Here is a 114,118-nt window from a genome sequence, read left to right on the forward strand (position 1 = left end):
GCGAGCCGGGCGAGGGGCTCAAGGCCCTGCTGGCCTGGTGCGCCGAGCGGGGCATCCGCACGGTGTTCTGGCACACGCAGGGTGACGTGGCCCCCTACACGGCCGCCGCCGAGCTGTTCGAGCACCGCTTCACCAACGACCTCACCGTGGGCTGGCCGCGCCTGCACTTCGGGGTGCAGCCGCGGGTGCACAACCCGATCCCGCTCTCGGGCGGCCGCATCGACCGGGTGCTCACGCTCGACCAGTTGCTGCCCGAGCACCTGACCTATCCCGACGTGCTGACCTCCTACCGCTGGCCCGCCGCCGTCGAGTGCCCGCCCGGCACCCCGCAGTGGGTGCTGGCCGAGCTCGCGGCCTGCAACACCTCGATCGGCACCGAGCCCGACGCGCGCCGCGCGCACGCGGCCCTGCGCCGCGCCCACGCCACCGGCACGATGTCCGAGCGGACCGACGAGCTGCTGGAGGCCATCGGCCTGCCCGCCGTACGCGCCACGCTCAACGTCTCGGTGCTGCTGCCGGTGCCCGACTCGGCGCTGCTGGAGCACGCGCTGGCCCAGGTGGCCAGGCAGTCGGGGGTCACCCAGGTGGTGGTGTTCGCCTGGCGCGGGGCCGAGCAGCGGGTCCGCGAGGTCCTGACGGGCGTCGACGTGGTCTTCCGCGACCTCGACCCGGCCGCCAGCACGGGCGCCATGCTCAACCACGGTCTTGACCTGTGCGAGGCCGACCTGGTCGCGGTGATGGACCCGCGCGACGTCTACGGGGCGCACTATCTGACCGACCTGCGCCGGGCGTTCCTGTTCAGCACGGCCGACATCGTCGGCAAGGCCGCCTTCTACGCCCACCTCCGCAAGCCGCAGGCGACCCTGCTCAAGCAGCCGGACGCCGAATACTCCTACCTGCCGGAGATCGCCGGCGCCACGCTCCTGGCCCGCCGCAACACCCTGCGTGAGCTCGGCTTCGCCGACCTCACGGACGGGTGGGACGAGGTGCTGATGCGGCAGTGCCGGGCGGACGGGATCAAGGTGTTCTCGGCCGACCGGTTCGGCTATGTGCGGGTACGCGAGGAGGACCGGTGGCTGCTGGGAGCCGCCCAACTGGTCGAGTACGGCTCAGCCGAGCCACACGCGCTCATCTAGCGTCCAGGGCCGCCCCGTGACGCCGGAGCAGCTTACCGCGGTGCTGGGGGAGCCTCCGGTGCCGGAGGGGACGTGGGAGCGGGAGGCGGTCTACATCTCGGCCGCCGCCCTCCGTCGCGGCGTGCCCCCCGCCTCCCTGGCGGCGCGCGTCTCCGGCGAGGTGCTGGACAACGGCTTCCTACGGATCGTCGTGGACGTACCAGGGACGCTGGTGGACTCCGTGGAGCCGCTCGACGTACCAGAGCACCCCTGGCCGGATTTCCCCCGCACATGGGCGAACCCGGGCTTCGTCGTCCGTTACGCCCACGCGCGGGCGGCCGCCGTCCAGCGATGGGCGCGCGACCTGGGCGTCCCGTCCGGCCCCTTCCGCCCAGAGCTGCTAGCCGACCCGCGTGACCGCGCCGTGCTCCGCGTCCTGGCCGAGCTGCCGGGCCGACGGTTGAGCAGGTCTCCTGGGTGGGAGCCTTATCTGGTACGGCTGGCGACGGCGTACCACGACGCCCATGAGCTGGCCCCCGCCGTACCCATGGGAGACGAGCCGCCCGCACCACTGCACACGGCGCGCGTCCGGCTGGCGGCGGCGGTGCTAAAGGTGCTGCCGGGCCCGGCGCGTCTGTGATTGGCAAAATATCCGGCCAAAGGGCGAAAAATCGTAAAAATATCCCTCCTGGAGCTTGATCGCGTCTCGATACGTGGGCAGCGGGTCCGGGCGGTTCGACGGTTCCGATAGCCTCGTTCGGGTGAGTCGATTCGTCCATCCCGCCGGGGACCGGCACGCAGAGATGCTGCCCCACGAGCGCCCACCGCTGGCGCCCGCCGACCTCAACCGGATCAATCCCTCGATCTGGCCGCGAACGTCGAGCCGGACCGATGGCGCGCTCACGATCGGCGGCGTGGACGTCCGCGATCTGGCCCGCGACCACGGCACGCCCCTCTACGTGTTCGACGAGGACGACGTGCGCTCGCGCATGCGCGACTACGCCACGGCCTTCGCGGGCTCCGAGGTCCACTACGCCGGCAAGGCGTTCCTGTGCAAGGAGATCGTCCGCTGGCTCCAGGACGAGGGCCTCGGCCTCGACGTGGCCAGCGGCGGCGAGCTGGCGGTGGCGCTCAGCGTCGGCTTCCCGGCCGCGCGCATCACGCTGCACGGCAACAACAAGTCGGCCGCCGAGCTGTCCAGGGCGCTGGAGGCGGGCGTCGGGCACATCGTCGTCGACTCCTACGAGGAGATCGCCCGGCTCGGGTTCCTCGCCGAGAGGCACGGCACGCGGCCCAAGGTCATGATCCGGGTGACGACCGGGGTCGAGGCGCACACGCACGAGTTCATCGCCACCGCGCACGACGACCAGAAGTTCGGCCTGTCGCTCAACACCGGGGCCGCCGCCGAGGCCGTACGCCGCATTCTCGCGCTGCCCGCGCTGGAGCTCGTCGGGCTCCACTCGCACATCGGCTCGCAGATCGTCGACACGGCCGGGTTCGAGGTGGCGGCGCGCCGCCTGGCCACGCTGCTCGTGCAGATCAAGGACGAGCACGACGTGGTGCTGCCCGAGCTCGACCTGGGCGGCGGCTACGGCATCGCCTACGTCGAGGGTGACGAGGCCCCCGACATCAAGGAGATCGCCGACGGCCTGCGCGAGATCGTCACCAAGGTCTGCACCGACGCCGGGCTGCCGGTGCCGAGGCTGACCGTGGAGCCCGGCCGCACCATCATCGGGCCCGGCGGGATCACGCTCTACGAGGTCGGGACGGTCAAGGACGTTGAGGGGCTGCGTACGTACGTCAGCGTCGACGGCGGCATGAGCGACAACGTGCGCACCGCGCTCTACGGGGCCGAATACACCGCCGTGCTGGCCAGCCGCGAGAGCTCCGCCGAGCCCATGCTCAGCCGCCTGGTCGGCAAGCACTGCGAGAGCGGCGACATCATCGTGCGCGACTGCTTCCTGCCCGCCGACCTCGCGCCGGGCGACCTGATCGCCGTGGCGGCCACCGGTGCCTACTGCCGGTCGCTGGCCAGCAACTACAACTATCTGCCCAAGCCCGCCGTGGTGTCCGTCACCGACGGCGAGGCACGTGTCATCGTGCGGGGCGAGACCGAGGACGACCTGTTGAGGGGGCAGTTGTGAAACCGCTGAAAGTGGCCCTGCTGGGCTGCGGGGTGGTGGGCTCGCAGGTCATCCGCCTGATCCACGAGCAGGGCGACGACCTGGCCGCCCGCATCGGCGCGCCGCTGGAACTGGCCGGTGTGGCCGTACGCCGGCTCGGCCGCAAGCGCGACGTCGAGGTGGCCCCCGAGCTCCTGACCACCGACGCCGAGTCGCTGGTCACCCGCGACGACGTCGACATCGTGATCGAGGTCATCGGCGGCATCGAGCCCGCCCGCTCGCTGATCGTGTCCGCCCTGTCCAGCGGCAAGTCGGTCGTCACCGCCAACAAGGCCCTGCTCGCCGAGGACGGCGCCACCCTGCACGAGGCCGCCCGTACGGGCGGCGGCGACCTCTACTTCGAGGCCAGCGTGGCCGGAGCCATCCCGCTGCTGCGCCCGCTGCGCGAATCACTCGCCGGCGACCACGTCAAACAGGTCCTCGGCATCGTCAACGGCACCACCAACTACATCCTCGACAAGATGGACTCCACGGGCGCCTCGTTCACCGACGCCCTGGAGGAGGCCCAGACGCTCGGATACGCCGAAGCCGACCCCACGGCCGACATCGAGGGCTTCGACGCCGCCGCCAAGGCCGCGATCCTGGCCGGCCTGGCCTTCCACAGCCGGGTGACGGCGGAAGAGGTGCACCGCGAGGGCATCACCGAGATCACCGCCACCGACGTGGCCTCGGCCAAGGCCATGGGCTACGTCATCAAGCTGCTGGCCATCTGCGCCCGCTCCGACGACGGCCGCTCGGTCGGGGTCCGCGTACACCCGGCGATGATCCCCCGGACACACCCGCTGGCCGGCGTACGCGAGGCGTACAACGCGGTCTTCGTGGAGGCGGCGTCGGCGGGCCAGCTCATGTTCTACGGCAAGGGCGCCGGCGGCGCGCCGACGGCCTCGGCCGTGCTCGGCGACCTGGTGGCGGTGGCCCGCAACCGCCTGGCGGGCACGCGCGGCCCCTCGGAGTCGACGTACGCCGACCTGCCCGTGCACCCCATGGGGGCGACCGTCACGCGGTGCCACGTGGCGCTGGACGTGGCGGACAAGCCGGGCGTACTGGCCCGGGTGGCGGACCTGTTCGCCAAGCACGACGTATCAATCCAGACGGTACGCCAGGAGGGCCACGGGGACGACGCCCAACTCGTCATCGTGACCCACCGGGCAACGGACGCGGCACTTACGGCCACCATGGAGGGCCTACGGGATCTCGACATCGTACGAGCCGTGGCCAGTGTGATGCGGGTCGAGGGCGACCTCTGACAAGCACGGTCCTCCCCTTGGGGCGCTTCGCGCTCTGAGGGGTCGGGCTGTGTTCTGTGGGGGGCTCGGCGCCCCCCACACCCCCACAAAGGCATGGTCCTCGCTGCGCTCGGGCGTTCTTCCACAGGAGGGCTTCGCCCTCCTGAACGCAGGCGGACCTTTGGCCTGAGCGTGTCCGACAGCAATCCGGGACCGTCTTGATCGGCCGGGCGTTCCCATGACTTCGGAATCGGTTCCGAAGTAGCGTCGCGGTATGGCTACTCCGACCGTGCCTTTCTCCGACCTCTCGAAGCACTCCAAACGAGTGGCAGCCACGCTCAGCCGAGTGCACCGGTTGCATGTCAAACGCCGCGACGGCGAAGACCTGTACATCACCACCGCGCGGCACGATGGGGAGCGGAAGGAGACGGCCGATGTCGTGTCTCGCCTGCTGGCCGCACTGGTCGCGAGCGATGAGGGGACGCGGGCGGTCGAACGTGCCCTGCCGGTGGTCTTCCCGTGGGCTCGCCACCTTTCGGTTGGCGAGCGTCAGGAATTCTTCCGTGACATCGTCGACGCTACTCGCGATGTCGTCGATCTCGACGTGCATGCCACGTTGCATCGAGTTACGGCTGAATGGCGGGCGACTGCCCGAATCCTGGCCGATCCGGCTTTGGCCGCGCAGGCGGGCCAGCCTTTGCCCGATGAGGAGCACGGCGAGGTATTCGCACCGTGAGCCCAGAGCGCGGAGATGATGTGGCACCGCCACCGGTGGGTGCCGAATGGCGGTTGCGGTTCGCGACAAACGATGCCGCCAAGGGATGAGGAGACCGGTGCTCGCAACACGCCGTTCCAAGCAGGGCCGACGAGGTCAAGCATCACGATGGGATCGGCATTTGTCTCACGGCAGGAGCAAATAGCCCACAACATCTCCGAGGTTTCCCGCGTCGGACTGACTATGACCTCACTCACCGAGCGCACGAGCCACCCAAGAGCCCGCCGATACCAAACCTGGACCAGCGCCGCCTCCCTGGCCGCCTGCCTGACGGTCGTCCTCGGCGGAGGTATCGCCAACGCGGCCACTGTGGACGGTGCGGCGGCACCGGTTACCACCATCGCGGCGAATGCCGCCGACCGGGTCGACTGGGCTTCCGTTGTGGAGTCGGCTCTGAACTGCCCCAAACCGAGGCCGCGGGCCGCTTGGTACGTCGTGCACGCCCGCGTAGCGGCCGTCGGCGACCTTACCCGTGACGGCAAGCGTGAGACCGTCGTCGTGTCGTCGTGCCCGAGCTCGACGTCGAGCAATCCCTTGATCGCCTTTGTCTACGACGGAGCCTCCAAGCCCTCGGCTCCGCGCTTGCTCGGGAAACTCGGCAAGAACCGCTACTTCAGGACCCTGAAGGTCGCGATCCGGGGCGGGAGCGCGCACCTGCACGGCAAGGCGATCAGCGACCGGGCTCCCAGATGCTGTCCAGACCTGATCGTCAGCCAAACCTACAGGTGGGACGGCACGCGGTTCCGCAAGACGGCGGACAAGGCACACCGCACCACGTGACCACTCGACCTGGCCTACGACCCCTACAAGCCGATCTCACGAACCGGTCGCAGCAGATCGGAACGTCAACCCGAGGTTCCAGGACCCGCCGACAAGGTCAGCATCGTCACGGGAGTTGATGCCGGCCTCTCATCGCAGGTCAGAGGGAGATGATCTCCTCACCGAACCTCCACACGAGTTCCTGGCGGATGCGGGCGAGGCCGGCGGCGGCCTCGCCCGCCACCGCGCGCAGTACGGCGGTGAACCTCATGGCCGGGGCACGACTCCGTTGCTGAGGGCGTCGAACAGGCGCTCCAGGCGGGCGCGGTGGTCGTCCGCGATGGTGTCGGCCGGTTCTCCGGCGATCAGGAGCCGGGCGGTCTCCACCAGTACGGCGGTGTAGCCGGCGATGAAGAAGGCGGCGAGCAGCGAGGCGTCGCCGTCGAAGGCCGGGTCGTGTTCGAGCTCGCCGGCGAGGGTCTGTTGGAGGTCGGAGGCGATCTCCCTGGCGCGGGCGACCAGCGCGGGCGAGGCCGCGACGGTCCGGAAGAAGGGGACGGACCCCTCCTTGAGGCCGGACAGGGCGTGCCGCTCCTCCAGGAGACGGAACGCCGTATCGCGCAGGGACCTGAGCACTCCGGCGTCCGGGGCGCGGTCGCGTACCGCTGAGCGCAGGAGCTCGACGGCGTCGACCTCGCGGTCCAGGAGGAGGTCCTCCTTGCGCGGGAAGTGCTTGAAGACCGTTACGGCCGAGACCCCGGCCTCCCGCGCGACCTCGGTGACCGTGACCGTGTCGAATCCGCGTTCGAGGAACAGCCGGGTCGCCACCTCTGAGATCTTCGCGCGCGTCTGCGGGCCGCCTCGCGCTCCGGTCCTGGGCATTCGGCCCCACTTCCTTGTGTCACTTAACTTAGTCAGTTAACGTAGTGGCATGTTCATCGAACAGACAACCGTCATTGTCGCCGGAGCGGGCCCCGGTGGGCCCCAGCGGGCCGCGGTACCCCGGCCGCGTCCCGTAGGGGGCAGGGGAGGCGACCGACTCGCACGAGCGGCCGGATCGCCCCGTGCTGGATCGCCCCACAGGCGCAGGTCTCCATGAATGAGAGGGCGGCGGCCCGGCCCGGTCGTACCCCCAGGTCGCTGCGGGAGGCGTGGGTCGCGTTGGCGGGGCTGTCGGCGGTGTTCCTCTTCGAGATGCTGGACAACTCGATTCTGAACGTCGCGCTGCCCGTGATCGGACGCGAGCTGCACGCCTCGACGACCGCGTTGCAGTGGATGACGGGCGCCTATGCGGTCGTGTTCGGCGGGTTGATGCTGGCGTTCGGCGCGGTCGCCGATCGGTTCGGCCGGCGGCGGATCATGCTGATCGGGCTGGTCCTGCTCGGCGGGGCGAGTCTGGCGACCGCCGTGGTCACCAGCGCCGAGCAGCTGATCGCCGTCCGGGCGACGATGGGGGTCGCCGCGGCGATGACGACCCCGGGATCGATGGCGCTGGCGTTCCGGCTGTTCGACGAGGACGGCCTGCGCGTGCGCGCGCTGACCCTCATCTCGACCGTGGGCCTGGTCGGGCTCGCGGTCGGCCCGACGACGGGCGGCCTGGTGCTGGCGATCGCGCCCTGGCAGGTCCTGCTGCTGGTGAACGCGCCGATCGCCGTGCTCGCGTTCCTTGGCGTACGGTCCGGCATCGCCGCCGACGACCCGGCCGGCCTCCACCGCGACCCCCTCGACGTACCCGGGATGCTGCTGGGTACGGCGACGATCGTACTCGCGCTCCTCGCGCCGACGCCGTTCGTGGACCAGGGCGCCGGCTCCTGGGCGCCCTGGTCGGTCACCGCCGCGGCCGCCGTGACGGCGATCTGCTTCGTCCTGCGCGAGCGCCTGGCCCGCCATCCGCTGCTCGACCTGAAACTCCTCGCCCTCCCCCTGGTCTCCAGCGGCCTGGCCTACAAGGCCGCCACCGGGCTGGCGACCGCCGGACTCGGTTACATGGTGACGCTGCAGCTGCAGCTCGACTGGGGCTGGACGCCCGCACTGGCCGCCATCGGGATGCTGCCGCAGGTCGTCGTCCTCATCGCCGGCAGCGCGTTCGTCAACCCGTTCGTACAGCGTGTCGGCCTGGACCGGGCCGCATGGATCAGCGCCGCGGCGGTCGTGTCCGGCCTGGCCGTCTACGGCCTGCTCGGCCGGTCCGGCTACCTGTGGGTCGCGATCGCGCTCGTCCTCGTGGCGGCCGGGATGCGCGTGGTCGGTGTCGTCGCCGGGCTCAACGTGGTCCGCGGCCTGCCCGAGAACCGGACCACCATCGGCACCGCGCTCGTCGACACCGCCACCGAGGTCACCTCCGGCACCGGCATAACCGTCACCGGCACCATCCTCGCCACCCTGTTCACCGGCGACATTGCCACCTCCCACTGGAGCTCGCAGCAGACCGGCGAGTTCCACCGGGCCGTCACGATCGCGAGCCTCACCCTCACCATCGTCGCGGCGGTCCTCGTCGGCTGGGGGATCGCCCGCACCCGGTACGCGGCCGGCGACCAGGCGGCCACTTCCATCGACGACCCCGTCCCCCAGGACACCTGACTCCCCGCGCACCATCATCGCCGGCCAAGGCGGCCCTGGCCACACGGCACTTCGGAGAGCTGCGCAGCACTGCATTCCCCGAACCGATTTCAAGGAGCACACATGACGATCACCCTCCGACCCGGGAGCACCGTGGTGTTCACCGGCGATTCGATCACCGACTGCCGGCGGCTGGAGAGCGAAGACGGTCTCGGGTCCGGCTACCCGCTGCGCATCGCGGGCGAGTGGGGCCTGCGGCATCCGGACCGTCCCGTGACCTGGCTGAACACCGGGATCGGCGGCAACAAGGTGATGGACCTCGAGGCCCGCTGGCAGGCGGACGTGCTCGACGCGCACCCGGATGTGGTGTCGATCCTCGTCGGGGTCAACGACATGGGCTGGCACACGCTGGACCCGGAGGGGTACGTGATCTCCGTGGCGGAGTTCGAAGCGGGTTATGACCGCCTGCTCGCGCCCCTCGCCAAGGCGGGCACGGAGCTGATCCTCATCGAGCCGTTCCTCCTGCCGATTCACGGCGTCGTCGAGGCGGGTGTCGCACGCGCACGTATCGGAGAGGAAGAGCGGAAGGAATGGCGCGCCGACCTGAACCCGAAGATCCAAGCCGTGCGGGAACTCGCCGGCAAGTATGGCGCCCATCTGCTTCCCGCCGACGGCATGTTCGCCGAACTCGCGGCGACGACCGGGCCGGAATACTGGGCCGAGGACGGCGTGCACCCGACACCGGCCGGTCACGCCGCCCTCGCGGCGGCCTGGTTGCGCCTGGTCTCGTGACCGGGCGCCCGGTTCTCAACCTGTCGGCGACGCGTGAACCAGAGCCAGTTCGGCTTGCCGAGATCGACCTCAGATAGCCTGACCCCCCTAGATCAACTGCGTGGAGGTGACACCGATGTTGAACTATGGCCTTGACCTGTCCGGTGTAGAGCTCGACCGGGCTCTGCCCGACTTGGTGGCTGAAGGGGATGAGCTTGACGCCCTGGTATCAGCGGAGGCCGACTGGTCGAAGCCGACGCCGGCAGTGGGGTGGACGATCGCCCACCAGATCGCTCACCTTGCTTCAGCCGATGCGAACGTTCTCATCGCTATCCGGACCCCGGAGGCGTTCGACGCCGTGCTGAAGCAGGCAGAAGCCGCGGGCAGCCAACACGCCGATCTCGACGCCGCCGCGGGAGCAGCCAAACCGCGATCAGCGCTGCTGGAACAATGGCGCGCCGGCCGGGCCGAGGTGGCGGCGGAGCTACGTGACCTTCTACCGGACCAAGGGCTTCCGTGGTACGGCTCGCAGTTGACCACAGTGCTCATGGTGCCGCTTCGACTGATGGAGACGTGGGCTCACGGCCAGGACGTTTTCGACGCGCTGGGTGTCTCACGCCGTCCGACGGGCCGGCTCCAGCACGTGGCCTCGTTGGGAGTGATAGGGCGAGAGCTGTCGTTCTACGCCGCCCAATTGCCTACTCCGGCAGAGCCGTTCCGTGTCGAGCTGACTGCTCCCGACGGCCAAACCTGGGTGTGGGGCCCAGGAGATGCTGAACAACGGGTTCAGGGCAGCGCCCTCGACTTCTGCCTTCGAGTCACCCAGCGCAGGTCCCGAGCCCAGACGGACCTCACGGCAGTCGGCGAGGACGCGCAGAAGTGGCTTGAGATCGCTCGCGTCTTCCTCTGAGGAGGCGAGTAGACATCAGCTCAGGTCCGCCCTCCTGAACGCAGGCGGACCTTTGCCCTGAGCGCGTCCGTCAGCAGGCTCGTCTAAAGAGAGCCGCAGCCGATCAAGCGGATGAACTGTGGAAGTAGTGCCCCTTGTCGAGGTCGTCGATGAGTCCGGGCTGGGTCGGCTGCCACCCCAGTAGCTCGCGGGTCAGCGTGCTCGAGGCCGGGCTGTCGGTCGAGAGGAAGCCGGCCAGCCAGCTGAAGTGCTCGCCCGCGTTCTCCGGTGAGACGGCGGTCACCGGGATGCCGAGATGCCGGCCGATCACTTCGGCGATGGCGCGGATCGGCACACCCTCGTCGGCGACAGGGTGCAGCGCCGATCCCGCCGGGGCGTGCTCCAGCGCCAGGCGGAACAGATGGGCGGCGTCGACCCGGTGTACGGCGGGCCAGCGCGTGGCCCCATCGCCGATGTAACCGGAGACGCCCTTGTCGCGGGCGATGCCGACCAGAGCCGCCATGAAGCCGTAGTCTCCTTCGCCGTGCACCGTCGGCGGTAGCCGCACGACCGACGAGCGGACGCCGCGGGAAGCGAGGGCGAGCGTCAGCCGCGCGGTGGCCTGACGAGCATGCGGACCGCTGCCCGGCTGCGCCGTATCCGATGTGGAACCACGCCCGTCCTGCTCGGTCGCCATTCGCCCTGGTGCCACCCCGAGCAGCCCGGAGGCGAGAACGAACGGTCGATCAGATCCCGAGAGTGCCTCGCCCATCGTCTCGACGGCCTGGCGGTCCGCGTCGACGGCGCCCTGGAAGTTTCCAGAGAAGGCGAGGTCGTGCTTGAACGCGAGGTGGATCACGCCGTCCGACGCGTCGGCCGCACTCCGCAGGCCGTCGAGATCATCGAGTGTGCCGTGGTGCACCTGCGCCCCAGCCTCGGCGAGGGCGGCGGCCGAGGCGTCCGAACGTGCCAGCCCGGTGACCTGATGGCCCGCGCCGATGAGCTCGGGAACGACGGCGGAGCCGATCCAGCCGGACGCGCCGGTGACGAAAACGCGCATGAGAAAACCTCCGGAAAAAGTCGGCCGAGCGGCCGACTGATGTCAGTTGCTGTCATCACAGTAGCAAGCAATGTCAGTCGCTGTCATCACGGTACGATCGGGGCATGGGGCGATGGGAGCCGAACGCGCGCGGCCGGCTGGTGCAAGCGGCAATGGAGCTCTACGGCGAACGCGGGTACGAACAGACCACGGTGGCCGAGATCGCCAACCGGGCGGGGCTCACGGAGCGAACGTTCTTCCGGCACTTCGCCGACAAGCGTGAGGTGCTGTTCTGGGGCGGGGGCGCGCTGCAAGACCTCCTCGTGAGCTCCGTCGCCGATGCCCCTGATTCCACACCGCCGATCGACGCGGTCGCCGTGGCCTTTGAGGCCGCCGCCGCCCAGCTTCAGGAGCGCCGCGAACACGCCCGGCAGCGCCAGGCCATCATCGCCGCGAACGCGGAGCTTCGAGAGCGTGAGCTGATCAAACTCGAGTCGTTCGCCTCGGCGCTCGCCGACGCCTTGCGACTGCGCGGGGTCGCGGACACGGCCGCGAGCCTGGTCGCCGAGGCGGGGATCGCGGTCTTCAAGGTCGCGTTCGTACGCTGGCTCGCCACCGGCCAGCCAGACTTCCCGCAACTCATCCGAGAATCATTCGACGAGCTGAAGGCACTGACCGCGGGCGCGGGGGTCACCTAGGCCCACCGCCCCCGGCAGTGTCGTCTTCTGGTGCGCGTCGCATTCTTCGTACGTCTGGAACGGCAAGAACTACTGCTGTGGCGGCCAGGATCGCGCCGGTCGCGGCCCACAGCGTACGGTCAAGACCGAATCGGTCTGCGGCGGGACCGGCGAGTGCTGCCCCCAATGGGGTGATGCCGAAGGAGCCCAGCGCCTCGTAGGCCGCGACCCGCGAGAACTTCTCGTGCGGCACCTCTTGTCTGATCGTGGTCATCCAGTTGACGCTGAAGATCTCCACCCCCACCCCGGCGAACAACGACGCCGCGCAGATCACCGGCAGTGGCGCCCCGGCCGCGAACGCCGCCAGTGGCAGCACGAGCAGTGCGGCAGCGGAGGTACCGGTGACCAGCAACCGCCGCGGCCGCAACCGCACCATCAGCAGGCCGCCGAGGATCATTCCGATCGCGTCGCACGAGAGAATGAACCCCCAGTCGCGTGCCCCGCCGAGCTGACGGCCGGAAGCCAGCGCGCCGAGCACCGCGAACGCGCCGACGCCGAGCGCGTTGACCACCGCGGACTGCGCCACCACGCTCCACAGCCAGCGTCGGCCGACGAACTCGCTCCAGCCTTCTCGCAGCTCGGTGACCAGGCCGACACGTTTACGCAGCCGCCCTTCGACCCGCATCGTCGCGGCCAGTACTCCGACGATGAGAAATGTGGCCGCGTCGAGCGCGAGCACCCAGCCCGGACCGAAGGCGGCGACCAGCACGCCGCCAAGCGCGGCACCGGCGACCTGAGCGCAGTTGAGGCTGGTCCGGAAGATGGCGAACGCCTTGCTCGCGTACGCTCGATCCACGCTGCGCATCAGCAGCCCTTCGGTGGCGGGCATGCGGAACGCGATGGCGAGCCCGTTGACGCCGGCGAAGAGCATCAGCTGCCATACCTGGACCGAATGCGTGAACACCACCAGCGCGAACAGTGATTGAGCCACCGCGCTGACCAGGTTCGCGCCGACGATCACCAGGTGCCGTGGCAGCCGGTCGGCCACGACGCCCCCGATCACGAAGAACAGCACGGCCGGCAGCGTGCCCGACGCCGACACCAGGCCGACCGCGGTGCCCGAACCTCCCGCGTCGAGGATGGCGAACGCCATCGCTACCGGAGCGGCGGACGTACCTAACACGGATATGACCGCGCCCACTATCTGCAACCTGTAGTTACGGCTCTGCCACGGACCCACCTTCGCCGACGACGAGGTGGTGGGCGGGCTTGCGCTCGTCCTAGCCGAATCCATCCATTCTCCCTGAGACAGTTACATCCCGGATAATGTCAATTGTCACTATCAGGATTGAACGTATCCTGGGGGTGTGTCAACCGAGAAAACGTCGGAACCTCCCGGGCGCGAACAGCCACCATCGGGAGCCGAGCTGGCCGAGGCGCTGATGCGCACCACACATGCGCTGCGGCGGTTCGCCGGGCAGCCCTACCAGCAACGTGGCTGGTCCACCTCCCGGGTTCTGCTGATGCTCGCCGTCGACGAAGCGGGCTCGCCGCGGATGGGCGACCTCAAGGACCGACTCGGCGTCACGGGCCGATCGATCACGTCCCTGGTGGACGGCCTGGAAGACGAAGGATTGCTGCGACGGCGTACGGATCCGGCCGACCGCAGGTCCATCCGTCTGGAGATCACCACCAAGGGCCGCGAACACCTCGGCGAGATCAAGGCCCTGCACGACACGCACGCCGAACGCACCTTCGCCATCCTCAGCGAAGCCGACCGGGGCGCCCTGCTGACCATCCTCAAACAGCTCCGTGAACACGTCGCCGGCCAACTGCCCACTGCCGACAAGGAATCGCCTGAGTCACCGTGAAACGCGCGGCCGTTTAAAGAGCAGGATGTAGCCCAAGCAATCAGACACCGCCACCCCATTCGCGCCGCCCGGGCTTGCTTTCGGGTGCCTCGGGTCTGCGCGAGTCACCCCAATCTGCTGGTCCATTCTGGAGCCAGAATGGAATGCACGATCGAGTCTCGCCATCCGTCCCGGACGCGAATATGCCCGCGGATGCGGCCTTCCTCGACCATGCGGAGCTTGCTCATCACCCGGGCCGAGGGTTCATTCGCCGGGCTACGCGCGCCCCAGACTCGATACAGGCCGAGCTCGTCGAAGGCCAGCCGCAGCAGGAGCGCTACCACCGCGGCGCCTAGGCCCTGCCCCCACCGGTCAGCCCGAAGTGCGAAGCCGATCTGACCACTGTTCTGCAGTGGATGGCCGACGTCGATCGCCAGTCGCGCGAAGGCCACCAGCTCCCCGCCCGGCTCGGTCCCGGCCAGGGAGTATTCGAGCCGTGGTTCCGCTTGAGCCAACGTCATCAAGTTGTCGATCGTTGCCCGGACCTGCTCGCGGGTGCGTGGCTCGAAGGACATGTGCTCCACGACCATCGGGTCGCCGTAGATGGCCAGAAGGGCATCCACGTCGGCCGGGGTGAATTCGCGGAGGTTGACGCGCGGGGAGGCGATCATTACTGGATTCATGGGCGGTCAACTCCGGGAATCGCGCTTCAGCGTACTCGCGCAGAGAGCGTAGCCAATTCTTCGCGTGCGCCCGCCATCGATTACATCGGTGTCTGATGGATGAGGACGACCCGCCGGCCTTCGGGGGTGTGGCGATATGCGGCCGTCGCGTGCCACGAGGTCGTCTCTTCGCCGGTGGTGCTGGTCAGTGTGTAGGCGACAATGGCGCCGGAGCCGCCGAGCAACTTGACGGTGGCATCGTTTGGCTGGCTGCGCCGGTCCGGATTTCCGCTCCCTTTGGTGTACATCTGGAGCACCTGCTGCCTGGATACAACGCCATAACTACCCAAGGCTATGAAATCGTCGGCGCAATACTCCTCGAAGAACTTCTCGTCGTAGGCCGCGTCAGCGTTCAGCATCCGCTGCTCGATTTCCAGCAGCGTCCTTTCGATCTCGCTCATCTTGCCTGCTCCTCCGGTTGCGCCCTGCCGCCAGAGTGGTGGTGGGGGACTGCACGGCTCAGGCTGTCAGCCATACCTGACATCTCCCGGCAGGTACTCTCACCTGGAGAGGGGCAGCCGGACGGGCGGTGGAAGTGGCGTCGGGGCCGGGTTGGCCTGGAACGACTGGATCATCAGGGCCGCGAAGCGGCGCGACGCCGCCACTCTCATCTCGGGTGACTCGGCGCGGATGCCGTCGTTCGCCATCAGCGCCAGGCTGATGTCCTCCAGCACGAAATCCTTCCGCAAAGGGCCTGCTTCCTTCGCGCGCCGTACCAGTTCGAGCAGTCGACGCAGCGTGCGAGCGTGCTCCGCGGCGAAGTCGGCCGATTGGGGGAGTTGCGAGGTGAATGCGCGGGCGAAGCCCCGGTCGAGGGCGTGTACCTCCATGAGCCTCTCGATCACCAGGCTGAATCCGCGCCACGGGTCGCCCGCCGCCATGCCCTCCTCCACGATCGCCGAGCAAGAAGCCATCTGCTCGGCGAAGGCCTCGGCCATCAGCGCTTCCTTGGTCTGGAAGTGCCGGTAGACGGTCGCGACACCGACCTCGGCGCGCCGGGCGATCTCCCGGATCGGCACGTCGAGGCCCTCGGCGGCGAAGGCCGCGCGAGCGACCGCGAGGATGCGCTCGCGGTTGTCGCGGGCGTCAGAGCGGAGCTTCGTTATCACTTGGGCCGTCATCGCTCTCACTTTAGCTAAACGGAGAGGGTGCTCCGTTACGTTCGGCGCATGAGAGCAATCCAATTCACTGAGTACGGCCCGCCCAGTGTTGTGCACGTCGCCGAGGTGGCGGCGCCGCACGCAGGACCGGACGAGATCCGCATCGCCGTACGGGCCTCCGGTGTCTCGCCCGGGGAGACGTACATCCGCTCCGGGGCGCTGCGTGACATGGTGCCGACGACGTTCCCGTATCGGACCGGTTTCGACGCCGCGGGCGTGGTCGACGAGGTCGGCGACGGCGTCACGGGCGTGAGCGTCGGCGATGAGGTGTTCGGCATGGCCGACACGCTCGCGCGCGGCGTCAATGCCGACTTCGCGGTCCTGGCCGCCTGGGCGCCCAAACCGGCCGCGTGGAGCTGGGAGGAAGCGGGCGGCGCCGCGGGCAGTGTCGAGACGGCCACCCGGGTCCTCGACCGGCTCGCGGTCGGTGCCGGGCACACCGTGCTCGTACAGGGCGCGGCCGGTGCGGTGGGCACTGTCGCCGTCCAGCTCGCGGTCGCCCGCGGCGCCACCGTCATCGGTACGGCGAGCGAGCACAACCACGACTTCCTGCGTTCTCTCGGCGCGGAGCCGACGACGTACGGGCCGGGGCTCGTCGCACGGGTCCGCGCGCTGGCGCCGGCCGGGGTGGACGCGGTGTTCGACTGCGCCGGAGGGGCGCTGCCCGACCTCATCGCCATCGCCGGTGACACGGCGCGTGTGGTGACGATCGCCGACTTCACCGCGGCGGCCCACGGCGTACACATGTCGCACGGAGCGCCGGCCGAGGAGACGGGTACGGCCGTGGGAGCCCCCGCCGACCCGCAGGCGGTGCATGGCCTCGCGATCGCGGTCACGCTCGCCGCTGAGGGTCGGCTGCGGGTGCCGGTCGCGGCGGCGTTCCCGCTCGCCGAGGCCGCGGCCGCGCACGAACTGAGCGAAAGCCGCCACGCCCGCGGAAAGATCGTGCTGGTGAACTGATCGGCAGCCCGTGGCCGTTCACCGGTCACGGGCCCGATGCCGCTCAATGGGCCGAGACCAGCCCCACGGCGGCGGCGGTGCGCCTGTTCGTAATCCGGCAAATAGTCAACAAGCGATCCGAACTCTCACTAAGGTGATCAAGTCAAAGATCAAGGAGGAACCTGGTGAAGCAGACGATCGCCCGGCGGATCGGCCGTTCCATGCTGGTGGTGGCGCTGGCGGGAGGCGTCGCGACCGCTGGCGTCGCGTCCCCGGCGCTCGCCGCGCGGAAGGCGACGCTGGGGCCGTACGGGTACGGCAACCTGAAGCTCGGCATGACCGCCTCCAAGGCCAGGGCGACCGGGCGGATCGTCCACAAAGCGGTCGGCGACTCCGCCAGATGCACGGGCTGGGACCTCAAGGAGAACCCGTACGGCGAGTACCGGGTGGGGGTGTACGTCTCCAAGAAGCGCGGTGTCTCCATGATCGTCGCGCCGCCTGGCTTGAAGACACCGCAGGGCATCGGACTTGGCTCCAGCAACGCGCAACTGAAGGCCGCCTACCCCGGTCTGCGGCGTGGCCCGGGTGGGTATCCGACCGCCACCGTGCCGGGCAACAAGAAGGCGTTCTACATGTTCTACGTGTCGGACAACAAGGTGTCCGGCATGAGCCTGGTTCTGGCCACGCAGGACTGCGTCAGGTACTAGCCCCCATGGCCGCCGCGTCGTTAGCCGAGCAATTGGAGAGGATCGTCCGCTCTATCCTGGGACTCCGTTTCGGCTGAATGGTCACGGAAGGTCGAGGGATCCTTGAAACAGCGGACTTTCCTCGCTGCCCGCATCGACCAGTGGTCACGCGAGCACCCCAGGATGCTGGATCTGACACTGGCCGGCTTGATGTGGCTGGTTCTCGGCCCTTCGAGTGCTCTCGTGGGGCTGCCCGCCTTTCTCGTCGGCACCGCGGCCATCCTCCCTCTCGCCGTACGGCGGCGCTTTCCGACCGCGGTCCTCGCCTGGTCGGCCGCGGCCTTCGCCGTTCAGCTCGCGGTGGTGCCGATTCCGTTGCCGGCCAACGTCGCGCAGGCGATCGTCGTCTATACCGTCGCCGCGCACGTCGCGTCCCTGCCGATCCGCCTGCTCGCCCTCGGTGCCGCGCTCGTCGGCAGCGTGCTCGCCGGCTTCCGTTGGAGCGTCCCGCCTGAATACCTGACGAACGTGCTCAAGAACGCCCTGTTCTTGGGGATCCTATTTGTGCTGATCTGGGTCATCGGCAATCTCGTCCGCGGTCGTCAGGCCAACATGCGCGCGCTGCGTGAGGCCAGTGCCCGGCTTGAGGAGAGCCGGTTGCAGCGGGAGCGGTACGTCGCGCAGCGGAAACGTGTTGTCGCGGCACGGGAGATTCACGACATCCTTGCCCACTCCCTCACCGTCGTGATCGTGCAGGCTGACGGTGCCGAGTACGCCGCCGAGCACGCGCGGCCCTGGGATCGCGCGGACGTGGGAAGAGCCTTCGCGACGATCGGTCGTACCGCGCGGTCGGCCCTTACCGAGGTGCGTGGCGTCATCGAGGTACTCCGCGACGCCGACCCCGACCTCGACGGTGACGGGGCGGGCGAGCTGAGTGGGGCCGAGTTGGGGCAGCTCGTGGACTCGGTACGGGCGGCGGGACTCGCTGTGGACATCGACGCCGAGCCGGCCGTGTTCGACGATGTGCCCACCGCGATACGGTTTGCCGTACTTCGGGTCGTCCGGGAGTCTCTGACGAACGTGTTGAAGCACGCCGGCCCGCACGCCACAGCGCACGTGATCGTCGCGAGGACGCAGGAAGGGATCATGGTTCGAGTAGAGGACGACGGTGTAGGTGTCGGTGCCCGTCGTGCCGACACGATCGCGGACCACGGTTCCGAACCTGCCGACACGATCGCGGGCCACGCGTCCGAACGTTCCGGCTATGGCCTCGACGGAATGCGGGAGCGGTTGCGCGCCCTGGGTGGAGTGCTGGAGGCAGGCCCACGCCGTGACGGCGGATTCGTGGTCGCTGCCGCGATCCCCGTAGCCGTTCTGTCGCCCGCGGGTCGCGCGGAAGGGTCGTGATGAGTCCCGATCGTCTCATCCGCGTCTTCCTGGTGGACGATCAGGAGCTGGTACGTACCGGGTTCGCGATGATCCTCGACGCCACCCCGGACCTGCGGGTCGTCGGATCGGCCGCCGACGGGCAGACGGCCCTCGACGCCCTGCGGCGGACCGAGCACCGTGCGGACGTCGTCTTGATGGACATTCGCATGCCGGGCATCGACGGCGTGGAAACCGCCCGGCGGCTGCTGGCCACGCCCGACCCGCCACGGGTCGTCATGCTGACGACCTTCGACGACGACGAGCTGCTCGTCGCGGCTCTTCGAGCAGGAGCGGCCGGCTTCCTGCTCAAGGACGCGGGGGCGGCCGAACTGCTGACGGCGATCCGGGCGGCCGCCGCCGGGGAGGCGCCGGTCGCGCCGAGGCTCGTACGTCGCTTGATCGACTCGTTCGTCCTCGCGCCGCCGGCGACCACATCCGCCGAGCACCCGCCCGGCACCGCGTCCGCCGAGCGCCTGCCCGCCACCGTGTCCGCCGAGCGCCTGCCCAGCACCGCGTCCGCCGAGCGGCCGCCCACTGCCGCGTCCAGGCTGGGGCGGCTCACCTCCCGCGAACGCGAGATCCTCGCCTCGGTCGGCCTGGGACTCACCAACGCGGAGATCGCCGCGCGGCTGCAGGTGGCGGAGTCGACGGTCAAGACGCATCTCGGCTCCGTACTGCGCAAGCTCGAACTACGCGATCGTGTGCAGGCGGTCATCCTCGTGCAGACGCATGGGCTGACCGGCGACTCGCGGCGGGCCGACTGATCCCGATCGCGAGGGCGCAGGCCGCTGTGCCGACGAGTACGAACAGCCCGGTGTCACCGGCCAGGTATTCGCGTACCACCACGGGCTGCTCGGTCGAGACCACGTGCTCCAGCAACAGGGCAAAGGTGGCGTTGTGCGCGAAGTGCGCCAGCACCACCGGCCACAGGCTGCCGGACATGACGCGCAGGTACCCGAAGAGGAACGAGAACGCGATCACCGAGCCACTGAACAGCAAGAGCACCAGGCCGCGGTTCCCGTCGGTGTGGTAATACGGCGTGAACAGGATGTACGGCAGATGCCAGGCGATCCAGACAAGCCCGACGACGAACATCGCCGAGCGCTCGCCGAGATACGCGAGCCGTGGCTGCAGGTAGCCCCGCCATCCGATCTCTTCGGCGAACGCCAGGATCGGCCCGGTGATGGACACGGCGATCACCGACTGCACCCATTCGCCGTGCGGTGCGGTGAATCGGCCGAAGCCGAGCGCGACGGCGCCCGCGGTGGCGAGCAGGCAGACACCGGCGGTGGTGGCGACTGTGAGCGGCCAGGTCCGCAGGCCGAGCCGCCCCATGCCGAGCCGGCGCCAACCGTCTCCGGAGTATCCCTCTCGCGTGACGACGAGCAGCATCGCCAGCACGACGAGCAAGGGTGATAAGGCGAGCACGAGCCCATCGGCGATGTTGGCGGTGCCCAGCGAGATCGTGAGCGCCAGGACGATGAAAACGATCGACGCGGCGCGATCGGAGAGCCGTTCGAACACGGACAGACCTTCCTTCGGGGATTTGGCCTGGCCCAGTGTTCAAGAACGCGCCGCCGCCGCCATCCACCCACGGTCCGAATTCCGGCCCGGCCTCCCCTCACGGGACTAGCACCTCAGGTCGGCCCACACCACGCGGTGGCCCGCAGAATTCACGAACGTCCCCCAGTTTCCGTCGGACAGTTCCCGCACAATGTGAATGCCTCGCCCTGACTCGATCTCCGGAGAGGGGCATTGGGGAATGTGCGGTTCGGACGCGAACGCGCCCGGATCGGTGACCTCAATGCGAAGAAAGCCGGGGCCGCGACTGGCGATTACCATGACCCATTCGCGGTGCGCGCCGCCCTCCACGTGAGTGCAGGCGTTCGTGACCAGTTCGCTGACGACCTGCTGCGCGTCAAGCAGCACGGCATGGCCGGTCGTGAGCCATCACGTCATGGCCGCCCGGGCCTGCTTCGGAGCCTTGTCGCCACGGCGTAGCCTGGTCGCTCCGATGAGGGTTACCGCCTCTGTTCGCATGAGCATGAAATCCCCGATTTTGTCCTGTTGCTACGTTTGTCGCCTGCACACAAGATCGCTTTTCTGGCGTATGAGCCAGCCTCAATTAACGCGGATGTCTCTCGAAAGTCACCTCTCACGGTGCCAGCGAACGGCTACGTTAAGTGAGGGATCGGCGGGACAATCACCGCACAGATTTGGCACATGTTGTGTGTGTGGTCCTGTGTGGTTTCGTGGTGACAGAACGGCGGAGGTGCTTGGTGAGCGTTAGTGAATTGGACCCGGACGCTGGGCCGCTGGCTTGGTTCGGATACGAGCTGCGGAAATTCCGCATCGACAAAGGGTTGACCATCGATCAACTCGCGAACCGGGTCGGGTTCAGTCCGAGCCTCGTCGGTAGCGTGGAGCGGGCCGCCAGAAACCCGAGCAAGGACTTCACCGAGCGTTGCGAGGAGGCGCTGGGCCTGTCCGGTGAACTTCTCGCCCGCTGGCCGAGCATAAGCCGGGAACGAAGCCCCAAATGGTTCCGGCCGTGGCTGGAGATCGAGCAGAGCGCCACGGCCTTGCGGACCTGGGAGCCACTCATCGTCCCCGGACTGCTTCAGACCACCGATTACGCGCGCGCCATTTTCACCGGCAAGCCAGGTACAACCCCCGAACAGGTAGAAGAGGCTCTTGCAGCTCGAATGGAGCGGCAAGCCATCCTCGCGCGCTCGAAACCGCCTATGTTTTGGGCTGTTCTGGATGAAGGAATCCTGTACCGTCCAGTTGGAGGCGAGACGGTGACTCGCCTCCAGCTCGAACACCTCATCGTATTGGCTGAAAGCACGCGAATCACCATTCAAGTGCTTCCCTACTCCGCCCTGTCCACCACTGGTCTCCTCGGTGGGTTCATGCTGGCGAAAGTCAACGGAATGCCGGAGGCTGCCTATCTTGAGTCGGCTGGACAAGGCCAAGTGCGGGACGCTCCCGACGAGGTCGCCGCGCTGAGTGTTAGATACGACGCGATATGCGCGGAGGCGCTTCCCCAGCATGTGTCGCTCAAGGTGATCAAAGAGAGACTGGTGACAGCATGGAGCTGAACGAAGAACTGAGGACGGCGGCCTGGCGCAAATCCTCATTCTCCGGTGACAACGGCGGAAACTGCATAGAGGTCGCTCCGCTGAGCGGTGGGCGGGTCGCGATGCGGGACACCGAGCGTCCCGACCTGGAGCCGTGGGTCGTCAGCGGCTCAGTCTGGGCCGCCTTCGGCAAAGGCTGGCGAAACGGCGAATTCGACTTCTAGCACACCTTTCTAAACGGCTGCTCGGGCAGGTACCTGGTCCATTCGGCCTCGGTCAGCGCTCGTCCGGCCCGTGCGCACACCGCCTTCATCAGAGGTTCCATTGCCATGGGCAGCCGGGTCAGACGGCCCGCCCTGCCCATGGCCAGCAGTTCGGCGGAGTCGGCGGAGAAGGCGATCGATCGCGCGTCGTCCGGAAGCTGGATCTCGGGCCCGATCCGCCGGCCCAGCCGCACGTCCCAGACGGTCAGCGACTTTTCCTGGGACGCGAAGGCGAGCAGCCGGTCGTCGGCGGAGAACGCCGCGGTCCACGATGCCTGGCCTGCCCGCAGCCAATCGCCGACCTGCGCGCCCGTGCTCGTGTCCCAGATGCCCACCTTGCCGGCGAAGTTCGCCGCGACCAGCTTCAGATCGGCGCTGAACCAGACATCCTCCGCCGTGCCGGAGAACAGGAGCCTCGGTCCGAACGCCCGCCCGGACTCCAGGTCGACCAGGCGCAGCAGGCTCGCGTCCAGGCCGATGAGACGTCCGTCGGGGGCGACCGTCCAGCCGAGCAGGCGTGGTCTGGCCACCTGCTTGAGGCGCCGGCCGCCGGGGACCTGCCAGAGCGTGAAGGTCTTCTCATCGGGCGTCCAGAGCCCGGCCGGGGCCAGCAATACGCCGTCCGAACCGGTGGCGGCCGGGACCTTCGCCAGCTCGCGCCGGGTGGCGGTGTCCCAGACGGTGACGTCGTCGCTGCGTTTGATCGCCAGCCGCCCGCCGTCCCGGCTGAAGGAGAGGTCGGCGTCGTAGCTCTGGAATGCCCCTGCCTCGAAGTCCCTACCGTTCAGCGTGATCTTGGTGGAGTCCAGCGCGTGGGCGGCGAGGAGCTTGCCGTCGGCGCTGAACTGTACCTCGTCCAGGGTCTCTTCCCCGGCGAAGTACGGCTGGAGCGTGACGACCGTGTCCTCGCTCAGGTAGCGCAGCCCGGTCGAACCGAAGGCGACCGCGGACACCGGGTCCACTATGGCGCGTTCGAGCATCAGCGGCTCGTCGGCGTTCAGCCGGTAGAGCCTGATCGTCGAGCCGATCCCCGCGAGCACCTTGCCGTCCGGGCTGAACACCGGCACCGCCATGCTCTCCCAGTCGGAGATCGAGGTGATCTCCTTGCGAGAATGGGTGTCGAAGACGGTGAGGCCGTTGTTGCCGCCGACGGCGAGTAGCCGTCCGTCGCGGCTGAACGCCGAGAAGGGGAGACAGTCGGAGCAGATGCCGGGAAATCCGGGCTGTTCCTTGCCTGACGGGAGTGCCCAGCGCTGGCCGCCGGCCACCGCGTAGTCGCCGCCCGGGTGGATCGCGGCCCTGGCGAACGCGGGCAGCATGGTCGTCTTTCCGGTACGCGGGTTGTAGACGGTCTTCCCCTGCCCCCAGTCGATGATGAGGAGGCCGCCGCTGAAGCTGAGCTCCAGGTCGCCCATCTCGGAGGCGAGCACCCGCGGGCCCGTGCGCTTGCCGCTGGCCAGGTCCCAAAGCCTGACGCTCTTGCTGTCGCCGACGGCCAGCAGCCGCCCGTCCTCGCTGACCGCGGCCTCGCGCAGGGGCCTGCTGGTGGCGCCGAGCCCGGCGAAGCCGCCTGTCCGTTTGCCGGACGACACGTCCCACACCTTGACCTCGTCAGAGCTGACGCTGATCAGTGACCGGCCGTCGGAGCTGAGGGCGCGTAGCACGTCGGGGCCGGTGTCCGGGTCGCGAAAGGCGGCGCGGCCCTGGTCGGCGACCGAGGCGAACAGGCTCGACCGGGCCTCGGCCGTGGGGGACAGGCGCGCGGCCGTGGCGCTGAGCAGCATGCCCAGCACAGGGTTCGCGCCTCTCACGGTGTCGGCCACTCCGGCCAGCCGCGCGGACTCGGCCGAGTCGCGCTGCTCGGCGAGCATGACGCTCTGCCGTACGGCCAGACCGCCCGCCACCAGGGCCAGCACCAGGAGTACGGCCAGGCCGATGGACAGGAGCCTGGTCCTGCGGGACCGTCGCCTGGTGAGCGCGGCGGCCGCCGAGAGGAAGTCCCGCTCGCTGGGGGTGAGAGTGATGTTCCGGCGCTCGGCCGCGGCCCAGCGCAACGCGTCGTCCAGCGAGCTGCCGTGGAACAGGTCGGCGTCCCGGCGTCCGTGCTCCTGCCAGCGTTCGGCGGCCGTCCAGATCTGGCGATGCATGACCAGACCGTCCCGGTTCGTGGCGATCCAGGTGCGCAGCCGGGGCCAGGCCAGAGGGAGGGCCGGACGCAGCAGCCGTACCGGATCCCCTTTCGAGACCAGGTACGTGAACGCCTCCAGCACCCGCTCGATGTCGTCGGGGAGCTCGGACCTGCGTAGTTCGCGCAGCGCCAGCTCGTCCTTGGCCGTCACCGTGACCAGCCGCAGGAACAGCTCGGGGACCAGCTCCTTGTCGGCGGGGGAGAGCGCGGCGTAGGCGTCCTCGGCGATGACGCCGAGCGCGGGGTCATCGGCGGCGGCCCCGACCGGCTCGCCGTCGGCGGTGATCCCGACCCGCTGGCCGTCGCCGGCGCCCAAGGCGAGCAGCCGCGAGGTGTCGAGGATGCCGTCGCCGTTCACCAGGCTGAGCAGCAGTTCGCGCGCGGTGGGGCGGCCGGCCGGTTCCTTGGCCAGCGCCGCGCGCACCAGGTGGCGCAGCGAGTCGGGCAGCGCGGACAGGTCGGGTTCGTGGGAGAGTACGCGGTGCATGACCGCGCCCAGAGCCTCCGCGGTGAACGGGTCCTCGCCGGTGGCGGCGTACAGGATGACCGCGCCCCAGGCGAACACGTCCGCGGCCGCCCCCGCCCGCTGGCCTGAGAACACCTCCGGCGCCATGTAATTGGGCGTGCCCGCCACCACACCCGAGGCGGTGAGCGACATCTCCAGCGTGCGGGCCACCCCGAAGTCGATCACCCGGGGCCCGTCGGGGCCGAGCAGCACGTTGTCGGGTTTGAGATCACGGTGTACGACGCCCGCGTCATGGATGGCGGTCAGCGCGGTGGCGATCGCCGCGGCCAGCCGGTGCAGGTCGTCGCCCCGGAACACCCGCCCGGCCTTCCGCAGGCTCGGGCCTTCGACGTACTCGCTGACGATGTACGGCCTGGACCCGTCGAGATGGACGCCGAGCACCCTGGCCGTACAGAACGAGGCCACCCGCTGCGTCGCGGCCGCCTCCTTGGCCATGCGACCGCGCAGCTCGTCCTGGTTGGCCGGGTCACCATGAAGCACCTTGACCGCGACCCTGGCCCCCGCCGGATCGTAGGCCTCGTAGACGACGCCCTGCCCGCCCGCCCCGATCCGAGCGGCCAGCCAGTATTCGCCGAGGCGCTGCGGGTCCCCGTCGAGCAACGTGCTTCCCATGCCCGGTTGGACTACCGGCCCGACCAGATGGTTGCGGGGCGCTTGACTTAAACCCCAGTTCAGGGAGGAGCCTGTCCGCTATGACAGAAAACAGCGAAGAAGTGCTCGACAGCCCGACCGGCTGGGTGGCCGACCACATCCGCCGATACGTGGAGACGGACGGCCGGGACGGCCATCTGTACCAGGAATGGCCGACGCTGCTGCTCAGCACGCGCGGCCGGAAGTCCGGCAAACTGCGCCGCACGGCCTTGATCTACGGCCGGGACGGTGACCGTTACCTGCTGGTGGCGTCCAACGGCGGGTCGGACAGCCATCCGGCGTGGTATCTCAACCTGGTCGCCGATCCGGAGGTGACGGTGCAGGTGCTCGCGGACGTGTTCACCGCCCGAGCCCGTACTGTCACCGGTGCCGAGAGGTCGTCGTTGTGGCGGATCATGGCATCGGTCTTCCCGCTCTATGACGATTACCAGAGCAAGGCCGAGCGAGAGATCCCCTTGGTGATCCTGGAGCGCTGATCAACTGATCTCCAGCAGCGCGGGGTCGGGACTGGCATCGGCCACCCCGGCGACTCGGGACATCACATAAAAATGCGGCCCCTTGCGGGGCCGCCCAGTTGGCCGTAACCAACTTCGTGTACCTCCATCGTAGCTACCATCGGCGAGGCTGGCCAATGTTGGAGGTGTCTGCTGGTGAATGTGGTCGCGTACATCGACGGCTTCGACCTGTATCACGGGCTGAAGAGCAAGTACGGGCGTGCGTACTTGTGGCTTGATCTCGTCGAGTTGGTACAAGAAGACCGCTCGGTGCAGAGACTGCGGTTCTCGATGGACGTGCGTGTGTCATCCTGTGCAGACGTTCCACACATACGAGGAAAAGCTGACAGACGTGGCACTGGCAGTGGCCATGACCATGGATGCGGCATCCGCTTACGGTGATATGTCGCTGCTCATGTCGACTGACACCGACTTTCGCCCCGCAGTCGAGGCATCGCTTCGGCTGGCCCCTGCCCGGCCGGTGATGATCGCCTGCCCACCCGGCCGCGTCGGTCCGAAGCACGATTTCTTGGGACAGGTGCTCTCGTTTGCGATACCTGAGAAGCACCTTCAGGCCTCCCTGCTGCCTGAGACTGTTCCGGGTCCAGACGGGCACATCTATCAGCGCCCGGAGAAGTGGAGCGGGTGACGGTATAGAACCGGCGCGGCTTGGGTCCACGAAAAGGGCCGTTCCAGGTGGCCTACGGGGCGGGAGCTACGCCGGTCGGGCCAGCCGGGCGAAGGACAGGACGACGACCGTCGACAGGAGCCAGCCCAGCATGCTGGCCAGGTTCAGAAGCGTAGAGGTAAGGGTGCCCGCTGAGCTGCGCGTCTCGGCGTACCAGGTGGCGCGCTGGCCCAGTGAGAGGAGCGGGATGACGGTGTCCACCGTGTAGAACACCGGGTCGAAGCAGCGCACCTGACCGTCACCGCACGGCCCGGGCCGGGCGGCAAGCCGGGCCGGTGTCGCGGTGCCGTCCGTCGCCGCCGACGTTCCGTTCACGGTGACCAGGCGGCCATCGACCGCGTACACGTTGCCGCGGGGGTCGGTGGCGCGCAGCGTCTGCTGGACCGCAGGAGTCAGCATCATGACGCCGACCAGGGCGAGCAGGGCGCCCAGCAACCACAAGGTACGGCCCGGACGGTAGCCGTAGCCGACGGTGACCCCATACAGAAGATCCCGCAGGTCGCGAAGCCGGCGGCCCGGTGAGCGGCCACCTGGTGGCTGCTCCTTCCTGGCCCGCTTGCGCTGCTCGATGAGCAGGCGCTCGGCCTCGGCGGGATGGCCGTGCTGGCGGAACACCCTGGCCGCCTGCTCGTACGGTCCCGCGTCGAACGGGACCATGGCGCGCAGCCAGTCGCGACGCGTCCGCCAGTCCCAGGGGCCGTCGAACCGGTCGTACACGAATCCGGCGATCGCCGAACGCCGCGGCCAACTGGCCGGGTCGTCGGCGAGCACGGTGGTGACCGCGCCCGTCAGGTCCACCGACTTCGGGACGTCCTTCCAACGCAGGTGCATGCCGCCGCGGACCGTGGCCGACACCGCCTCGATCCCGTCGGTGAAGGTGCCGTCCGCGCAGTCGAGCCGCCCTTCCACGACGCACCGGCTCAGCGACACGCGGCCGTCGGCGGTGAACCCGCCGGTGAGCTGTATCGACCCTCTGACCACCACCCGCTGGAGCGAGAGCGCCTCCCCCTCGGGGTTGTGCAGCCGGGCGCGGTGGGCGTCCACGATGCCGCCGACCGTCGCCGAGCGGAACAGCAGCCTGCCACCCGTGGTCTCCACGTTCCGCAGGTCCACCGCGCTGTCGACGATCACGCCTTGCGCTGAGATGAGCGAGCCGTCCTCTGGCTCGCTCCACCGGGTTCCCCGGAGGGTTAGGGCTCCCTTGATATGGGCCCCGGTCAGCTTCAGCATGCCCTGGACCGCCACGCCCTCTTCGAAGATGAGACTTGACCGCAGCTCGGCGTTGGTCAGGTCGAGGGCGCGCCCGCCACCGACGGCGAACTCGCACCCCTTGCGGATCTGGATGGTGCTGAAGGACCCCATGGACAGATCCACGCCGCCGCCGAACCGGCACTCGCCTTCGACGCTGAGATCTCCGCCCACGAAAAGGCCCGGCGCGCTGATCGCGGTCCCGCCGTCGCGCTGGCTGGAATAGCCCGCACCTGTGACCGTTTCGCTGGGTTCGAAGTCGGCATTGCGGATGAGGAACTTCCCGGCGACCCTGGCGTTGCTCATGGTGAGACGGCCGTCGATCAGCGGACGGCGGCCCGTCTGGTCGTCGATGAGGAAGACGCTGCCGCCGATCTGGGCGTCGCCCAGATCCAACGCCAGCCCGCGGTCAGGCCGGGTCAGCCGGGCACCGGTCAGGTCGAGCGAGCCCGCCAGTTCGACGCCGAGGAGCCGCATCCCGCCGCGCGCCTCGAAGCCGTGCAACAACCGGATCGTCCCGCCGACCCGCATCCGGTCGGCCTGTACGGCCCGCATGTCGGCGTCTATAACGGTGTCCAAGCAGATCAGGCGGCCGCCGATCTCCGACTCGCACAACCACACCGCCGCGCTGCAGGAGGTGCTGGCCGAGGTCCACAGGCCGCCGCTGATCCGTGACCTGGACAGATCCAGGTCACGGCGTACGCGCAGGCCGTTGGCGAGAATGCCGGGCACCGTGCAGCCGTCCAGCACCAGCAGGTGCAACTCGGCGCCGTCCAGGGCGAGCGGACGGTCGAACACGCAGTTCACGAAGCGCAGCGGATAGGGCACCTGCATGCCGCTCAGGTCGAGGTCGCCGGCGATCCTCGCCCTCTCGATGGCCAACCCGCGCGGGTCGATGTCCGCGCTGCCCCGCCGGCACAGCTCACGCAGCAGACGGCTCTGGACGACGAACTCCTCGCCGTCCTGCGCCCGAAGGACCTGACCGGTCGCACAGGCCCGGAATAAGGTTGCCTCATCAAGCATGTGATCAGCCTATTGAGCGCGACCCCGGCGGGCACGGGCGGGATGATCAGGCCCCTACGCTTCCGGAACCGGAGGCGTACGCCGGTCTCTGTCCGGGTGATCAGGCCCGTAGAAGGCGACAACTCTCAAGAGGAGACTTCGTAGCGGGTGGCGATCGCGGTGGCGCGGTTGCGCAGTGAGGTGCGCAACCACTGCGGGGCCAGGGCTTCCGCGCTCGTGCTGAGCTGCCACAGCGCCCATTCGGCGTGTCTCGCGTCTTGGAAGGTCACCTCCAGCCGCAGCCAGCCGTCTGGGTCGGCTTCTTCGGCGCGGACGGCCAGCGCGGTGCCCAGCAGTTCCTCCCGCCGTGCCGGGTTCATCCGTACCAGCACGGTGACCTGGTCGCCCCCGGCCCGAAACCGGGTGCTGCGTTCCTGCCAGGCTCGGTCCAGGTCGACCCGGTCTGGTCGCTGTGCGGGTTCGGCGAGTTCCTCGGCGGCCAAGATCCGGGACAGCCGGTACGTACGGTCCGCGCCAGACCTCGTGGCCAGCAAATAGCCCCGGTCGCGTATGGTCACCAGGCCGATCGGGTCCACCGTGCGCCACTCCGGGGTCTGGTCCATGGCCGCGTAGTGGATCCGCAGCTTGTGTCCGGCGAACACCGCGCGCAGGACCTCGGCCGCTATGGCGTCAGGCACCTCCTCGGCGACCAGCCGACGCGAGAGCAGGTCGGTCTCCGGGTCGATGAGCAAGCGCTCGGCCGCGCCGGCCGCGGTGTCCCGATAGCTTTCGGGCAGCGCGTCAACCACCTTGAGCATCGCCGAAGCGAGCGCCGAGCCGAGGCCGAATGCCTGCGCGCCGCGCCGCGATCCGGCGACCAGCAGGGCAAGGGCCTCGTCGGGGTTCAGTCCGGTGAGCTCGGTACGGAAACCGGGCAGCAACGCGAAACCGCCGTGCCGGCCGCGTTCGGCGTAGACCGGGACACCGGCCGCGGACAGCGCCTCGATGTCGCGCAGCACGGTGCGGGTGGATACCTCCAGCTCGCGGGCCAGCGCGGCCGCGGACAGCCGACCGTGCTGGCGCAGCAGCAGCACCAGCGAGACCAACCGGTCGGCGCGCATACAAGAACTTTAGCGAAATACACGACACAGGATGTCGTGATTTGTTGGGAGGCTCATCAAGCGCGAGCGGCTACTGAGCTGCTCGACGCACATGATCTCGACGAATCGAATGGAGCTGATATGACAATGGAGCGAACGGCGGTCAACCCGTGGGCGTGGTCGGTGGAGATGGGGTACAACCAGGGGGAGATCGTCTCCGGGCACACCCGGACCCTCTACTGCTCCGGGCAGACCGCGATGAGCGGCGAGGGCAAACCCCAGCATGACGGTGACATGGCGGCGCAGTTGGCGCTGACCCTCGACAACCTGGAGGCCGTGCTCGGCGAGGCCGGCATGTCCCTCGCGAACCTCGTCCGGCTCAACGTCTACACCACCGACGTCGATCTGCTTTTCCAGCACTACGGCGTGCTGGCGTCGCGGTTGGGCGCCGCCGGGGTGGCACCGTCCACCACGATGCTCGGGGTGACACGGCTGGCGATCCCCACTCTGATGATCGAACTTGAGGGGACCGCCGTCGCGTGATGCGACCTCGCCGCCTCCGGCAGGGCAGTCGGAGGCGGCACGAGTAGCAGGCAGGTGGGAACCGAAATCTCGGACACGGCGGCACAGCACAGCTACCCTCGCTGCGGTGACCACCGACACCCTGCCGTCCGAGTCCCCCGATGGCCTGCGAGCCGACATGGTCGCCACGCTCAAGCAAGGCGCCTGGATCCGCTCCCCACACGTCGAAGCGGCTTTCGCGAAGGTGCCGCGTGAGAAGTTCGCTCCGGAGGCGTCGCCCACCGCGGCGTACTCGGCCCAGGACACCGTCGTCACCAAGCGCGGACTCGACGGCAGGGCGACGAGCTCACTCAGCGCGCCCTGGCTCCAAGCCGACATGCTCGAATCAGCCCAGCTCCGCCCTGGCGCGAAGGTCCTGGAAATCGGGTCCGGTGGCTACAACGCCGCCCTCATCGCCGAGATCGTCGGCGACGACGGACTGGTGGTCACTGTCGACATCGACCCCTTCGTTACCGAGCGGGCGGCCCGCTTCCTCGCCGAGACCGGCTACGCGCAGGTGAAGGTCGTGCTGGGGGATGCCGAGCATGCCGCCGAGGAGCACACACCGAGTGGTGGTTTCGACGCCATCATCGTCACCGTGGGCGTCTGGGACATCCCGTGGGGGCGCCTGCTCGCCCTGGGCGGCCGGATGGTCGTGCCGCTGCGCTTCTCCACCATCAGCCGGTCCTTCACTTTCATCCGCGACGGTGACCACTTCCTCGGGCTGAACCCGACGGTGTGCGGCTTCGTTCCCTGCCAAGGCGCCGGAAAGCTGCCTGATCAAGAGCCGGTCCTCGCCGACGGAGCCGTGCGGCTGACGCTGGAGAGCGGCCCCCTGCTCGATATCGCCGGCCTCGAGCAGGCGCTGACCGCCGATCGCACCCAGCTGTGGACCGGCGTCACGGCGGGCAAAGGGGAGCCGTTCGACTCGATGCATCTGTGGATCGCGACCGTGGACGACCGATTCGGCATGTTCTGGCGGGATCCCGACCGCGACTGCGGCATTCCCGCGCCGGCCATGCGCTGGTACTGCCCCGTGCTCATCACCCGAGACAGCTTCGCCTATCTCACGATCCGAGAGCCTGATCGCGACGAGGCCGCACCGGAGCGGTGGGAGTTCGGCGTCTGCGGCTATGGTCGCACCGGCGCTGAACTCGCCCGGCAACTTCACGATCACGTCCTGACCTGGGATCGCCACTGGCGAGACCACCCGATCCCGACGTTCACCCTCTACCCCGCCGAGGCCGCTCCGCCTGCGCCTGCCGTGGGCCGCATCTTCCGCAAACGTCATACCCAGCTGGTCATGGCCTGGTCCTAAGCACGCTGGCTCGGTTCTTGGAGTTCGCCGAGGTCTGGGCGGTAAGTATCCAGCGATCGTGAAGTTGTGGGAAGACGCCTCACCCCGGTTCACACCGGGGAGCACCTCAAATGCTGGCGGTGTGCCCCGCGCAGCGCATGGACTTGCCCTTCTTCACCAACGTGGAGTCGACGACGAGATAGAGCTTCCTCTTGGTCGGGACCTTGACGTCGACGATGATGTCGTAGGAGGCGCCATTGGAGGCGTCCTTCTCATGGAGAATATCCCCGAAGACTTTCTTGTCCTTACCGTGTCGTTCGACCATCAGGCGAAGGTGTGCGGTCTTCAGGCGGATCGGCACCTCGGAGTTCCATCGGTAGATGATGTCGGAGACGCGGTGGTACCCGCCGGACGTCCGGTATCTCAGCTCGAAGTCCGCCTTCTGGCCATCACTCATCGTGCAACTTGCCTTGACGCGATGCAGCGGAAGAGCGGTGGCGTGTGCGCCGGAGGCTAACAGGACGAGCGACAGGCCGGCCCCGCTGAGCATTGCCGCGGCCTTTCCGACTATGCGCATCATTTCGCAATCCCCTTCCCGTGGCTGGTGTCTCCGGTTGAGACTAGAGGCGGGGTTGTTGAGTATGAGTTGAGGATCTGTTGGAGCAGGCTGAGGTTGCGCAGTCGCTCCTCATCGCGCAGGGCTCGATGGGGAGGAAATCCAGCTGCAGGTCCTCCAGGCCGCTCGGAACTTCCACAAAACCCCTCCTGGTGAGCAGACGCCCCAAGAGTCTCAAACGTTGTCAACGCTGGTCATCGATGCGTAGTGGTAGCCGAACGGACCGAACTCGGTGAGCGTGCGCAGGTCGACGCAGACGCTGGTGGTGTCCCATCCAGTGGTGGATCAACGATCTCGTTGGTTGCCGACAGGTTCGCTCGGGTTGAGCCGCGGCGGCGGGTGGCCGCGTTCGTGGCCGGGCTGCTGGCCGAACTGCCGCGGAAGAACTGCTGGACCCTGGCCGAACATGCCGGAGACCTGACCCCGGACGGGATGAAGCCCCTGCTGTCACGGGCGAAATGGGATGCCGATCAGGTGCGCGATGACGTACGCGACTTCGTCGTGGAGCAGCTCGGCCAGGCCGACGTCGTGCTCGTCATCGACGAGACCGGTGATCTGAAGAAGGGCAGCGCAACAGCTGGTGTGCAACGTCAATACACCGGTACTGCGGGGCGGATCGAAAACAGCCAGGTCGGCGTGTTCTTGACGTACGCCACCGCGGCCGGGCACGCACTGATCGACCGGGAGCTGTACCTGCCCGAGGGCTGGGCCGCGGACCTGGCCCGGCGCGAGCGGGCGAAGGTGCCCTCCCATCGGCGCTTTGCGAGCAAGCCCGAGCTGGCCGCGCAGATGATCCGGCGGGCGATCGGTGCGGGCATCACCGGCTGGGTGACCGGCGATGAGGTCTACGGCAACAGCACCCCACTGCGCACAGCCCTGGAAACAGAGCAGGTCAGTTACGTGATGGCCGTCGCGGTCAGCCACCGCATCACCACCGCGGCCGGCTCCCGGCGCGTCGATGAGCTGGCCAAGCGGCTGCCCAAGACGGCCTGGCAGCGTCTGTCGTCCGGCGAGGGCGCCAAGGGCCACCGCTTCTACGACTGGGCACTGATCACCATCACCTCCGCACAACCTGGGCGGCGCTGGTTATTGATCCGCCGCCACCGTCGCACCGGCGAACTGGCCTTCTACCGCTGCTACGCGCCCGGCCCGGTGCCGTTGCCGGTCCTGGTCAAGGTGGCCCGCACCCGTTGGCGCATCGAGGAGTGCTTCCAAACCAGCAAGGGCCTGACCGGCCTGGATGAGCACCAGGTCCGTACCTGGACCTCCTGGTATCGATGGACCACGCTGGTCCTGCTCGCCCCCACCTTCCTGGCCGCCGTGACCGCCCATGAACGCGCCGACCAGCATGCCGAGCCCGACCTGGCACCGATGACCTTGGCCGAAGTCCGACGCCTGCTCAACCGCCTGACCAGCGCATCGGTGCGCAGCACGGCGTTTGTCCTGCACTGGTCCCACTGGCGACGCCGCCATCAAGCCCGCGCACGCATCAGCCACTACAAGCGACAAAGCAGCCACAAGAAATGAAGATCACGATCTACGGCTGGAGTATTAGGCGTGGTGAGAGGCGATCAAGCGGAGAAACTACCCCGCACAAGAGCATCTAGCGGCACGCCTCGTGAGCTTCCAAAGCTTCTCTGCACCATGTCAAGCGCAGCATGCTGCGATGGGCGGACGAGGGGTCAAGAGCCTCCTTGCGGAGACAGAAGGCATGCTAAAGGGGCCGATCTCCACTGAGTTCGGCCCCTTCAGTTACTTCCGCTCGACGTCAGAAGTTCGAGCTGTCTCTGTTAGCAGGTTCGATGGTTTTCCAACTATAGAAACCCCTTCTTCTGCGTAATCCGGTGGTTTCCGATCGAGAAGTAGATGCATCGCGCTTAGGGCGCTTCTGCTTGCCTTTGAGTCTGAAGACCGCCAGGTAGCGTGCAACAGCGCGAAGGCGCGCAGCAGCACGTAGGCTGTCGGCGCTGTCGAGAAGACCACGGCGATCGGCTCGTTCAAGCCGCCCTGCAACCATGTGATAAAAGCACCAAGTGCGGCAAGAAAGCCCACTAGCAGCGGTGTCACAACCCCTTCTGGCAACAGCTTCCTCGGGGTACTTCTCCGCGGCCCTGGGGCTGGATGAATGTCGTCATCACGGGTCGTTTGTTCAGGATGCGGCTGATGGGGCTGAACTGCATCAGGGCCAATGTAGAAGTCGGCTCGGGAGTCACTGCCGTGCATCGTGATGCGGGGAAGGCGAAGATCGTCCTCTTCACTGGAGATGTAGATGCTCACGCGGGCGTTGGCCCCGAACATGGTGATCTCAGATGGCTCAGCAGCCTCATCCATTGAGACGGTGTACTCGCTCATGGACCTGTTGTGTAGAGATCGTTCGGCCCTATCGAAGCGAGCCCGTCGACCCTCGGGCAGCTCCCCATCGTCGGGGAGCGAGTTGCCGACTGCTTTGATCTCGAGAGTGTTCTCAGGAACAACCAGTTCCTGGCGCCACGCGTGATCGCGAGAAGGCAGGCCTAGGGCTGTCATGTCGTCCTCGGCGTCCATGTCGTTGATGAGCGCGTCGATGCGCTCGGTCTCTGCGGGATCGGCGTGCATCTTGTCGAGGGCGGCCCGAAATCCCGCAACCTGCCGTTCGATCTTGCTCTGCAGTTGGCAGTCCAGATCGTGCGGCTCCTCATGGTGGTGGCTCATCGAGTCTCCTCCTCCCGAACGGTCTCTTCTTCAGCGTATTTACGAAGATTTTTTAGGGCGAGCCGGGTGTTGTCCTGCACGGCCCTCGACGAGATCTCCAGCAGAGCTGCGGTTTCGATCACGCTGTAGTCCTTCAGATAGCGGGTCTCGATGACCTGCCGTTGCCGAGCCGGAAGCCGGCCAACCAGTCGCTGGAGATCCAGGCGGGATGCGATCTGTTCGATCTCGCTGTTGTCCGTCTCCTGCACGTTCTCGACGTAGTCCGAGTCCGGCAATTCCCTGCCGAACTGCCTCTTATATGCCCTCTTGAGAAGATTGAAGGCAATTTTGCGCATGTAGGCGGGAGGGTTCTCGACCGGCAGTCCCCGCTCCAGACGTCGATGCAAGATCTGGAACGCCTGGTAAGCAGCAGCTTCAGCCATATCCTGTGGACCCCCACGGGCGACCAGGTAGGCGATCGCCTTGACACCGTGTTCACGAATGAACACCTCAACCTCATGATCTCCAGAACTCATGAGCGGATCTCACCCGCGTCCGAGTCCGGCTCATCCCGGACGACCTCGGTGACCAGCTCGCCCGGCTGAACGATGATCACTTTCGGCATAGCGGGGATCCCGAAGGCCTGCTCCTTGCGAAAAACGATCCTGCGGTTGCCGTCGACCTCCTCATTGACGTACTCAACAACGTCAGGCGGCAGCTGTCCAAAGTGATCGGCAAGCGCGCGATCACGCTGCTCGTCTCTCTTGAGCTGACACTCCCTGCTGTGCTTCTTGTCGCGGTGATCGATCAAAGCGACGATCGTCCGCCAGAAGCCGCGCCGCTCCCGCGGCTCTTCCGGTGTCATGTCGGCCATAGATCCTGTCCTAGTGCTAACCGTCTCCGTTGACGGACGGCCTCGGCAAGGAGAGTGTCTCTGGAGGTGGGTTGCACTGGGTCGGATGTCCATGATTTCTCGAGTTGTCCCGCTGCCAGCCGTTGACCAGCAGGAACTGCTGAAGAGACGGTAAAAAATCATGGAAACGGGGCGGTGTTCTCCGCCATCATGCCTCTGGAGGGTTAGGCGCTGGCCGCGTCACGCCAACGCGCGAGAATCGCTGCGTCGTCAGCGCCTTCTCCCCACTGCGCCCCTTCGGGTTCCGCCCACGGCAGCCACACTTCGTAGCCCGGCTGCAGATCGCGAGTGCCGTGCACTTTGGCCCCGTTGGGCAGTGTGTCGACGGTGGGAACGCGCAAGATGTCGCCTGGCAGCAGGACCACGCTCATGGCCGCTCCTTTCATCGTCGACAACTCGCATGTGCTCCCCAACGTAGCTTGTCAGGCCTCGGACTTCGGTTACTTCGCTGGCCATCCGCTCCGGCCCAGGGGGCGGGGAGCTCGAGGGGCGGCAGCCCCTCGACGGGGTTTGGGGCGCAGCCCCAATTGACACAGTCTGAGCTCGAACGGCGCGAAGCGCCCCCCATTGGCGAAGGCGATGCAGTTAGGCGGGGCGTGGGGGCCGCGCCCCCACTGGACACAGTCTGAGCTCCCGAGGCGCGAAGCGCCCCATGGCGAAGGCCATGCAGTTTGGGGTTAGCTGTCGGGAAAGGCCAGCTTGCGGACTCGCTTGACGGCTCGTTTGAGTACCGTGCGGTCCTGGGCGCGGGACAGGCGGACCGCCTCGCGGCGCCACGACTCGGCCTTCTCGCGCCACCGTTCCGCGTCCCTGCGGCCCTTGCCCGCCTCCCTGCGGAGCTGGGCGAGTTCGGCCTGCATGAGGGTGGTGCGCTTGCGCAGGCGGGTGAGTTCCTTCTCGTACTGGGCCGTGACGCGGTCCAGGTCGGGGAGGGGGCGGCGGCGGGGTGGGTAGATCGGGGGGCGGCGGGTGAAGCCCCAGGTGTCGCCGTCCACCCATTCCAGGCCGAAGACCTCGTCCAGGACCGTGTCCAGGTGCTCGCCGGGGCGGGCCACCAGGGCGGCGCGGGAGAGGGCGGCGGTGCGTTCGAGTCTGGCCACGGTGACGCCCTGGCCGGTTTCGTCGAGGGCGACGCACAGGGCGCCGCCGTCGTGCTCTTCCAGGTGGCCGACCAGGCGTTCAAGGGTGTCGCGAGCCGCGACCCAGCCGGGTGGCATGAGGAGGCGGAACGGTGACACGACGCCGGAAGGATCCGCGGTGTCGGACAGCCGTACCCGGGGGTCGTGTTCGAAGGTGGCGTGGATGAGGCGGAGGTCCAGGTCGGGGTCGCGGAGCGGGGAGCGGCGGCCGTCGCCCAGCGCGGACCAGGGGCCGGTGATGGTGATCGCGACGTCCGGCAGCGAGCCGGCCAGCAGGGCGTCGACCGTCGCGCGGACGTCCTCGTAGCCCGCCGCGGGGACGACCGCGTCCACGTACGGGACGAGCCACTGCCGGCCCGGGTCCGTGCGCAGATAGCGCCGGTACGGTACGCGGTCCGCCACGTAAGGGTCGTTGTACCGCTTCAACGACAGGAAATCACGCATGGCCGTCGGCAGCCCGATGTGCCACACGCGCGAGTCCGGGTCCGGTACGTACACGGCACCCGCCTGCGTGAGCCGGTAGCCGAGCTCCGTGTCCTCCGCCAGCACCAGGGAGGTGTCCAGGCCGCCGATCGAGCGCAGCAGCGCGGCGGGGTAGGAGACGGTGGCGCCGACGTGGATGCGGGTGGCCAGGGAGCTCGGGGCGGTACGCAGGCCGTCGTGGTCGAGAATGATCTTCTCGGCCCAGTCGTGGCGGTGCGGGGAGAGGGGGAACAGCTTGTCCTCGTGCCCGTCCTCCAGCGCCTGGCGCACCTCGCCGGGGGTGGGCAGCACGTCGCCGGCGGTGAAGTCGATCCAGCCCAGCACGACCAGGTACGGGGCCAGGTGGTGCCAGCGGAGCTGGGCCTCGACGTGGTGGCGATGGGGCACCATGTCGGCGTCCAGCACGAAGACGATCTCGCCGGTGGCGGCGTCGACGCCGGTCTGGACGGCCCAGGCCCGGCCCCAGCCGCCGGGCGGGCTGGTGATGAGGCGGGTACGCGCCGGGACGAGATCGGGCAGGCGCACCGGCACCGCGCTGCCATCGTCCACGACGATGACGTCCATGAGCTCGGCCGGATAGCTCTGCGCCGACAGCGCGGCCAGGGTGAGGTCGAGGGTCTCCTGGCGATCGTGAGCCGGGATGACGACGGTGACGGTCAGCTCGGGTGTCCACTGGCCGAGGAGGGGCGGGGTGAGCACCCCGTAGTCGTTGCCGCGGATACGAGGAGTCACGGTAGTTCCATGAGAAGGCTGGGGTGGAAGCCACGCCACTGGTTCCTGTTGCGCTGCAGGAACGTGCCGATCGGCTCCTGCCAGGTGTGGTTGGCCGCGGGGCCGCGGCGCAGGATGTAGCCGAGTCCGTGCGTACGGTAGATCTGCCCGCCGGCCGCCTGCAGCGCCTCCTGGAACTGGGTGTCGACCGAGCGGCGCAGCGGCCGGAAACCGCCCACCGCCTGGAACGCCGAGCGCTCCACCAGGATCGTGCCACCCGCGACGAAGCTGGTGATCTGCTCGGTGATCTGCTTACGGTGCACGGTGACGTCGATCGACGACAGGTAGACGAATTCCGGCACGGTGCCCACCACCTGCGCCCCCGAGTAGGAGTGCGCGAGCAGCAGGTCGGCCAGGAAGTCGGGGCCGTACCAGTCGTCGTCGTCCATCTTCAGCAGGAACGAGCCCGAGGCCCGCGCCGCCGCGTCGTTGAGCACCTGGCCGAACACCGCCTGGTGGTCGGCCTCCAGGACGGTCAGCGGGCCGTCGAAGCCGGCGATGGCCGCGGCCACGTCCGGATGGCCCTGGGGCACGCCGTGCAGGGCGAGGATCACTTCGAGCTGGGCGTCGCGTTGCCGGGCGACCTGGTCGAGCGCGAACCCGACCATGTCGGTGCGCCGGGTGGCGAGCAGTACCGAGGTCAGCGGGGGAGCGGGGGCGGGGGCGCCGAGCTGCTCCCAGCGGGCCGCGACGCCGTGGGTGCGCAGCGCCTCGCGGCGGAGCCGGATGCTGTGCTCCTCGCGGCGGAGCTCGTCGGAGAGGTCGGGATCGGACATCAGCAGCCGGGCGAGCTCGTCGCCGAGTGCGCCCGCCCAGCGCGGCACCGTGTCCGCGATCAGCGGCACGCCGGCCGCCGCCAGGCCCGTGAGCACCCGGACGGCGGCGAGAGGGCCGCTGTGGGCGTGGTGCCAGTCGATCTCCACGCCGCGCAGCTGCCTGAGCCTGCCCACGTCGGCGTCCGTGACGCCGCCCGACTCGGCGAACGCCGTCACCATCTTCCCGTCGAGCACGACCGACCAGCGGCCGTCGCGCTCCACCAGGGAGGCCAGGCCGCGGGACGGGGTGGTGACGAAGCCCTGCGGGTTCACCAGCCGCTCGTCGACCGGCGGGATCATGGACGGCTGACCGAGCACGTCGGGGTCGGCCAGGGACAGCCCGGCGCCGCCGGGACGGCCGAGCCGCTCCCAGCTTGCGGACCGTGCGGTCGGCCGCTCGATCGGCGTCTGCGACCCGGACCAGCCGGCCACGGCCGTGTCGTCCGCGCCCACCTCGGATCCGGACGCTGATCCGGAAGCCATTCCAGAAGCTGTTCCGGCAGCCGCGAGTGTGGCGAGTGTTTCGGAAGCGTCGACTGTGCGGAGCACGACGTCGCTGCCCGGGGCGCCGACCCGTTCCGGAACCGGCCCGGTCACCTCGGCGGGCGTCGCGTTCGGATCCCCGGGACGCCAGGCGGCCGCGCCGACGCCCGCGATCGCCGCCGCGGGCGCCGTGATGACGTCGAGCCGGTGCCCGGCGAACGCCCGAGCGGTCGCCGTCACCGTACGGCCGGCGGGCGTGGGCGCCGAGAACCGCGCGTCCACCACCCAGACCCGGTCCTTCGGCTGGTAGACCCGCAGATCCGTGAGCGAGCGCCAGCGGTGCGCGGGCGTCGGGGTGGGCACGGGGGCCGGATGGGAGGCGGGTGTGTCGAGTACGGCCACGACCACCCGCCGGGCCTCCGGCAGCAGCTTGTGCAGCGTGGCGGCCCGGCGCAGGTCGGCGGGGGTACGGGCGAGCACGAGCACCTCGTGCACCCGTTCCGTGTCCGCCGACGGCTCCAGCAGGTCCCGGTCCAGGTCCACGGCGGTGACGTCGTGCTCGACCCCGGCCAGGAAGATGCGCGCCTTGGGCATCTCGGCCAGCAGCTCGCGGATCATCCGGCGCTCCGCAGGTGCCTGATGAACGAGGTCAGCGGTCCGGTGGCGGCGGTGTCGGGGGTGGGATCGGCCGACAGCCGGTCCACCTCGGCCGCCAGCCGGTCGATCTCGGCGCGCAGCTCCTTCACCTCGTTCTGCCGCTTGCCGGCCAGCGCCCGCCACTTGGCGGCGTCTCCGGCCAGCGGCTCGGCCTGGTCCTCCGTGGCGAAGCCGTACTCGGCCCCGCTCACCCAGACCGACCCGAACATCTCGTCCACCAGGTCGTCGGTCCCCCCGTGGAACAGGGCCGCGCGGGAGAAGGCCGCGGTGCGCTCCAGCCTGGCGGTCACGACGCCGGTCTCGGCCTCGGCGAGCGCGGCGCAGACGAGGCCCAGCGTGTCCTGTTCCGCCAGGCGTACCAGCCGGGACAGCGTGTCGGCGCCCAGCACCCAGCCGGACGGGAGCGTGAGCAGGAAGGGGGCGGGGGCGGCCGAGTCTGGGGCGGCCGTCACGAACGTGACGCGCGGCTCGTTCCGGTAGAGGTTGTGGATGAGGCGCAGGTCGAGCAGCGGGTCGTCGAGGCTGTCGCGGCGCTCGTCCGTCAGTTTGTCCCAGGGGCCGACGATCGCCACGGCCGTGTCGGTGATCGTGCCCGCGAGCGCGGAGTCCACGCCGGCGCGCGTCTCCTCGTAGCCGGACGCCGCCACGACGACCTGGACGTACGGCACGAGCCAGCGGCGTCGTGGATGGCCGCGCAGCCAGCGCAGATCGGGGATCAGATCGGCGAGGAACGACCAGTTGTGCCGGTGTACGTCCTTCTCGCGGCGCATCACAGTGGACTGCCCGACATGCCAGGCGCGTGCCTGCTCGTCGGGGATGAACACCGCCCCGGCCTGCGCCAGCCGGTAGCCCAGCTCGGTGTCCTCGGCCATGTTCAGGGTCCGGTCGACGCCGCCCGCGTCGCGCAGCAGGTCGGCGCGGACGGAGGAGGAGGCGCCGGTGTGCAGCAGGTACGCGCTCGAACCCGCGTCCTTGAGCATCCTGGTGGACTCGAGGGTCGCGCGGGTGTACTCGGTCTGGGTGCCCTCCTCGCCCAACGCCGCCACGAACCGGGTGTCGCCGATCACGACGACGTGGTCGATGAGGTGGTGCCAGCGCATGTGCGCTTCCAGGTGGTCCGGAGCCAGGACCATGTCCGCGTCGAGCCAGTGGATCACGTCGCCGGTGGCGGCGAGCCGGCCGGTCTCCCTGGCCGTGCCGCGCCCCCAGCCCTCGTTCACCCGGACGACCCGGACGCCGGGCAGGTCGATGGGCGGCTCGCTGCCGTCGTCGGCGACGACGACCTCGACCAATCGGGCCGGATAGGTCTGCTCCGCCAGCGCGGCCACGGTCCGGGCGAGTGCCGGGGCGCAGTTGTAGGCGGGGATCACCACGGAGACGGTCAGCGCGGGCTGCCAGGCGCCGATGGCCGGCGGATCCAGCGTGCCCCAGTCGTTGTGCCTGATCCGCGTCATACCGGGTCCTTGGCCAGCGCGCGGACCTCCTCGCGCAGCTCCTCCACCTCTCGCGCCCGCGTCATGGCGTTGACCCGGTCCTCACCCAGCGAGGCCAGGATCGCGCCGAGGTCCTCCTCGCGCCGCGTCGCCGACTGCTCGATGGCCTCGGTCAGACGGTCCAGCCGCCCCTCGATGCGCTTGAGCGCGGTGGCGGTCTTGGCCAGTTCGGCCTCGTGCTTCTTGGCTCGCAGGTCGATGCGCTGGGCCTTGCCGTCGAGGCGTCGTACGGTCAGCACGAGCACGGCGAGCCCGGCCAGCGTGACGGCGAACGCCCCCGAGGCGGCGGCGGCGCCGAGCGTGAGCAGATCGGTGAGGACGAGCAGCACGAGCACGGCGACGGCCAGAACTCCGAGGATTGCGGCGGTCGCTGCCAGTCGGCGGGGCGAGAACATCCGCGCATACCTTTCGTAGTCATGACGTATCTGGTGGCAATGGGATATTGACACCTTAATAAACATTCGCCACTACCGTGCCATAGCTTCCTGGACAAAAACTGGGAGGATCCTGCTAGTTCAGCTCAGATCGCCGTCCACGCCGGCATCAACCCCTAAGGTGAACTCAACATCTCAGATGGTGTCAGACCGGCGTAAGGTAGGCGCCGACTGAGTCCCGTCGGTCGAGGAGCACCATGTCCGTCACCCCCTGCGGCTTCGCGCGTACCCCGGAGAAGGGGCTCGCCCGCCTGCATTGGAGTGAGGGCCGCCCCGCCGAGCTGCCCGGGGCCTTCACCGGATGGGCCGTCGACGGCCATGAGCCCGACGTGCCGTCGCTGCGCCCGCTGCGCGGCCTGGAGATCGAGTGGCCCGATCACGAGGTGCCGCTCGCCGGGCTGGTCCGGCTGGCGGCGGCGGGCGTGCCTCTGACCGCCGACGACGCCCCCGCGTGGATCCCCCCGGAGCTGGCGGCGCTGCTCACGGACCGCGACTGGCTCGCTCACACCGGGACCGGCCCCAGGTCGCTGGCCGACTTACGCCGCGAAGAGCACAGCGTCAGGCTGCGCCGCCTGACCCACCGCCTGCCGCCCTCGCGTACGCCGCGGATCAGCGTGGTCATGTCCACCAGGCGCCCGGCGCTGGTCGCCGGGGCGCTCGCGCAGATGGCCCGGCAGCGCGACACCGACATCGAGGTACTGCTGGGCCTGCATGGCGTCCCCTTCGAACAGGTACGGCAGGCGGTCGAGAGCTGTCCCCTGCCCGTGAGTTGGGTCGAGGCCCCGGCCACGACGTCCTTCGGCGAGGTGCTGAACGAGGCCGCGGCCCTGGCGGCCGGCGACTACGTGGCCAAGTGGGACGACGACGACTGGTACGGCCCCGACCACCTCGCCGACCTGATCATGGCGGCGTCCTATTCGGGGGCCGACATCGTGGGCACGACGGCCGAATTCTTTTACCTTGAGCCGTTGCACGCCACGATCAGACGTACCACGTTCGCCAGCGGCGCCGCTTATCCGAGCGAGGTCTCCAGCGATCATGTGGCAGGTGGCACGATTCTCGCCTCAAGAACGATATTTCAGGACCTGGGGGGATTTCCGGCCCAGCCGCGGGCGGTGGACAGAGACTTCCTCAAGGCCGCCCAGGCGGCCGGGGCCAGCATCTACCGCACCCACGGCCTCGGCTACATGCTCCGGCGTACGCTGAGCGACCAGCACACCTGGCAACTCCCGCTCGCCCACTTCCTGAAGGTCGCCACGAACCAGTGGCGCGGCTTCCGCCCGAGCCTGCTCCTGGAAGCGGCATGAGGGCCGAGCCTGCTTCTGGAAGTGGCATGAGGGCCGAGCCTGCTTCTGGAAGCGGCACGAGGGTTCGCGGCAACGACTACCGGATGCTCGAACCGCCGGAGACCTACACGCCGACGCTGCGGGTCAGCGTGGTCGTGCCCGCGTACGGCGGCCAGGACAAGCTCGACCTGGCGCTGGCCGGGCTCGCCCGGCAGACCTACCCCGCCGGGCTGATCGAGGTCATCGTCGTCGACAACGGCAGCTCCCCGCCCCTGCGGCTGCCGGCCGAACGCCCCGAAGGCACCCGGCTGATCGTCTGCCACGACCCGGGCCGGGCCGCCGCGCGCAATGCCGGGCTCGCCGAGGCCACCGGCGACGTGATCCACTGGCTCGACTCCGACGTCGTGCTCACTCCCGGCTCGATCGAGGCGCACATGCGCTGGCACCACGCCGCGCCCTATCTGGCCGTGACCAGCTACATCAGGTTCACCGACGCACCGCTTCCCGCCGAGCTGCCCGATGACCTGGAGAAGGCCTTCGAGCCGGCCGAGCCGCACGCCTGGATCGTCGACCTCATCGAGCGGACGAACGGCCTCACCGACAACACCCAGCGCCCCTTCAGCCTGCACGTCGGCGGCGCGACGTCGGTCAACGCCCGGCTGGTCGCCGCCGCCGGGACGATGGACGACGAGCTGATCCTCGGCCAGGACACGGAGATGGGCTACCGGCTCTACCAGGCAGGGGCGGTGTTCGTACCGGAGCCCAGGGCCCGCGCCTACCATCTCGGGCCGACCATGCGCATGCGCGACCAGCGGCCCATCGACCGGGTGAGCTACGCGTTCGTCGCCGACCGCATCCCCGCCTACCGGTGGCTCCGCTCGCACCCCTCCCGCCAGTGGAAGGTCCCGTACATCGCGATCGTCGTCGACGGCACCGCCGGCTACGAGCAGGTCCGCGCCACGGTCGACGCCCTGCTCGCGGGCACCATGCTGGACCTGTCCATCGTCGTGGTCGGGCCCTGGGACTCCCTCGGGCGCGAGCGCCGGGCCCCGCTGAAGGACCCCGACCTCGACCTGGTGCTGGTCCACGGCCACTACCTGCACGAGGGCCGGGTACGGCTCGCGGTCTCCGGCGAGGTCGACCCGGGCGTGCCGTACGTGCTGCGGCTGCCCGCCGGCTGGGTGCCGGGGGAGGACAGCCTGGCCAGGCTGCTCGACCTGGCCCGCGGCGAAGGGCTGGGGCTGGTGAACGTGCTGCTCCACGAGTCCAAGGACGGCGTCGTGGCCGCCCGGCTGGAGCGCGCCTCCTCCTTCGCCCGTGCGCGGATCGTCGTACGCCCCGGCGAGGAGCTCGACGACGCGGTGGACGACGTGGCGGGCGTCGCGTGGGTAGAGGGCGAGACGTACGGGTTCGCCGAGGAGGCGGCGGAACTGCTCGGCCGCCGCAGCGCCTACCGGGCCAGGCTCAAGGCGGAGGCCGACGTGGCGCGGCTGACCAAGGAGGCCGAACGGCTGCGCGCGCAGGTGACCAAGTGGCGCGACGAGGCGGGGCGCTGGCGCAAGAGCGCGGTGGAGCTGCGGCGCGACGTCAGCACGCTGCGCCGTCAGCTGGCCGCCGCCAACCGGGCCCAGCAGAGCATGCGCGTCCTGCTGGCCACCACGGTCAAGCGCGCCCTGGGTAAGAGGCTGCGGGGCTAGCCTGCGTTTTCAGCTGGGCCGGAGCGCGGACTTGAGGCGGCCCAGGAGGGTCCGTTCCTCGGCGGCGGGAACCGTGACGATCGGCGGTAGCGGCGCGGCGGGCTGCTGGGGCGCCACCTTCTGAGCCGTGGTCTTCTCGGCTGCGGGTTTCGGCTGCGGGGCGGGGGGCCAGTAGCGGTCCGGGTCCTCGTGCCGTACGCCGTGCGTGGTCTGGATGATCTCGTCGAGATCGTCGCCCGGCGCGGCGAGCAGCAGGGCGCGGCCCAGGGCGGAGGTGCGTTCGAGGCGGGCCGCGCGGCCGTCGGGCAGGTCCACGACGAGCACGCCCGTCAGGTCCTTCTGCACCGTCTCGATCATCCGCTCCAGCGTCGCCTTGTGCAGCGGCACGTCGATCGGGCCCCGGTAGCGGAACGGCGCGGGCGCCGGTGTCGGGGCCGCCTCGTCGATCAGCCGGATCCGGTCGTCGTGGGCGAACAGGTCGCGCATCAGCCGCATCTCGAAGAGCGGGTCGCTGAGCACGGCCCGCCGCCCATCGTGCAGTCGCGCCCACGGTCCCACCAGCGTCACCACGACGTCCTGAAGCTTGCCGTCGAGCGCCGCCGCCACCGCCTGCCGGACCACCGCTTCCGAGGTGTCCGTGACATCCAGGACGATCTCCACGTACGGCACGAGCCAGCGGCGGCCCTGGTCCTTGCGCAGGTCGCGGCGGAGCGGGATCCGGTGCGCCAGGTACGGCTCGACGGCCCGGACAGCGCGATCCCTGTCACGGTGCTGAGCGGGCAGCCCGAGATGTACGGCCTGCGCTTCCATGTCCGGGATGAACACGACGCCGTGCATCGCCAGCCGATAGGCGAACTCGGTGTCCTCACCGCGTACGACGTTCGGGTCGAGACCGCCCACGGCGTGGAAGACCTCACGGGGAAGGGCGAAGGTCGGTCCCGTGCACACGTGGTAGGGATTGCGGCTCTTGCGGAGCCCGTCGGTCTTGGCGATCGTCGCCTCGGTGGAGCTCGACACGCCCGATGCCAGGTCGAACACGTCTCCCAGGTGTCCCGCCCGGAAGACCTGCTCGGCGGTGATCGCCGGCACCTCGATGAAGCGCTTCATCCCGATCGTGACCAGATAGTCGGTCACGTGGTGCCAGCGGGCCAGGGCCTCGATGTGCTCGCGGCAGGCCACCATGTCGGCGTCGAGGCGCTGGATGATCTCGCCGTCGGCGGCCTTGGCGCCGGTGTTGACGGCGTTCGAGATGCCCCAGCCGGTCTTCACCGGGACGATCCGGGTGTTGACCGGGCGGATCTCCGGCAGCCGGATCGGCGGCTCGCTGCCGTCGTCCACGACCAGGACCTCCATGAGGTGGTCCGGGTACGTCTGAGCGGCCAGCGCGGCCAGCGTCAGCTCCAGATGGGGCCCGCCGTGCGCGGGTATCACCACGCTCACGGACAAGGCCGGTGACCAGGTGCCGAGCTCTGGCGGCGACAGCGGAGAATAGTCGTTCTGCGTCATGGCAGGACGCGCGTTCATGGTGGTGACCCCCCTGCCGGGGACCTTACCGGGAGATGCTGAGAATTTCCTGAAATATGGGTTGTTGCGGCCAAGGCTCGGCGGCCCGGGACTCGACTCCGTGAACACCGCCGGGACCCCGTACACTCGGTGCCCAAGACCGCAGGTAGGGAGTCAGTATGAGCAGGTCGTGGCGTGGCCTCATCGAGGAGTACCGAGAGCGCCTTCCGGTCACCACGAAGACGCCCGTCGTCACGCTGCTGGAGGGCGGCACGCCGCTGGTGCCCGCGCACCGCGTCTCCGCGCTGACCGGGTGTGACGTCTACCTCAAGGTGGAGGGCGCCAACCCGACGGGCAGTTTCAAGGACCGTGGCATGACGATGGCCATCAGCAAGGCCGTCGAAGAGGGGGCCAAGGCGGTCATCTGCGCCTCCACCGGCAACACCTCGGCCTCGGCCGCCGCCTACGCCGTACGCGCCGGGCTCACCTGCGCCGTGCTGGTGCCACGTGGCAAGATCGCGATGGGCAAGCTGGCCCAGGCGCTCGTCCACGGGGCCACGCTGCTCCAGGTCGAGGGCTCGTTCGACGACTGCCTGGAGATGACCCGCAAGCTGTCGTCCAGCTACCCGATCGCGCTGGTCAACTCGGTCAACCCGTTCCGGCTGCAGGGCCAGAAGACGGCCGCCTTCGAGATCGTCGACACGCTCGGCGACGCGCCCGACATCCACTGCATCCCGGTGGGCAACGCGGGCAACATCTCGGCCTACTGGATGGGCTACCGCGAATACGCCGCCGACGGGATCGCCACCAAGGCGCCGCGCATGTTCGGCTTCCAGGCCAGCGGCGCGGCCCCCATCGTCAACGGCGGGCCCGTCGCCCATCCGCACACGATCGCCACGGCCATCCGCATCGGCAACCCCGCCTCCTGGCAACTCGCCACGGCGGCGCGCGACGAGTCCGGTGGCGCCATCGAGTCGGTCACGGACCGGCAGATCGCGGCCGCGTACAAACTGCTGGCCCAGGAGGAGGGCGTCTTCGTCGAGCTCGCCTCGGCGGCCAGCGTCGCCGGTCTCCTTCAGGCGCACGCGCGCGGGCTCATCGAGCCCGGGCAGCGCATCGTCTGCACGGTCACGGGCAACGGCCTCAAGGACCCTGACTGGGCGATCGCCGGCGCGCCGGCTCCGGTCACCATCCCCATCGACGTCCACGCCGCCGCGGCCGCCCTCAACCTGGGCTAGGAGCGCCGGGACTCGTACAGCGTGCGGGCGCATGCCGTGGCCTGCGCTCTGCTTGCCGTACGGATGGTTTGTCATACGGAAGCGTTGCCATACGGAAGCGTTGCCGTACGGGAAGCTTTGCCGCACGGATGCTTTGCCGTACGGAAAACAGACCCGTCGCCGCTGAAGGCGGCGGGGGAAAGATCAGGCGAATGAGCACCGTTGACATCCGTGTGCCTGCCACGTCGGCGAACCTGGGCCCCGGCTTCGACACCCTGGGCCTGGCCTTGGGCCTGTACGACGAGGTCCGGGCCACGCTGACCGGCGAGCGGGGCGTCCACGTCACCGTCGAAGGACAGGGCGAAGGCGAGCTCGACCTCGGCGAAGGACACCTGGTCGTCAAGGCCATGCGCAGGACGTTCGACCGCATGGGGGCCGCCCAGCCCGAGGGCATCCGGCTGCACTGCCTCAACCGCATCCCGCACGCCCGCGGCCTGGGCTCGTCCTCGGCCGCGATCTGCGCGGGCATCCTGGCCGCCAGGGCGCTGGCCCGGCCCGGCGAATATACGGGTGCGGAAACCGGCGATGGGGGGCCGCGCGCGGCCGGATTCCCCGACGGATACGGCCTTTACGACGACGAGGTGTTCGCCCTGGCCACCGAGATGGAAGGGCATCCGGACAATGTCGCGCCATGCCTGGCCGGAGGCTTGACGATTGCGTGGACCGACCACTCCGGATCACCGCGTATGGTGAAACTGCTCCCGGATGTGCGCATCCGGCCTGTCGTGTTCGTTCCGGCGACGCGTCTGGCCACGGAGACCGCACGGGGGTTGTTGCCGAAGGACGTGCCCCACAAGGACGCCTCTTTCAACGCCGGCAGGGCTGCGCTGCTGATCGCGGCGCTGACTCACCGGCCGGAGCGCGGGCTGCTGCTCGCCGCCACCGAAGACCGACTTCACCAGAAATACCGTGCGCCTGCGATGCGGGCCAGTGCGGATCTGGTAGAACGTCTCCGTGCAGTGGGCGTGCCTGCGGTCGTTTCGGGAGCAGGTCCCACAGTCCTTGCGTTTTCGACATCGGATTCGCAGGATTTGATCGCGCCAGAAGTGGGTAATGACTGGCACATCCAGCTTATGGACGTCGACCCAGTTGGTGCGAACGTTCAGTTCCCCGAGACACGCTGATGCCTCTTTAGACCTTCAGGGAATAGCCGTGTGCGCTGGTGATGTTAGGCTGATAGCCGCACCAGATGCCCCCTTGTTGGGTGCGTGCTTGTCAGCCACACATCGCTGCATAATGCTGCACGTCGCGAGGCGTGTGCAGCGCGGCTGTCTCCCCGGAATCCGTTGCCTCCGGTTGGCCCACACCCGGTTGGCCCAACGTGAGGCGGCGACGACGGGGGTCTGCGCGTTCGAATCACCTCGACATCTGGCTGGCGACAGCAATCTGAGGGGTGTCATCCACGCGTCACTGTCCTGTGGCCGCTTGGACGTGCCCCTCCCCAAGAGTGGCGGTCGTCCCCAGCGGCGGCCGAAGATCGCAACGTGCACCCCGACCCGGTCTGTCCCGCCGGATCGCAAGCACCTCCGGGACGCCCGGCAGAACAAAACCGGCGCCCGACCCCTGGGAAGGACCTTTAGTTGAGCGACACCACCGAACTCCTCTCCGACGCACCAGGCTCACCTGCGCAGCCCGCGTCCGGCGACACCCCCACCCGCGCCGCGGCCAAGCCGCGCGCGCGTCGCTCCGGCACCGGCCTGTCCGCCAAGGTGCTGCCCGAGCTGCAGAAAATGGCCGCTGAGCTGGGCATCAGCGGCACCGGGCGCATGCGGAAGAGCCAGCTGATCGCGGCCATCCAGGAGAAGCAGGGTGGCGGCACCGGAGAAGGCGCGCCCGCTGCCGTAGCCGAGGCCCCGGCCGCCGCCGACGCGGCGCCCGCCGCGGAGCGGCCCACCAGGGCACGCCGGGAACGTTCCCGCCCCAAGACCGTTGAAGAGCCCGTCGCGCAGGCTCCCGAGCCGGTGGCCGCGGCCCCCGAGCCCGTGGCCGCCGCCGCCCCGGCCGAGCCGGTCGTGGAGCAGGCACAGCCCGCCGACACCCAGCTCGACCCGCGTGGCGACCGTGGTGAGAGCCGCCGTGAGCGGCGCACCAGAGGCGAGCGCCGTGAGCGTGGTGACCGTGGCGGCAGCGACCGTTCCGGCAACGACCGCGGTGAGGGCGGCCGCGATGTTCGTGACGGTCGCGACAGCCGCGACGGCCGTGATGTTCGCGACAGCCGCGACAGTCGTGATGTTCGCGACAGCCGCGACGGTCGTGACAACCGTGACAGCGGTCGTGATGGTGGCCGTGACGGCGGTCGCGTGGAGCAGCGTGAGCGCGTCGCCGACGGCGGCCGCGGCGGCGACCCGCGTGGCGGCAACGACCAGCGCGGTGACCAGCGGAGCGACTCCCGCAACGATCAGCGGGGCGACTCGCGCAACGATCCGCGCGGTGGCGACGACGACGACCGCGGCGGTCGTGGCAGGCGGGGCCGGTTCAGGGAGCGCAACCGCGGCCGTGGCCGTGACCGCTTCGAGAGCAACGAGCCCGTGATCGGCGACGACGACGTACTCATCCCGATCGCCGGCATCCTCGACATCCTCGACAACTACGCGTTCGTCAGGACGAGCGGCTACCTGCCCGGCAGCAACGACGTCTACGTCTCGCTCGCCCAGATCCGCCGCAACGGCCTGCGCAAGGGCGACGTCATCACCGGCGCCGTCCGGCAGCCGCGCGACGGCGAGCGCCGCGAGAAGTTCAACGCCCTGGTCCGCCTCGACACCGTCAACGGCATGGACCCGGAGCAGGCCCGCAACCGGCCCGACTTCAACAAGCTCACGCCGCTCTACCCGCAGGACCGCCTGCGCCTCGAGACCGAGCCGAACATCCTCACCACGCGGATCATCGACCTCGTCTCGCCGATCGGCAAGGGCCAGCGCGGCCTCATCGTCTCGCCGCCCAAGGCCGGTAAGACGATGGTCCTCCAGGCGATCGCCAACGCGATCACCCGTAACAACACCGAGTGCCACCTGATGGTCGTGCTGGTGGACGAGCGGCCTGAAGAGGTCACCGACATGCAGCGGTCGGTCAAGGGCGAGGTCATCCACTCGACCTTCGACCGTCCCGCCGAGGACCACACCACGGTCGCCGAGCTCGCCATCGAGCGGGCCAAGCGCCTGGTGGAGCTGGGCCACGACGTGGTCGTGCTGCTCGACTCGATCACCCGCCTCGGGCGCGCCTACAACCTCGCGGCTCCCGCGAGCGGGCGCATCCTGTCGGGTGGTGTCGACTCCACCGCGCTCTACCCGCCCAAGCGCTTCTTCGGCGCCGCCCGCAACATCGAGAACGGCGGCTCGCTGACGATCCTCGCCACGGCCCTGGTCGAGACCGGGTCCAAGATGGACGAGGTCATCTTCGAGGAGTTCAAGGGCACCGGCAACATGGAGCTCAAGCTCAGCCGCTCCCTGGCCGACAAGCGCATCTTCCCCGCGGTGGACGTCGACGCGTCCAGCACCCGTAAGGAAGAGATCCTCATGGCCAAGGACGAGCTCCAGATCGTCTGGAAGCTGCGCCGGGTGCTCCACGCGCTCGACATGCAGCAGGCGCTGGAACTGCTCCTGGAGAAGATGAAGGAGACCAAGTCCAACGCCGAGTTCCTCCTGCAGGTCCAGAAGACCACGGTGAGCAACGACCGCGACTGACGCTGGTGAAGGGGCGGCAGAGTTCTTCTCTGCCGCCCCTTTCTCTTTGTACGGCCTTCTCTCTTTGGTACGGCATGCATCACGGGCCCCACACGGGGTCTGGGGCCTCGAGGGACAAGGCGGCTGCTTCCACCAGGGACGGCCTGCTACGACGGGCCGTCTTGGTCCGCTCGGTCGGAGGGGGCGTCCCTCGGTAGGGCCTCGGCCACGACGGGTCGTCTTCGTTTTCTCCCCCCTGAGGGGTTTTCCTCGGTAAGGACCCCAGCCACAACGAACCGTCTTCTTCCTCACCCCGGAGGGGATATCCCTGCAAAGGACCCCAGCCACCCACGGACCGTCACAGGGATCGAGGCGGTCGTATGACGGACCGCCCGGGGAGCCACTGCAAGGGGCACAACCGCTGACCCCATGGGGCTGTGACGAGGCGGTGAGAGCGGCCACTGGGGATAACCCCACCTGAGGACGGAAGTCCGCCACATTCTCAGCGGCCCGTTGACCGGGCACCCTTGATGGCATGGTTGCTGTGCCATTGAGGGAGCGCGTGCCGTTGGGGCCCCGGGGGCCCATTGGCGTTGTGGTGGATCCGGCCACGTGGCGGGCCGTGCCCTACATGCTGGTCAGTCTGGCCTTCGGGGTCGGCTGGTTCGCCGTGCTGGCTGTGGCGGTGCCGTTCTCCCTCATACTGGTGGTCCTGTGGGTGGGCATCCCGCTGGTGCTGCTGACCATGTTCACGTGGCGCGGAGCGGCGATGCTGGAGCGCCGGGTGCTGTGGGCCGCGCTGGGCGTACGGATCGCCGATCCCTACCGCGCTCGGCCCGAGCGGGGGATCGGCGCTCATGTGGGGTGGTTGTTCAAGGATCCGGCCACCTGGAAGGACCTCGGCTATCTGTTACTGCTGTTCCCGCTGAGCCTGGTGGAGTTCGTGGTGTCCGCCCTGTCATGGGTGGGGACCCTCACGCTGATCACCGCGCCCTTCTGGCACGCGCAGGGTGAGGTGCTGCGGTTCAACGACACCCTGGCCCTCGACAGCTGGCCGGGGGCGGTGCTCGGCACGATCCTGGGCTTCTGCATGCTGGCCGTGACCGCCTATGCCGTACGCGGGATGGCCTGGCTGCACGGCACGCTGGCCGTGGTGCTGCTCAGCGGGAGCGAGGAGGAGCGGCTGCGGGCCAGCAGGGCCAGGGGCATCGACGCGGCCGAGGCGGAGCGCCGCAGGATCGAACGCGACCTGCACGATGGCGCTCAGCAGCGGCTGCTGTCCGTCGCGGTGGACCTCGGACGGGCGCAGGCCAAGCTCGACCACGCCCCCGAAGAGGCCAGGCTGCTGATCGCCCAGGCGCACAGTGGCACGAAGGCCGCGATCGCCGAGCTACGCGACCTGGCCAGGGGCATCCATCCGGCCATCCTGAGCGATCGGGGGCTCGACGCGGCGCTGTCCGGGCTGGCCGCGCGGGCGCCGGTGCACGTGGACGTGGCGGTCGAGCTCGGCACGGCCGACGAGCGGCCGCCCCCGGCCGTGGAGAGCATCGCCTACTTCATCGTGGCCGAGGCCCTGGCCAACATGGCCAAACACTCGGCCGCCACTGAGGCGTCCGTACGGGTGACCAAGGAAAACCGGCAGGTGATCGTCGACGTCTGGGACAACGGCATCGGCGGCGCCCTGGTCAGCGCGGGCGGCGGCCTGGCGGGGTTAGCCGACCGGGCGGCCACCATTGACGGGGTGCTCATCCTGCACAGCCCCGTAGGCGGTCCCACCCTCGTGCGCGCGGAGTTGCCCTGTGAGTGGTAGGCATTGCACATGCGCGTGGTCATCGCCGAGGATTCCGTACTGCTCCGTGAGGGGCTGGCCCGGCTGCTCGCCGACGGAGGCATCGAGACCGTCGCGGCGGTCTCCGATGGGCCGTCCCTGATCACCGCGGTCAAGGAGCATGCGCCCGACCTGGCGATCGTCGACGTCCGGATGCCGCCGAGCCACACCGACGAGGGGCTGCGCGCCGCGCTGAAGGTGCGGGCGGCCAGCCCGGACTTCCCGATCCTGGTGCTGTCGCAATACGTCGAGGAACGCTACGCGGGCGAGCTCATCGGCCCGGCCGTCGGCTATCTGCTTAAGGAGCGGGTGGCCGACGTGGCCGAGTTCCTGGAGGCCGTGCGGCAGGTGGCGGCGGGCGGCACGGTCATCGACCCCGAGGTGGTGATGCAGCTCCTCAGCAGGCAGCGGCGTGGCGCCCCGCTCGACACGCTCTCCCGGCGCGAGCGCGAGGTGCTGGCGCTGATGGCCGAGGGTCGCTCCAACACGGCCATCGCCGCCCGGCTGGTCGTCACCGAAGGGGCTGTGGAGAAGCACATCTCCGGGATCTTCGCCAAGCTGGCCCTCGGGCCGGCGCCCGAGGACCATCGGCGAGTGCTCGCCGTACTCACCTATCTGGGCCGTTGACTACCTGACGTCCACGAACTCCTGCGGCGACAGCGCGCTGCGGGTCCTGCTCGTGCCGGGCGCCTTGACGCGGAAGTAGCCGTCCTTCTTCATGGTGAAGGACCTGGCGTACTTGCCGGTCGAGTTCGTCTTCACGAAGCGCAGGAGCTTGTACGTCTTGGTGCCCTTGGTCTTGAAGTAGACCTCCAGCTTCTTCTTCGGATACCCCTTGGAGCCGCGATAGACCTTGCCGGAGACCGTGACGGAAGCACCCTTCCGTACCTGGGCCGGGGCCTTGATCGTGATCCTGACCTTGGCCTTCTTCGAGGCGCCGCCCACCGGGGCGACGACGGTGAAGGAGCTGACGCCCTTGAGCGACTGGCCGCCGCGGTTGGCGTACACCTCCAGCGTCCAGTCGCCGGGAGGCGTGTCGTCGCTGAAGAACGTGCTGCCGCGGTAATAGCCGTCGGAGCCGCGCTCCAGGTCGCCCAGGTCGTAGGACTCGTTGGACTCCTCGCTGATGAGCTTGGCGGAGACCGACTCCGCATCGGTCACCGAAGCCTTCACCGAGACCTTGACGTCCTTGCCCTTGACCAGGCGCACCGGGTTGGGCGTGACGCCGCCGCTGGTGATGCCCTGCTTGCCGGAGACATTGAGGACGAAGGCGTTGTTTCCGGTGCCCGAGGCACGCGGGACACTGACGTTCAGCTTCCAGTCGCCGGCGGGGTCGTCCTTGCCGATGCCGAACCTGCCGGTGATCGTCGTCTCCGTGGCCTTGCTCGCCGGAGACGGCCGGAAGTCGAAGTCCACGTCCCGTCCCGACTTGCCGGGCGGAGTGATGCTGCCAGTGACGGCCGCCGTGACGGTCGCCGGGTCCTTCAGCCTGAGAGTGACGCTGACTTCGATGTCCCGGTCGACCGGGATGAACGCGTCCGACGTGGCCGCCCCGTTGAAGTCGCTTCCAGCACTGGCCGCTTGCGCGGCCGAGAGGTTCACGCATCCGAGGAGAAGCGCGGCCCCCGTAGCGGTCGCGAGTAGCGACCGCAGCCCCTTCTTCATCTGATCGCAGTCCTTATGGGATAAAAGTAATGGTTTGTGCGCGGGAGCCTAATGTGACGGCAGTGAGTCCGCTATAAGGTTCCGGGAATGCCCAGTGGCCTGGGACGGTTACAGCATCTGGCACACTGGTAGCTGACCCGCAGCGGTTCCGGCTCCCGCCCGCGTTTGATCGCGACTTCTGGCGACCCGGCGACCGCACCTCGAAAGGACAGCAATGAAGCCCGACATCCACCCCGCCTACAACGTGACCCAGGTCTCCTGCACCTGCGGCAACACGTTCACCACCCGCAGCACCGCCAAGAACGGCGTCATCCACGCCGACGTGTGCTCGGCCTGCCACCCGTTCTACACGGGCAAGCAGAAGATCCTCGACACCGGCGGCCGGGTCGCGCGCTTCGAGAAGCGCTTCGGCAAGAAGTCCTCGGGCAACTAGCTTCACCGACGCCGACCCGGACGCACTCACGTGCGCCGGGTCGGCGTTCTTGGTGAAGAGACCGTTACACCCCAGACGAAGGACGCACGGTGAATCTCGACGAGTTGCTCAAGGAGTATTCCGAGCTGGAGCTGCAGCTCGCCGATCCCGCCGTGCACGCCGACCAGAACAAGGCCCGCACTCTCGGCAGGCGTTACCGGCAGCTGACCCCGATCGTGGGCACCTACCGGGAGCTGGCGTCGGCCCGCGACGACCTGGCCGCGGCCAAGGAGCTGGCGGGCGAGGACGAGGGCTTCGCCGCGGAGGCGGCCGAGATCGAGGAGCGCATCCCGCGCCTCGAAGAGCGGCTCAAACACCTGCTCATCCCGCGTGACCCCAACGATGACAAAGACATCATCATGGAGATCAAGGCGGGCGAGGGCGGCGAGGAGTCCGCGCTGTTCGCCGGCGACCTGCTCCGGATGTATCTGCGTTACGCGGAGCGGCTCGGCTGGAAGACCGAGATCATCGACACCCAGCACTCCGACCTGGGCGGCTACAAGGACGTCACGGTCGCGATCAAGGCCAAGGGCGACGAGGGCGTGTGGTCCAGGCTCAAGTTCGAGGGCGGCGTACACCGTGTGCAGCGGGTGCCCGTCACCGAGTCGCAGGGCCGCATCCACACCAGCGCCGCGGGCGTGCTCATCTACCCCGAGGCCGAGGACGTCGAGGTCCAGATCGACCCCAACGAGCTGCGCATCGACGTCTACCGCTCCAGCGGCCCCGGCGGCCAGAGCGTCAACACCACCGACTCGGCGGTCCGGATCACCCACCTGCCCACGGGCACCGTGGTCTCCTGCCAGAACGAGAAGAGCCAGCTCCAGAACAAGGAGTCGGCGCTGCGCATCCTGCGCGCCCGGCTGCTGGCCATCGCCCAGGAGCAGGCCGAGGCCGCCGCGCAGGCCGAACGCAAGTCGCAGGTGCGGACGGTCGACCGTTCCGAGCGGGTTCGCACGTACAACTTCCCGGAAAACCGCATCTCCGACCACCGAGTCGGCTTCAAGGCGTATAACCTCGACCAAGTTCTCGACGGCGAGCTCACCGCCGTCACCCAGGCCCTCATCGACGCCGAAATGGCGGAGAAGCTCGCACAACACTCATGACATTTCTGCTGGACGAAATCGCCCTCGCCACCGCACGGCTGGCCGAGGCAGGTGTGCCCTCACCGCGTACGGACGCGGAGGAGATCGCGGCCTTCGTCCACGCCGTGCGCAGGAGCGAGCTGCACACGGTCAAGGACGCCGACTTCGACGCGCTCTTCTGGGAGGGCGTCGCCAGGCGCGAGGCCCGCGAGCCGCTGCAGCACATCACCGGCCACGCCTATTTCCGCTACCTGGAGCTCGCGGTCGGGCCCGGCGTGTTCGTACCCCGGCCCGAGACCGAGGTCATGGCGGGCTGGGCCATCGAGACGCTGCGCGCGATGGACGTCGCCGCGCCCCTGGTCGTCGACCTCGGCACCGGCTCGGGCGCGATCGCGCTGTCGATCGCCCAGGAGGTCGCGCTCTCCGAGGTGCACGCGGTCGAGGTCGACCCCGGCGCGTACGGCTGGGCCAAGCGCAACATCTCCGAACACGGCCAGGGCCGCACCCACCTGCATCCGGACGACCTGGCCGAAGCCCTGCCCGAGCTCAACGGCAAGGTCGACCTGGTCATCTCCAACCCGCCCTACATCCCTCCTGGCGCGATTCCGCGTGACCCCGAGGTGCGCGACTACGACCCCTCACGGGCCCTCTACGGCACCGGGGACGACGGTCTGGGTGAGGTACGCGCCGTCGAACGTACCGCGCGCCGCCTGCTGCGCCCCGGTGGCTGGGTCTCCGTCGAACACGCCGACGAGCAGGGCAGGGCCGTCTACCTGACGTTCCCTGAGGACAACGGCTGGCGGGACGTACGGCTGCGGCAGGATCTGACCCGCAGGGACCGCTTCGTCACGGCCAGACTTGGCCAGGACTAGGATGCACGCGAGCGGCGCGGCCTTCTCCTGACGGCGAGAGGTCGCGAAGTGACCGAATGAGGAGGGGGGAGCCTCGAGAGCACCGCTCCCCGCCGAGCGGAGCGAGGCGATAAGACCGTGGGAAGACGCTTTGACTGCACGGACATGGAGCAGCGGGCCGAGGGCCTGACGGAGGCCGCCTCCGCCGTACGCCGCGGCGAGCTGGTAGTGCTGCCGACCGACACGGTCTACGGGATAGGCGCCGACGCCTTCACTCCCGCGGCGATCACCGCCCTGCTCGAGGCCAAGGGCCGCGGCCGCGACATGCCGCCACCGGTCCTCGTCGGCACCGTCAGGGCGGCCAACGCCCTGGTCGACGACCTGGGACCGTACGGTCAGGACCTCATCGACGCCTTCTGGCCCGGCCCCCTCACGCTCGTCTGCAAGGCCAACCGGGCGCTGTCCTGGGACCTGGGCGAGACCAAGGGCACGGTCGCGCTGCGCATGCCGCTCCACCCGGTCGCGCTCGACCTGCTGAAGGAGACCGGCCCGATGGCCGTCTCCAGCGCCAACCGCTCGGGCGCCCCGGCGGCCGTCACGGCGGCGGAGGCCGAGGAGCAGCTGGGTGAGTCGGTCGCGGTCTACCTGGACGGCGGCAAGACCACGGACAACACACCGTCCACGATCCTGGACCTGACCACGGCGGTGCCGCGGATGCTCAGGCGGGGGGCGATCCCGGTGGAGAAACTGCGCGGCATCATCGGCTACGTCGCCACGGACGACTGACCACGGGGCCTGTCGGCCTGGTCCGTTTGTATCTCCATCCGCGGGGCCCCTCGGCCGCCTGGCCCGTCCGGCTTGTCGGCCTGGTCCGCCCGCTCGGCACGTCTGTCCGGCCCATCGGTCTGGCCTGTCGGCCTTGGTCTGTTCGTCCACCCGGCTCGTCCGTATGCCCGTCCGCCTGGTTTGCCCGGCGGGCCTATTCGGTTTGTCCGGTCGGCGTGTACGGCGTGAAGGGACGCCTGACGTATACCGTCTGATTATCCCGGCTGCGGCGATGCCAGCAGGCCCTTACGGTGAAGTCCGGAGCGGCGAGACGTCCGGGAGTGACCCATGGGCAAGTTCGACGGCATGGATCCCAAGCTGGTCCGTGATCTGCTGGCCGAGGTTAAGCACGCGGTCACGCAGATGCGGTCGGTCGAGGGCCGTGTCGGGCAGGTCATGAGCGGGGCGGGTCTGGCCACCCAGACCACCCACCGCCCGGTCCAGGTGGCCGACGCAGCCGAGGTGATGGTCCGTGACGTGACGGCCCGGCTTGGGCTGCTGGAGAAGAAGGCCGATCATCCGCGGATGGGGGATCAGGCCAAGGAGGCCGCGCCGACGGTGGGCAGTGACGCCAAGGACGGCGACGAGCCCAAGAAGGACCGAGGCGATGAGCGGTCCAAGTACGAGAACCCGCGAGCGGACGACGGCACCCCTGCCGACAAGCCGGACGCCAAAACCGGCGAGGACAAGCCCGACACGAAGACGGGCGATAAGCCGGATGCCAAGGCAGACGATAAGCCTGACGCGAAGAGGGATGACAAGCCCGACGCGAAGACGGGCGATAAACCGGACGCCAAGACCGACGATAAGCCGGACGTCAGGACGGGCGAAGACAAGCCGGACGCGAAGACCGACGATAAGCCGGACGCGAAGACGGGCGAAGACAAGCCCGACGCCAAGACGGGCGAAGACAAACCGGACGCTAAGGCTTGCGATGACGACAAACCGGACGCCAAGACCGGTGCGGACAAGCCGGACGCCAAGACGGGTGACGACAAACCGGATGTCGACAACATCACGCCTGACACCGGTGACGAGCCCAAGGACGACGACATCGCCAGCAGGCGAGATCGCGGCGCCGACTCCGACAGCGGGATCATCGACACCCCGGCCAAGGACCATCCCGACGACTCCGACCCGCACAAACCTCGGGTCATCGTGGTCGACGGTGTCAAGGTGCTCCAGGTGCCCATTGATCCGCCTACGGCCGAAGAGTTGCGGGCGCTGCTCGACGACATCGAGAAGGTGCAGCCCGCCGAGATGCCCTCGGTCTCCGGCGACGCGTCCACGCACGGCGCGGACGTCAACGCCTGGGCCAACAACGGCAGCGACGTAGTGTCCATCGACGCCAAGCCGTTGGACCCCGACGCGGTGTCGACGGTGGTGGACCACGCGCGCGACGTCCAGCCGGCCGAGATGCCGAGGGTGGAGGTCCCGGCGGGCGAGTACGGCACGGGCGAGTGGGCACCCAGGCACATCAGCCCCGACGGCCAGCCGGGGACGATCGACCCCGGCAGTGCAACCTCATCCACGGGCCACCACACCCCATCAACTGGGGATATAGCCTCCGCAAGCGGCACGCCGTCCGTAGACGACATATCGGGCTCGACGGCGGACACGGCCGCTACGGCCCAGACAGCCGACTCCACCGCGACGGCGGACACACCCACGGCCACGACCGACACCGGCGAGTGCCAGGGAACGGACACGGGAACGCGCTCGACCGGCGACGGTTCGGTGGTCACACCGGCGGATCCGCCGGGTCAGCAGGTTCCGGATCAGAGGGCGGGTGATGCGACGCCCACCAACCCGCCGGGTCAGCAGGTGCCCGACCACAGAGCAGGTGACACGACACCGACCAATCCGTCGGGGCAGCGGGCCACGGATGTCTCGATGCCCACTGTCGGTGAACCGGTCGTGGTGCCACCTACCGAGCCGTCGGCGGATCAGGGTGGCTCCACCCCGCCGCCTGCCACCGACAGCGCGACGCCCCCGCCCGCCGACACCTCCACCCGCGAGACCACCGCTACGACCGTCTACGCGGCACAAGGGGCAGATGCCGGGAAGTGGGCCGGCGACGTCGTCTCCATCGACGTGAAGCCGCTGGACACCGACGCGCTCAGCACCCTGGTCGAACACGCCCGTGACGTTCCGCCCATGGACATGCCGAGTGTGCAGGTGCCACAGGGCGAGTACGGCAAGGGCGAGTGGGCGCTCAGAGACATTCAGCCTGATGGGCCGCCCGGCACAATCGAGCCGGGGACCCACGAGAGGAGCGTGTGATGTACCTGGACCCGCCCGCCCCTCAACCCCGCCAACCGGGCGAGAACCCGCCCGTCAACGGTAACGGCAACCCCCTGGAAGCCCACCCAAGGGCCTGGGAGTTCAATCCCGAGTACCAGCGCCTGGTCACCGCCTGGCAGACCGTCCTACCCCTGCTAGAGGGCCTCACAACGGCCCTTGACAAGGCGTACCAGCTTGCCAAGAGCCCGCAGACGTGGGATGCCCCTGTGGGCACCCGCTACGTCGAGGACATCGGCGCGTGGCGCTCCAGGCTCGCCCTCTACCGTCAGGCCGTGCTGACGTCGATCAGCGAGGAGGCCGCCGACACGCCTCGCTGGGTGCCCAGTGCGATCGGCGCCCCTCACGCGTTCTCCTGACAGCCCGCCCCACTGACCGCCCACCTGACCGCTCGGCTGGGTCGATGCTGGGCCCAGTCACTCGACTGGCCGCCATACCGGCTGCTCGGCTGGTCGCCTCCTCGGGGGCGGTGGCCCCAACGGTCCCCCGGTGTTTCGTCACCCGACCGTCTCAATCTCGGTGACGGTCTGACGTGGCTGGGGTCTTTTGGAGGCATATCCCCTGCGGGGAGTAGGGGAAGACGGTTCGTGGGGTTGGGGTGCCGTCGAGCGGCCCCGGGTGAGCGGAGGAGGCGGTCCGTGATGGCTTGGGTCCCTTCGGGCGGGTCCTCCGTCGGGGGAGTGGAAGATGACGGTCCGTCGTGGCTGGGGTCCCCGTCAGGTAGAGGAAGGACGGATGGTCGGCGCGCGTCCGTGGAGCAGCGCTTCGGCAGCCCGCCTGACTGCCGGAACGACGGTGGGGCATGGGAAAAACGGACAAATGGCCGTACAGTGGGAGAATGGGTGTAGTGCCCTACTACGGTCCGGACTTCGGACGGCTCCAGCGGCAGGACCCCGAGCTGGCTCAGGTGCTGCTCGACGAGCTGGAACGGGTCCGCGGTGGTCTCCAGCTGATCGCGAGTGAGAATCTCGCTTCCCCGGCGGTCCTCGCCGCCCTCGGATCCACCCTGACCAACAAGTACGCCGAAGGCTACCCGGGCCATCGCTACTACGGTGGCTGCGAGGTCGTCGACCGGGCGGAGCGGCTGGCGATCGAGCGGGCCTTGAGGTTGTTCGGGGCCGAGCACGCCAACGTGCAGCCCCATTCGGGGGCCTCCGCCAATCTCGCGGCGTACGCGGCCCTGCTGCAGCCCGGCGACACCATGCTGGCCATGGACCTGCTGCACGGCGGTCATCTCACCCATGGCTCGAAGGTGAACTTCTCGGGAAGATGGTTCGACGTCGTGTCATACGGGGTGCGACGGGACACCGAACTCATCGACTACGACGAAGTACGGGACCTCGCGCTGCGGCACCAGCCAAAAGTGATCGTCTGTGGCGCCACCTCCTACGCCCGGCTGATCGACTTCGCCGTCTTCCGTGGCATCGCGGACGAGGTGGGCGCCTGGCTGCTCGCCGACGTGGCGCATCCGATCGGGCTGATGGCCGGTGGCGCCATTCCGTCCGCCGTGCCGTACGCGGACGTGGTCACCTACACCACGCACAAGGCGCTGCGCGGACCGCGCGGGGGCGGCATCCTCTGTACGGCGGAGCTCGCCGCGCGGATCGACCGGGCGGTGTACCCGTTCATCCAGAGCGGTCCCCTCATGCACGCCGTGGCGGCCAAGGCGGTGGCGTTCGGCGAGGCGCTGCGGCCCGAGTTCGGCGCGTACGCCAAGCAGGTGGTCGCCAATGCCCAGGCCCTGTGCGACTCCCTGGCGGCCGAGGGGATGCGGCCGGTGTCAGGCGGCACGGAGACGCATCTGATGCTCATCGACCTGCGCGAACTGGGCGTGTCGGGCGCCGAGGCCGAGCGGCGGTGCGCCGCGGCGGGGATCACGCTCAACCGGAACGTGATCCCGTACGATCCGGAGCCTCCGGCCGTGACCTCCGGGATACGTGTCGGCACGCCGTGTCTCACCACTCAGGGGATGGGGCCCCAGGAGTTGAAGGAAGTGGGGGCCCTGCTCGTGCAGGCCGTACGCCATCCGGGCACTGCGGCCGAGGTCAAGGGGCGGGTCGCGGCCCTGGTGGGGGCCTTCCAGCCATATGACAGCCAATATTAAGAGCCAAAATTAAGCTGGTGTGTGTCGATTTCCGGTCACAGCCGGTCGGAGCATCCAGGAAACTAGGTCCGTGCGCGAATACCTGTTCATGGCGCTCATTGCGGCAGCGGTGACGTATCTGCTCGTCCCGCTGGTGCGCCGCTTCGCCATCCGCATCGGCGCCATGCCCGAGGTCCGCGAACGCGACGTGCACACCACGCCGACGCCGAGACTGGGCGGTCTGGCCATGTACGGCGGGCTGGTCGTCGGGCTGCTGGTGGCCAGCGAGCTGACCAACACCGGCAAGGTGCTGAGCGAGGCCGAGGGCAACCCGGTGATGGCGTTGATCATCTCGGGCGGCCTCATCACGTTGACGGGGTTCCTCGACGACTGGTGGGGCATGGACGCCTTCATCAAGCTGGCCGGCCAGATCGCGGCCGCCGGCGTGCTCGTCTGGTTCGGCCTGCGGCTCACCTACATCCCGCTGCCCAAGGACTGGGGCGGCTCCACCAGCCTCGACTACACACTGAGCACCGTCATCACGATCATGGTCGTGGTGGTGGCGATCAACGCGGTCAACTTCGTCGACGGCCTCGACGGCTTGGCGGCGGGCATCGTCTGCATCGCGGGCATGGCCACCTGGGCCTACTCGATCTTCCTCAAACAGAGCATCAGCGGCGACCGCATCGCCACCACGGCGGCCATCGCCGCCATCCTCATCGGCTGCTGCCTGGGATTCCTGCCGCACAACTTCCATCCCGCGAAGATCTTCATGGGCGACACCGGGGCGATGCTCATCGGGCTCGTGCTCGCCTCCTCGATCGTCACCGTGACGCCGGTCGACCCGTCGGTCATCGAGGGCATGAACCGGGTGCCGGTGCTGCTGCCGCTGCTCGTGCCCGCCGCGGTGCTGGTGCTCCCGCTCATCGACCTGATCACCGCCGTCGTGCGGCGCACCTCGCACGGCATGTCGCCGTTCGCGCCCGACCGCGGTCACCTGCACCATCGCCTGCTCGACATCGGCCACTCCCACCGCCGCACCGTGCTGATCATGTACGCGTGGACGTTCCTGTTCGCGTTCGGCATCGTCGCGCTGTCCACGATCGGTGTGCCCATCCTGCTGTTCCCGGTGGTCATCCTGCTCGCGCTCGGTGTGCTGGTCCTGATGGCCGCGCCACGCTGGCGGGGCAGGGGCGGCCTCCACTCCCGCGGCAGGTCCGACGACGACGGCCCGCCCACGGGCCCCATGCCGCCGATCGTGCCGGAAGCCGAGGTCAGGCGGCAGGTCCCGCCGCCCGTCGGACCGCCGCCGGGTCCGTCGCAGGAGCGGGCGAGCGCCGCGGCGAAACCGGTCATTCCTGCCGTTCCAGGCCGTTCATGATCGCGAACTAGAAACGGCAGGTAAAAGCGGTCTTCAGTGAGCTTGTGATATCTTTCACGAGCAGGGGCCCCCAATGCACCGGCTTTGGGGGTAGCAAACGCTCGCTTGATAACATGCTTACTGGAGCACCGATGCAGGCCAACGACGTGCGCGTACTCAAGAGTGCCGCGATCCCCACCCTCGCGGTTGGGGTGGTCGCCGTGGTCGTGGCCCTGCTCCTGTCGGGAGCGAAGGGAGCGCTGGGCGCGGCCATCGGCGCGGCGCTCGTCGGTGTCTTCTTCAGCATCAGCGTGGTGGCCGTCTCCTACGCGGCCCGAGTGTCCCCGCAAATCATGGCCATCGTCGCGATGGTGAGCTATCTCATCAAAGTCATCGCCATCATGGCGATGCTGGCGGCCTTCGGCGACACCACGGCGTGGAACAACAGGGCTTTCGCCTGGTCCGTCGTGGTATGCACGCTCGTCTGGACGGCTTTCGAGGTCCGGGCGTTCATGAAGACAAAAATGCTTTATGTCGACCCCGAAGCCAAGGTCCCGGGGAACGGTGGCCCATGAGGCTGGTAAAGGGATGGGGTCCGATATGACTAGTCCTCTACTTGCCTGCTATCGTCGGCCCCGCGATGAGCGAACAGGAACGCCGACCGGAAGACGACGGTCAGGACTTCGCCAACGCCGCATGGTCGATCCCCAGCTACCTGCTCGCCGGGATGGCGATCTACGGCGGCGGCGGCTGGTTGCTGGACCGTTGGCTCGACACGTCCGCGTTCTTCCCTATAGGCGTCGTCCTGGGGATCGTACTGTCCGTGTACCTGGTCTACCGCAAGTACGGTCGCTAGCCGCACGGCGCGACCACTTCGCTGAGGAAACCCTTGTGATCCGCTACGACGTTGAAGGGAACGCCGCGTGAGTGCGCTGACGGTCCTCGCCGACGATCAGTTCAAGGCGCCGTCGCCTGATGAACTGTTCAATTTCGCCCCCATCATTCCCGGGGTGGACTGGTTCACCAAGCCGGTTCTTCTCGCGATCCTCAGCTCGATCATCGTGATCGGCTTCTGCTGGGCAGCCTTCGCCAGCCCGAAGATCGTGCCACGGGGCGTTCAGAACGTGGCCGAATACGGCTACATGTTCGTCCGCGACCAGGTCGCCCGGCCCTTCCTGGGCAAGGACGCCGACCGGTGGATGGGCCTGCTGCTGACGCTGTTCTTCCTGGTGTTCGTGTGGAACATCATGGGCGTCGTCCCGCTGCTCCAGTTCCCCGTGGCCTCGCACATCGCCTTCCCGGCCGTGCTCGCGATCTCGATCTACGTGCTGAAGGTCTACCTGGGCGTCAAGCACCAGGGCGCGATCGGCTACTTCAAGAACATGATGTTCCCGCCGGGACTGCCCAAGCCGATCTACATCCTGCTGTCGCCGATCGAGTTCCTGTCGAACCTGATCATCGCGCCGTTCACGCATGCGGTCCGACTGTTCGCGAACATGTTCGCGGGCCACATGCTCCTCGCGTTCTTCAGCATGGTGGGCTTCTGGTTCCTGTTCGAGAAGCTGACCCCGCTGGGCGCCCCCGTCGGCGTCATCGGCGTGATCATGACCATCATCTTCACCGGCTTCGAGATCTTCATCCAGTTCCTGCAGGCGTTCCTGTTCGCCATGCTGGCCTCGATGTACATCGGCAACGCACTTCACCCCGAGCACTGAGAACCATCCATACCGGAATATCCATGACCGGTGGAGACACCGCTTCACCGGCCGTCCAGTAAAGGAATACAGCAATGAGCGTTCTCGCTGAGGTCTCCGGCAACGTCACCGCCATCGGTTACGGTCTTGCCGCCATCGGCCCCGGCATCGGCGTCGGCATCATCTTCGGTCAGGGCGTGCAGGCCATCGCGCGCCAGCCCGAGGCCTACGGCCTGATCCGCCAGAACATGCTCCTCGGCTTCGTCCTCACCGAGGCCCTGGCCCTGCTCGGTCTGGTCGCGCCGTTCATCTTCCAGAACATCGGCGCCTCCTGATCACCCCTTCTGACGAAAGGCTGCATCCATGATCAAGGCAGCTACGCTCCTGGCCGCGGAGGAGGGGTCCAACCCCCTCATCCCGCACACATTCGAGCTCGTCGTCGGTATCTTCTCGTTCCTCGTCGTCCTCTTCGTAGTCGGTAAGCTGCTCGTCCCGCGTATTCAGACGACGCTGGCCGAGCGTACCGAAGCTATCGAAGGCGGCATAAAGCGAGCGGAAGAGGCTCAGGCCGAGGCCCTGAACCTGCAGAAGCAGTACCGCGAACAGCTGGCCGAGGCCAGGCAGGAAGCGGCTCGTCTCCGTGAGGAGGCTCGCGAGCAGGCCGCGGAGATCCGGGCAGAGCTCCGCGAGGAGGCGCAGGCCGAGGCCCGCCGTCTCGTCGAGGCGGCGCACGCCCAGATCGAGGCGGACCGGCAGGCGGCCTTCGCCCAGCTCCGTACCGAGATCGGCCGGCTGTCGACCGACCTGGCCGGCCGCATCGTTGGTGAGTCCCTGGAGGACGAGGCCCGGCAGAGCCGCGTCATCGACCGGTTCCTCGACGAGCTGGAGCGCTCGGACGCGCAGGCGGTGCGGTGAGCGACCAGATGAGGGGCCTCAGCAAAGACTCGCTCGCCGTGGTCGAGGAGCGGTTCAACGCTGTGGCGGGCTCGGCGGACCTGGGCCGGCTGGCCGAGGACCTCAACGCGATCGCGGACCTGCTGGACCGTGAGCACGGACTGCGCCGGGCCCTGTCGGACCCGGCCCGGCCCGGTGCTCAGAAGGCGCAGGTCATCCGGAATCTGCTCGATGGCAAGGTCAGCGCGGCCGCGCTCGCCACGGCCGAGGCCGCGGTCGAGGTCAAGTGGTCGCGCGCCGGAGACCTGGCCGACGTGCTCGAACGGCTCGGCGTCGTCGCCGCGGCCGCGGAGGCCGAGGCGCAGGGCAAGCTGGACGACGTGGAGGACGAGCTCTTCCGCTTCGGCCGGATCGTCGCCGCCAACCTCGAGCTCCGCCTGGCCCTCACCGACGCGGCCGCTCCCGAGGAGGGCAAGCGGCAGCTGCTGCAGGACCTGCTCGGTGGCCGTGCCGCCCCCACCAGCCTGCGTCTGATCACGCAGGTGGTCGTGCATCCTCGTGGGCGTAGCCTGGAGGCAGGCCTGGAGGAGTTCAGCCGGCTGGTGGCGCAGCAGCGCCAGCGCCTCGTCGCGACGGTGCGCACCGCGGTCGAGCTGACCGGGGAGCAGAAGCAGCGTCTCACGGCGTGGCTGCGCACCTCTTACGGTCGCGACGTGCACGTCAACGTCGAAGTGGATCCCCGAGTGCTCGGTGGTTTCTCGGTCCGCATCGGCGACGAGATCATCGACACCACCATTGTGGGACGAATCGAAGAAGTCCGCCGCCGGTTGGCCGGCTAGGGCGATAGAGGAGACAGAGAAGAGATGGCGGAGCTTACGATCCGGCCGGACGAGATCCGGGACGCGCTTGAGCGCTTCGTCCAGGCGTACGAACCGGAAGGCGCCGCGCGCGAGGAGATCGGGACCGTCGTCGACTGTGGCGACGGCATCGCCCATGTCTCCGGCCTTCCCTCGGCGATGGCGAACGAGCTGCTCGAGTTCGAGGACGGCACGCGCGGCCTGGCACTCAACCTCGACACCCGCGAGATCGGTGTCGTGGTCCTGGGCGACTTCAGCAGCATCGAGGAGGGCCAGACGGTCCGCCGGACGGGCGAGGTCCTGTCCGTGCCCGTCGGCGATGGCTTCCTCGGCCGCGTGGTCGACCCCCTCGGCAACCCGCTCGACGGCAAGGGCGCCATCGAGTCCGAGGGCCTGCGCGCCCTCGAACTCCAGGCCCCCTCGGTCGTCCAGCGGCAGCCGGTGAAGCAGCCGCTGCAGACCGGCATCAAGGCGATCGACGCCATGACGCCGATCGGCCGTGGCCAGCGTCAGCTGATCATCGGTGACCGTGGCACCGGCAAGACCGCGATCGCCGTGGACACCATCATCAACCAGCGCGAGAACTGGGCGTCCGGTGACCCGGACAAGCAGGTGCGCTGCGTCTACGTCGCGGTCGGCCAGAAGGGCTCGACGATCGCCCAGGTGCGGGCTCGCCTCGAGGAGGCGGGCGCGCTCGAGTACACCACGATCGTCGCCGCCCCGGCGTCCGACCCCGCGGGCTACAAGTACATTTCGCCCTACACCGGTTCCGCCATCGGGCAGCACTGGATGTACCAGGGCAAGCACGTTCTCATCGTCTTCGACGACCTGACCAAGCAGGCCGACGCCTACCGCGCGGTCTCGCTGCTGCTGCGCCGTCCGCCGGGCCGTGAGGCCTTCCCGGGCGACGTCTTCTACCTCCACTCCCGCCTGCTGGAGCGCTGCGCCAAGCTCTCCAACGACATGGGCGCGGGGTCGATGACCGGTCTGCCGATCATCGAGACCAAGGGTAACGACGTCTCGGCGTTCATCCCGACCAACGTCATCTCCATCACCGACGGGCAGTGCTTCCTGGAGACCGACTACTTCAACGCCGGTATCCGCCCCGCCATCAACGTCGGTATCTCGGTCTCGCGAGTCGGTGGCTCGGCGCAGATCAAGGCGATGCGGAAGGTCGCGGGCACGCTGCGTCTGTCGCTGTCGCAGTATCGCGACCTGGAGGCCTTCGCGGCCTTCGCGTCCGACCTCGACGCGGCGTCCAAGGCTCAGCTGGAGCGCGGTCAGCGCCTGACCGAGCTGCTCAAGCAGGCCCAGTACTCGCCGTTCTCGGTCGAGCGCGAGGTCGTGTCGGTCTGGGCCGGCACCACCGGTGAGCTCGACGAGGTGCCGGTCGAGGACATCCGCCGCTTCGAGTCGGAGTTCCTGGACTACCTGCAGAGCAAGCACAAGGGTGTCTTCGACAGCATCCGTGAGACCAACGATCTGCTGGACGACACGGTGACCGTGCTCAAGGACGCCATCACGGAGTTCAAGAAGTCCTTCACCACCTTCTCCGGCGAGCTCCTGGTCAAGGACGAGCCGGTCGCACCGCTCGAAGAGGGCGAGGTCGGCCAGGAGAAGATTCGCAAGGTCGTCCGCTCGGCGGAGAAGAAGTAGCCCATGGGTGCCCAGCTAAGGCTGCTGCGGCGGCGGATCAAGTCGGTCAAGTCGACCGCCAAGATCACCCGCGCTCAGGAGCTCATCGCCTCTTCGCGGATCGTGAAGGCGCAGATGCGGATGCAGGCGGCGCTGCCGTACGAGCGTGAGATCACTCGCGCCGTCACCGGCGTCGTCAGCAACGCGGCGAGCGTCGACCATCCGCTGACCGTGGCGAAGGACAATCCCACCAAGGCGGGCGTGCTCGTCGTCACCAGCGACAGCGGGTTCTGCGGCGGCTTCAACGCCAACGTCCTGCGCGAGGCCGAGGCCCTGCGCGGACTGCTGAAGACCCGCGGCCTGGAGGTCATCCCGTTCGTCACCGGCCGTAAGGGTGTCACCTGGCACTCCTTCCGCAACCGGACGATGGGCGGGCAGTGGGTCGGCTTCTCCAGGAAGCCCGCCTACAGCGACGCCAAGGAGATCGCCGAGCTGCTGATCGAGTCGTTCAAGGACGAGAACGGGATCGACGAGATCCACATCGTCTCGACCGAGTTCGTCTCGATGCTCACGCAGAACGTCGTGGTCAAGCGCATCCTGCCGCTGGAGGTCGAGGAGACCGAGGCGAGCGAGAGCGACGCGATCCCGCCCTACTTCGAGTTCGAGCCCACCGCGGCCGACGTACTCGAGTCGCTGCTGCCGCGTTACGTGGAGTCCCGCATCTTCACGGCGCTGCTGGAGTCGGCGGCTTCAGAGGAGGCCGCGCGTCGCCGCGCGATGAAGTCCGCCACGGACAACGCCAACGAGCTGATCCGCGTGTTCACCATGCAGATGAACCAGGCTCGTCAGGCGGAGATCACCCAGGAAATCAGCGAGATCGTCGGTGGCGCCAACGCGCTCGCTGACGCCGCAGCGGGGAAAGAGTGAAATGACTGCAGAGGCTGTTGAGACCGTTGAGACCCCCGCGGCCGGTGTCGGCCGCGTGGCTCGGGTCACAGGGCCCGTCGTCGACGTGGAGTTCCCCGTCGAGGCGATGCCCGACATCTACAATGCGCTGACCATCGACGTAACCCTCGGTGAGGACACCAAGCTGCTGACCCTCGAGGTCGCCCAGCACCTCGGTGACAACATCGTCCGGGCCATCTCCATGCAGCCCACCGACGGTGTGGTCCGGGGTGCGGCCGTCACGGACACCGGCCTGCCGATCTCGGTGCCCGTCGGCGACGTCGTCAAGGGTCACGTGTGGAACACGCTCGGCGAGTCGCTGGACGTGCCGACCGCTTCTCTCAAGATCAACGAGAAGTGGGGCATCCACCGGCCGTCGCCGCCGTTCGACCAGCTCGAGTCGCGCACCGAGCTGCTCGTCACGGGCATCAAGGTCATCGACCTGCTCACGCCGTACGTACAGGGTGGCAAGATCGGCCTGTTCGGCGGCGCGGGTGTGGGCAAGACCGTCCTCATCCAGGAGATGATCCGCCGGGTCGCCCGCAACTTCGGTGGCACCTCGGTGTTCGCCGGCGTCGGCGAGCGCACCCGTGAGGGCAACGACCTCTGGCTGGAGATGGAAGAGGCGGACGTCCTCAAGGACACCGCGCTCGTCTTCGGTCAGATGGACGAGCCGCCGGGCACCCGTCTGCGGGTCGCCCTGTCGGCGCTGACGATGGCGGAGTACTTCCGCGACGTGCAGAAGCAGGACGTGCTGCTCTTCATCGACAACATCTTCCGCTTCACGCAGGCCGGCTCCGAGGTGTCCACGCTCCTCGGCCGTATGCCGTCGGCCGTGGGTTACCAGCCCACGCTGGCCGACGAGATGGGTGTGCTCCAGGAGCGCATCACCTCGACGCGTGGTCACTCGATCACCTCCATGCAGGCGATCTACGTGCCCGCCGACGACATCACCGACCCGGCCCCGCACAACGCGTTCGCGCACCTCGACGCGCAGACCGTGCTCTCCCGGCCGATCTCGGAGAAGGGCATCTACCCCGCGGTGGACCCGCTCGACTCCAACTCCCGCATCCTCGACCCGCAGATCGTGGGCGAGGAGCACTACGCGGTGGCCCAGGAGACCAAGCGGATCCTGCAGAAGTACCGCGAGCTCCAGGACATCATCGCCATCCTCGGTATCGACGAACTGTCGGAAGAAGACAAGGTGACCGTCCAGCGGGCCCGCCGTATCGAGCGGTTCCTGTCGCACCCGATGTACGCCGCCGAGGCGTTCACCGGCCAGCCCGGCGAGAACGTGCCGCTGGAGGAGACCATCCGCTCCTTCAAGGGCCTGTGCGCCGGCGAGTACGACCACCTGCCCGAGCAGGCGTTCTTCATGGTGGGCGGCATCGACCAGGCCATCGCCAAGGCCAAGGAACTCGAGCGCTGATCGCCCGTGGTGGGGGTATGGCGCGAGCCGTACCCCCACTCCTGTCCGGAAAGGAGCCTACGTGGCGAAGCTACGAGTAGGCGTTGTCTCGCCCGAGCGTGAGATCTGGTCGGGCGAGGCCGACATGGTGATTGCCAAGACCGTGGACGGCGAGATCGGTATTATGCCGCAACACGCACCTGTGCTCGGCGTCCTCGTCGAGGGCGGCGTGCTGCGCGTGAAGCGGGAGGGCAAGGGCGACCTGGTCGCGGCGGTCCACGGCGGATTCATCTCCGTGGCCGACGACGAGGTGTCCGTGCTCGCCGAGGTCGCCGAGCTCGGCTCGGAGGTCGACATCGCGGCGGCCCGTGACGCTCTCGAACGGGCGCAGGCCTCGATCGAGGCCGACCAGGCGGACGCCGACGCGGCCGTCGAGGCCAAGCGTGCCAAGGCCCGGCTGCGTGCGGCCGGCGAAGAGGTCTAGATCCTTTGAGGTCTAGATCCTTGAGGTCTAGTTTTTTGAAGCGGGTTTGATGCAAGGGGGCGGCTTGGTAGCGACGGTTCTCATCTGTGTGCTGCTGGTCGCCGTCCTGGTGGTGTTGCGCGGGCTCCTGGTGGCCCGCTCCCGGGGGAGTGTGCCCTGCCGCCTGCGCGTGGGAGACCACGGCTGGCAGCGCGGGGTAGCCCGCTACGCCGACGGGGAGCTCCATTGGATCCCGCTCATAGGTCTGCGACTCAGGCCCCGCCACGCTATCGCGAGGCGGGGCCTCGTCGTTTCCTCGCGGCGGGAGTTGGACAGTGGGTTCTTCGCGGTGGACTGCTCTGGCACCACGCGGGACATCTCGCTGGCGATGAGTGCGGATGCGCTGACCGGGTTTCTCGCCTGGCTTGAGTCCGCGCCGCCGAGCGCTTATCTGGACGTCGCCTAGGCTCCGGCGGGGTTCGTCACGCGACCGTTTCGGTCTTTGCGACGGTCCGTGGTGGTTGAGGTCCCTTGGGAGGGATACCCCCTCCGGGGGAGCAGAAGAACGCGGCCCGTGGGGGCTGAGGTCCCTAAAGGGAGTTAGCGGGTGCCGCCTGGCTTCCAGAGGATCTCGCCGCCCGCGTGGGCGACTCTGCACAGGATGAACAGCAGGTCTGACAGGCGGTTGAGGTATCTGGCCGTCAGCGGGTTCATGTCCTCGTGCGCTTCCAGCGCCGCCCACGTCGTACGTTCCGCGCGCCGGACGGTGACCCTTGCCACGTGCAGCCCGGCTATCGACGGGTCGCCGCCGGGGAGGATGAAGCTGCGCAGTGGCTTGAGCTGCTCGTTGAACTCATCGCACCGCGCCTCCAGCCAGTCGATGTAGGACTGCTCGACCCTCAACGGCGGGAACTCCGGATTGTCCGTGACCGGCGTCGCCAGATCGGCGCCCACGTCGAAGAGCTCGTTCTGGACGCGGATCAGCACCGCCGTCAGGTCCATCGGCAGCGTGCCGTGCGACATGGCCAGGCCCAGATGGGCGTTCGCCTCCTCCACGTCCGCGTAGGCCGCCAGGCGGAGGTCGGTCTTGGCGGTGCGGCTCATGTCGCTCAGCGTGGTCGTGCCGTCGTCTCCGGTGCGGGTGTAGATCCGGGAGAGGACGACCGGCTTGTCCTTGTCGGCACGCGTCATGAGGTCAGCGTAATGACAAAAGTCACCCGGAACGGACGCGGGGCGCATACGGCGTCGGTGATTTGCACGACTACCAGCGTGCGGCGCCGCCCGAGACGATGGCTTGCATGACAAAGGAGAGGATCTGATGCTCGAGATCAGCGAGCTGCGTAAGCGCTTCGCCGGTGGGCCGGACGCGCCGGAGGGCAAGGTTGCCCTCGACGGGATCAGCTTCGCCGTACGGGCGGGCGAGATGTTCGGGTTCGTCGGCGCGAACGGCGCCGGCAAGACGACCACCATGCGGATCGTCATGGGTGTGCTGCAGCCCGATGAAGGCTCGGTCGGCTGGCAGGGCCGGCCGCTGGAGTACAACGACCGGCGGCGGTTCGGCTACATGCCCGAGGAGCGGGGGCTGTACCAGAAGATGCGGGTCGCCGAGCAGGTCGAGTACTTCGGTCGGTTGCACGGCATGGACGCCGCGGCGGCCAGGACGGCGGCCGGCGACCTGCTGGAGCGGCTGGGCCTGACCGAGCGCCGGGGTGACGCGGTCGAGGCGCTGTCGCTGGGCAACCAGCAGCGCGTGCAGCTCGCGGTGGCGCTGGTGCACGATCCCGAGGTGCTGGTGCTCGACGAGCCGTTCTCCGGGCTCGACCCGATCGCGGTGGACGCGCTGGCCACGGTGTTGCAGGAGCGGTGTCGCGGGGGCGTACCGGTGATCTTCTCGAGCCATCAGCTGGAGCTGGTGGAGCGGCTGTGCGACTCGGTCGGCATCGTGTCAGCGGGCCGGATGGTGGCCAGCGGTACGGTCGGCGATCTGCGGGCGGCGGAGAGCCGTACGCTCCGCGTCGTGGTGCGCGACCCGGCGCCCGGGTGGGCCGACGGCCTGCCGGGCACCGTCACCGTCACCGGCGATCGGCATGTGCTGCTCACCACCGACGGGGATGGCCAGGAGATCCTGCGCCGCGCCATGAAGGCCGGGCAGGTCGAGCACTTCGGCGCCGAGCAGCCGACCCTGACCGAGATCTTCAAGGAGGCCGTGGCGTGAACAGCGTGATGCTGGTGGCGAGGCGCGAGATCACCACCCATATCCGGACGAAGGCCTTCGTCATCGGACTGCTCATCACCGCCGTACTGGTGGGCGCGGTGGCGTTCGCGCCGAAGGTCCTGGACCGCCCTGATTCGTACAAGATCGGCACTGTGAACTCCCAGCAACTGCCGCTCAAGGCGGCCCTGCCGGAGGCGGAGTTCGAGTGGCGCACGTTCCCCGACGAGGCGGCGGCCAAGAAGGCGGTGCTCGACGGCGACGTGGACGCGGCGCTGGTGAACAACGCCAAGGTGCTCACCGACGGAGAGATCGAGTCCGAGCTCGGCGTGCTGCTGCAGAGCACCAACCGGGAGCTCAAACTGGGCGCCGCAGGCGTGTCGATCCCGCCGCTCCAGATGGTGTCCGTGGGTGCCGACACCCGCTACCAGGCCGCCAGGACCGGGATCGCCGTGGTGCTCGTCCTCGTGCTCTTCATGCTGATCATCGGACAGGTCATGATGGTCGCCATGGGAGTGGTGGAGGAGAAGGGCAGCCGGATCGTGGAGATCCTGCTCACCTCGGTCCGGCCGTGGCAGCTGCTCGCCGGCAAGATCATCGGTCTGGGCGCGCTCGGCCTGATCAACCTCGTCACGATTCTGGTGGTCGGTGTGTCGGCCTCGCTCGTCTCGGGCATCGCGGTGGACTTCCCGCCCGGCCTGCCGGGGATCGTGGCGGGGGTACTGCTCTGGTTCGTACTCGGCTACGCCTTCTTCGCCACGCTCGCGGCCGCGCTCAGCTCGCTGGTCTCCCGGCAGGAGGAGGTGAGCAACGTGATGTCTCCCCTGACCATGCTGATCATGGTGACCTATTTCGGTGCCTTCTACGCCACCACCGACCCCACCGGGACGCTGGCCAGGGTCGCCTCGCTCGTGCCGCCGTTCTCCTCGATGGTCATGCCGGTGCGGATGGCCGCCGCCGACGTGCCGCTCTGGGAGATCGGGCTGTCCACGGTGCTGATGGTGCTCGCCGTGGCGGGGGTGCTGTCCTTCGGCGCGAAGGTGTACGAGCGGGCGGTGCTGCGGACCGGGGCCAGGGTCAAGCTCGGCGACGTGCTGCGCGCGAAATAGATGGACCCGAAACAGGTGGACGCGAAATAGATGGATGCGATCAGGCGGGCGCGGCGCATCTCCCTGTGCGTGCTGAACTCCATGATCGTGATGACGTGGGTCGGCATCGCCCTGGCGACCCTCGGCGGCCTCGCCACCGGCACGCTCTCCTGGCTGCGCATCGTGCCCGCGATGATCGCCTTGATCGTCTTCACCTGGCTCTTCCTGCGCATCACCCGCGCCGTCCTGGAGCGCCGCTACCTCACGAGAGAGGTGGTGGCGGCCGGCGCTCTCGCCGTCCTCGCCGCGGTGTTGGGGGGCGCCGACCCGTTCGGATGGGGCTTCGGGCTGCTGGCCTGGGTGTCCGTGGCGCTGATCAATATCCGCGTGTGGGCGGCCGTGGGCCTGGCAGTGGGTACGGCCGCGGTCGGCACCGGGCTGGGCGTCGTCACCCTCCTCATGGGACAGCCCCTCGTGTCGATCCTCGTTCCGTACGACGATGGGGCGGTCCTCGCCCTGGGACTCGTCTACGCGATCATGTGCGCCCTGCTGCCGCCGTCCAACCGGTTCTGGGCGTGGATCTACACGCTGGCCGTACAGGCTCACGAGGGCAGGGAGGCGCACACCCGGCTGGCGGTCGCGGAGGAGCGGCTGCGCTTCGCCAGGGACCTGCACGATCTCGTGGGGCACCAGCTCTCGGCCATCGCGGTCAAGACCGAGCTGGCCGTACGGCTGTCGGCCGCCGACGCCGTCGCCGCGAAGGCGGAGATGGTGGCGGTGAACACCCTGACCAGGACGGCGCTGCGGGAGCTGCGCCAGGCGGTGCGCGGCTATCGCGAACTTGACCTGAGCGCTGAGCTGAATAGCGTGAAAGGCGTACTCGAAGCGGCCGGCGTCCGCTGCGAGCTGCTGCTGCCCTACCGCGAGCCGCCCGGCGGCGTGGCGCCCGTGTTCGCCTACGCGGTCCGCGAGGCGGCGACGAACGTGCTCAAGCACAGTACGGCCTCTTTCTGCGAGATCACCCTCCGCTTCACCGAGGAGGAGGCGGAGCTGAGCGTGCGCAACGACGGAGTGGTCCGCCATCAGGTGTCCGACCTGGGCAGTGGCCTGACGGGCATGGGGGAGCGGCTGGCGGACATCGGCGGCAAGGTGACGGCCCGTCCCACAGGCGATGGAGAGTTCCTTCTGCGGGCGGTTGTGTCACTTCCGCTGCGTGGGTAGGGGGACGGTGCCGGGTTCACCTCGGCGGACGCCCTGCGGAAGGGTATGAATACGCCGCGTGAGGTGTGCGGCGTGACTGAGGAGGTGGCATGCGCGTCCGGGGCAATCCCAAGGCCCAGGTGGTGCGGATCGGAGCGCGGCTCGACGCGGGCACGTCGGCGGGGGTGCGGGAACGTCTGCACGACGCGGTCGACTCCGGCGAGGGCGATCTGATCCTCGACCTCTCCAAGCTGGAGATGATCGACGCCACCGGTCTCGGAGTGCTCGTGGGCACGCATCGGCGCGCGCTCAGCGTGCAACGCCACCTCGTTCTTCGGGGGGTGCCACCGCGGATCATGCGGGTCTTGGCGGTGACCCGGCTGAATCGGGTCCTGCGGGTAGAGATTCAGGCAGCCGCGGTGGCCTGAAGCGGCGCCCGGCGGGTGCTCGGGAGTGCGCCGGGATGTCGCGATATATAGGGGCGAGCAGCGATCAGCCGCTGCTCGCCCTCTTTTCCGCGGCCATACTCCCACACGCGGTAGTAGTTTCTGGAACTCAGATATCACCCTTTAGCTTGGTGATTATCTCCTTACCAGATCGCCAGATAAACACGAACCGTAATCAGCGCCTCACGGCGAACCGAGGGATCTGCCGAAGATGTGTACGGCCACACCGACCAGTTCGTCGATGGACGGCGGCTCCTCCGACAGCAGCCATTCGATGAGCAGCTCTTGTAGCGCTCCAATAACCCCGAGCGCCACCAGGCGTCGATTCGGTTCGGCGCCCAGAGGGAATTCCGCCGCCGCCTCCTCGACAAGGCGGGCGAAGGAGTCGACGGCCCGCTGCCGGGAAGCGGTCAGAATGTCGCCCGACCTGCGTACCTCAAGGTGCATGATGCGGGCGCGACGCCAGTCGGCCGTGGAGAACTCGATATACGCGCGAATCCCGGCCTGCATCCTGTCGTCCAGGGTCGCAGGCGCCTCTTGTAACGCCTTGGCCACAACGGCGAGGGTTTCCTCCGCGCACCGCTCGTGCAGCGCCTGAAGAAGTTCCTCACGGCCGCCGAAACATTCGTAGAAGGCGCGGTTCGAGATCCGGGCCTCCGAGCACAGCCTTTCGATGGTCGTAGCCACGAAACCTGGCTTCGCGTATAGCGTGTAGGCGGCTGTCATCAGCCGCTCGCGTCTGTCCGCCAGCCTTTGCTCAGCCGACATTCCCCGGTAAGACCGGTTCACATTCCACCCGTCCAACATGATCGTGGCCCCCAGAGCACACAATTATGGACGGATGATCCGTTTTGGGAAAGAGCATATACTTTATCTCTTACGTCGGCCGTGCAAGAACGTGACAAGCCTGATCAGCCGCTCAAGCTCAGCGGGGGCTCTGCTGAACGAAGTCAGGTTCATGCCGGGCATCGCGAAGCGTTGACGGCTGATCGCTTTGGGCCTGGCGAACTCCCGCAACCCGTCGGCCCCGTGGATGCGCCCGAAGCCGGAATCGCCGATTCCGCCGAACGGCAGCGCGGGCACTCCGGCGAACGAGATGACCGAGTTGACGGCCGTCATCCCGGTACGCATCAGCCGGGCCAGCTCCGTCGCCCGGCGCGCGTTGCCGGAGAAGACCGTGCCGGCCAGCCCATATGCGGAGGCGTTGGCCAGCTCCAGCGCCTCCCGCGCGTCGCGGGTGCGCCGTACGGTGATCGTCGGGCCGAACGTCTCCTCGCGCACCGCGGGGGAGTCCTCCGGCACGTCCTCGACGATCACCGGGTCGACGTACGGCGCCCGCACCGAGCCGGGGCCACCTGTCACGACTTTTCCAGACTTGGTGGCGTCGTCGATGTGGCGCCGGATGATGTCCAGCTGGCCCGGCATGGTGATCGGCCCGTAGTCCTCGCCGGCTTTGACCGTGGCGACCCGGTCCGACAGCTCGCGCATGAAAGTTTCATAGACCGCGTCCACGACGTACACCCGCTCGACACCCACGCACGTCTGCCCGGCGTTGGACATCGCCCCCCACAGACAGGCGTCGGCGGCGGCCTTCAGGTCGGCGTCGGCGTCGACGATGAACGCGTCCTTGCCGCCGCACTCGGCCACGATCGGCGTCAGGTTCTCGGCGCAGGCCGCCATGACCCGCTTGGCCGTGGCGGTCGAGCCGGTGAACGCCACCTTCTTGACCCGCGGGTCCTTCGCCAGCAGCGCGCCCGTCTCCCCGAGCCCGGTCACGGTCTGGAACACCGGCTGCTCCGGCACCGACTCGGCGAACAGCTCCGCCAGACGTACCCCGACGCCGGGGGTGAGCTCGCTGGGCTTGAAGACGACCGCGTTGCCGGCCGCGAGCGCGTACGCGATCGAGCCCATCGGCGTGAAGACCGGATAGTTCCACGGCCCGATCACACCGACCACGCCCAGCGGCAGGTATTCGAGCGTGGCGGCCAGGTTGAGGCCGATCACCCCGGTCGAGACGCGGCGCCGCCCCAAAACCTTGGCCGCGTTGCGGGCCGCCCAGTCGAGGTGCGTGATCGCCAGCACCATCTCCAGCGTGGCGTCGCCGACCGGCTTGCCCGTCTCCTCGTGCACGAGCCCGGCCAGCTCCCTGAGGTGCTGGGTGAGCACGGCCTTGTAGTCGAGCAGGCGGCGCCTGCGCTCGGCGGGAGCCAGCCCGGCCCACCAGGTCGCGGCCTGCTCGGCCCGGCCGACGGCATCGCGTACGCCCTCGGCGGACTGCTTGGGGTGACTTCCGACGACCTCGCCGGTAGCCGGGTTCAGTGAGTCGAACGTCAGCGTGGTCATGGCGTCACCCTAGACCGGTAAGCCGTCACTTACCAGCTCAGGACGCCGCCCGCCACATGCCCCACACGAGCGGCCCGTCGGGGAGCCGGAACTCTTCGGTGACGTGGAATCCGTACTTCTCGTAGAGCGACACGTTGGACTCCTTGCTGCACTCCAGGTAGACGGGCAGCCCGGTGCATCGGGCCAGACCGGTTCGCAGCAGCGCCCCGCCCACGCCGCGGCCCCGCACTTCGGGCAGCGTGCCGATCTGCGCCAGGTACCAGTGCGGCTCGGCGGGCCGGTGCGCGGCGAACGTCTCCTCCAGCACCATGCCGTGCGACACCCGCTCGCCCATGGCCTCGACGAAGCCGGGGAGGCCGGCCTCGTCCGGCTGGTGACCCGGCGGATCCCAGAGCGCGGCCCCCGCCATCGCGCCCTCGGCGTCGTAGGCGGCCTCGGTGATCGCGTGGCTGTAGCGGACGAGCGTGGTGAACATCAGCGCCGTGCCCGGATCGTCCGGCAGCAGCCACCTGACCACCGGGTCATCGTGGAACGCCCTGGCCAGCACCTCACCGGCCAGCTCGATGACGGCCGGGTCCGCGACGAGTGCGAGGTCCATGGCTCAGCCCTCCGCCAGCCACGTCCCGTGGAAGCCGGCCGGGACGCGCTGGGGCAGCCGGATCGACGCCACGTCCGAAAGGTCGCTCGCGTCGAGCACCAGCAGCTCGGAGCTGCCGCCCGTGGTGACCACCGACAGCAGCCAGCCCTCGTCCTCGGCCCGCGCCCCCTCGGCCGCCACGAACACCGCCTCGCCCGTGTCGTCGCCGGTCATCCTGACCTGAGCGGTGTCGGTCTGGTGGTCGTACTTGACGATGGAGTTAGAGTTCTCGCCCACCGTGTACAGGTAGCGGCTGGGGCGGCCCAGCAGGTCGTCGGCGAACGTGGGGAACTCGATGCCCCGGTCGTCGAGCGCCTCCTCCTTGACCAGGCCGGACGCCGGGTCGAGCGTCCACTGGTGCAGTGTCGCGCCGCCGATCGTGGCCGCATGCCTGGCCGGGTCCCCGGTGTTGCCGATGCGGGCCCAGACCCGGGTGAAGGACTCCCGCGAGTAGCGGGCGCCGTTGAGCACGATCCGGCCGTCCGCGTCCTCCCACGCGTTGCCGACGTGGAAGACGTAGCACGGGTCGACCTCGAACCACTGGGTCGGGCCGCCCTGCCTGGGCGTCACGCCGATCCGGGCGCCGTATCCGTCCTCCCAGGCGTACGGCATGCCGCCCGCGCGCCCGGCCTCGAACACGAAGGGCAGGTCGAGCCAGACCAGGTAGTGCTCGGTGACGGCGAAGTCGTGCATCATCGTCGACTTCGGCACCTCGATCTCCCGGCTCTCCACCAGCTCGCCGCCCGCCGACAGGCGGTGGTAGGTGACGTACGGCGGGGCGTAGCCGTAGCCGAAGAAGTGCAGCTCGCCGGTGGCCGGGTCCTCCTTGGGATGCGCGGTCATGGCCGTGGTCAGCCGCCCGCCGAAGTCGCACGGGCCGACCGTGGCCAGCTCCGGCGTCATCTCGTACGGCAGGCCGTTCTCGACGAGCGCGAAGATCCGGTCGGCGTGCCTGATCACGGAGGTGTTGGCCGTGACGGCGGCCAGGTCGACGCCGCGCTCGCCGATGAAGGGCGCGTCGTCGGTGAACTTCTTGGTGCGAACCCACCGGTTTCGATACCACTCCGCCCGGCCCCGGTCGATCCGTACGCCATGCAGCATCCCCGCTCCGCCGAACCAGTGGCCGGGGTCGAAGCCCGGCTTTGGATTGGGTCCGTTACGGAAATATCGCCCGGTCAACTCGGTGGGCAGGGCGCCGGAGACGGGGAGGTCGTGGGCCTCGGTCTCGTCGGAGACGGGGGCGAGGTTGCCGCTCAGGTAGAAGGGCGTCGTCATATCACGCTCCAATCTTGATAGGTCAAAACTAGAATGTCTAGTCGTGACATGTCAACACAGGAACGTGGTGTGTATCAGAAGAGCGTGGGGTTCTCCGGTTCGATCCCGCGCAGCGCGTCGTAGTCGAGCGTGACGCAGTGGATGCCCCGGTCGGTGGCCAGCACGCGGGCCTGGGGCTTGATCTCCTGGGCGGCGAAGACGCCGCGGACCGGGGTCAGCAGCGGGTCGCGGTTGAGCAGCTCCAGATAGCGGGTCAGCTGCTCGACGCCGTCGATCTCACCGCGGCGCTTGATCTCGACCGCCACCGTCGCGCCGACCGCGTCGCGGCACAGGATGTCGACCGGGCCGATCGCCGTCATGTACTCGCGGCGGACCAGCGTGTAGCCGGGGCCCAGCGTCGTGATGTGCTCGGCGAGCAACTCCTGAAGGTGCGCCTCGACGCCGTCCTTGATCAGACCGGGGTCGACGCCGAGCTCGTGACTGGAGTCGTGGAGGACCTCGTCCATCGTCAGGACCAGCTTCTCGCCGGACTTGCCGTGGGTGACGGTCCAGGTCTGGCCGTCCTCCTTGAGCTTGCACGGCGGGTTCATCCAGTTGAGCGGCTTGAAAGCCCGGTCGTCGGCGTGGATGGACACGCTGCCGTCCGCCTTGATGAGAATGAGCCTCGGCGCCATCGGCAGGTGAGCCGTGAGCCGTCCGATGTAATCCACGCTGCATCGCGCGATGACCAGCCGCATGACGGCCAACCCTACCGGCTCTGGAAAACTGGACGCATGGCGTTCGCGATGGTGGGAGTGGTCGCCCCCGGCCCAAGGGGCGCGGGGGCCGGCGAGATGTCCGTTCGGGCGGAGCCATTCGTTCGGGCGGAGCCATTCGTACGGGCGGAGCCATTCGTACGGGCGGAGCCATTCGTACGGGCGGAGCCATGAGCCCGCGCCGCGCCCGCCGCAGGGAGTCCTCGCGCCCGCTCGGCCTGCCCGGGGGCATGGAGCGGGTGGAGGAATGGCCGGACGGCGAGTGGAAAGTCCGCATGCTCACCGGCTCCTCCTCGACCAAGGACTACCGTTGCCCCGGCTGCGACCAGGAGATCCGCGGCGGCCAGCCGCACCTGGTGGCCTGGCCGAGCTGGAGCGGCGGCGACGACGAGCGTCGCCATTGGCATCCGGCCTGCTGGCGAAAGAGACTGGATCGCGGCCCCGGCCGCAGTCGCTACTGAGCGGCCCCGCCCCCGCCCCCAGCCCCCGCCCCCCAAGGGGCAAGATCACACTGAAGGGACCGACCTTGGAGATTCGCGCGGCGACGGTGCTGCCCGCCCGGCGAGAGCCGATCGAGTTGCACACGGCCGACGGCCAGACCCTGGTCGGGGAGCTGGCCCTGCCCCTCGACCGGCCCCCCGTGGCGACACTCGTCACCTTCCATCCCCTGCCCACCCACGGCGGGTTCATGGACAGCCACGTCTTCAAGAAGGCGGCCAACCGCCTGCCCGCCCTGGCCGACCTGGCCGTGCTCCGCTTCAACACGCGCGGCACCTCCTCCGAGCGTGGCACCTCCTCCGGCACCTTCGACGGAGGGGAGGGGGAGCGGTTCGATGTGGCGGCGGCGCTGGAGTACGCCGAATACCACGACCTGCCGCACGTGTGGGCGGTCGGCTGGTCGTTCGGCACCGAGCTGACGCTGAAATGGGCCCGCGACCCGCTCGTGGAGGGCGCCATCCTCCTCTCGCCGCCGCTGCACCGGGCCACGGACGAGGACCTGGACGCGTGGGCCGAATTCGGCCGGCCGCTGGTGGCGCTGGTGCCGGAGTTCGACGACTACCTGCGGCCCGAGGAGGCCAGGCGGCGCTTCGCGCGGGTGCCGCAGGCCGAGGTCATCGGGGTCGACGGGGCCAAGCACCTGTGGGTGGGCGAGCCTTACGTACGCATCGTGCTGGATCAGATCGTCAGCCGGGTGAACCCGGCCGCGGCCCCGCTGCCCGTCGACGCCTGAGTTGGCGATTATTTTCGGACATCGTGTAGTTCTTGATGAAATCCGCCGAAAGATCTAGACGAATCCTCTATCGCGGGTGACAATCCGATCGTCAATTGAAGATCGCGGCGTCGCCGGGCGGGCCTGACCTGCGTGGCGTCTCCGGCTCGGCAGCGGCGAGGGTGGATGCGCGTAGTTCGTGGTCTGGTCGTGGTGATGTTGGCAGGGGCGGTAGTGGCAGGGCCCCTTGATCATCTGGATGCCGTCGCCAGCGCGCGACAGAAGAGCACGGACACCGTTCTCCGAGAACAGAGCACGAACGCGGGGACCCCGGCGGAGAAATCCGCTCTCGCCCTGGCCCGCCGGGACGGCCGGCCGGTCGAGGTGGAGTCGATGCGCACCGAGACGCGCCAGGTCTTCGCCCAGCCGGGCGGCACCCTCCTCCTGGAGCAGTACGCGCGGCCGGTACGCGTCCGCAAGGCAGGCGGCTGGGTGGCCGCGGACGCGGCACTCCGGTTTCAGCCGGACGGGTCGATCGCCCCGATCGCCACATCGGTGGATCTCCGCTTCTCCGGCGGGGGCGGCGCGCCGCTCGCCCGGATGGCCCGCGGCGCCAAGGCAATGGAACTCAACTGGCCGGGGCAGCTGCCCAAGCCGACGCTGAGCGGTGACACCGCGACCTACGCCGAAGTGCTACCGGGCGTGGACCTCCAGGTGAAGGCGGACGTCGACGGCTTCTCGCATCTCCTGGTGGTCAAGTCGCGGGCGGCGGCCGAGAACAAGGCCCTGACCGAGCTGAGCTTCCCGATCTCGACCGCCGGCCTGTCGATGAAGTCCACCGAAGGCGGCAACCTCGAGGCCAACGACGCGAACGGCGGCACGATCTTCACCGCCTCGCCGCCGATGATGTGGGACTCCTCCGGATCCTCGGCCGCGCGCACGCTGGCCGCCGGGGAAGGCTCACCCGCCGACGCCCGGCACGAGGTGATGGGCCTGCGGCTCGTGGGCAAGAAGCTGCTGCTCAAGCCGCATCGCGGCATGATCGAGGACCCGGCGACCCGCTATCCCATCTACCTCGACCCGTTCTTCTCGGCGGCCCGGGGCGCGTGGACCTCCGTCTGGAGCAACAACCCCACCTCCAACTTCCTGAACGCCAACGACGTCGCCAGGGCGGGACACGTCCCCGGGCAGACCAACAGGTCGTTCTTCCAGATGAACACCGGCTCGACCATCCACGGCAAGCAGATCATCAAGGGGACGCTGCGGACGTACGAGACGTGGTCCTACTCGTGCACCAAGCGGCCGGTCGAAGCCTGGTCCACCAACTCCATCAGCAAGGCCACCACCTGGAACAAGCAGCCGACGTGGGTCAAGCTCCTCGACACCCAGAACGTGGCGAAGGGCTGGGGATCGTCCTGCCTGCCCGGCGGCGTGGAGTTCAACGTCACCAGCCAGGTCGTGGACGCCTCCGCGAAGAGCTGGCCCAACATCACCATCGGGCTCAGGGCGACGGACGAGGGCGACAACTACGGCTGGAAGAAGTTCAAGAACAACCCCAGCCTGGTGATCGAGTACAACTCGCTGCCGTCCGCGCCCGTCGCGGCCGACATGTGGTCGGACCCGGGAGGCGCCTGCGTCTCCGGGGACGCGCGGCCGGTCATCGGCGGCACGACGCCGAAGCTGTGGGCCAAGCTGCGTGACGTCGACAACTCGGTCAAGGGCCGGTTCGAGTGGTGGACCGCGGCCGGTGTGAAGGTCAGCGAGTACGTCACCGGGCTGCAGAGCACGGGCAGCGCCTTCTACGCGCAGGTTCCCGCGGGCGCCTACGCCGACGGTTCGGTGATCCGCTGGCGGGTCCGCGCCGAGGACGGCAAGGCCAACAGCGCCTGGGGCCCCTGGTGCGAGGCCACGGTCGACGCCTCCGCTCCCGGCAAGGAGCCGGGCGTGACGTCGTTGCAGTACCCCGAGGGCGGCTGGAACGACGGCGTCGGCCGGGCCGGCTCCTTCACCTTCACCCCCAACGGCGTCTCCGACGTCGCCACCTACGTCTACGGGCTCGACACCACGCCGAAGACGGAGGTCGCGGCCGGCCAGGCGGACGGCACGGCGACGATCCAGCTGACCCCGCGGCATGACGGCCCCAACGTGCTGTCGGTACGCAGCAAGGACCGCGCCGGACAGCAGGGCCCGATCCGCACCTACCTGTTCAACGTCAACGCGGGCACCGGCCCCGACGGCCACTGGGCACTCGACGAGGGCCAGGGCACGGTGGCCGCTGACCGTACGAACGCCCACCACGCCACCCTGTCCGGCCAGGCCACCTGGACGACCGGCAGGACCGGACTGGGCCTGCGGCTGGACGGAGTGAGCGGCCAGGCGCAGACCAACGGCCCCGCCGTGTCCACCCAGGGCAACTTCACCGTCACCGCCTGGGCCCGGCTGACCAGCGCGAACGCCACCGCGACAGCGGTCAGCCAGGGCGGTACGCGGGCCGGTGGCTTCGCGCTGCAGTACTCCAAGGCCGACGACCGCTGGGCGCTGAGCCGTACCGTCGTGGACGGCGACGGGGCGCAGAGCGTGCGCGCGCTGTCGGCGGCGGCGCCGAGGCTCGGCGAGTGGACCCATCTCACCGGCGTGTACGACGCGGCGGCCAGGGAGCTGTCCCTGTACGTCAACGGACGGCTGGAGTCGACGGTCCCGTTCACCCAGCCGTGGGACGCGACCGGGGCGCTGGCCATCGGCAGGGGGACGGTCAACGGGGCGGCGGCCGAATTCTGGCCCGGCGACCTCGACGAGGTCCGCGTCTATGGGCGGGCCATGTTCGCCGACGAGGTCGCCGACCTGGTGAACAGCGCCGCGACGCTGGTCGGGCACTGGAAGCTGGACGAGGAGTCCGGCACCACCGCCGCCGACTCCTCCGGCAAGGGCACGGCCGCGACACTGGCCGGCGCCGCGACCTGGGGTGAGGGCTGGCTGGACGGCGGCCTGGCGCTCGACGGGGTCAACGGCCACGCGCAGGCCGGCGCGCCCGCCGTCAACACCAAGGCCGGGTTCACCGTCGCGGTCTGGACGCAGCTCGACTACCTGCCGACCCGCGACGCCGCCGCCGTCTCCCAATCCGGCACCCGGGCCAGCGGTTTCCAGCTCGGCTTCGACAAGGAGCAGGGGCGGTGGGTGCTCGGCATGGCCGCCGCCGACACCGACACCGCCGCGCTGGTGCGCACGCGGTCCGACGCCGTACCCGCGCCGATGGAGTGGACCCATGTGGCCGGGGTCTATGACCCGCTCCAGGGCGAGCTGCGCGTCTACGTCAACGGCCGCCTGTCGACCAGCACCATCGCCGACCACGTAAGCGCGTGGAACGCCACCGGCCCGCTGCAGCTCGGCCGGGCCAAGACCGCGGGCGTCTTCGCCGGCTACTGGCCGGGAACCGTGGACGACGTCCGCACCTATGACGGTGTCCTCAACGCCGAGCAAATCTCTCAACTAGCCGCCCAGTAATCCCCCATAGACCAAGTCGCCCAGTAACCCCCCATAGACCGGGAGAGGTCGAAATGGATCAACCGAGCGAGTTAGACCTGCCGGAAGCCTACTGGAATCGTTTACAGCAACCCGCGAAACGGTCGTCGTGGCCCCGCCGGCTGGCGGCCACACTGACCGTGGTCATGGTCTCGACACTGGTGTCGGGGATGCCCGCCCAGGCCGCGACCCGTTCCGCGCCGAACGTGCAGAAAGAGACGCCGGTAACCGGGAAGAAGGTCCCGGTGCTGCCACCGCAGGCCGATCCGGCGCAGAAACAGGCGTGGAAGGCGCCACCAGGCACGACCTGGCCTAAGGCGCAGACGGTCGAGCTGACCACGACCGGCGACGCGCAGGCCAGAACGCTCGGCGCCGACACCTTCCCGATCCGCCTGGCCGCCCCGAAGGCGGGCACGAAAACCGCCAAGGCGGCGGCCTCTCCCACCCCCGCCCGCGTCGAGCTGCTGGACCCCGCCCAGACCCAGCGGGCCGGCCTGCTCGGCCTGGCCCTGCGGGTCTCACCGGGTCAGGGCCTGGCGGCCAAGAGCGGGAAGACCCGCCTGGCGATCGACTACTCGGGCTTCCGCTACGCCTCCGGCGGCGACTACGGCGCCCGGCTGCGGCTCGTACGGCTGGACGAGTGCGTACTGACCGCCACCGCGACCGGCTGCCCGCAGCCGCAGCCGGTGCCGGGCGACAACGACACCAAGGCGGGCACGCTGACCGCCGACGTGGACATGCCGGCGATGTACGCGCTGACGGCGGCCCCTTCGGGCTCGTCGGGCGACCACGCGGCCACCTCGCTCGCCCCTTCGGCACAGTGGAGCGTCGGCGCCCAGTCCGGCGACTTCAGCTGGGGTTACGAGCTGCGCGCGCCGCCCGCGCTGGGCGGTGACGAGCCGGACCTGTCGATCGACTACTCCTCCCAGAGCGTGGACGGCCGTACCGCCTCCACTAACAACCAGCCCTCCTGGGCCGGTGAAGGCTTCGAGCTCAACCCCAGCGGCTACGTCGAACGCCGCTACAAGTCCTGCATGATCGACGGCAAGAAGACCGGCGACCTGTGCTGGGACCAGGACAACGCGACGCTCTCCCTCGGCAACTCGGCCGTCGAGCTGGTCAAGGACGCCACCACCAAACAGTGGCGCCCCAAGCGCGACGACGGCACCCGGATCGAATACCTCACCGGAGCCGTGAACGGCGACAACAACGGTGAGTACTGGCGCGTCACGACCGCCGACGGCACCCAGTTCACCTTCGGCCTGAACCGCCTGCCCGGCTGGGCCACCGGCAAGCCGGAGACGAAGTCGGTCCAGACCGTGCCGGTGTTCGGCAACAACAGCGGCGAGCCCTGCTACAACAGCACCCCGGCCAACGCCTGGTGCCAGCAGGCCTACCGGTGGAACCTGGACTACGCGGTGGACACCCACGGCAACGCCACCACCTACTGGTACGCCCTGGAGAACAACTACTACGGCCGCAACATGAAGCCCGAGCTGGGCACCCTGTACGCGCGCAGCGGCTACCTCACCCGCATCGACTACGGCTACCTGCAGAACGAGCTGTTCACCAAGGCGCCCGCGGCCCGCGTGGTCTTCGACGTGGCCGAGCGCTGCCTGCCCAGCGGGACGATCACCTGCGCCGCCGACCAGCTCAAGAAGGAGACCGCGAGCAGCTGGCCGGACGTCCCGTTCGACCAGATCTGCGACTCCGGGGTGAAGTGCACCGACCGCCTGTCACCGACGTTCTTCACCCGCAAGCGGCTGTCCAAGGTCACCACCCAGGTGGTCAACACCGACACCGCCAAGTGCGGTGGCGCGCAGTACTGTCCGGTGGACTCCTGGACGCTGACGCACCAGTTCCCTGCCACCGGTGACGGCCTCAGCCCGTCGCTGTGGCTGGCCTCGATCCAGCAGAGCGGCCACGTGGGCGGCACGATCACGCTGCCGAAGATCACCTTCACCGGTGTCCAGCTGCCCAACAGGGTGGACGCCAACGAGGGCCGCGCCCCGCTGGTCAAGTGGCGCGTCCAGGCGGTGAACAACGAGAGCGGCGGCGAGCTCCGGATCAACTACGCCCCGGCCGACTGCAAGCCGGGAGACCTGCCGGCCGCCGACAAGAACACCAGGCGCTGCTTCCCGCAGCGCTGGGCCCCGGCGAACGAGGCCGAGGTCACCGACTGGTTCCACAAGTACGTGGTGACACAGACGGTGGAGGCCGACCGGGTCGCGGGCTCGCCGAACGTGGTCACCGACTACGAGTATCTGGACGGCGGCGCCTGGCGCTACGCCGAGAACATCCTCGTCAAGCCCGAGCACCGCACGTGGTCGGACTGGCGCGGGTTCGGCCGGGTACGGGTGCGCGAGGGCGACGGCCAGGACACCAAGCGCACGCTCACGGAGTTCAGGTACTTCCGCGGCATGGACGGCGACCGTCAGGCCGACGGCTCCAAGCGCGACGTGCAGGTCGTGGACACCGAGGGCGGCAAGCTGGACGACCTCGACCAGCTGTCCGGGTTCGAGCGGGAGGAGATCCTCTACGACGGCGACGGCGGGGCCATCCTGACCGCGACCGCCGAGGAGCCGTGGTCACTCAAGACCGCCGAGTCCACGCAGGGCGGCGTCACCAAGACCGCGTACGCGGTCGAGCCCAAGTCGATGGTCACCCGCACCGCGTTGAGCGGCGGCAAGTGGCGGCGTACCGGCGAGGAGCGCGCGTACGACGCCAAGGGCCTGCTGACCCAGGTGGAGGAGAAGGGGGACCTGGCCAGCGCCGACGACGACCAGTGCACCCGCTACACCTACGCCCGCAACGACACGGCCTGGATGCTCGACTACACCAGCAGGATCCAGAAGGTCGCCGCCGGCTGCGGCACCGGAGTGTCCGCGCTGGCCGCCGGTGACGTGATCTCCGACCAGCGGGTCCAGTACGACGGCAAGGCGTACGGCCAGGCGCCGAGCAAGGGCGACGTGACCGCCGTCCAGCTCGCCACCGGGGACGGCACGACGACCACCGACAGCACCCACACCTACGACACCTACGGCCGCGAGACCAGCGAGACCGACGCGATCGGCACCAAGTCCGTGACCACTTACACCCCGACCGCGGGCGCCCCCGCCACGGAGATCACGGAGACCAACCAGCTCGGGCACGTCGACCGCACCCTGCTCGAACCGGCCTGGGGCGAGCCCGTCGCCGAGATCGACGCGAACAACCGTCGCGTCGACATGGAGCACGACGCGCTCGGCCGCCTGGTCAAGGTCTGGCAGCCCGACCGGAGCAAGGCGGCCGGGCAGACGCCGAACACCGAGTACTCCTACCTGATGCGCAACGACGGCCCCAGTGTCGTCACCACGAAGACGCTGCGCGCGGACGGCGGCTACACCACCAGCCACGAGCTGTACGACGGCCTGATGCGCGAGCGCCAGACCCAGGAGCCCGCGCCCCGCGACGACCAGACGCAGGACCCCGCGCTGCGTGACGGGCGCACGATCACCGACACCGTCTACAACTCGCTCGGCGAGGCGGCCAAGTCCAACACCGGCTACTTCGCCACCGGAACGCCGTCCACCGAGCTGCTCGCGGTGGCCGACGCCGACGTGCCGACCCAGGTCGTGTCGTCCTTCGACGGCGCCGGCGACGTCAACGCCCAGGTCCTCAAGGCGAAGGGCGTGGAGAAGTACCGGGTCAGCGCCACGCAGGAGGGCGACCGGATCCACGTGACGCCGCCGCCGGGCGGCACCGCGACGACCCGCATCGGCGACGCCGACGACCGCCTCATCGAGCTGCGCCAGTACAAGGGCGCGACCCCGACCGGCGAGTACGAGTCCACCAAGTACACCTACGACCCCGCTGGACAGCTGTCCACCGTGACCGACCCCGCGGGCAACGTGTGGCGCCACCACTACGACCTGCGCGGACGGGAGATCAAGACCGAGGACCCCGACAAGGGCGTCACCACGATGACCTACAACGACGCCGACGAGCTGGTCACCACGACCGACGCCCGCGGCAAGACCCTCTGGTACGGCTACGACGAGCTGGGCCGCAAGAAGGAGCTGCGCGACGGCTCCGCGACCGGTCCGCTGCTGGCCGAGTGGAAGTACGACGCGCTGGCCAAGGGGCACCTGAACGCCAGCATCCGCTACGCGGGCGGGCAGGCGTACAAGGCGGAGATCAACGCCATCGACTCGAGCTACCGCTCGCTGCGCCAGACCGTCACCGTCCCCGAGCGGGAGGGCAAGCTGGCCGGTTCGTACCAGCTCAACACCCGCTACACGCTCGACGACCAGGTCCAGTCCGTCAGCTTCCCCGCGGCGGGCGGCCTGGCGGAGGAGTCGGTCGTCTACTCCTACGACGAGCTCAGCCAGCCGACCAAGGTCACCGGCCTGTCGTCATACGTGACCGCTACCCGCTACTCCAAGCTCGGCGAGACCCTGCAGTACGAGCTGGGCACCGGCGGGAAGAAGACCTGGCTCACCTACACCCACGACGAGGCCACCCGCAGGCTGACCAGGATGCGGCTGGACAGGGAGAGCGCGCCGGCCACCGACCTCGATCTCAACTACACCTACGACGCCGTGGGCAACGTCACCAAGATCGCCGAGCGGGCGGGCGGTCAGGACACGCAGTGTTTCAAGTACGACCATCTGCGCCGCATGACCTCGGCGTGGACGGCCACCGACGACTGCGCCAGCGGCACCCCGCAGTCGGACAAGATCGGCGGTGTGGCCCCCTACGCGACCAGCTACACCTACGACGCCACCGGCAACCGGACCAAGGAGACCAAGCACGCCTGGGGCGGCGCGGCCGAATCCGTCCGCACCTCCGCCTACCCGGCGGCGGGCGGCAAGCAGCCGCACGCGCTCCAGAGCGTCGGGGCGGACGTGTTCGCCTATGACGAGGCGGGCAACACCACCAGGCGCAAGGTCGGCAACTCGGACCAATCCCTGGTCTGGGACGCCGAGGGCAACCTGGAGTCGGTGACGGAGGCGGGCAAGACGACCTCGTTCGTGTACGACGCGGACGGCGAGCGGCTGCTCCGCAAGACCACGACCGACGCCACCCTGTACGTCGACGACATGGAGCTGCGCTTCGACTTCGCCAAGGACGCGGTCGAGCAGACCCGCTACTACACCATCAACGACCAGCCCATCGCGGTCCGCACGCCGGACAACCAGGTCTACTTCCTGGCCAACGACCACCAGGGCACCGGACAGGCCGCGGTCAACGCCGGGACCGGTGAGCTGGCCATCAGGAGGATGACGCCGTTCGGCGAGGACCGGGGGTCGGCACCACCCTGGTGGCCTGGCCAGCGCGGTTTCGTCGGTGGCGGCAACGACCCGACGACCGGGCTGGTCCACCTCGGCGCCCGCGAGTACGACGCCAAGAACGGCCGCTTCCTGTCGGTCGACCCCATCATCGATGAGGAGGACCCGCAGCAGCTCAACGCCTACGCCTATGCCAACAACAGCCCCGTCACCATGAGCGACCCCGACGGGCAGCTGTTCTGGATCGCCGTCGGCATCGCGGCCAGGATCGCGGCCCGGATCATCGCCAGGAAGCTGGCCCAGGCGGCGGCCAGGCGGGCGGCGCTGGCGGCGGCACGGGCGGCGGCCAGACGCGCGGCCATCGCGGCGGCCAAGCGCCGGGCGGCGGCACTGGCCAGGAAGAAGGCCCTGGAGCTGGCCAAGAAGAAGGCCGCTGCGGCGGCCAAGAAGAAGGCACTGGCGGCGGCCAGGAAGAAGGCGGCCGAGAAGGCCAAGAAGGCCGCTGCCGCGGCGGCGAGACGACGGGCCGCGGCGGCGGCGAAACGGCAGGCCAGAAGGGAGGCCGCGGAGGCGGCGGCGAAGAGGCGGGCCGCGGCGGCGGCCAGGGCGCGAAACCACCGGGCAGGCCGGCTCCCACGCGGGATCCAGCAGGCACGGCAACGTCCGGCGCACCGGCCGACCAGCCAACGGGCGGTACAGCGGCAGTCGCCGCCCAGGGCGAGCCGGCAGCCGGCACAGCCAAGGCCGAGTCAGGTCTATCGCAACGACGGCACCACACAGCCGACCCAGTCCTACACCGTTTACGGCAACGGCAGGATGTACCCCGAAGGCCGGCCGCCGACGAACCTCCCGCCGCGCGCCGGCGCCGGGCAGGGAGAGAAGCAGCTCTGGAGGAATGAGGAGATCGAGTTGACCAGGAGGTCCGGCGCGATCGCCGAACTGGGCGCCCGAAGCCAGAAGATCGTGGACAACGTCATTGACACGATCGACACCATCCTGGGTGGCTTGGGTTAGCACTCTGTTCAGCCGATGATGCACCGGCGCGGGGCTCTCGCAGCTCCGCGCCGGTGGCGTTCCCGGACCCTGGCCCCTAGAATCTTGTTCGGTTCCGAGGCGAGGAGGCCCCATGGGCGCGTTCGATCTCACCGGTAAGCAGGCCCTGGTCACCGGGGCGTCGAAGGGGATCGGGCGGGCCATCGCGCTGGCCTACGCCGAGGCGGGGGCCGACGTGGCGCTCGTGTCCCGCTCGGCCGACGCCCTGGCCGAGGTCGCCAAGGAGGTCGAGGCGCTGGGCCGGCGCGCCGTCGTCCTGCCCGCCGACCTCACCGACCGCGACGCGGCCGCAGGCGCCGTGGCGGGGGCGATCGACGGGCTCGGCCACCTCGACATCGTCGTCAACAACGCCGGCGGGTCGAATTTCCTGGTCGAGTTCAAGGATCTGCGCCTGTCCGGCTGGGACAAGATCATCCGGCTCAACCTCGACTCGGCCATGGCGGTCTGTCACGCCGTGGCGCCTCATCTGCTGGGCAGGGGCACCGGCACGGTCATCAACGTGGCGTCGGTGGCGGCGCTGGGCGCGCCGTTCCTCGCCTCATACGCGGCGGCGAAGGCGGGCGTCGTGGCGCTGACCAAGACCCTGGCCGTGGAATGGGCGCGGGCCGGGGTACGGGTCAACGCCCTGTGCCCGGGGTGGACGGCCACCGGCCTGAACCGGAACCTGTGGGAAGACGCCGCGGCGAACGAGGCGACGGTGTCCAGTGTCCCGATGCGTCGTTGGGGGACGGTGGAGGAAATGGCTCACCCGGCGGTTTTTCTGGCTAGTCCGGCTTCTGCCTATATGACGGGTCAGGTGCTGTTCATCGATGGGGGCGCCACGGCCATCGGATAGGGCAGGGACGGTCAAGAACGCGCACGTCACGGCGCTCAGCCGGGGAACCGGAGGAGCGTTTCCCTGGAGGGGGCCCGGCCGCGTATGGCGGGTGGGGCCGGCCGCTGCCGGCCGTAAAAAAGACTGGTGTTTCATAAAGCGGTCAGCACAGCGGCGAATATCGGCATAAGCCGTGCAGTGATTGTCGGGGCGAAGAGGTCTACCGTATCGTCCGTGCAGCTTTACACGAGATCAGCCGGTACGGGACTCCCGGTCGTACTGCTTCACGCCTTTCCGCTCTCGTCGGCCATGTGGCTGGCACAGCGCGAAGGATTGGCCAGGTCATGCCGTGTGATCACGCCTGACCTGCGCGGCTTCGGGGGGTCGCGCCTGGGGGAGGAAGAGCCGTCGGTCGAGGTCATGGCCGACGACGTCGCCAGGTTGCTCGACGCAGAGGGAATCGACCGGGCGGTCATCGGCGGCCTGTCCATGGGCGGCTACGTGACGATGGCGTTCTGCCGTCGCCATCCCGACCGGGTGCAGGGCGTGATACTCGCCGACACCAAGGCGAGCCCGGATCCCGAGCCCGCCCGCGCCAACAGGGAGCGCATCGCCCAGGCGGTCCTGTCCGACGGCAGCGCGGTGCTGGTGTCCGAGGTGCTGCCCGCGCTGATCGGGCCGACCACCAAGGAGCGCCGGGCCATGGTGTTCGGCCGGGTCAAGGGGCTCGTGCAGTCGGCTCCACCCGGCGCGGTGGCGTGGGCGCAGCGGGCGATGGCCGGGCGGCCCGACTCCTTCGACACGCTGGCCGCGCTCAAGGTGCCGCTGCTGGTCGTGGTGGGGGAGGAGGACGAGCTGGCGACCGTTGCCGACGCGGAGGCGATGGCGCGGGCCGTACCCGACGGGCGGCTGGAGATCATTCCGAAGGCCGGGCACCTGACGGCGGTCGAGCAGCCGGAGGCGTTCAACGCGGCCGTGGCGAAGTTCCTCGACACCGAACTCGGCGGCGCCACCCGACCACGCTGACGGCCCGCACCGCGTCCGTCCGGCTGCGTGCCGCGTCCGTCCGGCTCGTGCCGCGTCCGTCGGCCCGCAGCGGGCCGACGGACGGTCAGGCGCGGGCTTGGCGGGCCGACGGGTGGTCAGGCGCGGGCTTGGCGGGGGAGGACGAACTCGCGGATGATCAGCGCGATGGCCGCCGCGACCGGGATGGCCACCAGCGCGCCCACGATGCCGAGCAGCGCGCCGCCGAACAGCGCGGCGATCACCGTGACCGCCGGCGCAACGTCCACGGAGCGCTTCATGACGCGCGGATAGATCAGATAGTTCTCGACCTGCTGGTAGATCACGAAGAACACCGCGCACGCGATCCCCACGGGCAGCGACTGCAGCAGCCCGACCCCCGTCACCAGCACCGCTCCGATGGTCGCGCCGACGAGCGGGATCAGGTCCGTGAGCGCGACCACCAACGCCAGCGCCAGCGCGTACTTCACGCCCACGATCGACAGGAAGATCCAGGTCAGCACGCCCGCGATGACCGAGATGAGGACGTTGCCGGCGACATAGCCGCCGATGCCGTCGAGAATCTGCTCGGTGATCTCACCGGTCCGCTCCCGCCGGGAGGCCGGGACCAGCTTGAGCATGTACGACTTGATGGTGTGCAGGGAGCCGAGGAAGTACAGCATGAGCACCAGCAGCGTCACCGTGGTGAACACGCCGTCCAGCACCACCAGCCCCGCCCCCACGACCCCGCTGGCCAGCGAGGGCCCCAGCTCGCTGGTGACGAACGTGGCCAGCTTCGGCAGGATCTGGTAGTCGGCGTCGAGCTGCCGGAGTGTCGGATGGTTGCTGAGCTCGGTCACGTAGCCGGGTACGGCCGCGATGAACTCGGCCAGCTGCTTGCTCACCGGCGGCACCACGGCCAGCCCGAACAGCGCGAACGCCACGATCACCCCGGCGAACACGATCGAGATCGCCCCTCGCCTGGCCAGCCCGCGCCGTTGCAACGCCTCCACGGCCGGGTTCAGCCCGACCGCCAGGAACATCGCCACCACGATCAGGACGATCACGCTCAACGAGCTGACGACCATCTGCGCGATCGCGATCGCGGTCAGCACGCCCAGCCCGCCGATCAGCCCGAACGTGAACGGTCCCCGGGACAGCGGCAGCGCGTACGACGGGGGCTTGGCGACGTCCGCCACGGCAGGGGATTCGGCTTCTGCTGACACGGGGTCTCCTGGGAATTGCGACAAACCACGACACATGCCGTCCGGAACAACAAAGAGAGCCTAGCGACCCCAAGGTCACCAGGCTCTCTTCAGCCGTCAGCCCACCCCCGTGTAGTCGGTCGTGTGACGGTTACTCCTGCCACCACTCCGCGTCGTCCTCGCCCTTGGACTCCGCCTTGGCGGGGGCCGGTGCGGGCTTGTCGCTGGCCGGTGCGGGGGCCGCTGCCGCGATCGCCGGCTTCGGCGGAGCCGCCGTGACGGCGGGCTCGGGCTCCATGCCCGGCAGCGCGGCGCCACCGAGCAGCTGACGCAGCTGCGCCAGGTGGCTGGTGATGCTGTCGCGCTGGCGGGTGAGCTCGTCGACCTGGCGCTGCATCGCGGTGCGCGTGCGCTCGGCGTCGTTCTTCGCCTCGGTCACGATGGTGTCGGCGCTGGACTTGGCCTCGGCGACGATCGTCTCGGAGCTCTTGCGGGCGTTGGCGACCAGCTGCTTGGCGTGCAGGTCGGCCTCGCGCCTGGTCTGGTCGGCCTGCTGGGTGGCCTTCGTGGCCCGCGACTCGGCCGTGGCCGCGCGCTGCTCGGCCTCGGCGACCAGCTTCTGCGTGTTGGCCTGCGCGGTGGCGTGGCGCTCGGCCTCCTGGCGCTCGGCCTCCTCACGCCGCGACGCGAGCTGGATCTCGAACTCCGCCTCGTCCTGCGCCCGCTTGGCCTCGGACTCCTCCAGCACCCGCTGAGCCTGCGCCCGCATCTCGTCGGCCTGCCGCTTCGCGGTGGTCAGCACCTCGTCGCGCTCGCGCTTGGTCGAGGCCCGCAGCTGCGCCACTTCGCGCTCGGTCGTCGTGCGCAGCTTGGCGATCTCGCGCTCGGCGTCGGCGCGCTTCTCCGCCACCTCGTGGTCGGCGGTGGCCCGCAGCTTGGCGACCTCGCGCTCGGTGGTGTTGGTCAGCTCGTCGGCCAGGCGGCGAGCGGTCGAGCGGGTCTCCTCCGCGTCGCGCTCGGCGCTGGTGCGCATCTCGTCGCTCTCACGCGTCGCCTGCGCCCGCTTGTCGGCGGCCTCGGCCTCGGCGGCGGCCCGTACGTCGGCGGCCTCGACCTTGGCGGCGGCCTTGATCTCGTTGGCCTCGGACCGCGCGGCCTGGACGAGCTCGGTGGCCTGCTCTTCGGCCAAGCGCAGCAGCTGCTCGATGCGGGCGCCGAGACCGGAGTAGGTCGGGCGCTCCTGCTCCTGCAACTGGCGCTGGGAGTCGGATAGATCGCGCTGCAGGGACGTCACCTGCTCGCGGGACTGGCGGAGCTCGCCGTCGAGCTGCTTCAGATGATCGTGGACCTGGTGGCGGTCATAACCACGCAGCACGACGTCGAACTCGCGTGCTGGGGCATCCTCGAAGAAATTGTTGAGCTGGGCGTCGATGTCGGACTGCATGGAGGCTCGATCCTGGGTTGTCGAGACGGCTACACGGGCCGGACGGGGGGTTCGGGACAGCCGAGCCAGGAGCCTGTGCCTCGCGGCAGGCGCCTTGTCCGGTGGAAAGCCAGCGTACTCCGCTAGTGCCGCCTGAGAAGCCCCGTCCGACTATCTGCGTGACTAGTTACATACGAGCGGTTTTGGGGTTTGCTGGGGACTCGGTGGCCTGTACGAGCTCAGTGAGCATTCCTCCCACGTCCTTGGGGTGCACAAACGCGATCTCCGACCCCATCGAGCCGTGTCGCGGACGCTCATCGAGCAGCCGCACACCCTTGCCCGCCAACCGATCCATCGCCTCGGCCACGTCCGGCACGCCGAACGCCACGTGATGCACCCCCTCGCCCCGTCTCGCCAGGAACTTTCCCACCGGCGTGTCGGGGGACAACGGCTCCAGCAACTGAATGTAGGAGCTCCCGCCCTCGCCGTCGGCGATGTGGAGCATGGCCTCCCGGACCCCTTGCTCCTCATTCACCTCGCGCGCGACGACGGTCAGCTCGAACGTGTCCGAGAATAGCGCGATCTTGGCGTCGAGGTCGTGACAGGCGATACCGATGTGGTCGATCCGCATGAACATGTGTGGCCTGCCTCCATAGCGAGCGTGCACCTACTCGTGGGTATGGTGTCAAAGAACCCCTCACGTGCACAGGAGGCCGTCGCCATGTCTGGGTCCGTCATCGTAGCCGGAGCTCGTACGCCGATCGGCAGACTGCTGGGCGCCCTGTCCGGGCTGCCCGCCGTGGAGCTCGGGGGCATCGCCATCAAGGCCGCCCTGGAACGCGCCGGCGTGTCGCCGGAGGACGTCGAATACGTGATCATGGGCCAGGTGCTCCAGGCGGGCGCCGGGCAGATCCCCTCCCGCCAGGCCGCGGTCAAGGCGGGCATCCCCATGACCGTCCCCTCACTCACCATCAACAAGGTCTGCCTGTCGGGGCTCGACGCCATCGCCCTGGCCGACCAGCTCATCCGCGCGGGCGAGTTCGACATCGTGGTGGCGGGTGGCATGGAGTCGATGACGAACGCGCCGCACCTGCTGCCGGGCATGCGCAAGGGCGTCAAGTACGGCGGCGCCGAAGTGCTCGACTCGATGGCGCACGACGGGCTGTTCTGCGCGTTCGACCAGTGCGCGATGGGCGAGTCCACCGAGCGCTACAATGCCCGCCTCGGCATCGGCCGCGAGGAGCAGGACGCGCTCTCCGCCCGCTCCCACCAGCTGGCCGCCGCGGCCACCAAGAACGGCGTCTTCGAGGACGAGATCGTGCCGGTGGAGCTCCCGCAGCGGCGCGGCGAGCCGGTGGTCGTCAAGGAGGACGAGGGCATCCGCGGCGACACCACCGTGGACACGCTGGCCGGGCTGCGGCCGGCGTTCGCCGCCGACGGCACGATCACCGCCGGCTCGGCCTCGCAGATCTCCGACGGCGCCTGCGCCGTGGTCGTGATGTCCAAGGCCAAGGCCGAGGAGCTGGGGCTGCCCTGGCTGGCGGAGATCGGCAGGCACGGCAACGTGGCGGGGCCCGACACCTCGCTGCAGTCGCAGCCGGCCAACGCCATCAAGCAGGCCCTGGCCAAGCAGGGCCTGAGCGTCGGCGACCTCGACCTGGTGGAGATCAACGAGGCGTTCGCCAGCGTGGTGCTCCAGTCGGCGAAGGAGCTGGGCGTGCCCCTCGACCGGGTCAACGTCAACGGCGGCGGCATCGCGCTCGGCCACCCGATCGGCGCATCGGGCGCCCGCATCGTGCTCACGCTGGCCCACGAGCTCAAGCGCCGGGGCGGCGGCCTGGGCGCGGCCGGGCTGTGCGGTGGCGGCGGCCAGGGTGACGCGCTCATCATCCGCGTACCCGCCTAAAGGCCGCGTACGCCGAAGGGGTGAGAGCTCAGCTCTCACCCCTTCGGCTTACGGAGGTAGGTAGGCCCGGCCGCGAGGGAGGTTGCGGCCGGGCTTCTTGGCGGTGGTCATGAGGAGAGGAATCTGGCGAACACCGAGCGGTGACGACGCTCGGCCTTCTGTCCCTTCAGCGCCTCGCGTACCCGGCGGTGCTCGGCCGCGGCCTCGCGCAGCTCGTCCGCGTGGTTCTTCATGACGACGTATTCGAGTTCGGCGTTCATCCGAATGCTCCCGGTTTCTTTCGGTCCTCTTCCCTGGCACTTTCAAGATTGCTCCTAAGGCCCCTGCCGCCACATCGGGCGGATGCCCTATCTGCGGTCGTAGGCCGACATGAGGAGATACCTAGGGCGCCGGTCGGAGGACCTAAGGCACTTAGGGCTGGTCGGCGAACTTCACCGTCACCTTGGCGAACCCGAGCGACTTGAGCATCCCTTCGAGCATGGCCTTGGTGTTGGTGTCGGCGCGGGCCCGCAGGTCGCTGGCCGCCGCGGCCTCGGAGATCTTGGTCTCGGCCAGGACGTACAGCTCCCGCTGGTCGTCCGGAGACGACGACAGGAAGCCCTGTACGCGGTCCAGCAGCCCACGCTGCTGCGCGAAGACATAGGAACGCCGGTTGTCGAGGTTCGGCTTCTCCAGTTGCGCGCGGGGCAGGCGGATCGTGGCCTCCTTACGGTCCTTCGAGACCGTCACGCCGTTGGCCGCCATGCCGGAGAAATCGACGTAGGCGTCCACGTTGCCCGCCCCCACGAACAGCGTCCGGCTGCCCTTGATGGCGTCGGGCAGGAAGCGGGCGTCCTTCTCCAGGTCGACCACGACCTGGAAGTTGCCGGTCGCCGCCTCGAACCGGCTCAGGTCCTTGATGGATTGCAGGAGCACCGGCTGGCTGCGGTCGATGGTCTGCTCGCCGAACGGATTGAGCCAGGACCAGGCCAGGCGGCCGCCGACCACGAGCAGAACCACCACGACCAGGAACCCGGCCAGATATCGCCACCGGCGGCGCCGCTGCGGTGTGACCGCGGGGGGCGCCGTTTGGGAAGTCGTCATGGCGGTTGACTACCCGACGATCGATCATCATTGCCAGCTTTTAGGTGACATCTCCGATCCCCAGTCGGCAGAGCCCTCTTCGTCGCTGGGATTCGGATAGACCGGATAGACCTGTGGAGAGCCCGTCGAGGCCGCCACCGGAGCCGCCGCGGCACCCGCCGGCCCGCCGCCGAAGTGCGTACTCGACAGCTTGCACGCCTGGAAGTCGCTGAAGAACATGCGCAGCCACTCGCGCCGCTGGTGCTCGCTCAACCCGGAGAACCAGGCCGCCGCGTATTGGTGCTCCGGCAGCGGCCCGCCCGGCAGCGGCTCGCCGCGCAGCCAGGCCACCACGATCTCGCGGTAGCCGCCGGCGGGCGTGTCGGGGCACTTGGCGGCCAGCGACTCGACGTACTCGTACACGGCCTCGTCGGCGAAGCCCGCCGACAGGTCGGGCACGTGGATCTGCGCGAGCCCGGCGGACGGCTGCAGCGGCTCTTCCAGCGGCCGTTGCTCGACCCGGGTGAACCCGGCGGGCGTGCCCGCCAGCCGCGACGCGATCTTGGTGAAGGCCGCGCCCAGTTCGGTCAGGCCCGCGCGCATGCCCGGATGCAGGCAGACCGTGATCGGCCAGTCCTGGCAGCTGTAGGCGATCCCCTGGGCGGCGGCGGGCTTGGTCGCGCCCAGCAGCCGGGCCACCCCCGTGCCCGCGGCGAGCACGGCCAGCAGCGCGCACGCCAGCACCAGGGCTTGCCTGGTCACCACCGCCGCCCAGCCGAGCAGCAGCGCCGCCGTGATGCCCAGCAACCAGACCGTCTGGTCGAGGAACGCCGTGCCGCCGAGCCCCTGGAACAGGTCGTACGGCTCGCCCGTGCCGGGCGCCAGCTTGTCGGCCCAGCCCCGGCCGCCGGCCAGCCAGGTGAACAGCCCGTAGCAGGCCAGCCCGGCCAGCGGCGGCGTGTAGGCCTTGGGCAGCAGCCAGCCCGTGATCCACCCGATCACCGAGTAGAGGGCCAGCCCGGCCATGCCCACACCGAGCCCGGCCAGGCTCAGCCGGCCCGACTGCTCGGTGAGCACCGTCTTGATGGCCAGCACCAGCACGGTCGCGCTGAACGAGCCCAGCACCACCACGACGATCGCCAGCGGGGCCTTCAGCGCCCGCCAGGTCGTCAGTGAGCGGCCGCGCAGCGCCCTGCGCTTGCGCATCGCCACCCACGCGGCGAAGGCGGCGGCCACGGGCCCGGTCAGCCGGAGCGAACCGATGACCGCAGCCACGATATTTTCCCACGCGTCTACACCAGGAATCAGGACGCTCCACGCCGCGATCAAGCCGAGCGCAAGGAGCACGGCAACCGTGACGGCCGCGCTCTGCTTCAACTCCTCACGTGTAACGCCCGCGTGCTCACGCACCCGTTTTTCCATTGAAGATCACCAAGCACCCCCCGTGCCCCGATGTCGGCGCGGCGGAAGCGATTCAGTTCGAGCCGGTCCCCACGGCGAATGAACTTGGCTTCCGCGTCACCATCGATGCGAGAACCATAACGGAGCGTGATGATTGACGTCCGGATTCTTGGTCAAGCCGTGAGTCCGATCGCTCTCCGTAACCATACTAATCAGGACGAGCGGCGCGCTACGGTAGCGCTGTGTCGCAGCCCAAGCCGCTCAACCTGCCGTTCGATCCCATCGACCGCGCCGCGGAGACCTGGCGCGCTCACTTCGGGGCCTCCTCCGCCATGGCCGCCGTCACCTCGATCATGAGAGCCCACCAGATCCTGCTGTCGCAACTCGACTCGCTCCTCAAGCCGTACGGGCTGACCTTCGCCAGGTACGAGGCCCTGGTGCTGCTGACCTTCAGCAAGTCCGGAGCCCTTCCGCTGTGGAAGATCGGCGAGCGGCTCATGGTGCATCCGACGAGTGTGACCAACACCATCGACCGGCTGGAGAAGTCGGGATTCGTCTGCCGGATGCCCAATCCGCAGGACGGCCGCGGGGTGCTCGCCGAGATCACCGACGCCGGACGTGACGTCGTACAACGGGCCACGGCCGATCTGATGGCGGCGGACTTCGGTCTGACCATGTACGGCGAGGACGAGCTGCGGCAGCTCTTTGACCGGTTGCGCACGCTGAGGGTGGCGGCGGGTGACTTCTCCGCCGCGTCCATGCGGCAAGATGAGGAGCATGGCGGACTTCTCTAGGCCTGGGTCGCTCTACGGAGCCGTTGATCTGGGCGCGCGTAAGCAGGCACTCGAGGCACAGTCCCGGCGGGAGGCCGGGGGTCCCCAGGCGGCCGCGTCGGGTTCGATCATCGACGTGACCGAGGAGACGTTCACTACCGAGGTCATCGACCGCTCGATGAGCGTGCCGGTCGTCCTCGACCTGTGGTCGCCACGTGCTCCCGGTAGCGCCCAGCTCAGCCCGGTGCTGGAGAAAGTGGTCGGCGACATGGGCGGCCGGGCGATCCTGGCCAAGGTCAACGTCGACGGCAGCCCGCAGATCGCGCAGGCGCTGCGGGTGCAGGCGGTGCCGACCGTGCTGGCCATCTTCCAGGGGCAGGCCGTCACCGGCTTCCAGCAGGTGCTGCCCGAGCAGGAGGTGCGCCGCTGGCTCGACGAGCTGATGGGCGCCGTCGAGCAGTTCTACCAGGCCAACCCTGACGCCCGCCCGGCCGACGTGGGAGAGCAGCAGGACGAGCCCGCCGGCCCGCCCGCCGACCCCGACGTGCTGGCCGCCGAGGAGGCCGTCGACAAGGGCGACCTCGACGCCGCCGAGGCGGCCTACCAGCGGCTGCTGGCCCGCTCGCCGGCCAACGAGGACGCGAAGATGGGGCTGGCGGGGGTCGGCCTGATCAAGCGGACCGCCGACGTCGACCCGGCCGACGTGCAGCGTCGCCTGCAGGACCCGGCCGACATCGACGCCCAGCTGCTCGCCGCCGACCTGGAGATGCTGTCGGGCGCGATCGACGAGGCGTTCGACCGGATCATCGGCGTGGTCAAGCGCACCTCGGGCGACGACCGGGACAAGGCCCGGCGTCACCTGCTCGGCCTGTTCGACGCGCTACCCGCCGAAGACCCTTCTTTGGCCAAGGCACGTAGAGCTTTGTCCAGCGCGTTGTTCTAACCTGGTTATATGCGGGTCGTCACGATCTCGGCGACATATGGCACGGCCGGTAGCCACATAGGTCCGGCCGTGGCCGAACGCTTGGGCGTGCCCTTCGTCGACCGGGCCATCCCCAGCGCCGTCGCCGAGGAGCTCGGCTGCACGCTGGAGGAGGCGCTGGCCCACGACGACCGGGCCGAACACGGCCTCGGCCGGCTGCTCTCCGGCGCGATGCGGCTGCCGACGGTCACCTTCGGCGGCGTCGACATGTACGTCCCCGGCGCGATGCCGATCGCGCAGGAGGAGTTCGTCCGCCGTACCGAACGCCTGCTCGTGGACACGGCGCGGGACCGGGGCGGTGTCTTCCTGGGCAGGGCGGGGGCCCTGGTGCTGGCCGACCATCCCGGCGCACTGCACGTCAGGCTCGACGCTCCGCTCAAACGCCGGGTACGGCAGACCGCCACGCTGGGCGAGCTCAGCGAGCGCGAGGCGCGCAAGATCGTCGAGGACAACGACCGCGCGCGCACGGCGTACGTGCGCCACTTCTATCGGGCGGACCCGTCGGATTCGTCCCTATATCACCTGGTTATCGATAGTACGAGTATTCCTGTAGCGACGTGCGTAGATTTGATCGCGACGGCGGCCGAGGCACTCGACTGACCGAACCCGCCCTACCATGGGATAACTTCTTGGTCAGTCCCGAAGGAGCAATTGACGTGGCGACCGTCCCTAGTGTCTCGTACTCGATCACCGTGCGGCTTGAGGTGCCCGCAGGCGGCAAGGCCGTCAGCCAGCTCACCCACGCCGTGGAGTCGGCGGGTGGTGTGGTCACCGCGCTCGACGTCACCAACGCGGGTCACGAGAAGCTGCGCATCGACGTCACCTGCGCGGCCAGGGACACCGACCACGCGCAGGAGATCGTCGACCAGCTCGAATCCGTCGACGGCGTGGTCATCCACAAGGTCTCCGACCGCACCTTCCTCATGCACCTCGGCGGCAAGATCGAGATGGTGTCGAAGGTCCCGCTGCGCAACCGCGACGAGCTGTCCATGGCCTACACCCCCGGTGTGGCGCGCGTGTCGATGGCCATCGCGCGCAACAAGGAGGACGCGCGGCGCCTGACCATCAAGCGCAACACGGTCGCCGTCGTCACCGACGGCTCCGCCGTGCTCGGCCTGGGCAACATCGGCCCGGAGGCGGCGCTGCCGGTCATGGAGGGCAAGGCGGCCCTGTTCAAACGCTTCGCGGGCATCGACGCCTGGCCGATCTGCCTCGACACGCAGGACGTCGACGAGATCGTCCGCACGGTCCAGGTCATCGCGCCCGGCTTCGGCGGCATCAACCTCGAGGACATCGGCGCGCCGCGCTGCTTCGAGGTCGAGCGGCGGCTGCGCGAACTGCTCGACATCCCGGTCTTCCACGACGACCAGCACGGCACCGCCATCTGCGTGCTGGCCGCGCTCACCAACGCGCTGCGCGTGGTGGGCAAGCCCATCGAAGGCGTCAAGATCGCCATGGCGGGCGCGGGCGCGGCGGGCAACGCGGTGCTGCGCCTGCTGCTCGCGGCGGGCGCGCGCAACGTCATCGTCTGCGACTACCTCGGCGCCGTGCACAAGGGCCGCGACGACCTCGACGAGTCGCTCCACTGGATCGCCGACCACACCAACGCCGAAGGCTACTCGGGCGACCTGCGCGGGGCGGTCAAGGGCGCCGACGTGTTCATCGGGGTGTCCGCGCCGGGCATCCTGACCGGCGACGACATCGCCACGATGGCCGACGGCGCGGTGGTGTTCGCCCTGGCCAACCCGGAGCCCGAGGTGTCGCCCGACGACGCCCGCGAGCACGCGGCCGTGGTGGCGACCGGCCGCTCCGACTATCCCAACCAGATCAACAACGTGCTGGCGTTCCCGGGCGTGTTCCGCGGCCTGCTCGACGCCCAGGCGACCGAGGTGAGCCAGGAGATGCTGCTGGCGGCGGCGCACGCGCTGGCGGCCGTGGTGTCTCCGGAGGAACTCGGGCCCAACTACATCGTGCCCAGCGTGTTCCACCCGGACGTGGCGACGGCCGTGGCCGCCGCCGTCCGCGACTCAGCGGGTGGGCGTGCGCGGGGCTTCACAGAAGCCTGATTGCTTTTTAGAAGCAGACAATCGCCTTCTTTTACGGCACAGCCGCTCCCACCGCCACCCGCCGACCGGGGTTGAGGGCCTCCAGGAAGACGGCCGCTGACCGGTGCGTGGCCGGGCGCCGTTACGGCGTCTTCTGAGCCGGTGGCGACGTTTTCGTGACCGGCGGGATGCTGCGGTAGTCCGCCCGCAGGACGAGGTTGTGGCGCCGGCCGTGGGTGGTGACCGGTCCCCGGCGCCCGCCTCGTCGGAGATGTTCAGCGGCCGGCTGGCTGCGTTCCTGTGCGATCTTCCCTGCTGAGCGCGGTGTGGGCGGCCATGGCCAGGACCAGGGCCGCGTTGATCAGGACCGCGGTCGTCACTCCTCGCAGGATCGTGCCCATGGCGGCCGTTGCTATCGCGCTCATGATCGGGATGCCCATCGTGATGCCGATCTGCTGCGTCATGGTGGCCAGTCCCGTCGCCAGGCCCTGTTCGGAGGCGGGCAGGCCCGAGGTGGCGGTCACCATGAAGGCGACGATCGCCAGCATGTTGCCGACACCGCCGACGAAGGTGGCCACCAGGAGCAGCCAGATCCAGCCTGCCTCCGGGCCGAGCAGGGCCAACGCCGCCGTCGCCGCGGCCTGCACCGCGAAGCCGGTCGCCAGTGTCCTGCGGTTGCCGAGGCGGGACAGCACGCGCGGGGCCGCGAGTCCGCCGAGAACCGTGCCGAGCCCGAGCACGCCGAACGCCATCCCCGTGGCCAGGGGCGAGTAGCCGAGGACCTTCTGCAGGTAGAGGGTCATGAGGAAGACCAGTGAGGTTTCCGTGGCGAACGCGACCAACCCCGCGAGGTTGCCCCACTTCACGCTGGCCCTGGCCAGGATCGTCACCGGCACCAGCGGTGCCTGCGCCCGCCGTTCGACGAACCAGAACGCGACCAGCAGCCCCGCCCCCGCCAGCAGCCCGCCGATCCCGGCCGGGTCGGCGAAGCCGTGTTCGCCCGCGCGGGTAAGTCCGTACACCAGGGCCAGCAGGCCCGTGGTCACTGTCACCGCGCCCGGAAGGTCCATCTTGGGCCGATCCGCGGGGCGGCTCTCGGCGGGCAGGGCCGGGGCGGCGGCCAGGACGGCGAGCGCGACCGGGACGTTCACGAAGAACGCCCACCGCCAGCTCAGCAGGTCCGTCAGCAGCCCGCCCAGGATCGCTCCGGAGGTGAATCCGGCTGACATGAGCGCCCCGTTCAGTCCCAGGGCGCGCGCCCGCAGCGGCCCCTCGGGGAACGAGGTGGTCAGCAGCGCCAGAGCGGCCGGGGTGACGGCGGCGGTGGCCAGCCCCTGGGCCACCCTGGCGACCAGGAGCATGCCGTGCGAGCCGGCCAGCCCGCCGGCCAGCGAGGAGAGCCCGAGCAGCGCCATCCCGCCCAGGAACAACCGGCGTCGTCCGAACAGGTCCGCGATCCGGCCGAACAGCAACGTGAACCCGGCCGCCGCGAGCGCGAACGCGGTCGCCACCCACTGCAGGTCGGCCAGCTCGAACCCGAGTCCGGCGCCGATCACCGGCAGGGCGACGTTCAGGATGGAGAAGTCGACGGCGAGCATGAACTGGGAGCCGAGCAACAGCACCAGGACCAGCCGCTGCCGCCCCGTCATACGGACGGCTTGCAAGGCCACGGACATGTCATCCCCCTAATGGGTCTCTAGTTCCGTTAAGATGAGATGACGCTAGCACGCTAAGGAGCCTTAATGGAACAGGATTCCCGTTTGGCTGGAACGGTGCGCCCCGGTGGCCGCACGGCCCGGGTCCGGGCGGCGGTTCTGGAAGCCACCCAGGACGAGTTGGTGCTCCACGGCTTCCACGGCCTCAGCATGGATGCGGTGGCCGCCCGGGCGGGCGTCGGGAAGACCACGGTCTACCGCCGCTGGGCCGGTACGGCGGGCTTGGTGGCCGACCTCATGACCGAGCTGGCCGACCAGTCCGCCGCGCACGCGGACACCGGCACGATCGAGGAGGACCTGCGCGCCAACGCCCTGAGCGTCCTGGCCGCCATCACGGACGAACGCCTGGGCGCCACGCTGCAGGCCGTCATCGCGGCGGCCACCTGCGACAAGGAGGCGGCGGCCGCCCTGAGCACCTTCTACGAGCGCCGGATCGCGGAGTGGGGCAAATCAATCGACCTGGCGATCGGGCGCGGCGAGCTCCCGGAGGGCACCGACGGCCACGAGGTCATCCGGGCGATCTCGGCCCCCCTCTACTACCGCCTGCTGGTCACCAAGGAGCCGGTGGACAAGGCGACGGCCGAGCGGTCGGCGACGCGCGCTCTCGTGGCGGCCCGCAACGGGGCCTTCATCGGGTGACGGCCTTGCCGGTCGTGTCGCCGTACGGGATCAGGCGCGAGATACCCGATGCTCGCCACGCTCCGGCTGCACCACGAGGAGGCCTCCGGCCACGCCGAACACGGTGTCGGGCGAGCCGTTCACCGCGGCGCCCCTGACAGTGATCCTCTCGCTGACCGCGCTGCTCGCCGCCCTGATCCGCCTCCGCGACCGCGACCTGGGCTGAACTGCTTGATGTCCGATTTCCACTAGGTCGTACGGGATGGACTGTGCGCGACCAGGGCGTACGGGATCAGGTAGTGCGGGCTCGGGTCGTGTGGGATCAGAAGGATCCGCGTGGCCAGATGGAGCTGTACCACCAGAAGACCGCGCCCGTGAGGAGCAGACCGCCCGCTGTGGCGAGTTTGGTGAGCAGGTCGGTCGGCGGGCCGGTGCGGGGAAGGTGGCGGTCCTGGTGTCCGGTGCGGGGGAGATGGCGGCCCCGGTGCCTGGAGCAGGTGTTGCGTACCCGCGTCGAGTCGATCAGCGCGTCAGGGTGGCCGGCCGTGACCGAGAACGCCTCGATCTCCCTGCTGTGGCCCCGGCGGACATGGACGTTCCGGGTCACCGACTTGCGGGCGGGGATGGATCCGGTGGCGAGGCTGGTCGAGCCGGCCTTGAGGTCGAAGCGGGCCGGCTCGCGAGTCTGGTTGCGCAACGTGACCAGCGTCCGCCCGCTCCCGCAGTCGGTCCACCCGGCGGACATCGTGAACGGGTCACCGGGATGGGATCCCGCCCAGGCCCCCATGGTCGCGGGGAGGAGCAGCCACGCGCCGAGTGGCAGGAGGGCGAGCGTGCGACGGTTCGCGATGGGCATTAGCTCCTCCCGAGCCCCACAGGATGGCGATCTTGATACCTATGGTGCCCATATGACTACAGAAAGTAACATCCAGGTGGTGGGGGAGCGAGATGTGGGGTTGACCCTTCATGATGGAGGTATGGCGGAAGCGATCTACGTCGGCGGTTTACTGGTGGCGACGCCGCTTCTCGACGACCCCAACTTCCGTCGTAGCGTCGTGCTGATCCTCGAACACGACCTCGACGGCGGCACTCTCGGCGTAGTGCTGAACAGGCCGAGCGACATCTCGGTGACGCAGGTGCTGCCGGTGTGGGACCCGCTGGTGACCGGGCCACCGGTGCTGTTCGAGGGCGGTCCGGTGCAGACCGACAGCGCGCTGGCCCTGGCCGCGGTGCCGAGCGGCGAGGAGCCGCTGGGCTGGCGCAGGCTGCACGCGGGCACACCCGCCGTCTCCCGCCTGGGCACCGTCGACCTGGACGCGCCGCCGGAGATCCTGCAGGGCGAGATCGCGCAGATGCGAATCTTCGCCGGTTACGCCGGCTGGACGTCCGGGCAACTGGCGAGCGAGATCGCCGAAGGGGCTTGGTACGTCGTCGACTCGGAGGTGGGCGACACCTTCCACACCGACCCCGGCTCCCTGTGGCGCAACGTCCTGCGGCGTCAGCCGGGCGAACTGGCCTTCGTGGCAACCTGCCCGGACGACCCGACACTGAACTAGCGGTGTCCGCGAGCGACGATCCGGCGCCGAGCTAGACGTCCCAGCCGGGGCGGAAGGCGTTCTGGGCGAGTTCGAGGGTCTCCTCCATGCGGTCCACGATGATCCGTACGTCCGTCAAGTCGGCCTGCGGGCACTCGAACCCGACCCGGAGGATCGACATCGCGAACGCGACGATAAGGTGCGAACGCTGATCGGTCGCAACGTCGACGCCCCTGCGGGCGGCGATCTCGACGGCCAGGCGCCGCTCCGTCTCCGCGCCTCTGGCGACGGACAGGCCGACCAGGCGCGGATTCTCCTCAAGAAGCCGCCGCAACTTCAGGAATCTCGCCGTGTCCTCGGGTGTTGAGTCGTCCATGTCGTGCGCGACCGCGCGCACCGCGTGGATCATCGAGGTGAACGGGGGCTCATCGGCCGGGCGGGTCCGCAGGGTCTCCTGCATGATCTCCTCGCCCTGGTCGTGGTACCAGAGCACGAGATGGTCCTTGCTGGTGAAGTAGCGGAAGAACGTCCGCGGGGAGATCTCGACCGACCCCGCTATCTGGTCCACGGTGGTCGAGTCGTACCCTTGTTCGAGGAACAGGTCGAGCGCGGCGTCGAGGATCGCCAGGCGCGTCTTCTCCTTCTTGCGTTCCCTTAGACCCACTTGCGTCACTCCCTAGAAACCTTCCTGTCATAGTGTGCCATAAGTCATAGTCCGACAAATAAAACTCGTTTGTCATCTGTCATGGACTGCCATAGATTACCTGAGGCTTAAGTGACTTATGCCCCGTTATGGGGCGGCATTGAGGGGGACTTCATGGCTCACGCGAGGACGGTCGACGCGCCGTCGTCGCCCGGCCCCAGGGAGACGGGGACCGGGGGCGGCAACCCATGGCTGGTGCTTCTGGCGGTCTGCCTGGGCGTCATCATGGTGATGCTCGACGGCACAGTGGTCGGCATCGCCAACCCGTCCATCCAGCACGATCTGGGCGCTTCGCTGTCCGATCTGCAGTGGGTGACCAGCGGTTACCTGCTGGCGCTGGCGGTGTTCCTGATCACGGCGGGCAAGCTCGGGGACCTGTTCGGACACAAGCGTGTCTTCCTGATCGGCGTTGCGGGGTTCGCGCTCTCCTCGATCGGCATCGGCCTCAGCCAGCAGCTGTCGGACATCATTCCTGGCCTGTCGCCGGTCGGCGCGCTGATCGCGCTGCGCGTGCTGCAGGGCCTGTTCGGCGCCCTGCTTCAGCCTGCCGCCCTTGCCCTGCTGCGTGGTGCCTTCCCCGGTGAGAAGCTGAACGCGGCCATGGGCGCCTGGGGCGCCATCATCGGCCTGTCCAGCGCGGCCGGCCCGATCGTGGGCGGCGTCCTGGTCGAGAACGTCAGCTGGCAGTCCGTCTTCTTCATCAACGCGCCGGTCGGGATCATCGCCCTGATCATGGGCATCTTCCTCATCAAGGAGAACCGCGTCCCGTCGCTGGCCAGGATCGACTGGCTCGGCGTGGTGCTGCTGTCGGGCGCGATGTTCGCGCTCGTCTGGACGATCATCAAGGCCCCCGAGTGGGGCTGGGGTGACAGCACGACGCTCGCCTTCATCGCCGGCTTCGTGGTGCTCATCGCCGCCTTCATCTTCTGGCAGAGCAAGGCCAAGGAGCCGCTGGTCCCGTTGTCGCTGTTCAAGAACCCGTCCATCTCCATCGGTACCGTGCTGATGATGATGGTGGCGTTCGCGATGTTCGGCGCGATGTTCTTCCTCGGCTTCTTCTTCCAGGGCGTTCACGGTCTGAGCCCGCTGGACGCGGGCCTGCGCATGCTGCCGATGAGCGCCGGCATGATCGTGGCCTCGCCGCTGGCCGGCATGATGATCGGCAGGGTCGGCCCGAAGATCACGATGGCCACCGGCCTGCTGATCACCGCGGCCGCGATGTTCCTCATGTCGCAGCTGAGCATCGACGCCTCGTTCATCGAGAGCGGCATCCCGTTCGTACTGCTGGCGTTCGGCCTCTCGCCGGTCTTCGTCGGCGCCACCGAGATCATCGTGGGCAACGCCCCGATCCAGCTCAGCGGTGTCGCGGGCGGTCTGCAGCAGTCGGCCATGCAGGTCGGCGGCGCGCTCGGCACCGCGATCCTGGGCGCCGTCATGGCCTCCGAGATCTCCAGCAAGCTGCCCGGCTACCTCGGCCAGACGGCCAAGGGGCTCCCGGCGGACCAGCTGTCGCTGCTGGAGAAGGCCGCCGCGTTCGGCGGGCTCCCGGCCGGCACCCCGCAGCAGCTCCAGAAGCTGGTGGGCGGGGCCGTGCACAATGCGTTCATGGACGGCATGCACCTGGCCTTCCTGGTCAGCACCTGCATCGCGGTCCTCACCGCGGTCCTGGCGCTGTTCGTCAAGAGCGGCCGCAAGACCGAGGGCGCGCCGGTGCACATGGGCTGACCCTTCTTTTCATCTGTACGGCCCTCGCCTGGTGGCGGGGGCCGTACGCGTGTCCAAGGGGTGGGCTGAACGATCTCGACCGGGAAGACGCGCTCGGAGGCGGGCATAGACTCGGTGGCGTGAGCACGAAGATCCTCCCTGAGCAGGAGACCACCCCGCGGACGTCGCATGGCGACGGCGATCATGAGCGGTTCGCGCACTACGCGGACAAGCACAAGATCACCGAGAGCATGGTAACCGGCACGCCGATCCGGGCCCTGTGCGGCAAGGTCTGGGTGCCCAGCCGCGACCCCAAGAAATATCCGGTGTGCCCCGAGTGCAAGGAGATCTACGAGGGGCTGCCGTCGGGCGGCGACGACGACAACGAGTGAGTGTTGATCACGTGTGATCACCCACGGTAGAGCTACGGTCTGCATACGGACCTACTCATACCGTAACGGGGGATTGCATGGCCCGGCGCGCGACCGCCGTCTCGTTGGCATGCCTGCTCGCGGCCGGGCTCACACCGCCGCTCCGTCCCGCCTCGGGGGCCCCGGCCGCACCTGACTGCGCCGCCGCGGACTCGCCGCGCGAGGTGGGTCTGCGCGCTGCCCACGATGGCGCCGTGGCCCGCGACGGTGGGTTGCCCAGGCCGGGTGGGGGGCTGGGGGACGATCCGCGGTCCTTGGGGCCGCGGCAGCCCAGGCCACGGGACGTCGAGCAGGTGCTGGACGAGCTCGCCCAGCGGCTCGCCGGAGTGACGGTCCCGGACGAGGTGATCGTTCCTACCTGGGTGCACGTACTCACCGACGGCGCCAGGCGGGCCTCCAACGCGGACGTCAGGGCGCAGATCGACGCGCTCAACTCCGCCTACAGCGGCGCGCTGGGCGGCGCCGCCACCGGGGTGCGCTTCCGCCTCGACGGCATCTCGGTCAAGGAGGACGCCTCCTGGTTCATCGACCCGATCGGCAACGAGCGCGCCATGAAGTCCGCCCTGCGCCGCGGCGGCCCCGAGACCCTGAACCTCTACATCGGCCAGCTGGGCGACCTCGTCCTCGGCTTCTCCACCTACCCCTACTGGTACAAGGACAGCCCCACCCTCGACGGCGTCGTCATCGACTGGCGCAGCCTGCCCGGCGGCGCGCTGGTCAACTACAACCGCGGCTACACCGGCGTACACGAGATCGGCCACTGGCTCGGCCTCTTCCACACCTTCGAGAACGGCTGCGCGTACCCGGGCGACGGCATCGCCGACACCCCACCCGAGGCCAGGCCCACGGAAGGCTGCCCAGACTCCAAGGAGACCTGCGCGGAGCGGGGTCTGGACCCCATCCACAACTACATGGACTACGCGCATGACCGGTGCATGTGGGAGTTCACGGCTGAGCAGGCGAAACGCATGCACCAGATGTGGGCCGTCTACCGGGGTCGGGGCTCGCTGCCCGCCCTCTGACGGGGCGTCGCGATGACATGGGCGTCGCGCTGATGGCGCGTCGTCCTGAAATAGCGGCACAACTAGGATGTTTGGGTGACAGCACCGAAGGCACTCGACACTCCGTACGATCAACCTCGCATCTTCGGTTCGGCCTATCGGACGGCCACCATCGGCATCCTGCTGGTGATCACGCTGATCGCCTTCGAGGGCATGTCGGTGGGCGTCGTCATGCCGGTCATCTCCCAGCAACTCGACGCGCTCGACCTCTACGGCCTGAGCTTCTCGGCCTTCCTCATCGCCAGCCTGTTCGCGAACGTGGTGTCCGGGCTCTGGTCGGACCGGCGGGGGTACACGATCCCGTTCCTGGTCGGGGTGGTGCTGTTCGTGGTCGGGATGGGGCTGGCGGGGGCGGCGTCGACCAAGGTGTTGTTCCTGGCCGCGCGGGCCGTGCAGGGGCTGGGCGCGGGATGCACGATCGTCGCCGTGTACGTGATGATCGCCCGGGTCTATCCGGCCGACGTGCGGCCGAAGGTGTTCGCGGGGCTGTCGGCGGCGTGGGTGGTGCCCGCCATGGTCGGGCCGGCCGTGGCCGGATTCGTGGCGGACACGTGGGGGTGGCGGTGGGTGTTCTTCGGGATCATCCCGCTCGTGG

General features: G+C 69.0%; 106 protein-coding genes (2 of these 106 cut by a window edge). 69 read left to right on the forward strand and 37 right to left on the reverse strand.

Features of this window, described 5'->3' with window-relative positions:
- From AB0C30_RS12395 to AB0C30_RS12420, 6 genes are all read left to right on the forward strand, one after another.
- Positions 1–1,136 carry the 3' portion of a hypothetical protein gene (locus tag AB0C30_RS12395; RefSeq protein WP_357942548.1) on the forward strand. The gene continues 712 nt to the left of window position 1, outside the view, so 1,136 of the gene's 1,848 nt are visible here — the last part of the coding sequence; its start codon lies beyond the left edge, outside the window; it ends in the stop codon at positions 1,134–1,136.
- Positions 1,137–1,194: 58 nt separating this feature from the next.
- Positions 1,195–1,755, forward strand: a complete 561-nt coding sequence (locus tag AB0C30_RS12400) for an anticodon-binding protein (protein ID WP_357942550.1) — start codon at positions 1,195–1,197, stop codon at positions 1,753–1,755.
- Between the two features lie 121 nt (positions 1,756–1,876).
- Entirely contained in the window at positions 1,877–3,259 is a 1,383-nt protein-coding gene (lysA, locus tag AB0C30_RS12405) for a diaminopimelate decarboxylase (protein WP_357942552.1), read from the forward strand.
- Complete coding sequence (locus AB0C30_RS12410) at positions 3,256–4,545, forward strand: homoserine dehydrogenase (protein ID WP_357942554.1); 1,290 nt, start codon at positions 3,256–3,258, stop codon at positions 4,543–4,545. The genes lysA and AB0C30_RS12410 overlap by 4 nt, the downstream gene beginning before the upstream one ends.
- 253 nt (positions 4,546–4,798) lie before the next feature.
- Positions 4,799–5,260, forward strand: a complete 462-nt coding sequence (locus AB0C30_RS12415) for a hypothetical protein (RefSeq protein ID WP_357942556.1) — start codon at positions 4,799–4,801, stop codon at positions 5,258–5,260.
- Positions 5,261–5,482: 222 nt separating this feature from the next.
- On the forward strand, positions 5,483–6,079 hold the full coding sequence (locus tag AB0C30_RS12420; protein WP_357942558.1) for a hypothetical protein: 597 nt from the start codon (positions 5,483–5,485) through the stop codon (positions 6,077–6,079).
- Between the two features lie 246 nt (positions 6,080–6,325).
- Here AB0C30_RS12420 and AB0C30_RS12425 read toward each other — a convergent pair whose 3' ends face one another.
- Positions 6,326–6,940 carry a TetR/AcrR family transcriptional regulator gene (locus tag AB0C30_RS12425; RefSeq protein ID WP_357942560.1) on the reverse strand — a complete coding sequence of 205 codons (615 nt, stop codon included), beginning with the start codon at positions 6,938–6,940 and terminating at the stop codon, positions 6,326–6,328.
- Between the two features lie 213 nt (positions 6,941–7,153).
- Here AB0C30_RS12425 and AB0C30_RS12430 point away from each other — a divergent pair, with 213 nt between their 5' ends.
- From AB0C30_RS12430 to AB0C30_RS12440, 3 genes are all read left to right on the forward strand, one after another.
- Positions 7,154–8,638, forward strand: coding sequence for an MFS transporter (locus AB0C30_RS12430; RefSeq protein ID WP_357942562.1), 1,485 nt, complete (start codon positions 7,154–7,156; stop codon positions 8,636–8,638).
- Positions 8,639–8,740: 102 nt separating this feature from the next.
- On the forward strand, positions 8,741–9,409 hold the full coding sequence (locus AB0C30_RS12435; RefSeq protein ID WP_357942564.1) for an SGNH/GDSL hydrolase family protein: 669 nt from the start codon (positions 8,741–8,743) through the stop codon (positions 9,407–9,409).
- Positions 9,410–9,524: 115 nt separating this feature from the next.
- Positions 9,525–10,298, forward strand: a complete 774-nt coding sequence (locus AB0C30_RS12440; RefSeq protein WP_357942566.1) for a TIGR03084 family metal-binding protein — start codon at positions 9,525–9,527, stop codon at positions 10,296–10,298.
- Positions 10,299–10,401: 103 nt separating this feature from the next.
- On the opposite strand, the gene AB0C30_RS12445 is transcribed toward AB0C30_RS12440, so the two are convergent.
- Complete coding sequence (locus AB0C30_RS12445) at positions 10,402–11,337, reverse strand: SDR family oxidoreductase (RefSeq protein ID WP_357942568.1); 936 nt, start codon at positions 11,335–11,337, stop codon at positions 10,402–10,404.
- 104 nt (positions 11,338–11,441) lie between these two features.
- Here AB0C30_RS12445 and AB0C30_RS12450 point away from each other — a divergent pair, with 104 nt between their 5' ends.
- A complete protein-coding gene (locus AB0C30_RS12450; protein WP_357942571.1) occupies positions 11,442–12,014 on the forward strand; it encodes a helix-turn-helix domain-containing protein in 573 nt (190 codons plus the stop codon).
- On the opposite strand, the gene AB0C30_RS12455 is transcribed toward AB0C30_RS12450, so the two are convergent.
- Positions 12,007–13,287 carry an MFS transporter gene (locus tag AB0C30_RS12455; RefSeq protein WP_357942573.1) on the reverse strand — a complete coding sequence of 427 codons (1,281 nt, stop codon included), beginning with the start codon at positions 13,285–13,287 and terminating at the stop codon, positions 12,007–12,009. The genes AB0C30_RS12450 and AB0C30_RS12455 overlap by 8 nt on opposite strands.
- Before the next feature lie 73 nt (positions 13,288–13,360).
- Here AB0C30_RS12455 and AB0C30_RS12460 point away from each other — a divergent pair, with 73 nt between their 5' ends.
- A complete protein-coding gene (locus tag AB0C30_RS12460; protein WP_357942575.1) occupies positions 13,361–13,864 on the forward strand; it encodes a MarR family transcriptional regulator in 504 nt (167 codons plus the stop codon).
- Between the two features lie 104 nt (positions 13,865–13,968).
- On the opposite strand, the gene AB0C30_RS12465 is transcribed toward AB0C30_RS12460, so the two are convergent.
- The 3 genes from AB0C30_RS12465 to AB0C30_RS12475 all read right to left on the reverse strand — a co-directional run bounded on the left by AB0C30_RS12465 (position 13,969) and on the right by AB0C30_RS12475 (position 15,686).
- Positions 13,969–14,514 carry a GNAT family protein gene (locus AB0C30_RS12465; protein WP_357942577.1) on the reverse strand — a complete coding sequence of 182 codons (546 nt, stop codon included), beginning with the start codon at positions 14,512–14,514 and terminating at the stop codon, positions 13,969–13,971.
- A 92-nt stretch (positions 14,515–14,606) separates the two neighbouring features.
- The gene (locus AB0C30_RS12470) at positions 14,607–14,966 is read right to left on the reverse strand and encodes a nuclear transport factor 2 family protein (protein ID WP_357942579.1); all 360 of its coding nucleotides are present in this window, start codon (positions 14,964–14,966) and stop codon (positions 14,607–14,609) included.
- A 99-nt stretch (positions 14,967–15,065) separates the two neighbouring features.
- Positions 15,066–15,686 carry a helix-turn-helix domain-containing protein gene (locus AB0C30_RS12475; protein ID WP_357942581.1) on the reverse strand — a complete coding sequence of 207 codons (621 nt, stop codon included), beginning with the start codon at positions 15,684–15,686 and terminating at the stop codon, positions 15,066–15,068.
- A gap of 48 nt (positions 15,687–15,734) precedes the next feature.
- Between AB0C30_RS12475 and AB0C30_RS12480 the strand changes: the two genes are divergently transcribed.
- From AB0C30_RS12480 to AB0C30_RS12495, 4 genes are all read left to right on the forward strand, one after another.
- A complete protein-coding gene (locus AB0C30_RS12480) occupies positions 15,735–16,685 on the forward strand; it encodes an NADP-dependent oxidoreductase (protein WP_357942583.1) in 951 nt (316 codons plus the stop codon).
- 164 nt (positions 16,686–16,849) lie between these two features.
- A complete protein-coding gene (locus tag AB0C30_RS12485; protein ID WP_357942585.1) occupies positions 16,850–17,371 on the forward strand; it encodes a hypothetical protein in 522 nt (173 codons plus the stop codon).
- A 102-nt stretch (positions 17,372–17,473) separates the two neighbouring features.
- Positions 17,474–18,757, forward strand: coding sequence for a histidine kinase (locus AB0C30_RS12490; RefSeq protein WP_357942587.1), 1,284 nt, complete (start codon positions 17,474–17,476; stop codon positions 18,755–18,757).
- A complete protein-coding gene (locus AB0C30_RS12495; protein WP_357942589.1) occupies positions 18,757–19,542 on the forward strand; it encodes a response regulator transcription factor in 786 nt (261 codons plus the stop codon). Before AB0C30_RS12490 ends, AB0C30_RS12495 begins: the two co-directional genes overlap by 1 nt.
- Here AB0C30_RS12495 and AB0C30_RS12500 read toward each other — a convergent pair.
- Positions 19,490–20,302, reverse strand: a complete 813-nt coding sequence (locus AB0C30_RS12500) for a CPBP family intramembrane glutamic endopeptidase (protein ID WP_357942591.1) — start codon at positions 20,300–20,302, stop codon at positions 19,490–19,492. The two genes, AB0C30_RS12495 and AB0C30_RS12500, sit on opposite strands and share 53 nt — an antisense overlap.
- Before the next feature lie 105 nt (positions 20,303–20,407).
- Positions 20,408–20,707 (reverse strand): ATP-binding protein, encoded by a 300-nt coding sequence (locus tag AB0C30_RS12505; RefSeq protein ID WP_357942593.1) that lies wholly within the window; start codon positions 20,705–20,707, stop codon positions 20,408–20,410.
- A gap of 350 nt (positions 20,708–21,057) precedes the next feature.
- Here AB0C30_RS12505 and AB0C30_RS12510 point away from each other — a divergent pair, with 350 nt between their 5' ends.
- Together AB0C30_RS12510 and AB0C30_RS12515 are read left to right on the forward strand one after the other, a co-directional pair.
- Entirely contained in the window at positions 21,058–21,879 is an 822-nt protein-coding gene (locus AB0C30_RS12510; protein WP_357942595.1) for a helix-turn-helix transcriptional regulator, read from the forward strand.
- Entirely contained in the window at positions 21,870–22,082 is a 213-nt protein-coding gene (locus AB0C30_RS12515) for a DUF397 domain-containing protein (RefSeq protein WP_357942597.1), read from the forward strand. The genes AB0C30_RS12510 and AB0C30_RS12515 overlap by 10 nt, the downstream gene beginning before the upstream one ends.
- Here AB0C30_RS12515 and AB0C30_RS12520 read toward each other — a convergent pair.
- On the reverse strand, positions 22,079–25,447 hold the full coding sequence (locus tag AB0C30_RS12520; RefSeq protein ID WP_357942599.1) for a WD40 repeat domain-containing serine/threonine protein kinase: 3,369 nt from the start codon (positions 25,445–25,447) through the stop codon (positions 22,079–22,081). The genes AB0C30_RS12515 and AB0C30_RS12520 overlap by 4 nt on opposite strands.
- A gap of 80 nt (positions 25,448–25,527) precedes the next feature.
- On the opposite strand from AB0C30_RS12520, the gene AB0C30_RS12525 reads away from it, so the two are divergent.
- Together AB0C30_RS12525 and AB0C30_RS12530 are read left to right on the forward strand one after the other, a co-directional pair.
- Positions 25,528–25,962, forward strand: coding sequence for a nitroreductase family deazaflavin-dependent oxidoreductase (locus AB0C30_RS12525; protein ID WP_357942601.1), 435 nt, complete (start codon positions 25,528–25,530; stop codon positions 25,960–25,962).
- 331 nt (positions 25,963–26,293) lie between these two features.
- Positions 26,294–26,629 (forward strand): hypothetical protein, encoded by a 336-nt coding sequence (locus tag AB0C30_RS12530; protein WP_357942603.1) that lies wholly within the window; start codon positions 26,294–26,296, stop codon positions 26,627–26,629.
- Positions 26,630–26,695: 66 nt separating this feature from the next.
- Here the strand turns inward: AB0C30_RS12530 and AB0C30_RS12535 are convergent, their stop codons facing one another.
- The gene (locus AB0C30_RS12535) at positions 26,696–28,939 is read right to left on the reverse strand and encodes a hypothetical protein (protein WP_357942605.1); all 2,244 of its coding nucleotides are present in this window, start codon (positions 28,937–28,939) and stop codon (positions 26,696–26,698) included.
- A gap of 125 nt (positions 28,940–29,064) precedes the next feature.
- Complete coding sequence (locus AB0C30_RS12540; protein WP_357942607.1) at positions 29,065–30,039, reverse strand: WYL domain-containing protein; 975 nt, start codon at positions 30,037–30,039, stop codon at positions 29,065–29,067.
- 126 nt (positions 30,040–30,165) lie between these two features.
- Here AB0C30_RS12540 and AB0C30_RS12545 point away from each other — a divergent pair, with 126 nt between their 5' ends.
- Together AB0C30_RS12545 and fxlM are read left to right on the forward strand one after the other, a co-directional pair.
- Positions 30,166–30,561, forward strand: coding sequence for a RidA family protein (locus AB0C30_RS12545; RefSeq protein WP_357943104.1), 396 nt, complete (start codon positions 30,166–30,168; stop codon positions 30,559–30,561).
- Between the two features lie 106 nt (positions 30,562–30,667).
- Entirely contained in the window at positions 30,668–31,897 is a 1,230-nt protein-coding gene (fxlM, locus tag AB0C30_RS12550; RefSeq protein WP_357942609.1) for a methyltransferase, FxLD system, read from the forward strand.
- A gap of 106 nt (positions 31,898–32,003) precedes the next feature.
- On the opposite strand, the gene AB0C30_RS12555 is transcribed toward fxlM, so the two are convergent.
- Positions 32,004–32,456, reverse strand: a complete 453-nt coding sequence (locus AB0C30_RS12555; protein WP_357942611.1) for a hypothetical protein — start codon at positions 32,454–32,456, stop codon at positions 32,004–32,006.
- 327 nt (positions 32,457–32,783) lie between these two features.
- On the opposite strand from AB0C30_RS12555, the gene AB0C30_RS12560 reads away from it, so the two are divergent.
- The gene (locus AB0C30_RS12560) at positions 32,784–34,019 is read left to right on the forward strand and encodes an IS701 family transposase (RefSeq protein WP_357943106.1); all 1,236 of its coding nucleotides are present in this window, start codon (positions 32,784–32,786) and stop codon (positions 34,017–34,019) included.
- A gap of 225 nt (positions 34,020–34,244) precedes the next feature.
- On the opposite strand, the gene AB0C30_RS12565 is transcribed toward AB0C30_RS12560, so the two are convergent.
- From AB0C30_RS12565 to AB0C30_RS12600, 8 genes are all read right to left on the reverse strand, one after another.
- Complete coding sequence (locus AB0C30_RS12565) at positions 34,245–35,183, reverse strand: hypothetical protein (RefSeq protein WP_357942613.1); 939 nt, start codon at positions 35,181–35,183, stop codon at positions 34,245–34,247.
- Positions 35,180–35,698 (reverse strand): sigma-70 family RNA polymerase sigma factor, encoded by a 519-nt coding sequence (locus AB0C30_RS12570; RefSeq protein WP_357942615.1) that lies wholly within the window; start codon positions 35,696–35,698, stop codon positions 35,180–35,182. The genes AB0C30_RS12565 and AB0C30_RS12570 overlap by 4 nt, the downstream gene beginning before the upstream one ends.
- Positions 35,695–36,036, reverse strand: coding sequence for a hypothetical protein (locus AB0C30_RS12575; protein WP_357942617.1), 342 nt, complete (start codon positions 36,034–36,036; stop codon positions 35,695–35,697). Before AB0C30_RS12575 ends, AB0C30_RS12570 begins: the two co-directional genes overlap by 4 nt.
- A gap of 203 nt (positions 36,037–36,239) precedes the next feature.
- A complete protein-coding gene (locus AB0C30_RS12580) occupies positions 36,240–36,446 on the reverse strand; it encodes a hypothetical protein (protein ID WP_357942619.1) in 207 nt (68 codons plus the stop codon).
- Positions 36,447–36,752: 306 nt separating this feature from the next.
- Positions 36,753–38,429, reverse strand: coding sequence for a glycosyltransferase (locus tag AB0C30_RS12585; protein ID WP_357942621.1), 1,677 nt, complete (start codon positions 38,427–38,429; stop codon positions 36,753–36,755).
- Positions 38,426–40,384 carry a glycosyltransferase gene (locus tag AB0C30_RS12590; protein WP_357942623.1) on the reverse strand — a complete coding sequence of 653 codons (1,959 nt, stop codon included), beginning with the start codon at positions 40,382–40,384 and terminating at the stop codon, positions 38,426–38,428. The genes AB0C30_RS12585 and AB0C30_RS12590 overlap by 4 nt, the downstream gene beginning before the upstream one ends.
- Positions 40,381–41,877, reverse strand: a complete 1,497-nt coding sequence (locus tag AB0C30_RS12595; RefSeq protein ID WP_357942625.1) for a glycosyltransferase — start codon at positions 41,875–41,877, stop codon at positions 40,381–40,383. Before AB0C30_RS12595 ends, AB0C30_RS12590 begins: the two co-directional genes overlap by 4 nt.
- Positions 41,874–42,311, reverse strand: a complete 438-nt coding sequence (locus AB0C30_RS12600; protein ID WP_357942626.1) for a hypothetical protein — start codon at positions 42,309–42,311, stop codon at positions 41,874–41,876. The genes AB0C30_RS12595 and AB0C30_RS12600 overlap by 4 nt, the downstream gene beginning before the upstream one ends.
- A gap of 236 nt (positions 42,312–42,547) precedes the next feature.
- Here AB0C30_RS12600 and AB0C30_RS12605 point away from each other — a divergent pair, with 236 nt between their 5' ends.
- Both AB0C30_RS12605 and AB0C30_RS12610 read left to right on the forward strand, forming a co-directional pair.
- Positions 42,548–43,657: a glycosyltransferase family A protein gene (locus AB0C30_RS12605; RefSeq protein WP_357942628.1), complete on the forward strand. Its 1,110-nt coding sequence runs from the start codon at positions 42,548–42,550 to the stop codon at positions 43,655–43,657.
- A 26-nt stretch (positions 43,658–43,683) separates the two neighbouring features.
- Positions 43,684–45,333: a glycosyltransferase gene (locus tag AB0C30_RS12610; RefSeq protein ID WP_357942630.1), complete on the forward strand. Its 1,650-nt coding sequence runs from the start codon at positions 43,684–43,686 to the stop codon at positions 45,331–45,333.
- A 9-nt stretch (positions 45,334–45,342) separates the two neighbouring features.
- On the opposite strand, the gene AB0C30_RS12615 is transcribed toward AB0C30_RS12610, so the two are convergent.
- A complete protein-coding gene (locus AB0C30_RS12615) occupies positions 45,343–46,857 on the reverse strand; it encodes a glycosyltransferase (protein WP_357942633.1) in 1,515 nt (504 codons plus the stop codon).
- Between the two features lie 158 nt (positions 46,858–47,015).
- Between AB0C30_RS12615 and thrC the strand changes: the two genes are divergently transcribed.
- The 5 genes from thrC (at position 47,016) to AB0C30_RS12640 (ending at position 54,227) form a co-directional block, all read left to right on the forward strand.
- On the forward strand, positions 47,016–48,074 hold the full coding sequence (gene thrC, locus AB0C30_RS12620; RefSeq protein ID WP_357942635.1) for a threonine synthase: 1,059 nt from the start codon (positions 47,016–47,018) through the stop codon (positions 48,072–48,074).
- A gap of 191 nt (positions 48,075–48,265) precedes the next feature.
- Positions 48,266–49,237: a homoserine kinase gene (locus AB0C30_RS12625; protein ID WP_357942637.1), complete on the forward strand. Its 972-nt coding sequence runs from the start codon at positions 48,266–48,268 to the stop codon at positions 49,235–49,237.
- 456 nt (positions 49,238–49,693) lie between these two features.
- Entirely contained in the window at positions 49,694–51,793 is a 2,100-nt protein-coding gene (gene rho / locus AB0C30_RS12630) for a transcription termination factor Rho (RefSeq protein ID WP_357942640.1), read from the forward strand.
- A 577-nt stretch (positions 51,794–52,370) separates the two neighbouring features.
- Positions 52,371–53,582, forward strand: a complete 1,212-nt coding sequence (locus AB0C30_RS12635) for a sensor domain-containing protein (RefSeq protein WP_357942642.1) — start codon at positions 52,371–52,373, stop codon at positions 53,580–53,582.
- A 9-nt stretch (positions 53,583–53,591) separates the two neighbouring features.
- Entirely contained in the window at positions 53,592–54,227 is a 636-nt protein-coding gene (locus AB0C30_RS12640; protein ID WP_357942644.1) for a response regulator transcription factor, read from the forward strand.
- Here the strand turns inward: AB0C30_RS12640 and AB0C30_RS12645 are convergent, their stop codons facing one another.
- Positions 54,228–55,202 carry a hypothetical protein gene (locus AB0C30_RS12645; protein ID WP_357942646.1) on the reverse strand — a complete coding sequence of 325 codons (975 nt, stop codon included), beginning with the start codon at positions 55,200–55,202 and terminating at the stop codon, positions 54,228–54,230.
- A gap of 277 nt (positions 55,203–55,479) precedes the next feature.
- On the opposite strand from AB0C30_RS12645, the gene rpmE reads away from it, so the two are divergent.
- The 19 genes from rpmE to AB0C30_RS12740 all read left to right on the forward strand — a co-directional run bounded on the left by rpmE (position 55,480) and on the right by AB0C30_RS12740 (position 72,601).
- Positions 55,480–55,698: a 50S ribosomal protein L31 gene (gene rpmE, locus AB0C30_RS12650; RefSeq protein WP_225290356.1), complete on the forward strand. Its 219-nt coding sequence runs from the start codon at positions 55,480–55,482 to the stop codon at positions 55,696–55,698.
- A gap of 89 nt (positions 55,699–55,787) precedes the next feature.
- A complete protein-coding gene (prfA, locus tag AB0C30_RS12655) occupies positions 55,788–56,840 on the forward strand; it encodes a peptide chain release factor 1 (protein WP_357942648.1) in 1,053 nt (350 codons plus the stop codon).
- Entirely contained in the window at positions 56,837–57,691 is an 855-nt protein-coding gene (gene prmC / locus AB0C30_RS12660; protein WP_357942650.1) for a peptide chain release factor N(5)-glutamine methyltransferase, read from the forward strand. Before prfA ends, prmC begins: the two co-directional genes overlap by 4 nt.
- A gap of 117 nt (positions 57,692–57,808) precedes the next feature.
- Positions 57,809–58,456 (forward strand): L-threonylcarbamoyladenylate synthase, encoded by a 648-nt coding sequence (locus tag AB0C30_RS12665; protein ID WP_225290359.1) that lies wholly within the window; start codon positions 57,809–57,811, stop codon positions 58,454–58,456.
- A gap of 327 nt (positions 58,457–58,783) precedes the next feature.
- Positions 58,784–60,778, forward strand: a complete 1,995-nt coding sequence (locus AB0C30_RS12670) for a hypothetical protein (RefSeq protein ID WP_357942652.1) — start codon at positions 58,784–58,786, stop codon at positions 60,776–60,778.
- Positions 60,778–61,155: a hypothetical protein gene (locus tag AB0C30_RS12675; RefSeq protein ID WP_357942654.1), complete on the forward strand. Its 378-nt coding sequence runs from the start codon at positions 60,778–60,780 to the stop codon at positions 61,153–61,155. The genes AB0C30_RS12670 and AB0C30_RS12675 overlap by 1 nt, the downstream gene beginning before the upstream one ends.
- Positions 61,156–61,634: 479 nt before the next feature.
- Complete coding sequence (gene glyA, locus AB0C30_RS12680; protein WP_357942656.1) at positions 61,635–62,900, forward strand: serine hydroxymethyltransferase; 1,266 nt, start codon at positions 61,635–61,637, stop codon at positions 62,898–62,900.
- A 70-nt stretch (positions 62,901–62,970) separates the two neighbouring features.
- Complete coding sequence (locus AB0C30_RS12685; protein ID WP_357942658.1) at positions 62,971–64,260, forward strand: MraY family glycosyltransferase; 1,290 nt, start codon at positions 62,971–62,973, stop codon at positions 64,258–64,260.
- A 131-nt stretch (positions 64,261–64,391) separates the two neighbouring features.
- Positions 64,392–64,814 (forward strand): hypothetical protein, encoded by a 423-nt coding sequence (locus AB0C30_RS12690; RefSeq protein WP_357942660.1) that lies wholly within the window; start codon positions 64,392–64,394, stop codon positions 64,812–64,814.
- A 65-nt stretch (positions 64,815–64,879) separates the two neighbouring features.
- Positions 64,880–65,095 carry an AtpZ/AtpI family protein gene (locus AB0C30_RS12695; protein ID WP_214641702.1) on the forward strand — a complete coding sequence of 72 codons (216 nt, stop codon included), beginning with the start codon at positions 64,880–64,882 and terminating at the stop codon, positions 65,093–65,095.
- Positions 65,096–65,162: 67 nt separating this feature from the next.
- Positions 65,163–65,954, forward strand: coding sequence for a F0F1 ATP synthase subunit A (gene atpB / locus AB0C30_RS12700; protein WP_357942662.1), 792 nt, complete (start codon positions 65,163–65,165; stop codon positions 65,952–65,954).
- Between the two features lie 74 nt (positions 65,955–66,028).
- On the forward strand, positions 66,029–66,268 hold the full coding sequence (atpE, locus tag AB0C30_RS12705) for an ATP synthase F0 subunit C (protein WP_357942664.1): 240 nt from the start codon (positions 66,029–66,031) through the stop codon (positions 66,266–66,268).
- A gap of 28 nt (positions 66,269–66,296) precedes the next feature.
- The gene (locus AB0C30_RS12710; protein ID WP_357942666.1) at positions 66,297–66,848 is read left to right on the forward strand and encodes a F0F1 ATP synthase subunit B; all 552 of its coding nucleotides are present in this window, start codon (positions 66,297–66,299) and stop codon (positions 66,846–66,848) included.
- Positions 66,845–67,666, forward strand: coding sequence for a F0F1 ATP synthase subunit delta (locus tag AB0C30_RS12715; protein WP_357942668.1), 822 nt, complete (start codon positions 66,845–66,847; stop codon positions 67,664–67,666). The genes AB0C30_RS12710 and AB0C30_RS12715 overlap by 4 nt, the downstream gene beginning before the upstream one ends.
- 24 nt (positions 67,667–67,690) lie before the next feature.
- Positions 67,691–69,340 carry a F0F1 ATP synthase subunit alpha gene (gene atpA / locus AB0C30_RS12720; protein ID WP_357942670.1) on the forward strand — a complete coding sequence of 550 codons (1,650 nt, stop codon included), beginning with the start codon at positions 67,691–67,693 and terminating at the stop codon, positions 69,338–69,340.
- Positions 69,341–69,343: 3 nt separating this feature from the next.
- Positions 69,344–70,246: a F0F1 ATP synthase subunit gamma gene (locus tag AB0C30_RS12725; RefSeq protein ID WP_357942672.1), complete on the forward strand. Its 903-nt coding sequence runs from the start codon at positions 69,344–69,346 to the stop codon at positions 70,244–70,246.
- Between the two features lies 1 nt (position 70,247).
- A complete protein-coding gene (gene atpD, locus AB0C30_RS12730; RefSeq protein ID WP_357942674.1) occupies positions 70,248–71,693 on the forward strand; it encodes a F0F1 ATP synthase subunit beta in 1,446 nt (481 codons plus the stop codon).
- Positions 71,694–71,754: 61 nt separating this feature from the next.
- Positions 71,755–72,156, forward strand: coding sequence for a F0F1 ATP synthase subunit epsilon (locus AB0C30_RS12735; RefSeq protein ID WP_225290371.1), 402 nt, complete (start codon positions 71,755–71,757; stop codon positions 72,154–72,156).
- Positions 72,157–72,220: 64 nt separating this feature from the next.
- A complete protein-coding gene (locus AB0C30_RS12740) occupies positions 72,221–72,601 on the forward strand; it encodes a DUF2550 domain-containing protein (RefSeq protein WP_357942676.1) in 381 nt (126 codons plus the stop codon).
- Positions 72,602–72,735: 134 nt separating this feature from the next.
- On the opposite strand, the gene AB0C30_RS12745 is transcribed toward AB0C30_RS12740, so the two are convergent.
- Positions 72,736–73,326 (reverse strand): cob(I)yrinic acid a,c-diamide adenosyltransferase, encoded by a 591-nt coding sequence (locus tag AB0C30_RS12745; protein ID WP_357942678.1) that lies wholly within the window; start codon positions 73,324–73,326, stop codon positions 72,736–72,738.
- A gap of 127 nt (positions 73,327–73,453) precedes the next feature.
- On the opposite strand from AB0C30_RS12745, the gene AB0C30_RS12750 reads away from it, so the two are divergent.
- The 4 genes from AB0C30_RS12750 (at position 73,454) to AB0C30_RS12765 (ending at position 77,063) form a co-directional block, all read left to right on the forward strand.
- Complete coding sequence (locus tag AB0C30_RS12750) at positions 73,454–74,350, forward strand: ATP-binding cassette domain-containing protein (RefSeq protein WP_357942680.1); 897 nt, start codon at positions 73,454–73,456, stop codon at positions 74,348–74,350.
- Complete coding sequence (locus AB0C30_RS12755; protein WP_357942682.1) at positions 74,347–75,456, forward strand: ABC transporter permease; 1,110 nt, start codon at positions 74,347–74,349, stop codon at positions 75,454–75,456. Before AB0C30_RS12750 ends, AB0C30_RS12755 begins: the two co-directional genes overlap by 4 nt.
- A 30-nt stretch (positions 75,457–75,486) precedes the next feature.
- Positions 75,487–76,656, forward strand: coding sequence for a histidine kinase (locus tag AB0C30_RS12760; RefSeq protein WP_357942684.1), 1,170 nt, complete (start codon positions 75,487–75,489; stop codon positions 76,654–76,656).
- A gap of 89 nt (positions 76,657–76,745) precedes the next feature.
- On the forward strand, positions 76,746–77,063 hold the full coding sequence (locus AB0C30_RS12765; protein ID WP_357942686.1) for an STAS domain-containing protein: 318 nt from the start codon (positions 76,746–76,748) through the stop codon (positions 77,061–77,063).
- Between the two features lie 201 nt (positions 77,064–77,264).
- Here AB0C30_RS12765 and AB0C30_RS12770 read toward each other — a convergent pair whose 3' ends face one another.
- From AB0C30_RS12770 to nucS, 5 genes are all read right to left on the reverse strand, one after another.
- Positions 77,265–77,888, reverse strand: coding sequence for a TetR/AcrR family transcriptional regulator (locus tag AB0C30_RS12770; protein WP_357942688.1), 624 nt, complete (start codon positions 77,886–77,888; stop codon positions 77,265–77,267).
- Positions 77,889–77,951: 63 nt separating this feature from the next.
- The gene (locus AB0C30_RS12775) at positions 77,952–79,424 is read right to left on the reverse strand and encodes an aldehyde dehydrogenase family protein (protein ID WP_357942690.1); all 1,473 of its coding nucleotides are present in this window, start codon (positions 79,422–79,424) and stop codon (positions 77,952–77,954) included.
- Positions 79,425–79,461: 37 nt separating this feature from the next.
- Positions 79,462–80,022, reverse strand: a complete 561-nt coding sequence (locus tag AB0C30_RS12780; RefSeq protein WP_357942692.1) for a GNAT family N-acetyltransferase — start codon at positions 80,020–80,022, stop codon at positions 79,462–79,464.
- Positions 80,023–80,025: 3 nt separating this feature from the next.
- Positions 80,026–81,336: a carotenoid oxygenase family protein gene (locus tag AB0C30_RS12785; RefSeq protein WP_357942693.1), complete on the reverse strand. Its 1,311-nt coding sequence runs from the start codon at positions 81,334–81,336 to the stop codon at positions 80,026–80,028.
- 74 nt (positions 81,337–81,410) lie between these two features.
- A complete protein-coding gene (gene nucS, locus AB0C30_RS12790; RefSeq protein WP_357942695.1) occupies positions 81,411–82,073 on the reverse strand; it encodes an endonuclease NucS in 663 nt (220 codons plus the stop codon).
- A 188-nt stretch (positions 82,074–82,261) separates the two neighbouring features.
- Here nucS and AB0C30_RS12795 point away from each other — a divergent pair, with 188 nt between their 5' ends.
- The 6 genes from AB0C30_RS12795 (at position 82,262) to AB0C30_RS12820 (ending at position 94,983) form a co-directional block, all read left to right on the forward strand.
- On the forward strand, positions 82,262–82,552 hold the full coding sequence (locus AB0C30_RS12795; protein ID WP_357942697.1) for an ATP/GTP-binding protein: 291 nt from the start codon (positions 82,262–82,264) through the stop codon (positions 82,550–82,552).
- Positions 82,553–82,617: 65 nt separating this feature from the next.
- Positions 82,618–83,322, forward strand: a complete 705-nt coding sequence (locus AB0C30_RS12800; RefSeq protein ID WP_357942699.1) for an alpha/beta fold hydrolase — start codon at positions 82,618–82,620, stop codon at positions 83,320–83,322.
- Positions 83,323–83,694: 372 nt separating this feature from the next.
- A complete protein-coding gene (locus AB0C30_RS12805) occupies positions 83,695–86,802 on the forward strand; it encodes a LamG-like jellyroll fold domain-containing protein (protein ID WP_357942701.1) in 3,108 nt (1,035 codons plus the stop codon).
- Between the two features lie 164 nt (positions 86,803–86,966).
- Positions 86,967–93,104 (forward strand): RHS repeat-associated core domain-containing protein, encoded by a 6,138-nt coding sequence (locus AB0C30_RS12810; protein ID WP_357942703.1) that lies wholly within the window; start codon positions 86,967–86,969, stop codon positions 93,102–93,104.
- 112 nt (positions 93,105–93,216) lie between these two features.
- Positions 93,217–93,978 carry an SDR family NAD(P)-dependent oxidoreductase gene (locus AB0C30_RS12815; protein ID WP_357942705.1) on the forward strand — a complete coding sequence of 254 codons (762 nt, stop codon included), beginning with the start codon at positions 93,217–93,219 and terminating at the stop codon, positions 93,976–93,978.
- A 213-nt stretch (positions 93,979–94,191) separates the two neighbouring features.
- Positions 94,192–94,983, forward strand: coding sequence for an alpha/beta fold hydrolase (locus AB0C30_RS12820; RefSeq protein ID WP_357942707.1), 792 nt, complete (start codon positions 94,192–94,194; stop codon positions 94,981–94,983).
- 116 nt (positions 94,984–95,099) lie between these two features.
- Here the strand turns inward: AB0C30_RS12820 and AB0C30_RS12825 are convergent, their stop codons facing one another.
- From AB0C30_RS12825 to mce, 3 genes are all read right to left on the reverse strand, one after another.
- A complete protein-coding gene (locus AB0C30_RS12825) occupies positions 95,100–96,185 on the reverse strand; it encodes an AI-2E family transporter (protein ID WP_357942709.1) in 1,086 nt (361 codons plus the stop codon).
- Positions 96,186–96,315: 130 nt separating this feature from the next.
- Complete coding sequence (locus AB0C30_RS12830; protein WP_357942711.1) at positions 96,316–97,608, reverse strand: DivIVA domain-containing protein; 1,293 nt, start codon at positions 97,606–97,608, stop codon at positions 96,316–96,318.
- Between the two features lie 166 nt (positions 97,609–97,774).
- Positions 97,775–98,224, reverse strand: a complete 450-nt coding sequence (mce, locus tag AB0C30_RS12835) for a methylmalonyl-CoA epimerase (RefSeq protein WP_357942713.1) — start codon at positions 98,222–98,224, stop codon at positions 97,775–97,777.
- Between the two features lie 84 nt (positions 98,225–98,308).
- Here mce and AB0C30_RS12840 point away from each other — a divergent pair, with 84 nt between their 5' ends.
- The gene (locus AB0C30_RS12840; protein ID WP_357942715.1) at positions 98,309–99,493 is read left to right on the forward strand and encodes an acetyl-CoA C-acetyltransferase; all 1,185 of its coding nucleotides are present in this window, start codon (positions 98,309–98,311) and stop codon (positions 99,491–99,493) included.
- A 107-nt stretch (positions 99,494–99,600) separates the two neighbouring features.
- Here AB0C30_RS12840 and AB0C30_RS12845 read toward each other — a convergent pair whose 3' ends face one another.
- The 3 genes from AB0C30_RS12845 to AB0C30_RS12855 form a co-directional block, all read right to left on the reverse strand.
- On the reverse strand, positions 99,601–99,753 hold the full coding sequence (locus AB0C30_RS12845; protein WP_225290392.1) for a hypothetical protein: 153 nt from the start codon (positions 99,751–99,753) through the stop codon (positions 99,601–99,603).
- 151 nt (positions 99,754–99,904) lie between these two features.
- Positions 99,905–100,576, reverse strand: a complete 672-nt coding sequence (locus AB0C30_RS12850) for a DUF4230 domain-containing protein (protein ID WP_357942717.1) — start codon at positions 100,574–100,576, stop codon at positions 99,905–99,907.
- A gap of 27 nt (positions 100,577–100,603) precedes the next feature.
- The gene (locus AB0C30_RS12855; protein ID WP_357942719.1) at positions 100,604–101,965 is read right to left on the reverse strand and encodes a hypothetical protein; all 1,362 of its coding nucleotides are present in this window, start codon (positions 101,963–101,965) and stop codon (positions 100,604–100,606) included.
- Between the two features lie 233 nt (positions 101,966–102,198).
- Here AB0C30_RS12855 and AB0C30_RS12860 point away from each other — a divergent pair, with 233 nt between their 5' ends.
- The 4 genes from AB0C30_RS12860 to AB0C30_RS12875 are packed head-to-tail and all read left to right on the forward strand — an operon-like array spanning position 102,199 to position 105,777.
- The gene (locus AB0C30_RS12860) at positions 102,199–102,750 is read left to right on the forward strand and encodes a MarR family transcriptional regulator (RefSeq protein WP_357942721.1); all 552 of its coding nucleotides are present in this window, start codon (positions 102,199–102,201) and stop codon (positions 102,748–102,750) included.
- Entirely contained in the window at positions 102,734–103,672 is a 939-nt protein-coding gene (locus AB0C30_RS12865) for a tetratricopeptide repeat protein (RefSeq protein WP_357942723.1), read from the forward strand. Before AB0C30_RS12860 ends, AB0C30_RS12865 begins: the two co-directional genes overlap by 17 nt.
- A gap of 9 nt (positions 103,673–103,681) precedes the next feature.
- Complete coding sequence (locus AB0C30_RS12870) at positions 103,682–104,311, forward strand: cytidylate kinase-like family protein (protein ID WP_357942725.1); 630 nt, start codon at positions 103,682–103,684, stop codon at positions 104,309–104,311.
- A 56-nt stretch (positions 104,312–104,367) separates the two neighbouring features.
- Positions 104,368–105,777, forward strand: a complete 1,410-nt coding sequence (locus AB0C30_RS12875; RefSeq protein ID WP_357942727.1) for an NAD-dependent malic enzyme — start codon at positions 104,368–104,370, stop codon at positions 105,775–105,777.
- Positions 105,778–106,031: 254 nt separating this feature from the next.
- On the opposite strand, the gene AB0C30_RS12880 is transcribed toward AB0C30_RS12875, so the two are convergent.
- Positions 106,032–107,432, reverse strand: a complete 1,401-nt coding sequence (locus tag AB0C30_RS12880; protein WP_357942729.1) for an MFS transporter — start codon at positions 107,430–107,432, stop codon at positions 106,032–106,034.
- Between the two features lie 66 nt (positions 107,433–107,498).
- Here AB0C30_RS12880 and AB0C30_RS12885 point away from each other — a divergent pair, with 66 nt between their 5' ends.
- On the forward strand, positions 107,499–108,110 hold the full coding sequence (locus AB0C30_RS12885; protein WP_357942731.1) for a TetR/AcrR family transcriptional regulator: 612 nt from the start codon (positions 107,499–107,501) through the stop codon (positions 108,108–108,110).
- A 301-nt stretch (positions 108,111–108,411) separates the two neighbouring features.
- On the opposite strand, the gene AB0C30_RS12890 is transcribed toward AB0C30_RS12885, so the two are convergent.
- A complete protein-coding gene (locus tag AB0C30_RS12890; RefSeq protein ID WP_357942733.1) occupies positions 108,412–108,945 on the reverse strand; it encodes a hypothetical protein in 534 nt (177 codons plus the stop codon).
- 121 nt (positions 108,946–109,066) lie between these two features.
- Between AB0C30_RS12890 and AB0C30_RS12895 the strand changes: the two genes are divergently transcribed.
- Entirely contained in the window at positions 109,067–109,645 is a 579-nt protein-coding gene (locus AB0C30_RS12895; protein WP_225290402.1) for a YqgE/AlgH family protein, read from the forward strand.
- A 31-nt stretch (positions 109,646–109,676) separates the two neighbouring features.
- Here AB0C30_RS12895 and AB0C30_RS12900 read toward each other — a convergent pair whose 3' ends face one another.
- Positions 109,677–110,288 (reverse strand): TetR family transcriptional regulator, encoded by a 612-nt coding sequence (locus tag AB0C30_RS12900; RefSeq protein ID WP_357942735.1) that lies wholly within the window; start codon positions 110,286–110,288, stop codon positions 109,677–109,679.
- A gap of 153 nt (positions 110,289–110,441) precedes the next feature.
- Between AB0C30_RS12900 and AB0C30_RS12905 the strand changes: the two genes are divergently transcribed.
- The 4 genes from AB0C30_RS12905 to AB0C30_RS12920 form a co-directional block, all read left to right on the forward strand.
- Positions 110,442–112,052: an MFS transporter gene (locus AB0C30_RS12905; RefSeq protein ID WP_357942737.1), complete on the forward strand. Its 1,611-nt coding sequence runs from the start codon at positions 110,442–110,444 to the stop codon at positions 112,050–112,052.
- 119 nt (positions 112,053–112,171) lie between these two features.
- A complete protein-coding gene (locus AB0C30_RS12910; protein ID WP_357646610.1) occupies positions 112,172–112,423 on the forward strand; it encodes a DUF3039 domain-containing protein in 252 nt (83 codons plus the stop codon).
- Between the two features lie 77 nt (positions 112,424–112,500).
- Entirely contained in the window at positions 112,501–113,484 is a 984-nt protein-coding gene (locus AB0C30_RS12915) for a zinc metalloprotease (protein ID WP_357942739.1), read from the forward strand.
- 75 nt (positions 113,485–113,559) lie between these two features.
- On the forward strand, positions 113,560–114,118 hold the beginning of the coding sequence (locus tag AB0C30_RS12920) for an MFS transporter (RefSeq protein WP_357942741.1). Its footprint extends 968 nt past the window's final position; 559 of the gene's 1,527 nt are visible here — the first part of the coding sequence; the start codon lies at positions 113,560–113,562; its stop codon lies off the right edge, out of view.

It is taken from the genome of Nonomuraea sp. NPDC048901 (assembly GCF_040649695.1).
In the GTDB taxonomy this organism is placed as follows: domain Bacteria; phylum Actinomycetota; class Actinomycetes; order Streptosporangiales; family Streptosporangiaceae; genus Nonomuraea.

What these genes read in the sequence shown, in the direction of transcription:
- AB0C30_RS12640 (WP_357942644.1), top strand. Translation starts at nt 53,592, where the DNA reads ATGCGCGTGGTCATCGCCGAGGATTCCGTACTGCTCCGTGAGGGGCTG.
- AB0C30_RS12670 (WP_357942652.1), top strand. Translation starts at nt 58,784, where the DNA reads ATGGGCAAGTTCGACGGCATGGATCCCAAGCTGGTCCGTGATCTGCTG.
- AB0C30_RS12765 (WP_357942686.1), top strand. Translation starts at nt 76,746, where the DNA reads ATGCGCGTCCGGGGCAATCCCAAGGCCCAGGTGGTGCGGATCGGAGCG.
- AB0C30_RS12570 (WP_357942615.1), bottom strand. Translation starts at nt 35,698, where the DNA reads ATGAGTTCTGGAGATCATGAGGTTGAGGTGTTCATTCGTGAACACGGT.
- AB0C30_RS12595 (WP_357942625.1), bottom strand. Translation starts at nt 41,877, where the DNA reads ATGACGCGGATCAGGCACAACGACTGGGGCACGCTGGATCCGCCGGCC.
- AB0C30_RS12580 (WP_357942619.1), bottom strand. Translation starts at nt 36,446, where the DNA reads ATGAGCGTGGTCCTGCTGCCAGGCGACATCTTGCGCGTTCCCACCGTC.
- AB0C30_RS12770 (WP_357942688.1), bottom strand. Translation starts at nt 77,888, where the DNA reads ATGTTGGACGGGTGGAATGTGAACCGGTCTTACCGGGGAATGTCGGCT.
- rpmE (WP_225290356.1), top strand. Translation starts at nt 55,480, where the DNA reads ATGAAGCCCGACATCCACCCCGCCTACAACGTGACCCAGGTCTCCTGC.
- atpD (WP_357942674.1), top strand. Translation starts at nt 70,248, where the DNA reads ATGACTGCAGAGGCTGTTGAGACCGTTGAGACCCCCGCGGCCGGTGTC.
- AB0C30_RS12425 (WP_357942560.1), bottom strand. Translation starts at nt 6,940, where the DNA reads ATGCCCAGGACCGGAGCGCGAGGCGGCCCGCAGACGCGCGCGAAGATC.
- AB0C30_RS12535 (WP_357942605.1), bottom strand. Translation starts at nt 28,939, where the DNA reads ATGCTTGATGAGGCAACCTTATTCCGGGCCTGTGCGACCGGTCAGGTC.
- AB0C30_RS12520 (WP_357942599.1), bottom strand. Translation starts at nt 25,447, where the DNA reads ATGGGAAGCACGTTGCTCGACGGGGACCCGCAGCGCCTCGGCGAATAC.
- AB0C30_RS12450 (WP_357942571.1), top strand. Translation starts at nt 11,442, where the DNA reads ATGGGGCGATGGGAGCCGAACGCGCGCGGCCGGCTGGTGCAAGCGGCA.
- AB0C30_RS12445 (WP_357942568.1), bottom strand. Translation starts at nt 11,337, where the DNA reads ATGCGCGTTTTCGTCACCGGCGCGTCCGGCTGGATCGGCTCCGCCGTC.
- AB0C30_RS12430 (WP_357942562.1), top strand. Translation starts at nt 7,154, where the DNA reads ATGAATGAGAGGGCGGCGGCCCGGCCCGGTCGTACCCCCAGGTCGCTG.
- AB0C30_RS12915 (WP_357942739.1), top strand. Translation starts at nt 112,501, where the DNA reads ATGGCCCGGCGCGCGACCGCCGTCTCGTTGGCATGCCTGCTCGCGGCC.
- AB0C30_RS12615 (WP_357942633.1), bottom strand. Translation starts at nt 46,857, where the DNA reads ATGAACGCGCGTCCTGCCATGACGCAGAACGACTATTCTCCGCTGTCG.
- AB0C30_RS12745 (WP_357942678.1), bottom strand. Translation starts at nt 73,326, where the DNA reads ATGACGCGTGCCGACAAGGACAAGCCGGTCGTCCTCTCCCGGATCTAC.
- AB0C30_RS12780 (WP_357942692.1), bottom strand. Translation starts at nt 80,022, where the DNA reads ATGGACCTCGCACTCGTCGCGGACCCGGCCGTCATCGAGCTGGCCGGT.
- AB0C30_RS12420 (WP_357942558.1), top strand. Translation starts at nt 5,483, where the DNA reads ATGACCTCACTCACCGAGCGCACGAGCCACCCAAGAGCCCGCCGATAC.
- atpA (WP_357942670.1), top strand. Translation starts at nt 67,691, where the DNA reads ATGGCGGAGCTTACGATCCGGCCGGACGAGATCCGGGACGCGCTTGAG.
- AB0C30_RS12495 (WP_357942589.1), top strand. Translation starts at nt 18,757, where the DNA reads ATGAGTCCCGATCGTCTCATCCGCGTCTTCCTGGTGGACGATCAGGAG.
- AB0C30_RS12415 (WP_357942556.1), top strand. Translation starts at nt 4,799, where the DNA reads ATGGCTACTCCGACCGTGCCTTTCTCCGACCTCTCGAAGCACTCCAAA.
- AB0C30_RS12870 (WP_357942725.1), top strand. Translation starts at nt 103,682, where the DNA reads ATGCGGGTCGTCACGATCTCGGCGACATATGGCACGGCCGGTAGCCAC.
- AB0C30_RS12890 (WP_357942733.1), bottom strand. Translation starts at nt 108,945, where the DNA reads ATGCCCATCGCGAACCGTCGCACGCTCGCCCTCCTGCCACTCGGCGCG.
- AB0C30_RS12880 (WP_357942729.1), bottom strand. Translation starts at nt 107,432, where the DNA reads ATGTCCGTGGCCTTGCAAGCCGTCCGTATGACGGGGCGGCAGCGGCTG.
- AB0C30_RS12675 (WP_357942654.1), top strand. Translation starts at nt 60,778, where the DNA reads ATGTACCTGGACCCGCCCGCCCCTCAACCCCGCCAACCGGGCGAGAAC.
- AB0C30_RS12815 (WP_357942705.1), top strand. Translation starts at nt 93,217, where the DNA reads ATGGGCGCGTTCGATCTCACCGGTAAGCAGGCCCTGGTCACCGGGGCG.
- AB0C30_RS12525 (WP_357942601.1), top strand. Translation starts at nt 25,528, where the DNA reads ATGACAGAAAACAGCGAAGAAGTGCTCGACAGCCCGACCGGCTGGGTG.
- AB0C30_RS12480 (WP_357942583.1), top strand. Translation starts at nt 15,735, where the DNA reads ATGAGAGCAATCCAATTCACTGAGTACGGCCCGCCCAGTGTTGTGCAC.
- thrC (WP_357942635.1), top strand. Translation starts at nt 47,016, where the DNA reads ATGAGCAGGTCGTGGCGTGGCCTCATCGAGGAGTACCGAGAGCGCCTT.
- AB0C30_RS12465 (WP_357942577.1), bottom strand. Translation starts at nt 14,514, where the DNA reads ATGATCGCCTCCCCGCGCGTCAACCTCCGCGAATTCACCCCGGCCGAC.
- AB0C30_RS12555 (WP_357942611.1), bottom strand. Translation starts at nt 32,456, where the DNA reads ATGATGCGCATAGTCGGAAAGGCCGCGGCAATGCTCAGCGGGGCCGGC.
- AB0C30_RS12905 (WP_357942737.1), top strand. Translation starts at nt 110,442, where the DNA reads ATGGCTCACGCGAGGACGGTCGACGCGCCGTCGTCGCCCGGCCCCAGG.
- atpE (WP_357942664.1), top strand. Translation starts at nt 66,029, where the DNA reads ATGAGCGTTCTCGCTGAGGTCTCCGGCAACGTCACCGCCATCGGTTAC.
- AB0C30_RS12600 (WP_357942626.1), bottom strand. Translation starts at nt 42,311, where the DNA reads ATGTTCTCGCCCCGCCGACTGGCAGCGACCGCCGCAATCCTCGGAGTT.
- AB0C30_RS12810 (WP_357942703.1), top strand. Translation starts at nt 86,967, where the DNA reads ATGGTCTCGACACTGGTGTCGGGGATGCCCGCCCAGGCCGCGACCCGT.
- AB0C30_RS12865 (WP_357942723.1), top strand. Translation starts at nt 102,734, where the DNA reads ATGGCGGACTTCTCTAGGCCTGGGTCGCTCTACGGAGCCGTTGATCTG.
- AB0C30_RS12845 (WP_225290392.1), bottom strand. Translation starts at nt 99,753, where the DNA reads ATGAACGCCGAACTCGAATACGTCGTCATGAAGAACCACGCGGACGAG.
- AB0C30_RS12725 (WP_357942672.1), top strand. Translation starts at nt 69,344, where the DNA reads ATGGGTGCCCAGCTAAGGCTGCTGCGGCGGCGGATCAAGTCGGTCAAG.
- AB0C30_RS12435 (WP_357942564.1), top strand. Translation starts at nt 8,741, where the DNA reads ATGACGATCACCCTCCGACCCGGGAGCACCGTGGTGTTCACCGGCGAT.
- nucS (WP_357942695.1), bottom strand. Translation starts at nt 82,073, where the DNA reads ATGCGGCTGGTCATCGCGCGATGCAGCGTGGATTACATCGGACGGCTC.
- AB0C30_RS12695 (WP_214641702.1), top strand. Translation starts at nt 64,880, where the DNA reads ATGAGCGAACAGGAACGCCGACCGGAAGACGACGGTCAGGACTTCGCC.
- AB0C30_RS12610 (WP_357942630.1), top strand. Translation starts at nt 43,684, where the DNA reads ATGAGGGCCGAGCCTGCTTCTGGAAGCGGCACGAGGGTTCGCGGCAAC.
- glyA (WP_357942656.1), top strand. Translation starts at nt 61,635, where the DNA reads ATGGGTGTAGTGCCCTACTACGGTCCGGACTTCGGACGGCTCCAGCGG.
- AB0C30_RS12895 (WP_225290402.1), top strand. Translation starts at nt 109,067, where the DNA reads ATGGCGGAAGCGATCTACGTCGGCGGTTTACTGGTGGCGACGCCGCTT.
- AB0C30_RS12805 (WP_357942701.1), top strand. Translation starts at nt 83,695, where the DNA reads ATGCGCACCGAGACGCGCCAGGTCTTCGCCCAGCCGGGCGGCACCCTC.
- AB0C30_RS12470 (WP_357942579.1), bottom strand. Translation starts at nt 14,966, where the DNA reads ATGAGCGAGATCGAAAGGACGCTGCTGGAAATCGAGCAGCGGATGCTG.
- AB0C30_RS12775 (WP_357942690.1), bottom strand. Translation starts at nt 79,424, where the DNA reads ATGACCACGCTGACGTTCGACTCACTGAACCCGGCTACCGGCGAGGTC.
- AB0C30_RS12590 (WP_357942623.1), bottom strand. Translation starts at nt 40,384, where the DNA reads ATGATCCGCGAGCTGCTGGCCGAGATGCCCAAGGCGCGCATCTTCCTG.
- AB0C30_RS12850 (WP_357942717.1), bottom strand. Translation starts at nt 100,576, where the DNA reads ATGACGACTTCCCAAACGGCGCCCCCCGCGGTCACACCGCAGCGGCGC.
- mce (WP_357942713.1), bottom strand. Translation starts at nt 98,224, where the DNA reads ATGTTCATGCGGATCGACCACATCGGTATCGCCTGTCACGACCTCGAC.
- prmC (WP_357942650.1), top strand. Translation starts at nt 56,837, where the DNA reads ATGACATTTCTGCTGGACGAAATCGCCCTCGCCACCGCACGGCTGGCC.
- AB0C30_RS12605 (WP_357942628.1), top strand. Translation starts at nt 42,548, where the DNA reads ATGTCCGTCACCCCCTGCGGCTTCGCGCGTACCCCGGAGAAGGGGCTC.
- AB0C30_RS12515 (WP_357942597.1), top strand. Translation starts at nt 21,870, where the DNA reads ATGGAGCTGAACGAAGAACTGAGGACGGCGGCCTGGCGCAAATCCTCA.
- AB0C30_RS12690 (WP_357942660.1), top strand. Translation starts at nt 64,392, where the DNA reads ATGCAGGCCAACGACGTGCGCGTACTCAAGAGTGCCGCGATCCCCACC.
- AB0C30_RS12885 (WP_357942731.1), top strand. Translation starts at nt 107,499, where the DNA reads ATGGAACAGGATTCCCGTTTGGCTGGAACGGTGCGCCCCGGTGGCCGC.
- AB0C30_RS12840 (WP_357942715.1), top strand. Translation starts at nt 98,309, where the DNA reads ATGTCTGGGTCCGTCATCGTAGCCGGAGCTCGTACGCCGATCGGCAGA.
- AB0C30_RS12750 (WP_357942680.1), top strand. Translation starts at nt 73,454, where the DNA reads ATGCTCGAGATCAGCGAGCTGCGTAAGCGCTTCGCCGGTGGGCCGGAC.
- AB0C30_RS12575 (WP_357942617.1), bottom strand. Translation starts at nt 36,036, where the DNA reads ATGGCCGACATGACACCGGAAGAGCCGCGGGAGCGGCGCGGCTTCTGG.
- AB0C30_RS12440 (WP_357942566.1), top strand. Translation starts at nt 9,525, where the DNA reads ATGTTGAACTATGGCCTTGACCTGTCCGGTGTAGAGCTCGACCGGGCT.
- AB0C30_RS12710 (WP_357942666.1), top strand. Translation starts at nt 66,297, where the DNA reads ATGATCAAGGCAGCTACGCTCCTGGCCGCGGAGGAGGGGTCCAACCCC.
- AB0C30_RS12540 (WP_357942607.1), bottom strand. Translation starts at nt 30,039, where the DNA reads ATGCGCGCCGACCGGTTGGTCTCGCTGGTGCTGCTGCTGCGCCAGCAC.
- AB0C30_RS12455 (WP_357942573.1), bottom strand. Translation starts at nt 13,287, where the DNA reads ATGGATTCGGCTAGGACGAGCGCAAGCCCGCCCACCACCTCGTCGTCG.
- AB0C30_RS12760 (WP_357942684.1), top strand. Translation starts at nt 75,487, where the DNA reads ATGGATGCGATCAGGCGGGCGCGGCGCATCTCCCTGTGCGTGCTGAAC.
- AB0C30_RS12565 (WP_357942613.1), bottom strand. Translation starts at nt 35,183, where the DNA reads ATGAGCCACCACCATGAGGAGCCGCACGATCTGGACTGCCAACTGCAG.
- AB0C30_RS12785 (WP_357942693.1), bottom strand. Translation starts at nt 81,336, where the DNA reads ATGACGACGCCCTTCTACCTGAGCGGCAACCTCGCCCCCGTCTCCGAC.
- AB0C30_RS12795 (WP_357942697.1), top strand. Translation starts at nt 82,262, where the DNA reads ATGAGCCCGCGCCGCGCCCGCCGCAGGGAGTCCTCGCGCCCGCTCGGC.
- AB0C30_RS12545 (WP_357943104.1), top strand. Translation starts at nt 30,166, where the DNA reads ATGGAGCGAACGGCGGTCAACCCGTGGGCGTGGTCGGTGGAGATGGGG.
- AB0C30_RS12625 (WP_357942637.1), top strand. Translation starts at nt 48,266, where the DNA reads ATGAGCACCGTTGACATCCGTGTGCCTGCCACGTCGGCGAACCTGGGC.
- AB0C30_RS12830 (WP_357942711.1), bottom strand. Translation starts at nt 97,608, where the DNA reads ATGCAGTCCGACATCGACGCCCAGCTCAACAATTTCTTCGAGGATGCC.
- AB0C30_RS12475 (WP_357942581.1), bottom strand. Translation starts at nt 15,686, where the DNA reads ATGACGGCCCAAGTGATAACGAAGCTCCGCTCTGACGCCCGCGACAAC.